Genomic DNA, 93,652 nt, shown 5'->3' with positions numbered 1-93,652 from the left:
GCATTAGCAGGAGCAGGAACTTATACCTATACAATTGCAGCGACAGATTACTGTCCAGAACTTACAGCAGATGTAGTAGTAACAGAAAAACAAGTTAACACATCAATTGAATCAACTGGTTTATTATTAACTTGTAGTATTGATAGTGTTACATTGACTGCGAATGTAGGAGAAGAAGGTACTTATACTTATAATTGGAGTAACGGTGAGATGACTGACACTATTGATATTTCTAATCCAGGAAGTTATACAGTAGTTGTAACAGATTTAGAAACGGGTTGTTCAGTCAGTAGTTCTGTGATAATTGCTCAAGATATTACAAAACCTGTAATTTCTCTTGAAGCTGATACAACTGAATTAACTTGTGATGTTACAAGTATTGAGTTGACAAGTGAATTTATAAGTATTCAAGGTACAGCTAGTTACTTATGGAGTAAAGATCAACAACTAATTACTGGAGAAACATCTTCAACTATTACTGTTACTGAGCCAGGTGAATATTATGTTGTTGTAACTGACAGAAACAATGGTTGTTTTGGTGTTGATAAAATTGTAATTACACAAAATATCACTCAGCCAGAAGTCATCATTGTTGGGAATGAAGAATTATCATGTTCAAATCCTAGTATAACTTTAGATGCTAGTCAAACTATAGTTATTGGTGATGCTAGTTATTTATGGAGTACAGGAGATACTTCAGCGACACTTGAAGTTATGGAGCCAGGTGTATATACTGTTACAGTAACTGACTCTGAAAGTGGATGTTCTAGTATAAATGAAATAACTATTTCTTATAATTGTACATATGCAATTGATGACATCAATGATACTTATATGAATATTGCAGTAGCAGGGAATGTATTAACCAATGATGAGGATGAAGAGGGAAACACACAGACCGTTACAGGAAATACGAATGCGGATAATGGAACTGTAGTATTAAATTCAGATGGAAGTTATATTTACACACCAAATGATGGTTTTGTAGGTACAGATAGTTTTGAATATACAATTTGCGATGATGGATCACCACAAGCATGTGATACAGCAACAGTAACAATAGAGGTAATGGATATTACAGTATCCAACAATCCACCTGTAGCAAATAATGACACAGCTACTACAGAGCAAAATATACCTGTAGATGGTAGTTTATTGCCAAATGATTTTGATCCGGATGGTGATCTAATTACTGTTAATACTATAGTTATAAGCGGTCCAACACACGGAGTAGTAGTAATTAATTCAGACGGTTCATTTACATATACACCAGAAGATGGATTTACAGGGGAAGATACCTTTACTTATGAGATATGTGATAATGGAGATCCGGTATTATGTGATACTGCAGATGTTATAATTACAGTAATTCCATCTGATGATAATGAGAATGATACCTATGCGAATGATGATGCATACAATGGAGATCAAGAAAATGTAATAACAGGAAATGTATTGGATAATGATTTTGATCCAGAAGGAGATACTCAAGTGGTAAATTCTGGACCAATAACTGATGTGGCAAATGGAACATTGGTATTAAATTCAGATGGTACATTTGTTTATACACCAAATGATGATTTTGTTGGCACAGATAGTTTTGTATATGAAGTTTGTGATAATGGTAGTCCAATTGCTTGTGATCAAGCAACAGTTGTGATCACTGTGAATGCATTAAATTATACATATGCAATTGATGACATCAATGATACTTTTATAGATATGCCTGTTGTTGGAAATGTTTTAACAAATGATTTTGATGAAGAAGGCGATGTTCAGACGGTAACAACAACAACAGTAACTACTTCAGAAGGAGTTATAGTGACAATAGATGCATCAACTGGAGTTTATATGTATACTCCACCAGCAGGATTTATTGGAACAGATAGTTTTGAATATACTATTTGTGATAATGGAGATCTACAAGCTTGTGATACAGCAATAGTTACTATAGAAGTTTTAGATGTTACAAATGGAAATCATCCACCAGTAGCAAACAATGATACTTCAACTACTGAAGAAAATACACCGGTTGATGGTAATTTACTAGTAAACGATTTTGATCCAAATGGAGATACAATTACTGTAAACACAACACCAATTGAAAATCCTTCAAATGGTACAGTTGTAATTAACTCTGATGGAACATATACCTATACACCAAATGATGGTTTTATTGGAGAGGACACTTTCACTTATGAAATATGTGATAATGGAGATCCAGTATTATGTGATACTGCAACAGTTGTTATAACTATTTTACCAAACGGTGAAGTTGTTAATCATACCAATGCAAATGATGATGCATATAACGGAGGTGTAAATACAATATTAACAGGAAATATTTTAGATAATGATACTGATCCTGAAGGAGACACTCAAACGGTAAATACGATTCCTCAAGTTAATGTTGAGAATGGATCGTTGGTATTAAATTCGGATGGGACATTTGTTTATACACCAAATGATGGTTTTGTTGGTACTGATAGTTTCGTATACGAAGTTTGTGATAATGGTGATCCAATTGCTTGTGATTTTGCAACAGTTGTAATTACTATTAATCCAAGTAACTGTTTAGATTTTGAAATTTTTGTTGCAGTAACTTCAGAAACTTGTGAAGGAGCAAATGGATCTGCAACAGTTGACGTTTCAGGAGCTAGAGAACCTATAAATTATGTATGGAGTAACGGTCAAACGACTGAAACTGCAACAGGATTAGCAGAAGGTTTATACACAGTAACAGTGACTGATGCTAATGGCTGTGAAACAACAACGGAAGTAACTATTAATTTTGAAGGAACTAATCAGGAAGTGGAAGTTGATAATATTCTTGTCTTATGTGTTTTAGACAGTTCTATAAACCTAATAACAGATGAAACGAATGGTTTATCTTCATTAGTTGATAATTTTGTTACTGGAGGTACTTGGTTCGATAATCAAAATAGTGGAGGCTTAAGTGGAGATTTCTTCGATCCGTCAATTGTTAATCTAGGAGATTATGAATTAACATATGAAGAACCAGGAGATTGTGGTAGAATTATAACTCTTGTTGTAAGCGTAAATGATGATTGTGTTGTGCTTCCTTGTTCAACAGAAGGTAGTATAGAAATATCAAAAGTAGTTACAGCAAATAATGATGGTGTAAATGATTTCTTTACAATTTCTGAAATAGCCTCTTGTGGATTTACTGCAGAAGTTACCATATTTAACCGTTGGGGAAAAGTTGTGTATCAATCAAATAATTATCAAAATAATTGGGGTGGATACCATGATAACTCTGGTTTAACAATAGGTACGAATAACAAATTACCTGCAGGAACTTACTATTATGTTGTTAATATAATTGGTAGTGGTTATAGACCAATAACAGGATATATTTATTTAGGAACTAACTAATAAGAATAAAAACTATGAAACGTTTAATTATAATTATAGTATTATTAATTCTAGGGTTTGAATATTCAAATGCTCAGCAATTACCGCAATTCACTCAGTATATGTATAATACTATTGCTATTAACCCAGCATATGCAGGTAGTAGAGGAGTATTAAGTATAGTTGGTTTAAATAGAAATCAGTGGGCCGGATTTGATGGTGGACCTCAAACACAAACTTTATCTATTCATTCTCCATTAAGAAATGAAAAAATAGGTCTTGGATTGTCAATGATGAATGATAAAACAGGATACGAAAACTTGACATATATTTATGGAGATTTTTCCTATACAATTCAAGGAAATGAGAACTTTAAGATTAGTTTTGGTTTGAAAGCAGGTTTAACAACTTATAAATTAGCAAGTGAATTATATAATTCTGCTGTAAATGGAAGTGATCAATACTTTAATGATAGATTAGATAGAGTGAACCCTAATTTTGGGGCTGGTATACTTTTCCATAGTAATAAATGGTATTTAGGGCTATCAATTCCAAAGTTATTAACGAATGATTTAAATGATACTGAATACGCTGCTTTAGAAGTGGTTCATTATTATGGTATTGGTGGATATGTATTCGAATTAAATAAGAACTTAAAATTAAAGCCATCTTTTATGATGAAATACACAAAAGGTGCAGCTTTATCTACAGATTTAACAGCAAATTTATTGTTTGATGAAAAAATTTGGTTTGGAGGATCTTATAGAATTAATGGCGCACAAAGATCTTTTGGAGCTCTTGTAGATTTTCAAGTTTCAGAGCAATTTAGGGTAGGTTATACATACGAAGTTCCAACAGGTGAAATAAGACCTTATACTACAGGATCTCATGAGATTTTATTAATGTATGAGTTTAAATTCACTAAGGGAAAAATGAAATCACCTAGATATTTTTAACCAAATAGAACTAAACTTATGAAAACTATAAAATTAATAACGATTGTTTTTTTATTGATATGTTCATCGTCATTTGGGCAATCAGGTAAATTAAAAAGAGCTGATAGACATTATAACAGTTTTTCTTTTGTGAAAGCTATTGAAAAGTATGAAAAATTAATTGATACAAATTTTAATAAAAGTTATGCTATGAGAAAATTAGGTGATTCTTATATGTATTTAAGAAAACCTAAAGAAGCTGTTGAAATCTATAAACATGTGGTTCAACAAGAAAATGTACCTGAAGAATATTATTATTTTTATGCACAGGCATTAAGAGGAGTTGGTAATTATGATGAGTCCAACAAATGGATGGTTAAATATGAGCAATTTGCGAGCGAAGACTCTCGTGTGGCTGAATTTTTAGAAAATGAAGATTTTATAAGTGCTATGTTTAATTTAAAAAAGCAGTATTCATTGGCTAACACAAATTTAAATACACCTTTTAGTGATTTTGGAGCAGTGGAATATAATGATGAAGTTGTTTTTGTTTCCTCAAAAGATGAAGGTATTTCAATAAAAAGAAAATATGCTTGGAACGCTCAACCTTTTTTAGATATTTATAGTGTAGGTAAAGATGGTTCTGTTGAAAAAGCTAATAAAATTAATGGTGAAGTGAATTCTATTTATCACGATGGACCGGTTTGTTTTACTGAAGATGGAACAAAAATGTACTTTACCAGAAATAATTTTAATGAAGGTGATAAAGGTGCCGATAATAAAGGAATAAACAATTTAAAAATTTACTCTGCTGATTTAGTGAATGGAGAATGGACAAATATTCAAGGTGTTCATTTTAATAATGATGAATACTCTGTAGGTCACCCATCAGTAAGTGAAGATGGAACAAAAATGTATTTTACATCCGATATGCCAGGAGGAATAGGAGGTTCAGATATTTATGTGGTGGATATAAATGACGATGGAACCCTAGGTACTCCAGAAAATATGGGAAATGTGGTAAATACAGAAGGAAATGAAATGTTTCCATTTATTCATAATGAAGGAACCTTATTTTTCTCATCTGATGGTCATGTAGGTTTTGGTCTGTTAGATGTTTTTGCAACAATTTCAGATGAAAATAATAGCATAGTTAATATATTAAATCTTGGAGAACCTATTAATAGTTCAAAAGACGATTTTTCTTATTATTTATCAAAAGAAGGATTTGATGGATACATTTCATCAAATAGAGAAGGCGGAGTAGGAGATGATGATATATATAAATTTACAAGAATACCCCCTTTAACGTTGAAAGGTCAAATTTTTGATGATGCAAATAATGAGCCTATTGTAAATGCTAAAGTTGTTTTAAAGGATGCTAATGGAGATGAAATTGCTTATTTCATAACTGAAGCAAATGGTTATTATGAGCATATTGTTGATAGAGATGCAAACTTTACTCTGGAGGGTACAAAAGAAAAATACACGTCTTTAACAAGAGAATTTAATTCTTTTAACTTGGATAGGGAAAAAGAATTGGTGGTTAATTTAAATGTTGGTATAAAACCAATAGAAGATGTAGTTTTATTAGCTGACTTAGAAATTATTTATTTTGACTTAGATAAATCAAATATAAGACCAGATGCAGCGTTAGAATTAGATAAAGTAGTTGCTTTAATGAATAAATATCCAGGAATGGTTATTAGATTAGAGTCGCACACAGATAGTAGAGCTAATGATGATTATAACATTAGATTATCAAACAGAAGAGCAAAATCTACTTATGAATATATTATTTCACATGGAATAAATGCTGATAGAATCACAAAATATGAAGGTTTTGGAGAGACTCAATTGGTAAATAAATGTTCTAATGGTGTGAAATGTTCTAAAGCTGAACATCAATTGAATAGAAGAACAGAATTTATTATTATAAAAATGAAATAAAGACTTAGCAGTCGTACAATAACATATCTTGATTATACTACCGTTGTGGGGACGACAATTTTTTCTCAAGTTATTATTTGCGGCTGCTTTTTATTTCTTTTTCAGGTTTAAACTTTATTTTTCAGTCTATATTCAAACTTTTTCCATTTTATAATTATTTTATTTTTAACTCAGATGTTAATGCAGAATAGGGTTACTTTATTTTTAGCAATAATTACTTACTAGACTTGCGAAAAAAATAAATAAAACTAATTTAAAGACTTAAGAAGAGTTCTTAATGTGAATTAAAAAAATCCAGAGTGATTATACTATTACATGTTACTAGCAAAACATGCCAGTATAATCACTTCTGAATTTAAATTTCATTCTTATTAAAAATATACTATTTCATTAATGTAAAAATCATCAAACTTGCTTTTGCATAAAACCAAATTTGATGATTTTTTGTAATTAATCAAATATTTGGGGTTGATTAATTTTGGGATTAACATGTCAAATCAAATTTCATAGAATAAATATGGGGCTTATGAAATTTTCATAGTACTAAATTACAAATTATTATTTATAAAAAAAATAAAAATCAACAAAAAGTACCGTTTATTTAAAATTTATTACCGTTTGTTTGCAAAAATAACCCTTTTAAAATAAATCAATTTTCATAATTTAATTTTTTAATAAGCCGGCACGTAATAGTAATGCTTTATTTGTAGGTTTCTTACCTCTAAATTTAAGGTATAACTCCATTGGTTTTTCAGTACCTCCTTTGCTTAAAATCTCAGATTTAAAATTTTGTGAAGTTTCTTTATTGAAAATACCTTTTTCCAAAAATAGAGCGAATGCATCAGCGTCTAAAACTTCTGCCCATTTGTAAGAATAATATCCAGAGGAATAACCACCTTGGAAAATATGAGAGAACGAAGTGCTCATACAATTTTCTATTACATCGGGAAATAGTTGTGTGTTTTTAAAAGCTAAGTTTTCGAATTCTTTCACTTGCTTTATTTCTAATGGATCTTCACTATGCCAATTCAAATCTAAAATACCAAAACTTAACTGACGCAACGTTTGTAATCCTTCTAAAAAGTTAGATGATTTTTTTATTTTAGTTATAAAATCCATAGGGATTGGATCTTGAGTTTCATAATGCTTTGCGAATAGGTTTAATGCTTCTTCTTCATAGCACCAGTTTTCAAATAGCTGACTTGGAAGTTCAACAAAATCCCAATACACATTTGTTCCGGATAAACTAGGGTAAGTGGTGTTCGCAAGCATTCCGTGCAATGCATGACCAAATTCGTGAAATAAAGTAGTTACTTCATTAAAAGTTAATAAAGATGGTTTTGTTGTAGTTGGTTTTGTGAAATTACATACTATTGAAATATGTGGTCTCGAATTTTTATAGTCTTTTTTCCATTGTCCTTTAAAGGACGTCATCCAAGCACCGTTTCTTTTCCCTTCTCTTGGAAAGAAATCACAATACAATAGTGCAATATAGTTGCCAGAATTATCAGTTACTTTATATGTTTTAACATCACTATGATACTTATCTATTGTATAAATTTCTTCAAAATTTAAATCGAATAACTTGTTCGAAATTATAAATACACCTTCAATAACATTTTCAAGCTTAAAATAAGGTTTTAATTGTTCTTCTTCTAGATCAAAAAGTTTCTTTTTTAGCTTTTCAGAATAAAAGGCACTATCCCATTTCTCTAACTGATTAATGCCATCTTTTTTTGCAAAATTTGAAAGATCTTCAAACTGTTTAATCGCAGCAGGTTTTGCTTTATTTAATAAGTCATTTAAAAAGGTTCTTACATGTGAAGGACTTTCCGCCATACGCTCCTCTAGCACAAAATGAGCATGAGATTGATAGCCTAATAAAGCGGCTCTTTTATGTCGTAATTTTACTAAATCTAGCACAATTTGTTGATTGTCATTTTTATTATTTTGAAATGCTCTTTTTCCAAATGCAATAGCTAAGGTTTTTCTTAAATTTCTATTCTCACTATATGTCATAAATGGAATATAGCTAGGGTAATCTAATGTGAAAATCCAACCTTCTTTATTTTTCTGTTTAGCGAGCATTTCAGCAGCTTCAATAGTTGTTTCAGGTAGCCCTGCTAGGTCTTTTTTTTCTGTTAAGTGAAGTTTGAAGGCATTTGTTTCAGCTAAAACATTTTCTCCAAATTTTAATTTCAATTTTGAAAGTTGAGCATCAACTTTTCGTAATTCAGTTTTATCACTTTCTATTAAGTTAGCACCATTTCTAACAAAGCTTTTATATTTTTTTTCTAATAAAGTTTCCTGTTCAGTAGTTAAATTTAATTCATCTTTAATATCATAAATTAATTGTACTCTTTTAAAAAGTTGTTCATTAAGTGTAATATCATTCCCAAATTCACTAAGCATAGGAGAAACTTCTTGTGCAATTTTTTGGATTTCATCGCTAGTTTCTGCCGAGTTTAAATTGAAAAATATACTTGAAATTCTATCTAACAGTTGTCCGCTAAATTCGAGGGCTTCAATTGTATTTTCAAATGTTGGGACTGTTGAATTTGATGTAATTATATCAATTTCTTGTTTTGCTACTTTAATAGCTGCTATAAAAGCTGGTTTAAAATGCTCATTTTTAATTAAAGAAAATGGTGCTGTTGAAAACGGATTATTGAATATTTCTAATAATGGATTGTTCATTTTTATTGATGAATATTGAAGTTATTTTTTTGTAAAGATATTACATATAGTGACTTTTTTAGTTGTTGAGTGTCATAAAATTATACAACAGTATAAAATGGATGTACCGTTTAAAAAAGCACAGGAACATTATTTATTGTTTAAAATCATAATTTAATAAATAGAATTAGTATGCACCCTACATTATTTCAAGAAAATTATTTGAAAGAGTTATTAGCAGAAATAATGAATAAAAATAATAAAGTTGTGAATAGAAATGATAAGAATAAAGTTAAAAAGTATATTATAAATACACTTAGCCCTAAGTTTAATTATAAAAACAACAAAGGAGAAATTGTTGCTCCCAAAAATAACATCTTATTTTAAGTTGTTTTTTAAAAATGTATTCACTCTAAACACCAAACCAAAATTAGCGATTATAAATAGTATAATTTTTTAAGAATAAGTATACTAAATTTTTATAATAACGTTTATAAAGTGTTCCCAAAGTTTAAAATTTTTCTAAGTTATGAGTTTAGCAACAGTATTTAATAATTCAAAAAGAAGAAAATCAAATTTTAATTTTGAAAAAGCCAATGGCACAAAAAATAAATTTGATATTAATACATTGACTCCAAAGTTTCAATATAAAAACAGCAAAGGAGAAATGGTTACTTTTATAAAAAGAGTACAATTATAGTTTCTTTTTTAAATCGTCATTTACCTTTAGCACTTTAGTTTTTAATTTTTCTTTATAATCAAGAACTTTTGTTTGTATATTTTTATTGGAACTTCCAATAATTTGTGCTGCCAAAATACCTGCGTTTAAGGCGCCATTTAAAGCAACTGTAGCAACAGGAACTCCTCCAGGCATTTGAAGAATTGATAAAATAGAATCCCAACCATCAATTGAATTTCTAGATTTTACAGGAACTCCAATTACAGGAAGTGGGCTTAATGATGCTACCATTCCTGGTAAGTGTGCCGCGCCTCCAGCACCAGCAATTATCACTGAAATACCTCTTGTATGAGCATTTTTAGCGTAATCAAATAATTTTTCAGGAGTTCTGTGGGCAGAAACTATGTCAACTTCAGTTTCTATATTAAATTCCTTTAAAATATCAACAGCTTGTTGCATAATTGGAAGATCTGAATTACTTCCCATAATTATTCCTACTTTACTCATTTTTATTTTATTTACTAATTACTCTAATAGTTTTTTTAACTTGTTCTGCTATTTTTCTAGCTTCAGCTATATCATTATTTACCACAGTTACATGACCCATTTTTCTAAAAGGTCTAGTTTGTTTTTTGCCATAAATATGAGGTGTAACATTATCCATTTTTAAAATTTCACTCATATTTTTATAAACAACATCTCCTGCAAAACCTTCTTCACCAACCAAATTTACCATAATTCCAGCAACTTTACTAGCAGTATTTCCTAAAGGAAGGTTTAAAATGCTTCGCAAATGTTGTTCAAATTGATTTGTGTAAGACGCTTCAATGCTAAAATGACCACTATTGTGAGTACGAGGAGCAACTTCATTGACTAAGATTTCATCATTTTTTGTTTGAAATAGTTCAACGGCTAACAATCCAATATGTTGAAAAGATTCAGCAACTTTTAAGGCTACATCTATCGCTTTTTTAGCAACTTCATTTGAAATTCTTGCAGGGCAAATTACATATTCAACTTGGTTAGCTTCTGGGTGAAATTCCATTTCAACAACGGGGTAAGTTTTAACTTCTCCTTCTTTATTTCTGGCAACAATAACTGCTAACTCATTTTTGAAAGGAATTAATTCTTCAATAATACAGGCTGTATTTGCAAGCCCATCCAAATCATTTTGAGTTTTTACAATTTTAACACCTGTTCCATCATAGCCAAATTGAGCAGACTTCCATACAAACGGAAATGAAATAGGTTCATTTTTTAGTTCATTAAGAGTTGAAAACCTTTTATGTGGTGATGTTGGAATTCCGTGCTTTACAAAAAAATCTTTCTGTCTTCCTTTATGCTGAATTGTTTGTAAGACGCTTGGTTGTGGATAAATTTCTAATCCTTCTTCTTCAAGTTTAAAAAGAGCATCAATATTAACATGTTCAATTTCAATGGTTAACAAGTCAACTTTTTTGCCAAAAGTATATACTGTTTCAAAATCGAGTAAATCTCCATGGTGAAATTCATTACAAATTTGGGAACAAGGCGCTTCCAAAGAACCATCTAAAATACATGTATATATATCATATTTTTGAGTTTCAGAAAGTAGCATTTTACCTAACTGGCCGCCGCCTAAAACACCTAGTTTAAATTTTGAAGAAAAATAGTTTATCACTTTTTGTTGGTTTTTCACAAAAGTAGCAATCTGTTTTTAATTTAGAAGTTAAAAATTAGTAATATTTATGGTTGAAGGGTTAATTTGATTTACTCTATATTCTCTTGCAAAGTGCAAATTTCCAGCTGTTTGTGGGGAGCCATCAATAATACTATATTCGCTATTATCGCAAGAGCACTTCATTTTTAAACTTCCATCAAAAATCATTGGAGAAGAGCAATCATTGTTTGGGCAAGCTCTCTCATATGCTTTATAAAGAGGTGTAAGTCCTGTATTAAGTACTAATATACCTCTAAGGCCTCCACTGGTTTCTGCCCATCCAGTTGGTGTTTGTAAATTAATATATTGAGGTAAATTTAGATCTATTGTAACATTTACCGATATATTAGGTAAAATATCATTGGTGTCATTTTTTTCGCAAGAAAAAAGAAATACAAGTATTACTAATAAAATACTATTTCGCATAGTTATAAAAATGAAGTTTAGTTGTAAATGACTGCAATTTACAAATATTTTGTACATTTGTATCAAATCTCATTCTGTTATCAGTTTTGAGATTTTTTGTATTTATTAAAATGATAAGTTATGAGTAAAATTTCGTACTATTCAGCTGAAGGAATGAAAAAACTCAAGAAAGAGTTAGAGCATTTAGAACATGTTGAGCGCCCTAGAGTTAGTAATGATATTGCTGAAGCAAGAGATAAGGGTGATTTAAGTGAAAACGCAGAGTATCATGCAGCAAAAGAAGAACAATCACATTTAGAATTAAAAATAGCAAAATTAAAAGAAGTAGTTTCTAATGCTAGAATTATTGATGAATCACTTTTAGATACTTCTAAAATATTGATACACTCAATTGTGAAAATTAAAAACACAACCAATAATATGGAATTCACCTATACATTGGTAGCAGATTCTGAAACAAATATAAAAGAAGGAAAACTATCTGTTAATTCACCAATAGGAAAAGGGTTACTTGGATTAACCGTTGGAGATATTGCCGAAATTCAAGTGCCGAGTGGAGTAATGAATTTTGAAATATTAGAAATTTCGAGAAGTTAAAAATATTGAAAATAATAGTAAAACCCTTTTCAGTTTTTTAATTGAAAAGGGTTTCTTATTTTTGATTAAAAATAGAAAATGTCAATATTTACTAAAATAATAAAAGGTGAAATACCTTCCTACAAAGTAGCTGAAAATGAACATTTTTATGCTTTTTTAGATATCAATCCAAATGCAAAAGGACATACTTTGGTTGTACCAAAAAAAGAAGTTAATAAACTGTTTGATTTAGATGAAGAATTATACAATGGCTTAATGAGTTTTTCGCGTAAAATAGCCTTAGCTATGGAAAAAGTAATTCCTTGTGAACGAATTGGTATGAGTGTAATTGGACTTGAAGTTCCTCATGTTCACGTTCATTTGATTCCTTTGCAGAAAATGGAGGATATTCAATTTATTAAAAAAGTAACTTTAGAACCAAGCGATTTTGAAGCAGTTGCCAAAGCAATTGCTGAAAATATATAACACTATTTTTTTAATGTAATTAGAAAGGTTGTGCCTTTGTTTATTTCAGATTTTAACACTGAAATTTTTCCATTATGGTAGTCTTGAATAATTCTTTGCGCCAATGATAATCCTAGTCCCCAACCACGTTTTTTTGTAGTATATCCCGGGGAGAATATTTTTTGCTGTAAATTTTTAGAAATTCCTTTTCCATTATCTGTGATAGTTAGTAATACATTTGTTTCTTCTTCAGAAATTTGAAGTTTTATTTTTCCTTTTCCTTCCATTGCATCAATTGCATTTTTAACCAAATTTTCTATTACCCAACTAAATAGCTGTTGATTTATTTGGACTAAAATTTCTTTTTTAGGAGCTATAAAAGTAAATTCAACTTGTTTAGAACTTCTTGATTTTAGATACTCAAAGGAAGTATTAGTAACGTAAACAATATCTAATTTTTTCAATTTCGGAACTGAACCAATCTTTGAAAATCGTTCGGCAATTGTGTTCAGTCTAAAAACATCATTCTCAATTTCCTTAACGGTATTTTCATCAGTATTTTCTAATCTTAATATTTCAATCCAACCTAAAAGAGAAGACAATGGAGTTCCAATTTGATGTGCAGTTTCTTTAGCCATTCCTGTCCAAAGCTTATTTTGTTCTGCTACTTTATTCGATTTAAAAAACAAATAGATAACACTTGCAAATAGCACTAATATTAGAATTAAGGCAACCGGATAGTATTTTAGTTTTGTTAATAAATCAGAATCTCGATAATAAATATTTAAAATGATGTTCTCATTATTAGCCATATAACTAATAACAATAGGCTTGTTTTGACTCTTCATTATTGAAAGCTGTTTCAATAAAAATGAAGACTGTTTTGATTTTTCAACGTCTAAATTAGACCATTCCGTAATGCTATCTTTTTCTGTTGTGATAATCATTGGAATGTTATGATTATTACCTATAATTTTAGATTCTAAAGAAATTTCAGCATCTAAATCTGCACTACTAAATCGTTCATAGGCTTTTGCTAAAATTTCCATTTTAGAACGTTCTTCGCTTTTAAACTTTTGAAAAAAGTCATAAGTATTCCACAAAATAAGCGCTACTATAATAAAAGAAGTTATTATTACAGCCCATCTAATAATTTGTGAGTTTTTTTGTGAAGCCATTATTCAAATATAGAATTTATGTTGATATAACTTAAAATTATATTCGATATTATTTATAAGCTTAATTATTTATATTTGTTAAAAATCAAATGAATGCTTAGTATAAATCCAAAAGATATTTCAACGGCTAAATTACATGGCTATTTATTAAGTGCTGTTGCTCCTAGACCAATAGCATTAGCGAGTACAATTGATAATGAAGGAGCTCCAAATTTATCTCCGTTTAGTTTTTTCAATGTATTTAGTGCTAACCCACCAATCTTAATATTTTCACCAGCACGTAGAGTGCGTGATAATACAACAAAACATACATTAGAAAATGTAAAAGCGACTAAAGAAGTTGTAATCAATGTTGTAAATTATAATATGGTTCAACAAATGTCGCTATCAAGTACTGAATATCCTCAAGGAGTAAATGAATTTGATAAAGCGGGTTTTACTATGCTAACTTCAGAAAAAGTGACACCTTACAGGGTTTCAGAATCTCCAGTTCAGTTTGAATGTAAGGTAAACCAAGTGATTGAACTTGGAGAGGAAGGTGGCGCAGGAAATTTAATAATTTGTAAAGTTGTAAAAATACATATTGAAGAAGATTTTTTAGACGGAAGTGGGGCTATTGATCAAAAAAAATTAGATTTGGTTGCAAGGGCAGGAGGTAGTTTTTATTCAAGAGCGAAGGAAGGATTTTTTGAGATACCAAAACCATTATCTAGTTTAGGAATTGGTGTTGATGCTATTCCAGAAGAAATTAGAAATAGTAGTATTTTAACAGGGAATGATTTAGGAATGTTAGGAAATATTGAGGCAATACCTTCAGAAAATGATGTTAATAAGTTTGCAAAAGAACATTCACAAAACATTGGGGATAATACTCTAAAAAAACATACATTTGCTAAAACATTTTTAGAAAAAAATGATGTAGAAAGTGCTTGGAAAGTACTTTTAATGAACTAATTTTGAAATATGGAAATTACAGGAAAAATTAAAAAAATTGATGAGACTAAAACATTTGGTGCAAGTGGTTTTAGAAAAAGAGAAATGGTTGTTACAACTAACGAGCAATATCCACAAATGTTAATGGTTGAATTTGTACAAGACAAATGTGACTTATTAGATAGTTACCAAGTTGGACAAGATGTAAAAGTTTCTATAAACTTAAGAGGTAGAGAATGGATTAATCCTGAAGGGAAAGCGGTCTATTTTAACTCTATCCAAGGATGGAGAATTGAAGCTAATCAACCGGAAGGTTCTGCAGGAGCTCCTCCTATGGCACCATTAGATAATTTAGAGACTACATCTGATTTGAACGATAGTGAACCAGATGATTTACCTTTTTAAGTAAATTTTTTTGAAATTTTAAAAAGAGAAAAGCATAAGCTTTTCTCTTTTTTTGTTTAATTATATTTGTAAAAAAACACAATGTATTTACTTTCAAAAGAATTGTTGTTTCCTCCAGTTCATTTAGCAAATAAAGATGGATTATTGGCTATTGGAGGAGACTTATCTGTTGAACGTTTAATGTTGGCTTACAAAAGTGGAATTTTTCCTTGGTATAATCAAGGAGAGCCAATTGTTTGGTATAGTCCAAATCCTAGAATGGTGCTGTTTCCAAATGATTTGAAAATTTCAAAAAGTATGAAACAAGTTATTCGCAGAGGTGATTTTAGGGTTACTTTTAACCAGAATTTTTCAGAAGTAATTTCTAACTGTAAACATATTTATAGATCTTCTGATCTAGGAGAAACTTGGATTACTGATGAAATGCAACAAGCCTATATAAATTTGCATAACAAGGGCATTGCAAAATCAGTTGAAGTATGGCAGGAAAATGAATTGGTAGGTGGTTTGTATGGAATTGATTTAGGAACTGTTTTTTGTGGAGAAAGCATGTTTAGCAAAGTGAGTAATGCTTCAAAATTTGCATTTATTAAACTAGTTCAAAAATTGGAAAGTGAGTATTATAAATTAATAGATTGCCAAGTTTATAACAATCATTTAGCTAGTTTAGGTGCCGATGAAATTTCAAGAGATGAATTTTTAACATATCTTTGAGGCATCTCAAAAAAAATATTTTATGGATATTAAAAACTCTCAATTAATAGTTGATACTTGGATAAAAGAACACGGAGTTCGTTATTTTAACGAGCTTACAAATATGGCTCAATTAACGGAAGAAGTAGGTGAAGTGGCACGTATTATTGCGAGGCGATACGGTGAGCAAAGCGAAAAAGAAAGTGATAAAGGAAAAGATTTAGGAGAGGAATTGGCTGATGTTGTTTTTGTGGTATTGTGCTTGGCAAATCAAACAGGGATAGATTTACAAGCTTCTTTTGATAAAAAAATGGATATAAAAACGAAACGTGATCACGACAGACATCAAAATAATAAAAAATTAAAGTAAATGAATCAATATAAAAATCATTCCTTTTTTAAAATAGCATTTCGCTTTGCTTTTATTTTTTTAGTATTCGTTTCTTTTATTGAAATAGGATTTTCTATTTTAACAAATGTTAGTTTTTCAATAATGATTGAAAAACTATTTTCTGAGGGGAAATGGGTGTATTTTCTAAAGAGATTAGTAGCAATGTCTTCTTTTTACGGATTATTTATGGCAGGCTATTATAAGTTTATAAAAAAATAAAAGCTATACTAAAAAAAGTCAATAAAGTAATTTGTTTTAAAATTTACAAACTACCTTATTGACTTTTTCCATTAAAAATCAATAGTTATTTAATATCTTAATTTAAGTTTATTAAATTAATATCACTTTGTTTTACTTTTTTATTTAGTGTTTTAACGTCTTTTTCAAAAATTGAATAAATTTTTGACAATTGAAAATCAATTAATTTGGTTACTTCATTTTTAAAAGCCACCGATTGATCAGTAGGTCTAAAATCTCCAATTGAACTTAAAGAATTTAAATGTGCTAATTTATTATTTAACTTAATTGGAAAGTTTAAAGGGTCCTGGTTACTCTTACTTTTTGTTTGATATAAGTTATTTTCAAATTCAGTTAATTCTTTAACAATTTTATCTGCTAATTCAATAATTTCTTTATTCTTTTCTTTATTAGTTATTGAAGATTTTAATTGTTTTACTTGCCCTTTAATTTTTGTGATATTTTTTAAGGTTTTATGAATTTCAGTTAACTTTTCTTGAATTTCAATTATAAAATTAAATTGAGCTTTTAAATCTTCTTCTGTTGCCGAACTTCTAGGATCCTTTAAAAGTGTAAAATTTTGTTCAGAAACCGTATTTCCATTTTTACTTAATTTCACTATGTAATCACCAGGTAAAGCCTTTGGACCATTTAATGATGCCCACCATAAAATCATTCCTTTTACTTTTTCAGCATCAGGGTATTGCATATCCCAATTAAACTCATTGGCTCCTTTTTTTACTTTTAGCTTTTCTTCTTTCTGGTCTGCATCAGGTTTGGTTGAAAAAGTTTTAATGTGTTTTCCTGAGTTTTCATAAATTGAAAGGCTAACAGTATCTTTTTCTTCAATATTTTTAACATAATAATGGATATTAACACCACCTGAATGATTTTGACCAGCTGTTTTTGAAGCTCTTTTACTTCCTCCCATTCTGTAACTATCAATAGGCTTATAAATAAAAGTATCTTTTGTAATGAGTTCATTACTTAATTGATGAAGCGGAGTTAAATCGTCAATAATCCAAAATGAACGACCTTGAGTAGCAGCAATTAAATTGTTGTTTTTTATCGTTAAATCTGTAATAGGTACAATTGGTAAGTTTAATTGGAAAGCACTCCAATTTGCACCATCATCAAAGCTAATGTACATTCCAGCTTCAGTCCCTGCATATAGTAATCCTTTTTTATTTGGATCGGAACGAAGTGCTCTTGTGAAATGTTCGCTAGCTATTCCATTAGTGATTAATTTCCACGATTTCCCATAATCTTCTGTTTTATAAATATATGGAGTATAATCTCCAGATTTATAACGTGTACCAACAATATAGGCGCCACCTGCATTAAATGGATCAACTTCAATACAATTAATCATCATCCATTCTGGCATTTTTTTAGGAGTAACATTTGTCCAATTTTTTCCGCCATCTCTTGTAATATGAACTAAGCCATCATCAGAACCTGTCCAAATTAGATTTTCTTCAAAAGGTGATTCTACAGCGGCAAAAATAGTTCCATAATATTCAACACCTGTATTGTCTTGTGTAATTGGACCACCTGAGGATTTTAAAGTTGATGGGTCATTTCTGGTCAAATCTGGACTAATAATTTCAAAAGATTGACCTTCATTATAAGTTACATGAACATGATTGGAGGTAGTGTACATTTTTTTCTTATTATGTGGAGAAAAGAAGATAGGATAATTCCATTGAAAGCGATATTTAAAATCTTCAGCTCCATGTCCCATTGGGTCATCTGGCCAAACATTAATTGCTCTTCTTTCCCCTGTTTTATGGTTTATTCGAGTTAGTAACCCGCCATAGCTTCCACCATAAACAATATCATTATTTAAAGGGTCAACAGCAATATGAGCACTTTCTCCACCAGCTGTTGCTTCCCAGTCACTTTCGCTAATTGATCTTCCATCAGTACGGTGTGAAATTCTCACCGTTGAGTTATCTTGTTGAGCGCCATAAATTCTATATGGAAAATGATTGTCAGTTACCACTCTATAAAATTGTGAAGTAGGTTGATTCATATAAGTACTCCAATTTTCACCGGCATCAAAACTAACTTGAGCTCCACCGTCATCAGCAATTATCATTCGTTGATTATCTTCTGGCGCAATCCATAAATCATGATGATCTCCGTGTGGGGCATTATAGGTTTTAAATGTTTTACCCCCATCTTTAGATTGATGGTATTGTACATTCATAACATATACAATATTTTCATCTTGAGTATCAGCATAAATACGTGTGTAATACCAAGCACGTTGACGTAATTTTCGTTCACTATTAATTAATTTCCAAGTTTTTCCAGCATCAGTAGATTTATAAATTCCACCTTTTTCATTTTCAATCAATGCCCAAACAATATCTGAATTTATTGGAGATACTGTTACACCACTAATTCCCCAAACTCCCTTTGGTAATCCTTCATTTTTGGAAATATTTGTCCAACTCTCACCTTCATCTGTACTTTTCCAAAGAGCAGAACCTGCACCACCACTAGATAAGCTATAAGGTGTTCTTCTAACATTCCAAGTTGAAGCATATAAAACACGTGGATTTGTTGGGTCAATAATTAAATCTACAGCACCAGCATTTTCATTTGAAAATAATACTTGTCTCCAGTTTTTTCCTCCATCTATTGATTTGTAAACACCTCTTTGTGAAGTTGGTTTGTATAAATCTCCTAGAACAGCTGCGAACACAATATCAGAATTTTTAGGATGAACTCTAACTCTCGGAATGTGTCGAGATTGTTCTAATCCAATATGTTCCCATGTTTTTCCAGCATTTACAGTTTTCCACATTCCATCTCCAGAAGATACATTACCACGAACTGTTACTTCACCATTTCCTACGTATATTACATTATTGTCAGATTTGCTAACTGCTATAGCACCAACAGATCCTCCAAAAAATCCATCTGAAATATTACTCCAGGTATTACCAGCATCGGTAGTTTTCCAAACTCCACCTCCTGTTGCTCCAAAATAAAAAAGATTTGCCTTATTTGGAACTCCAGTAACAGCAGCACTTCTTCCCCCTCTAAAAGGGCCAATATTTCTCCATTCAATAGAGTTGTAATATTCCTCACTAAATTTGGATACTATTTTTTGTGCATTAACTTTGTGAGCTGTAAATAAAAATAGACAGCTAACTAATAGGAAGTATTTTTTCATGATGTATGGTTAATTTGATTGATGTATAAATTAAGCAGTAAATCTAATAAAAAAATAATATATAGAAGTTTGTAAAAAGCCACGTATGAATTTATTAGAAATTGATAGAATATCTAAAACAGTAAAAGGTAGTATTCAAATTACTGGATCTAAAAGTGAAACGAATAGATTGTTAATTTTACAAAAGTTTTTTTCTAACCTAACTATTGAAAATATTTCAAATTCTGATGATTCAATTTTAATGCAAAAAGCTTTGTCTAGCGAATCGAATGAAATTAATATTGGACATGCCGGAACAGCCATGCGATTTTTAACTGCTTATTTTTCCGTGTTAGAAAATTCTGAAATTGTTTTAACAGGTTCTAAAAGAATGAAAAACAGACCTATTAAAATTTTAGTTGATGCGTTAACTTCATTAGGAGCCAATATTAAATATTTAGAAAAAGATGGGTATCCTCCTTTAAAAATTTCAGGAAAAAAGTTAACATCTAGTTTTATTGAAATTGAAGGAAATGTAAGTAGTCAATATATTTCGGCATTGTTATTAATAGCGCCAACCTTAAAAAATGGGTTGCAATTAAAGTTTAAAGGAGAAGTAACTTCGATTCCTTATATAAAAATGACACTGCAATTATTAGCTGAATTAGGAATTGAATTCTCTTGGGAAGGCGATATTATCTCCATTTTGTCAAAACCAACAATAACTGATAAAACTATTACAGTAGAATCTGATTGGAGTTCTGCTTCTTATTATTACAGTTTAGTGGCGTTAAGTCCAAATTCTGAAGTTAAGTTAACATCATATAAAAAAACTAGCTTACAAGGAGATTCAGTTCTAGCAAACATTTACAAAGGTTTAGGTGTCGAAACTACTTTTAAAGGTCATACACTAATTTTAACAAATACGAACCAACAAAATATAAGTAGTTTAAATTTAGATTTAGTAAATGCCCCAGATATTGCACAAACTATTGCAGTTACTTGTTTTGGTTTGGGAATTGAATGTTATTTAACAGGACTTCATACGTTAAAAATAAAAGAAACTGACAGATTGATTGCTCTAAAAACTGAAATTGAGAAATTGGGTGGTGAAGTAATAATCACTAATGAAACACTTCATTTAAAGGCTTCAGCTAAAATAAATGAGCATATTACTATCTCAACGTACGATGATCATAGGATGGCCATGGCTTTTGCTCCAATGGCTTTAAAGGTTCCTATTAAAATTCAAGATGCCAATGTTGTATCAAAATCGTATCCAACTTTTTGGGCAGATTTTGAAAAAATAACGACTTAAAAATCTCTAAAACAAAGTTTTATTGCAAAACACTTGACAACGCCTATGCCGATGTTGTATATTTGCGCTCATTCTATAAAAAAATATTAAAAAGCTACATATGAAATTATCAAAATTTAAATTTGAATTACCAGATGAGTTACTAGCAGAATACCCTGCAGAACATAGAGATGAATCTCGTTTAATGGTTTTAAATAGAAAAGAAAAAACTATTGAACATAAAACATTTAAAGATCTAATTAATTATTTTGACGAAGGTGATTTATTTATTTTGAATAATACGAAAGTTTTTCCTGCTCGTATGTATGGTGAAAAGGAAAAAACAGGAGCTAGAATTGAAGTTTTCTTATTAAGAGAATTAAATGCAGAAAGCAGATTATGGGATGTTTTAGTTGATCCTGCAAGAAAAATTAGAATTGGAAATAAATTGTTTTTTGGAGAGGATGAAAGTCTAGTAGCTGAAGTAATTGACAATACAACTTCTAGAGGAAGAACATTACGTTTTTTATATGATGGCTCTTATGAGGAATTTAGACAAAAATTACAAGAGTTAGGTGAAACACCATTACCAAAATATATTCAAAGAGAGGTTGAAGAAAGTGATGCAGAGCGTTACCAAACAATTTATGCAAAACATGAAGGCGCGGTTGCAGCACCAACTGCAGGAATGCACTTTTCTAAACACTTAATGAAACGTTTAGAAATCAAAGGAGTTGATTTTGCTGAAGTTACACTTCATGTTGGTTTAGGTACTTTTAGTCCGGTTGAGGTTGAAGATTTATCTAAACATAAAATGGATTCTGAGAAGGCAATTATTACTAAGGAAGCTTCAAAAAATGTTAATAGTGCAATTTCAAAGAAAAAACGGGTTTGTGCGGTTGGGACAACAGTTATGAGAGCTGTTGAAAGTTCAGTTTCTTCAAATGGTCGTTTAAACGAGTTTGACGGATGGACCAATAAATTTATTTTTCCTCCATACGATTTTAGCATTGCAAATTGTATGATTACAAATTTTCATACGCCAAAATCTACTTTAATGATGATGGTTGCAGCCTTTGCAGGTTACGATTTTTTAATGGAAGCTTATGAAGAAGCCGTTAAAGAAAATTATAAATTCTATTCGTATGGAGATGCGATGTTGATTATATAATATAAAAGCTATTTTTTAGTCATGTGGTTCCCGCTTTCGCGGGAATCTTTTTATAAACTTGAAAGTAAAAATGAGTCAAAAAAAAGACATACGTGCATTAACAAAAGATGAACTTCGAGATTTTTTTGTAGGAAATGGAGATAAGGCGTTTAGAGGAAATCAAGTTTATGAATGGTTATGGAGTAAAAGCGCACACTCTTTTGAAGCTATGACAAATATTTCGAAAGAAACACGTGAAATGTTGCAAAATAATTTTGTGATAAATCATATTCAAGTTGATAATATGCAACGAAGTTCTGACGGAACCGTTAAAAATGCAGTTCGATTACACGATGGTTTAATTGTAGAGTCGGTTTTAATACCAACAGGTTCAAGAACAACAGCATGTGTTTCTAGTCAGGTTGGTTGCAGTTTAGATTGTTTATTTTGTGCAACTGCACGTTTAAAGAAAATGAGAAATTTAAATCCTGATGAAATTTACGATCAGGTAGCTGCCATTAATAAAGAAAGTTTATTATACTTCAACCATAAACTATCTAACATAGTGTTTATGGGAATGGGGGAGCCATTGATGAACTACAACAATGTGTTAAAATCTATAGAAAAAATAACATCGCCAGAAGGTTTAGGTATGTCTCCTAAACGTATTACTGTCTCAACTTCCGGAGTGCCAAAAATGATTAAAAAATTAGCGGATGATGAGGTCAAATTTAATTTGGCAGTTTCATTACATTCAGCAATAGATGAAGTGAGAACAAAAATAATGCCTTTTAACGAAACTTTTCCACTAAAAGATCTAAAGGAAGCAATACAATATTGGTATAATAAAACAAGTAGTAGAGTAACGTACGAGTACGTTGTATGGAAAGGAATTAATGACAATAGAGAAGCTATAATGGCTTTAGTAGATTTTTGTAAACTGGTACCTTGTAAGGTAAATTTAATTGAATATAACCCAATTGATGATGGTGATTTTCAGCAAGCAAATGCTCAAGCAATAAGTGATTACATTAGTATTTTAGAAATGAATGATATTATTGTAAATGTTCGAAGAAGTAGAGGAAAAGATATAGATGCTGCTTGTGGACAATTAGCTAATAAAAGTTAAACTATTTTCCTTATTTTTGAACACCAACATGAAACTAGTAGAACAAATAAAACAACCCATTCTTGAAGAAATGGAACTCTTTGAAAGTAAGTTCAGAGACTCTATGACTACTAAAGTTCCGTTACTTAATAGAATTACACATTATATAGTTAGGAGAAAAGGAAAACAAATGCGTCCTATGTTTGTTTTTCTAGTAGCTAAAATGGTTTCAAATGGTAAGTTTGAAGAACGTACATATCGCGGAGCTTCTATTATTGAGTTAATTCATACGGGTTCACTTGTTCATGATGATGTGGTTGATGATAGTAATAGGAGAAGAGGTTTCTTTTCAATAAATGCACTTTGGAAAAATAAAATTGCAGTGCTAGTTGGAGATTTTTTATTTTCTAAAAGTTTACTATTATCATTGGATAATGATGATTTTGATTTATTAAAAATAATATCAAATTCATTAAAGGATATGTCTGAAGGTGAATTATTGCAAATTGAAAAGGCACGTAAATTAGATATCACCGAAGAAGTTTATTTTGAAATTATTCGTCAAAAAACAGCAACATTAATAGCATCATGTTGTGCCATTGGAGCCGCATCCGTTGGAAGCCAAAAAGAAGAGGTTGAAAAAATGCGTTTATTTGGTGAATTAATAGGAATCGCTTTTCAAATAAAAGATGATTTGTTTGATTATACTGATGCGAAAATTGGGAAGCCAACAGGAATAGATATTAAAGAACAAAAAATGACTCTTCCTTTAATTTATACCTTAAATAATTGCTCGGCTAAAGAAAAAAAATGGTTGATGAACTCAGTGAAAAACCATAATAAAAATAAGAAACGTGTTAAGGAAGTAATAGCTTTTGTAAAAGGAAAAGGAGGTATTGAATATACAACTGCTAAAATGGAAGAATACCAATCTAAAGCATTAAAAATTTTAGAAACCTATCCAAATTCAACCTATAAAGATTCTTTGTTAACAATGGTTAATTATGTAATTGAACGAAAAATTTAATTAAAAATTTAGATTGTTCAGGAGATAAAATGAACATAGTTTTTGATAAACTAGAAAATACTTTTCCTAAAGTTTAACTTATTTTATTCAATTTCATAAGGTCTTCTAAATTTGTTCTAGAATTTGATAACCTAGGCACTTTATGCTGCCCACCTAATTTCCCATTTTTTTTAAGCCATTTATAAAACAATCCTTCTTTTGCAATATTAATTTTTGGCATTGCTAACGTTAAATTATTATATCGTTTCGCTTCATAATCTGAATTTATAGATTTTAATGAGTTATCTAAAATTTCAGTAAAATAGTTGATACATTCAGGATGTTTTCTAAATTCAATTATCCATTCGTGTCCACCACTTTTACTTCCATTCATGAAAACTGGAGCTACAGTAAATTCAGAAATTTCACTATTTGTCTTTAAGCAAGCTTGTTTTAATGCATTTTCTGCATTTTCAATAATTAATTCTTCACCAAAAACATTTATAAAATGCTTAGTCCTACCTGTAATTCTAATTCTATATGGATTTAGCGAAGTAAATTTTACGGTATCACCAATTAAATATCTCCACAAACCTCCGTTTGTGGTAATTACTATTGCATAATTCACATTTAATTGTACTTCTGAAAGAGGAATAGCTTCAGAGTTTTCACCATCAAACTGATCCATTGGAATAAATTCATAATAGATACCATAATCGAGCATTAATAATAAGTCTAGTGAATTATTGACATCTTGAATTCCAAAAAAACCTTCCGAAGCATTATAAGTTTCGTAATATTTAAACCCTTTTTTCGGGATTATTTTTTTGAATTGCTCTCTGTATGGATTGAAATTTACGCCTCCATGAAAATACACTTCAAGATTTGGCCAAACTTCTAAAATATTGTCTTTTCCTGTTCTTTCCAAAACTCTATTTAATAGCACTAGCATCCACGATGGTACACCAACTAAACTAGTAATATCTTCATGTATTGTTTCATCAATAATAGCTTTTATTTTACTTTCCCACTCTTCCATAAGAGCGACTTCTTGTTTAGGAGCACTGCTAAAGTCTGCCCAAAAAGGCATATTTTCAATAATAATTGCCGATAAATCACCAAAATAAGAATTGTTATCTTCATAAACAGCGCTACTTCCTCCTAGGCGTAATCCTTTTCCAGCAAATAATTGAGCAGAAGGATTGTTATTATAATAAAGGCACAACATATCTTTTCCAGCTTTAAAGTGACAATCTTCTAAAGCTTCATCACTCACTGGTATAAATTTACTTTTCGCATTGGTGGTACCACTAGATTTTGCAAACCATTTTATTGGTGTAGGCCAAAATATATTCTGTTCACCTTTTCGGGCTCTTTGTATCAAAGGCTCAATAGATTCGTATTGCTGAATAGGTACTTTTTCGGTAAATTCTTTATAGGTTTTAATATCAGCAAAGCCAAAAGTATTTCCAATCTCGGTATGTTTTGCTTTTTGTAATAATTTAAATAGCAATTCTTTTTGCACATCGATAGGATATTTTAAAAAGAGCTCCATTTGGTGCTTTCTTTTTTTCAAAAACCAAGAAATTATTGAATTAACTATTGGATATGGCATTATTTTATAAGTATCTTTATCGAGCTAAATTTACTAAAAAACTTTCTATGCAATACCAAACTGTCTTAAAAAAAATGAAAACTGAATTAAATGACAAGGTTCAGTATTATTTAGATGTTGAAAATGATGTTTTAAATTTAAACCAGTTGTTAAACCGTGACATTGAAATTAGTTTTGAGGGTTACCAGTGTTTATCTTGCGGTAAAGAGAAGAAAATTTTTAGACAAGGTTTTTGCTACGATTGTTTTTATGAAAGTGCAGCAGTTGGAGATTGGATTATGAATCCAGAATTAAGTAGAGCACACTTAGGTATTGAAGATCGTGATTTAGAATATGAAAAGGAGGTACAATTAAAACCTCATGTGGTTTATTTAGCTTTATCAAGTAATGTGAAAGTTGGAGTCACGCGAAAAACACAAGTTCCAACACGCTGGATTGATCAAGGTGCTACCAAAGCCATAGAAATTGTTGAAGTACCAAATAGATATTTAGCAGGAATTACAGAAGTAGCCCTAAAAGAGTATGTGGCAGATAAAACGAACTGGCAAAAAATGCTTAAAAATGAGGTGTCAGAATCAAATTTAATTAAAGAAAGAGAAAAGTTAAAGCAATATATTCCAGAGGAAGCAAAACCTTATTTTTTGGAAAATAATGGAAAAGTAACTGAAATTGACTATCCCGTAGAGAAATATCCTACAAAAGTTAAATCGTTAAATTTAGAAAAAACACACGTGTACTCTGGAAAATTAATAGGTGTAAAAGGTCAATACTTATTATTTGAAGATGGTACTGTTTTTAATGTAAGAAATAATGAAGGATATAGAGTGTTACTTAATATAAGTTAATTTCTTCACCAACTTTTAAATGAAACCTTCTTCTAAATAAATAAACAATAAAATATAATATTGGTGTATCTAGTAGTGCTATAATTATTTTGAATAGAAACCCACTTATTAGTAGTTTATTAAATAAACTCCAAGGCAAAACGCCAAAACTACAAAGTAAAGTAATAACGGTAAGTGTATCAATAAATTGAGAGGAAAATGTAGAAAAATTGTTTCGAAGCCATAAATGATTACCGTTTGTTTTTCGCTTCCAAAAATGAAATATTCTAATGTCAATAAATTGAGCAAATAAATAGGCCAACATAGATGCTAAAACAGCTATAGGTGACAATCCAAAAACTTTTGAAAATAGTTGATTATCAATGGGAGAATTCTCAATAGCGGGAGTATAATTAGCAACTAAAACAATTCCCATAGAAAAAACAGAAGCAAAAATACCGGCAATAACAACTTGATTTGCTTTTTTCCGACCATAAATTTCTGAAATTATATCAGTTATTAAGAAGGTAATGGGGTATGGCAGAATTCCAACAGAAAGCTCAAATCTAAATAATCCAAACGGATTCCAATAAAAGAATTTTTGAAAAATTAAGTTAGATGCCACCAAGGCAGCAATAAACATAGAGGCTAAAATTAAGTAAATTGTAAAAGCTTCAGATGTTAGTTTTTGATTCATAAAAATTAGATTGCCACGAATATAACAAATAATTCCTATTTTTGCATTTTCAAATTAAAAGCAACAAAACAATGAAAGCATATATTTTTCCAGGTCAGGGAGCGCAATTTACAGGAATGGGTTTAGATTTATATGAAAACTCACCTTTAGCTCAAGAACTTTTTGAACAAGCAAATGAAATTTTAGGGTTTCCTATTACAGACATTATGTTTGAAGGAACTGCTGAAGAGTTGAAACAAACCAAAGTAACACAACCAGCAATATTTTTGCACTCAGTAATTTTAGCTAAAACGTTAGGTGATGATTTTAAACCAGAAATGGTGGCAGGTCATTCTTTAGGTGAGTTATCAGCATTAGTTGCAAATGGAGTTTTAACTTTTGAAGATGGATTGAAATTAGTTTCAAAAAGAGCCTTGGCAATGCAAAAAGCTTGTGAAGCTCAAGAATCTACGATGGCTGCAGTTTTAGGTTTAGACGATACAGTTGTTGAAGAAGTTTGTGCAAGTATTGATGGAATTGTTGTTGCTGCTAACTACAATTGCCCTGGGCAATTAGTAATTTCTGGAGAGATTTCAGCAATAGATAAAGCGTGTGAGTTATTAACAGAAAAAGGCGCACGTCGTGCTTTAAAATTGCCAGTTGGTGGGGCTTTTCATTCCCCATTAATGGAACCGGCAAGAGAAGAATTAGCTGAAGCTATTAAAAATACAATTTTTAGTATTCCAACTTGTCCTGTTTATCAAAATGTTGTCGCAAAAGCAGTATTAAATCCTGAGGAAATAAAAGAAAATTTAATAGCACAATTAACAGCTCCAGTTCGTTGGACACAATCCATCCAGCAAATGATTAAAGATGGTGGAACTGAATTTATTGAGGTTGGTCCAGGTAAAGTTTTACAAGGGCTCATGCGTAAAATTGATAGAAATGTAGCTGCAAGCGGAGTTTAATAAAATAAGACTTTAGATAAAAAAACCACTCAAATTTGAGTGGTTTTTTTTATAATGTTTGTTGCCATTTCCAGGCGGAGAGAAGTGCATCATCTAGAGTAAGTTTTGAACTCCATCCTAACTCTTTATTCGCAACGGCAGTATCAGCGTATGCAGCAGTAATATCACCTTCTCTGCGGTCAACCAATTTGTAATTTAATTTTTTCCCTGTAACTTTTTCAAAAGATTTAATAACTTCTAAAACGGAATTTCCTTTTCCTGTTCCAATATTAAAAACCTCAAAAGCAGTTTTATTTTTGTTATGGATCAATCTACTTAAAGCAATAATATGTGCTTTTGCTAAATCTACAACATGAATATAATCCCTTACAGCGGTTCCGTCAATAGTTGGATAATCACTTCCAAAGACTGATAATTCTTTTCGAATACCAGCAGCTGTTTGTGCTACATAAGGAATTAAATTTTGAGGAACTCCAATTGGAAGTTCTCCAATTTTAGCAGACTCATGAGCTCCAATGGGGTTGAAATAACGCAATGCAATTGCTTTTAAATTTGAAATATTTGTAACATCCTTAATTATTTCTTCACCAATTTGTTTTGTGTTTCCATATGGAGATTCTGCGGGTTTTATAGGTGCACTTTCCGTAATTGGAAGCTCATCAGCTTGACCATAAACAGTACAAGAAGAACTAAAAATGAAATTAGTAATCTTATAGGCTTTCATTTCTTGCAATAAATAAACCAATGTACCAATATTATTTTCATAATATTCTAGTGGTTTCTCAACACTTTCACCAACTGCTTTTGAAGCTGCAAAATGAATAACACCATCAACTTTATTTTCTTTAAAAAAATGTTGAACGTCAGCTTTATTTTTTAAATCAATATTAAAGTAACTCGGTTTTTTATTCGTTATTGAAGTAATTTTATCAAGTACATCAATTGTAGAGTTTGATAAATTATCAATAATCAAAACCTCAAAACCTTCATTTTGAAGTTCTACAACTGTATGTGAACCAATAAAACCTAAACCACCAGTTACTAATACTTTATTCATAATTATTTAATAAAGTCTAAGATAGTTTTAGTGATAAAATCTAATTGTTCATTATCTAACTCTGTATGCATTGGTAAAGATAACACAGTATCTATTAATTCATTGGTAACTTTAAAATCTTCTTCTTTATAGCGAGAATCAGAATATGCTTTTTGGCTATGCAGTGCTACTGGATAATAGATTGCATTAGGAATACCGTTATCTAACAAATGTTGATGTAGCTCGTTACGTTTTCCATTTAATACTTGTATGGTATATTGATGAAATACATGGCAATCACAGGTATCACAAATAAAATTACAACCATTACCCATTTTAGGAGTTACAATATTTTGTTCATTTTTAAATGCATTGTTATAATATCGTGCCGCTTTCCTTCGAGCATCACAATAAGCATCTAAATGAGGTAATTTAAGATTTAAAATTGCAGCTTGAATACTGTCTAAGCGAGAGTTTACACCAACTACATCGTGGTAATAACGTTTATACATTCCATGATTAACCATTCCTCTTAAAGTGTGAGCTAATTCATCATCATTTGTAAAAATTGCACCACCATCACCGTAACAACCTAAATTTTTTGAAGGGAAAAATGATGTAGTACCAACATTTCCTATAGTTCCAGCTTTCTTTTTAGTCCCATTTTTAAATGTGTAGCTTGCTCCAATCGCTTGTGCGGTATCTTCAATTACAAATAAGTTGTGCTTATTTGCCACTTCTAAAATAGCTTCCATATTTGCACATTGACCAAATAGGTGAACAGGAACAATTGCCTTAGTTTTTGGAGTAATGGCTTTTTTTAGAGCTTCAATATTCATGTTGAATGTATCTTTTTCAACATCAACTAAAACAGGAGTTAATTGTAATAAAGCAATCACTTCAACAGTAGCAGCAAAAGTAAAATCTACTGTAATTACTTCATCACCAGGTTTTAAACCTAGTCCCATCATTGCAATTTGAAGTGCATCAGTCCCGTTAGCACAAGGAATAACGTTTTTTACACCTAAGTAATTTTCTAATTCTTTTTGAAAGTTATGAACTTCAGGACCATTTATATAGGCTCCAGATTTTACAACTTCTAATATTTTTGAATCAACTTGTTCTTGTATTTTATCATATTGACCAAGTAGGTCAACCATTTGTATTTTTTTCATGCGAAGTAATTATATAATAGAACATCAAAAATACAATAAAAGTGATTGTTAAACAATCTTAAATATAGTTAACTTCGATATCGTTTTATTCGAATAAATCAGAAGATAAATAACGATCACCTCTATCGGGGATTATTGTTACAATAATACCTTTAGAGAGCGATTCTGCTAATTTTAACGAAGCCGCCACAGCGCCGCCACCGCTCATTCCAGAAAATACACCTTCCTCTTTAGCTAATCTTTTAGTCATTTCACGGGCATCTTTTTCACTTACTTCAATAATTTCATCTACTTTTTTAGGATTGAATATTTTTGGAAGAAATTCTTTAGGCCATTTCCTAATCCCTGGAATTTTTGAATTATCAGTTGGTTGTACCCCAATAATTTGTATGGCTTTATTTTTTTCTTTTAAAAAAGTTGAAGTTCCCATTAAGGTTCCTGTTGTTCCCATTGCTGAAGTAAAATGAGTTATTTTACCATGAGTATCGCGCCAAATTTCAGGGCCTGTAGTTTTATAATGTGCTTTCCAGTTGTCATCATTTGCAAACTGATTTAACATAAAATACCCTTTGTCAATTACTTGTCTTTCTGCATATTCTCTAGCACCTTCTATCCCAATTTCAGCAGCGGTTAATGTTACTTTTGCGCCATAAGCTTGCATAGTTTGAATACGCTCTTTTGTAGAGTTTTCAGGCATTACCAATTCCATATGTAAACCAAATTGTTGAGCTATCATAGCCAGCGCAATCCCAGTATTACCACTTGTAGCCTCAATTAAAAAATCTCCTTTTTTTATTTCATTTCTTTCAAGAGCCGAAGAAATCATATTGAATGCAGGCCTATCCTTTATACTTCCTGCTATATTGTTTCCTTCTAATTTCATTAATAAGGTTACACCTTCTTTTACCAATAATCTTTGAACTTTAACTAAAGGTGTATTTCCTAAAAAATTAAATAAATTGTAAGATTCCATTAGTTAAATTTCGGTTTTAATTTCATTTCAGTTGAATGATACACTAATGAGTTTTCAGGAACTGATTTAGTAATCCATACATTCCCACCAATAATACAATTTTTACCAATAACAGTTTCACCTCCGAGAATGGTAGCATTGGCATAGATGGTTACGTTATTTTCAACAGTTGGATGCCTCTTTGTGTTTCTCAATTCTTTTGAAACTTGTAAAGCGCCTAAAGTAACTCCTTGATAAATTTTAACATAATCTTTAATTACGCACGTTTCACCAATAACTGTTCCTGTTGCGTGGTCAATAAAAAAAGATTTTCCAATGGTTGCTCCTGGATGAATATCGGTTCCTGTTTTACTATGAGCATACTCACTCATTAGTCTTGGAATTAAGGGTGTCTTCAGCAATAATAATTCGTGGCTAAAGCGGTAAATAGCAATAGCATAAAAACCTGGATACGCTAAATAAACTTCTTCAATAGTGTTGGAAGCAGGATCATTATTTACCAATTCTTGAGCATCTAAGTTTAAACTTTCTAAGATCGTTGGAAGTTTCATTAAAAAACTATTCCAAATAGTTTCACAAGAACCATCTTTAATTAAACAGGCAAGTTTATAGATTTCTTTAAAATCATCTTCTAATTGTTTGATATTGCTAGCGACGCATGCTTGTGCATCAAATAAGGTGTAAAATAAATTATTTGTAAATTTTTCAGTTTTATGTTTTAGGCTGAAATTTAAGTGAGGTCTATTTTTATTCCCTATAATTTTTTGTATGATTTCTTCTTTTGTTGACATATGTAAGTTTGACGATTTTTTTTGAAACTAATTACCATTTTTTGTAAATACTTTCAAAAGGAATTCTAAAACGTTCCCCATAAACACCTTCAGGTTTACGGATACCACATGAGATTACCATATTAATTTCGCTGCGCATAGGTAGATTTAATATTTTTTTAATGCGAAGTGTATCACTTCCTTCCATTGGGCAGGTATCGTAATTTTCAGCAGCCATACTCAACATAAAAGTTAGTGCAGCTAATCCTGCGCTTTTATGTGCAACAACTCTCATGTCAGATTTTCGAAGTTGTCTGTAGCTTGGTCTAAAAAGTCCAGTTAACCAAGAAATACTATATTTTATGTAACCATACAAACCTAAAAATTCACCATAAACAAAAGGCATAATTTTTTTATAATAATTTAGCGCAAATTTCTCACGCCTTGAGTATTCATTTTTAGGTTTTACACCAAATAGTGTTGTTAAATAATTTAGATGTGCTTTTGCACGTTGTTTCCATAAATCTTTACGAACAACAATTACTACCATTTCTTTTGCAGTAGTTGCTGCACTTTGACCTAAACAAGCTTCTGCTAATTTTTTTAAAATTTCTTCTGAAGTGATGTGATGAAACTCCCACAATTGCATATTGCTGCTATTAGGAGCCAATGTAGCTTGTTGAATACACTTTTTTACAATTTCAGAATCAATATCTTTGTTTTCATCGTAAACTCTTACAGATCTACGGTAATTAATAGCATCAATAAGACTAGTCGTATTTTTCATAGCTGTAAAACTAAACAAAAACTTTTTACTTCAGATTTTTGAAATTTCAACAGTTAAATAATAGTTGATTGCCCTAAATCTATATTGTTTTTATTATAAAATGTATTTTCTTCGTCTAAAATGAAGTCTCTTAAAAAATTTCCAACACTTGATGTAGAAAAATGATTGGTTGAATTTAAATCAGGAGTTGAAATATTTAAATCTATAGATTTTTCAACAGCATTTCTAATATCTTCAGCCTCATCAAATAAATCAAAATGTTCTAATAACATTGCTGCAGATAATACTGCGGCTAAAGGATTTGCAATATTTTTTCCTTTCGCCTCTGGATATGAGCCGTGAATAGGTTCAAATAAAGCAGTATGTTTACCAATAGACGCAGAGGCTAATAAACCAATAGACCCTGATATTACACTAGCTTCATCAGAAAGAATATCGCCAAACATATTTTCAGTTAAAATAATATCAAATTGTTTAGGGTTTAAAATAAGTTGCATAGCCGCATTATCAACAAATAAAAATTCTAATTTAATAGTTGGGTATTCTTTGGAAATTTCAAGTACTCTTTTTCTCCAAAGTCGTGAAGTTTCAAGCACATTTGCCTTATCGACTAATGTTAATTTTTTTCTTCTTTGAGAAGCAGCCTTAAACGCTAAATGCGCTATTCTATCAATTTCTTCTGCGGTATAACTACAATTATCATATGCTGAGTTGCCATCATCACTCAATTTCTTTTCACCAAAATAAATACCGCTTGTAAGTTCTCTATATATCACAAAATCAGTACCTTTAATAACCTCTTTTTTTAAATTAGATGTATGAATTAATGAATCATATGTTGTTAAAGGTCTAATATTTGCAAAAAGCCCTAAGTTTTTTCTAAGTTTTAATAAGCCTTGCTCTGGTCTAACTTTTGCACTTGGGTTATTGTCATATTTTGGATCGCCTATGGCTCCAAACAAAATAGCATCTGCTTTAGAACATATTTGAAGAGTTTCATCTGGTAATGGAACACCAAATTCTTCAATAGCTATGGCTCCAATAGAAGCTGTTATAAACTCAAAAGTATGGTGGTATTTTTCAGATATAGCATCTAAAACTTTTAATGCTTGTTGGAGTACCTCTGGTCCAATTCCATCACCAGGGAGTAAAGCTATTTTTAATTTCATGTGTTTTAATTGTGGTTGTTTATAGATCACATGGAACTTGCCATAATAATTTAACCGTTAAAGTAATAATTATTTTGTAATAGTTAACTTTTAGTGTTATTTTTTTATTTTAGAAATTAGCAGCAGTTTTATGAACGTGGTTTAATTCCATTAAATGATGAAGATCCTCATCATTAACTTGTTTATGGAAATCGGCAAATTTTAAAAATTGAGGGTATAAATCATCTAATTCAATTTTGGTTAAGTTATAGCCTACATTTTTAGCACGGTAAGCTAAAGCAGCTCTACCACTTCTTGCAGTTAAAACAATTGAAGATTCATTTACGCCAACATCTGACGGATTAATAATTTCATAAGTTTCACGGTTTTTAATTACACCATCTTGGTGAATTCCAGAACTATGTGCAAAAGCATTTTCACCAACAATTGCCTTGTTTGGCTGAACTTTCATTCCCATACTTTCTTGCACTAATTGACTTGTACTGTATAATAACTTACTATTTATTCCAGTATCTAAATTTAAATTAGGATGTTGTTTTAAAATCATGACTACTTCTTCCAAAGAAGTATTTCCAGCACGTTCACCAATTCCGTTAATTGTACATTCTATTTGTCGTGCACCATTTTGTACTCCTGCAATTGCATTAGCAGTTGCCAAACCTAAATCGTTATGGCAATGACAAGAAATAGTAACATTATCAATTCCTTTTACGTTTTCTTTTAAGTACTTTATTTTAGCACCATATTCATCTGGTAAGCAATATCCTGTTGTGTCAGGAATATTTAAAACTGTAGCACCCGCTTTAATCACTTTTTCTAAAACTTTGGCTAAATATGCATTATCTGTTCTTCCAGCATCTTCAGCATAAAATTCCACATCTTCAACAAATGATTTTGCATACGCTACTGCCTGAACAGCACGCTCAATAATTTTTTCAGGAGTTGAATTAAATTTGTAAATAATATGAGAATCTGAAGTGCCTATACCTGTATGAATTCTTGGTCGTTTTGCATATTTTAATGCAGCAGCAGCAACTTCTATATCTTTTTTATTCGCACGTGTCAGTCCACAAACCGTTGCCGTTTTAACTAATTTAGAAATTTTCTCTACCGAAGTAAAATCACCAGGACTTGAAACAGGGAAACCAGCTTCAATTACGTCTACACCTAAGATATCAAGGCGTTCTGCTATGATTAATTTTTGTTCTGTATTTAGCTTACAGCCAGGGACTTGCTCGCCATCTCTAAGGGTTGTGTCAAAAATTTGGACTTTATTATTACTCATTTCTGATTTTTTTTTATCACATTTGAATTACCAAAAATAATAGTATACGTTTTTTGTATATTTCAATAAATAATTTGTTTACTATATTCAAATAGTTATTATTTTTATAATTAATTAAAAATCAATAGGTTAAAACTAAATTAGTTACAATGGCTATAGAACAAAAAGATGTTCTTTTTACATTAGTAAAGTCGCTTTCTAAATCTGAAAAACGTCAATTCAAGCTATACGTGGGTAGGTTGGGAGGCAATACTGAAGCTAACTTTATTTCTTTATTTAATTTATTGGATAAAGTAAGTGCTTTTGATGATGATTTGATTTTAAAAAAAACTAAAATTAAAAAGCAGCAAATATCTAATACGAAAGCACATTTATATAAGCAAATTTTGGTGAGTTTACGTTTAAACCCAGTTCATCAGAATGTACGATCTCAAATAAGGGAACAATTTGATTTTGCTGCTATTCTTTACAATAAAGGTTTGTATAAACAAAGCTTAAAAATTTTAGATAAAGCGAAAGAACTCGCACTCACAAATGGTGAAAATAATTTAGCCTATGAAATAGTTGAGTTTGAAAAAGTAATAGAATCTCAGTATATCACAAGAAGTTTAAGCAATAGAGCAGACGAGCTTTCAATGCAAGCGAAAGAACTAAGTTTAAAAAATACTAGAACTAGCAAATTATCAAATCTATCTCTCCAATTATATAGTTTATTGCTTAAAGAAGGATATGTAAAAAATGATGCCGACTCAAAAATAGTAAAACTATATTTTGAAAAAAGATTACCCGATTACAAGTTGTCAGACCTAGGTTTTAGAGAAAAACTTTTTTTATATCAAGCTTATTTGTGGCATAGTTTAATCTTGCAAGATTTTGTTTTAAGCTATAAATATTCTCAAAAATGGGTTGATTTGTTTGAAGAAAAACCTCAAATGAAAAAACAAAACCCCGTTTTTTACTTGAAAGGTGTTAATTATTTACTAGAATCGTTGTATTTAATTAAGCACAAAACAAAGTTCAATAAGGTACTTGAAAACTTAAATTTTGATATTCAAAACGAGAATATTGCTTTAAATGAAAACACAAATACATTAACGTTTTTATATTATTCACAAAATAAATTAAATCTCTATTTTTTAGAAGGAAGATTTCATAAAGGAATTAATTATACACTAAAATTATTAGACCAAATTAAAGATTATGAATCTAAAATTGATGTACATCATATTATGGTTTTTTACTATAAAATTGCGTGTATGTATTTTGGGGCAGGTAAAAATGAAGAATGTATTTTTTATTTAGAGAAAATAATTAGTAATAAAGACTTAAAAATGCGTGAAGACTTATTATGCTATACGCGAGTTTTGAATTTAGTTGCTCATTATGATGCTGGATTAGATTATGATATCGATAAACTGATTATTTCAACGTATAAATTTTTAATAAAAATGAATGATTTGCACGAAGTGCAGCGCAAGATGATTACATTTTTGAAAAAATTAAGTACTATGTATCCTCAAGATCTTCACAAGGCTTTTGTGAATTTACATAAAGAATTAAGTGAGTTTGAAAACCACCCTTATGAAAAGCGTTCCTTTTTATATTTAGACATCCTATCTTGGCTCGAGAGTAAAATTCAAAATATTCCTGTTGAAGATATTATCAAGCAAAAAGCTAAAAAGTTAATTAAATAATTGTTTATTAAATTATGAATAGCAATTTTGTCTAAACATATGAAAAAAGTAATTGTTAATACTATTTCTAGTAAAGTCTCTGTGATTATTTCACAAGTAGATTAGGAATAAATTATAGTTTATATAAAATTGTAAAACCTTCCTGCTGAACTTTAGGGAGGTTTTTTTATTGGATAATCATTGTAAAAATAAAATTGATAAAACTCTTGTTTACAGATATATAGCTCTCATATGTTCAAGGTGGATATTGTAAAAGATTGGTGTAGATAAGATGTGAAATAAATAACTAAATTAAATTTACAGCTTGTTTAAAAAGTAGAACAAATAATTACGTTTTTTAAAATTAAATAATAATAAAGTTGAAATAAATGCAACTAAATAAACACAGTAAAAGAGTTACCCAAGATCCTACCCAGCCTGCATCTCAGGCCATGTTATATGGTGTTGGCCTTTCTGAAGAGGATATGAAGAATCCTCAAATAGGTATAGCAAGTACAGGTTATGATGGAAACCCTTGTAATATGCACCTTAATAATTTGGCAGTTCAAATTAAGGAAGAAGTTAATAAAAGAAGCCAGGTAGGATTAATTTTTAATACTATTGGTGTAAGTGATGGTATTTCAATGGGAACTTCAGGGATGAATTATTCATTACCATCTCGAGATATTATTGCCGACTCTATTGAAGTGGTTATGAACGCTCAAAGTTATGATGGGTTGGTTACTGTTGTTGGGTGTGATAAAAATATGCCTGGTGCAATAATGGCAATGTTACGTTTAAACCGTCCCTCATTAATGGTTTATGGAGGTACCATAGCTTCAGGAAGATATAAAGGTCAAAAATTAAATATTGTATCTGCTTTTGAAGCATTAGGTCAAAAATTGTCTGGAGCAATATCTGAAGAAGATTATAAAGAAATTATTAAAAATGCAATACCTGGAGCAGGTGCTTGCGGTGGAATGTATACCGCCAATACAATGGCTTCATCAATAGAGGCTATGGGTTTTGCATTACCTTACAATTCATCTATTCCAGCCGAAAATCCACATAAAGAAAGTGAAAGTTCAAGGATAGCTGAAGCAATTAAAAATTTATTAGAACTAGATTTAAAACCTTTAGATATTATCACCAAAAAGTCGTTAGAAAATGCCGTTGCTTTGGTAAATGCGTTAGGAGGTTCAACCAATGCAGTGCTACATTATTTAGCAATTGCGCACGCAGCAGGAATTGAATTTACTTTAGAAGATTTTCAGCGTGTAAGTGACAGAACTCCTTTAATAGCAGATTTAAAACCAAGTGGAGAATATTTAATGGAAGATGTTCACGGTGTAGGAGGAACTCCAGCTGTTATGAAATATTTATTAGAAAAGGGATATTTACACGGAGATTGTATGACGGTTACTGGTAAAACTTTGGCTGAAAATTTAGCCAATGTAGAAGCACTAAGTTTTGAAGAAGATCAACAAGTTATTCACCCAACAGAAAAAGCGTTGAAATCTTCAGGAAATTTGCAAATATTGTTTGGTAATCTAGCTACGGAAGGCGCAGTTGCAAAAATTAGTGGGAAAGAAGGAAACTTATTTGAAGGAAAAGCAGTTGTTTTTGACGGTGAAGATGAAGCTAACAAAGGTATTGGAGAAGGAAAAGTGTCAAGAGGTGATGTAGTAGTAATTAGATATGTTGGACCAAAGGGAGGTCCTGGAATGCCTGAGATGTTAAAGCCAACATCTATGATTATGGGTGCAGGTTTAGGAAAATCGGTAGCATTAATTACTGATGGTCGTTTTTCAGGAGGAACTCACGGTTTTGTGGTAGGACATATTACTCCAGAAGCACAATCTGGTGGTGCAATTGGATTGATACAAGATGGAGATGTAATTGTTATTAATGCTGAGAATAAAACAATAAATGTAAAATTAACTGATGAGGAATTGGCAAAAAGAAAAGCTAATTGGAAAGCTCCTGAGTTAAAACATAAAAAAGGAATATTATATAAATATGCTAAAACCGTTTCTTCAGCCTCTGAAGGTTGTGTAACGGATAAATTTTAAAAATATGGAGACGTTAAAGAAAGATATTCAAGTTAAAAATACGGAGACAACAGTTAGAATTACTGGTGCAGAGGCAGTTGTTAAATGTTTGTTAGCAGAGGAAGCAAATTTAGCATATGGTTACCCTGGAGGTGCTATTATGCCTGTTTATGACGAAATATATAAATATAGAGGTCAGTTTCATCATGTGCTAACACGACATGAGCAAGGAGCAACGCATGCAGCTCAAGGTTTTGCACGTGTAACAGGAAAACCGGGAATTGTATTTGCAACTTCAGGTCCAGGAGCAACAAACTTAGTAACTGGTATTGCAGATGCTCAAATAGATTCTACTCCTTTGGTTTGTATTACAGGCCAAGTTGGTTCACATTTATTAGGTTCAGATGCTTTTCAAGAAACAGATATTATTGGAATATCAACGCCTGTTACCAAATGGAATTATCAAATTACAAAGGCAAGTGAAATTCCCGAAATAATTGCGAAAGCATTTTATATTGCTAAATCTGGTCGACCAGGACCTGTTTTAATAGATATAACTAAAGATGCTCAGTTTGAAGAATTCGACTTTTCATATAAAAAATGTGAAAAAATTAGAAGCTATAAAGCTATTCCTAAATTGAACCTTGAGAAATTAAAGGAAGCCGCTGAGTTAATTAATAGTGCTAAAAAACCATTTATTGTTTGGGGACAAGGCGTTATCCTTGGTGGTGCAGAGCAAGAATTTAAAAATTTTATTGAGAAAACTGATATTCCTTCGGCTTCTACAGGTTTAGGTCTTTCAGCTTTAGAAACAAAGCACCCTTTAAATGTTGGTATGGTTGGTATGCACGGGAATTATGCGCCGAATGTTTTAACTAACTCTTGCGATGTTTTAATTGCTATTGGAATGCGATTTGATGATCGTGTAACAGGTAATTTAGCAACATATGCTAAACAAGCAAAAGTAATTCACTTTGAAATTGATCCTGCAGAAGTTGACAAAAATGTAAAAACAGATGTTGCTGTTATAGCAGATGTTAAAGAATCTTTAACTAAAATTATGCAGTACGTAAATAATGGTGAACATAAAGATTGGATGAAGGAATTTCATAAATTATATGAGATAGAACATAAAACTGTAATTCACGATCAGTTAAACCCTACTAAAGAAGGATTAACAATGGGTGAGGTTTTAGGAGGAATTAACAAAGAAACAAATGGCGATGCTATTATAGTTTCAGATGTTGGACAGCATCAAATGTTTGCTTGGCGTTACGCGACTTTTAATAAAACAAGAAGTAATGTAACTTCTGGTGGGTTAGGAACTATGGGGTTTGGGTTGCCAGCAGCCATTGGGGCGAAAATGGGAGCACCCGAACGCGAAGTAGTTGCAATTATTGGAGATGGTGGTTATCAAATGACGTGTAATGAGTTAGGTACGATTCTACAAACTAAAGCTGCAGTTAAAATTGTAGTTTTAAATAATAATTATTTAGGAATGGTTCGCCAATGGCAAGAATTATTTTTTGATAAGCGTTATGCTTCTACTGAAATGATAAGTCCAAACTTTGTAAAATTAGCAGAAGCTTATGATATTGAGGCGGTTAAAGTCTCAAAGCGAGAAGATTTAGATGGGGCAATTAAAACAATGATGGCTTCAAAAGATGCGTATTTTTTAGAAGTTGTAATAGAACAAGAAGATAATGTGTTTCCTATGATACCAACGGGAGCAAGTGTTTCAGATATTAGATTAAGTTAATTATGGAAGAAAGCAAAAATTTTACAGTTTCGGTATATACCGAAAATAATATAGGAATATTAAATAGACTTTCAGCAATATTTTTAAAGCGTCATATCAATATTGAAAGTATGACGGTTTCAAAATCTGAAATAGAGAACGTTCATCGATTTACATTTGTAGTAATTGTCCCAGAAACTTTAATTAGAAAAGTGGTAGGTCAGTTAGAAAAGCAAATTGAAGTTCTTGGATCTTTTTATCATACTGAAGATGAAATTATTTATCATGAAACTGCTTTATTTAAAATTTCTTCAGAGCATTTATATAATGAAGAAATTCAAAATAAAATGAAATTTAGAAGAGCTCACATTATTGCTATAACAGATCGCTGGTTTGTTATTGAAGCCTCAGGTTATAGAGAAGATATTAATAGAATGTACGAAAAATTAAAACCTTTTGGGTTGTTACAATTTGTACGATCAGGACGAATTGCAATTTCAAAGCCAAAAATGGCAATTTCAGAATTATTAGCAGAAATTAATTAAAAAGAATAAAAAAGATACAAATGGCAAATTATTTTAACAAACTTTCTTTAAGAGATAAATTAGATCAATTAGGAAAATGTAGATTTATGGAATCTTCAGAATTTATTGAAGGTGTTGAAGCATTAAAAGGTAAAAAAATTGTAATTGTTGGCTGTGGAGCACAAGGTTTAAACCAAGGTTTAAATATGAGAGATTCTGGATTGGATGTTTCTTATACGCTGAGGCAAGCTGCAATTTCTGAAAAAAGACAATCGTTTTTAAATGCATCTGAAAACAAATTTAAAGTTGGTACTTATGAAGAAATGATTCCAACTGCTGATTTATTAATAAACTTAACGCCAGATAAACAGCACACAGCGGTGGTTTCTGCAGTGATGCCTTTAATGAAAAAAGGTGCTACCTTATCTTATTCTCATGGATTTAATATTGTTGAAGAGGGAATGCAAATTCGTAAAGATATTACGGTAATTATGGTAGCTCCAAAATCACCAGGCTCTGAAGTTCGAGAAGAATTTAAAAGAGGTTTTGGTGTACCAACATTAATTGCCGTACACCCTGAAAATGATCCTGAAGGGAAAGGTTGGGATTATGCAAAAGCATACGCTGTTGGAACAGGAGGTCATACAGCAGGAGTTTTAGAATCGTCATTTGTTGCTGAAGTAAAATCAGATTTAATGGGTGAACAAACCATTTTATGTGGGTTGTTACAAACAGGTTCTATTTTATGTTTCGATAAAATGGTTGAAGAAGGCGTTGAAAAAGGTTATGCTTCAAAATTAATTCAATATGGTTGGGAAACTGTAACAGAGGCCTTAAAATATGGTGGAATCACGAATATGATGGATAGACTTTCTAACCCAGCTAAAATTGCTGCATTTGAAGCTTCGGAAGAATTAAAAGATATTATGCGTCCGCTTTTCCAAAAACACATGGATGATATTATGTCAGGTCATTTTTCTAAAACAATGATGGAAGACTGGGCGAATGACGACGTTAATTTATTAACATGGAGAGCAGCAACTGGAGAAACTGCATTTGAAAAAACACCGGCTGCTACTGTTGAAATTTCAGAGCAAGAATATTTTGACAATGGTGTGTTAATGGTTGCTATGGTAAAAGCAGGTGTTGAATTGGCTTTTGAAGCAATGACAGAATCTGGAATTATTGAAGAATCTGCATACTATGAATCGTTGCACGAAACACCATTAATTGCAAATACAATTGCACGAAAAAAATTATTTGAAATGAACCGTGTAATTTCTGATACTGCTGAGTATGGATGTTATTTATTTGACCACGCTTGTAAACCACTAATTGCTGAATATGTAAAAAATGCACCGAGTAATTTTATTGGAAGACCGTTTAATGATGGATCTAATAGTGTTGATAATAAAGAATTAATTGAAGTAAATGCAGCAATTAGAAATCATCCAGTAGAAGATATTGGGGAGTTCTTACGTGAGTCTATGACAGCCATGATAAAAATTGTTTAATTCAAATTTTGTAATAACATTTTATTGAGTACAACTATAAAAAATAGCATTTCATTAGAAGAAATATATAAAGCTCAGCATAATATCAAAGGAGTTGTAGAAAAAACTCCTTTGGTTTTTATGCAAAATTTTTCTGACCGCTATCAAGCTAAAATTTACTTCAAAAGAGAAGATTTACAAGTAGTTCGTTCCTACAAAATTAGGGGGGCTTATAATAAAATTCAAGGCTTATCAAAAGATGAATTAAAAAACGGAATTGTTTGTGCAAGTGCCGGTAATCACGCGCAAGGAGTTGCTTATGCTTGTCAGAAATTAAAAGTTCACGGTACAATTTTTATGCCAGTAACAACACCACATCAAAAAATTGATCAGGTAAAAATGTTTGGTAGGGAGTTTATTTCAATTCAGCTTTTTGGAGATAGTTTTGACGATAGTAAAAAAGCAGCAATAGATTTTTGTAATACGCATAAAAGCACATTTGTGCATCCGTTTGATGATCTAGAGGTTATTGCAGGTCAAGGAACAGTGGGATTAGAAATTTTAAATGATAGTCAATCTCACATAGATTTTTTATTTCTTCCAGTAGGAGGAGGTGGCTTAGCATCGGGTGTTGGAAGTGTTTTTAATGCATTGAGTCCAGCTACAAAGATTATTGGTGTGGAGCCAGTTGGAGCTCCTTCTTTAACAAATTCTTTAGAGAAAGGTGTTAACACAACCTTAAGTGAGATTGATAATTTTGTAGATGGAGCTGCAGTTAAACGAATAGGAGAATTAAATTTCAATATTTGTAAGGACTTATTATATAGTACAGATTTAATTTGCGAAGGACTTATTTGTTCAACAATTTTAAAAGTGTATAATGAAAATGCAATGGTTGTAGAACCGGCAGGAGCATTATCGATTGCCGCTCTTGAAGATTATAAAGATGAATTAAAAGGGAAAACAATTGTTTGCGTTGTAAGTGGAGGTAATAATGATATTACTCGAATGGAAGAAATGAAAGAGCGTGCATTGTTTTATGAAGGATTGAAGCACTATTTCATTATCAAATTTCCGCAACGCGCGGGAGCTCTAAAAGAATTTGTGGTAGATGTGTTGGGGCCAAATGATGATATTGCTTATTTTGAATATACTAAAAAACACAACAGAGATAAAGGGCCAGCGGTAGTTGGAATTGAATTAGATTCTAAAGACGATTTTGAACCTCTGTTAGAAAGAATGAAGCAAAAAGGCTTTTTAGGTGAATATTTGAATGAAAAACCGGAGCTGTTTCAATTCTTAATTTAGGGTGTTTTTTGATTATTTTGACGATAATTACTAAAAATATTAACTTTAAACTGAGATTTTATTAAAAATTACATGAAATAGCTCTAGTATTAATTATTTTATGTACTATTGTACCAATGAAAAACGAGAATTCACTTATAGTAGTAGTACGCTTTTTTCCTCGTCGCCCCTTGCGGGCTTAAATATCTATTGAAAACGGTGCGTCCGATTTCTTCTTCAAAAAACATCAATATTTAATTTTTATAATACCTAAGTAAGCAATGAAAATTGTTGTAGCTAATAATTTGCATATAAAGTATGCAGAAATCATTTGTGAAACCATAAAAGAATCTTCAAAAGTGAGAGGAACAGGAATTGCAGAAAGAACTCCTGACTATGTTTCAAAAAAAATAATTAAAGGTGATGCCATTATTGCAATTCACAATGATGAATTTGCAGGGTTTTGCTATATAGAAACTTGGGATAACAAAGAGTTTGTTGTAAACTCAGGGTTGATTGTACATCCTAATTTTAGAAATCAAGGGTTAGCCAAAAAAATTAAAAAGAGAATTTTAGAATATTCTAAAGAAAAATATCCAGATGCTAAAATTTTTGGAATCACAACGGGTTTAGCAGTTTTAAAAATTAATTATGAGTTAGGTTATCAACCAGTAACTTTTTCTGAACTCACTACAGATGAGGCTTTTTGGAATGGTTGTAAAACGTGTAAAAATTATGATGTTTTAATGAGAACAGATAAAAAAATGTGTTTGTGTACTGGTATGTTATATGACCCAAAATATGAAAAAAATATAAAAACGCATCAATACAATTCAAAAGTATTAAGCAGATTAAAAAATATTAAGCAAGCATTATTTCTTAAAAAAAACAAAAAGTAAAATGGACAAAGTAGTACTAGCATATAGTGGAGGTTTAGATACTTCCTATTGCGTTAAATATTTAATGAACGAATTAAATTTAGAAGTTTATAGTGCACTTGTAAATACAGGTGGATTTTCAACTAATGAGTTGAAAGTTGTTGAGCAAAAAGCCTATGAAATGGGTGTTACTTCTCATGTAAATAAAAATATTTTACAAGAATATTATACAAAAGCAATTAAGTATATGGTTTTTGGAAATGTATTGAAAAATAACACATATCCGCTTTCGGTGAGTGCTGAACGTGTATTTCAGGCAATTGAAGTAGTTGAATACGCAAAAGCAATTGGGGCAAAATACATTGCACACGGAAGTACAGGTGCAGGAAATGATCAGGTGAGGTTTGATATGATTTTCCAAACATTGGCGCCTGAAATTGAAATTATTACACCAATTAGAGATTTAAAACTGTCTAGACAAGAAGAAATAGCGTACTTAAAAGAAAATGGTGTGGATTATCCTTGGGAGAAAGCAAAGTACTCCATTAATAAAGGAATTTGGGGCACAAGTGTTGGAGGGGTAGAAACATTAACTTCTCACCAAGCTCTGCCTGAAGAAGCTTATCCAAGTCAATTAGAAAAAACAACCCCAACAGATATTAAACTTCATTTTAAAATGGGAGAATTGATTGGTTTGAATGATGAATTTGACACTTCAGTAAATACCATTTTAAAGTTAGAAGAGATTGCATCAAAATATGCTATTGGGAGAGATATTCATGTAGGGGATACTATTGTTGGAATTAAAGGAAGAGTTGGTTTTGAAGCTGCAGCAGCGGTAGTAACCATCAAGGCGCATCATACGTTAGAAAAACATGTATTGTCTAAATGGCAACAAAATTTAAAAGAACAGTTAGGGAGTTGGTATGGAATGTTATTGCACGACGGCCAATATTTTGAACCTGTAATGAGAAACATTGAAGCCTTTTTAGAAGATTCTCAAAAAACAGTGACAGGGGAAGTGTATGTGACTCTAAAACCCTACCATTTTAGTGTAAATGGTATTGAATCTAAACACGATTTAATGAAGTCTAAATTTGGTGAATATGGAGAAACAAACAAGGCGTGGACCTCAGAAGATGCAAAAGGATTTATTAAAATTTTAGGAACAGCAAACAAAATTTATCATAGTGTAAACTCATAAGTATGATTAAAGTTGGAATAATTGGTGGCGCAGGTTATACAGCGGGAGAATTAATTAGATTGGTGATAAATCATTCTAAAATTGAACTTGATTTTGTTTACAGTACTTCAAATACAGGGAATTATATTTACAATGTACATCAAGACTTATTAGGTTCATTAGATTTAAAATTTACCAAAACTGTCAATTCAAATGTTGATTTAGTTTTTTTATGTTTAGGTCATGGAAATTCTAAAAGGTTTTTGGAAAAGAATAAATTTTCTTCCACCACTAAAATTATTGATTTAAGCAACGATTTTAGATTGAAAAATGACGCTTTTTTTCAAGGAAAAGAGTTTGTTTATGGACTACCAGAACTACATAAAGATAAAATTAAAAATGCATCCAATATAGCTAACCCAGGATGTTTTGCTACAGCTATACAATTGGGGTTATTACCATTGGTTAAACATAAATTAGTAAAGAGTTCGATACACATAAATGCAACCACGGGATCAACAGGTGCAGGTGTTTCACCTAGCGCAACAACCCATTTTAGTTGGAGAGATAATAATTTTTCAGTATATAAAGCATTTAAGCATCAGCATTTAGGCGAAATACATGAAAGTTTAGCGACATTGCAAAAAGGGTTTTCTGAAGAACTGTTATTTATCCCAAATAGAGGAAATTTTAGCAGAGGAATTTTTGCTTCTATATATTTAGATTTTGATAAAAGTACTGATGAAGCTTTTCAATTATTTGAAGACTTTTATAAAGATGCTCCATTTACATATATTTCAAAAATACCTGTGCATTTAAAACAGGTAGTAAATACGAACAATTGTTTTATTCATTTAGAAAAGTATAACAACAAATTGTTAATTACTTCGGTTGTTGACAATTTATTAAAAGGAGCCTCAGGACAGGCAATTCAAAATATGAATTTATTGTTTGGGTTTTCTGAAACAGAAGGATTACAATTAAAAGCAACGTCATTTTAAAATAGTATGAAAATAGCAATAATAGGAACAGGAAATTTAGGGTATTCAATAGCACAAGGAATTTTATCACAAGATAACTTTACCCTAGATAATTTGTATTTAACAAAACGAAATAAAAGTTCGTTAAGTTCATTTGAAAAGTTTCCAAAAGTCAAAATTTCATCAAATAATAAAGAAGCAATACAATACTCAGATGTAATTATACTTGCTGTTCAACCCAATCAGTTGATTGCTGTTTTAGAGGAAGTTAAAACCGTAATTGATACTAAGCGACACACTATAATTTCAGTGATAACTGGCAGGAAAATTCATGAGATTGAAGCCATTGTTGGAGGCGAAATTGCTATTATTAGAAGTATGCCAAATACTGCTATTTCTGTAGGGCAATCTATGACGTGTATTAGTGCGAATGAAAAAGGGAAGGAAAATATTGAATTCGCAAAAACGATTTTTAATTCTTTAGGAAATACACTATATATTGAAGAAAAATTAATGCAATCTGCAACTGTAATTTGCGCAAGTGGAATTGCATTTTGGATGCGTTTAATTCGCGCCACAGCTCAAGGAGCTGTTCAACTAGGTTTTCATGCTGATGAAGCACAGGAATTGGCCATGCAAACCTGTTTGGGAGCCGCTAGTTTATTAATCCAATCAGGAAGTCATCCAGAACAAGAAATTGATAAAGTTACCACGCCAAGCGGTTGTACAATTTCTGGTTTAAATGAAATGGAACATCAAGGATTAAGCTCATCAATTATAAAAGGTTTAGTCACCTCTTTTGAGAAAATCAATCAGATTTAAAAAAAATACTATGGAATTATTTAATGTATATCCGCTTTATAATGTAACTCCGGTAAAAGCTGAAGGAGTTTATGTTTGGGATAAAAATAATATCAAATATTTAGATTTATATGGTGGTCATGGTGTAATTTCGATTGGTCATACACATCCTAAATATGTTAAATCATTATCAGAACAGTTAAGTAAAATAGGGTTCTATTCTAACTCAATTCAAAATCCGTTGCAACAAGAATTAGCTCAAAAATTAGGAAAGGTATCCGGTTGCGAAAATTACAACTTGTTTTTGTGTAATTCAGGTGCTGAAGCAAATGAAAACGCTTTAAAATTAGCTTCATTTATAACAGGTACAAGTAGAATAGTTTCTTTTAATAATGCGTTTCACGGACGAACATCTGCAGCTGTAGCTACAACGGATAATAAAAATATAAACGCACCTATTAATTTACAGCAAGAAGTAACCTTTTTACCATTAAATAATATTGAATTGGTAATCCACGAATTAGGCAAAAACGATGTTGCTGCTGTTATTATTGAGGGAATTCAAGGTGTTGGAGGTTTAGATGAAGGTACTACTGAGTTTTTTCAAGAAGTACAGGCAATATGTAATAAAAAGAATGTGCCTTTAATTTTAGATGAAATACAATCAGGATATGGTAGAAGCGGACAATTTTTTGCATTTCAACATCATCATATTCAGCCTGATATTATCACAATTGCCAAAGGAATGGCAAACGGATTTCCAATTGGAGGTGTATTAATTTCAGATATATATGAGGCTAAATTAGGAATGTTAGGAACAACTTTTGGCGGAAATCATTTAGCATGCGCAGCTGCAATTTCTGTGCTAGAAATAATTGAAGAAGAGAATTTAATTGTAAATGTGAATGAAGTTTACAACTACTTTTTAGAGGAAATTAAAGCAATTCCTCAAGTTAAAAAAGTAAAAGGAAAAGGCTTAATGTTGGGTGTAGAATTCGATTTTGAAGTCGGAGAGTTACGAAAAAAATTAATTTTTGATAAGCACATATTTACAGGAGGTTCAAACAATAAAAAGCTACTCAGAATTTTACCTCCATTAACTATTTCAACAGTACAAATAAGTGAGTTTATAAATGATTTAAAAAACTTGTTAGATGAATAATTTTTGCAATTTGTCAGATATCGTTGACCTTAAAAGCACAATAAAAGAAGCTATTGATTTAAAGAAAAACCCATTGCAATTTAAAGTATTAGGAGAGGGGAAAACTATTTGCTTGTTATTTTTTAATAATAGTTTACGAACCCGTTTAAGTACTCAAAAAGCTGCACAAAATTTAGGATTAAATACAATTGTAATGAATTTTGGTAGTGAGGGTTGGGAGCTAGAGTTTGAGGACGGGGTTATCATGAGTCAAAATAAGTCAGAGCATGTAAAAGAGGCTGCAAAAGTAATTTCTCAGTATTGTGACATTATAGCAATTAGAGCTTTTGCTTCGTTAACAGATAAAGAAAAAGATGAGACGGAAATCATTTTGACTAATTTCAAAAAATATGCAAGAGTTCCAGTTATAAATATGGAAAGCTCTCTCGGCCATCCTTTGCAAGCTTTGGCAGATGCAATTACTATTGAAGAATATAAAGCTGTTAAAAAACCTAAGGTTGTATTGTCGTGGGTACCACATCCCAAGGCACTACCACACGCTGTGGCAAATTCATTTATAGAAATGATGCAATTACAAGATGCAGATTTTGTACTTACACATCCAAAAGGATATGAGTTAAATCCTGAAATAACAAAAAATTCGACAATTGAATACAATCAGGAAAAGGCATTTGAAAATGCTGATTTTATATATGTAAAGAATTGGAGTTCTTATGAAAATTATGGCCAAGTTTTAAACACAGATGCTAGTTGGATGATTACTGCTGATAAAATGAAATTTACCAACAATGCGAAATTTATGCACTGCTTACCCGTGCGTAGAAATGTGATTGTAACTGATGAGGTACTAGATTCTGAGGATTCAATTGTGATAGAACAAGCAAACAATAGAACGTATTCAGCACAAATTGTATTAAAGAAAATTTTAGAGAATAATGGCTAAACAAACCTTGCATATTGTTAAAATAGGTGGAAATATTATTAATAATGAGAGTGAATTAAATTCATTTTTAAAAGATTTTTCAGCACTTGAAGGGCTTAAAATATTGGTTCACGGTGGAGGAAAAAGAGCTTCAGAAATTGCTTCTGAAATGGGATTACAACCGAAAATGGTCAATGGAAGACGAGTAACTGATGAAGCTAATTTAGAAGTAGTAACAATGGTGTATGCCGGCTTATTAAATAAAAATATCACAGCAATCTTACAGCATAATGACTGTAATGCTTTGGGATTGTCTGGTGTCGATGCAAACTGTATTGTAGCTCATAAACGAATTGTAAAAGGTATTGATTATGGATTTGCGGGGGATGTTGATAGTGTGAATTCTGAATTTATCAATGCGTTATTACAGCATAAAGTTACTCCTGTTTTTTGCGCTATAACACATAATAAAAATGGACAATTATTAAATACAAATGCAGATACAATTGCATCAGAAGTTGCAATAGCGATGAGTAATTTATTTGATGTTCAATTAAACTATGTGTTTGAATTAAAAGGAGTTTTAGAGCATATTGAAGATGAAAACTCTGTTATTTCAAAAATTAATTTAAACAAATATGAAAAATTAGTTGAACAAGGTATTATTTCCGAAGGTATGATTCCAAAACTTCATAACTGTTTTAATTGTTTACAGAAGGGTGTTCAAAAAGTGAAAATAGGAAATGCATCTCTAATAAAAGGAACAAACGAATTACATACAACATTAAGTCTAGAATAATGATAGATATATTAACTACAGAAGCCATAGATTTACTCAAAAATTTAATTTCTAAACAATCATTTTCAGGAGAAGAAAACGAAACTGCACTTTTAATTATGCAGTGGTTCTCTAGTCATGATATCAAGTTTGAAAGCGATAAACATAATGTTTGGGCAAAAAACAAATATTTTGATACTTCAAAAAAAACAATACTCTTAAACTCGCATCATGATACGGTAAAACCAAATAAAGGATACACGAGAGACCCTTTGAAGCCAGAAGTAATTGATGGAAAATTATACGGATTAGGAAGTAACGATGCGGGTGGATGTTTGGTGTCCTTACTGGCTACTTTCACATACTTTTACAATAAAGAAAATTTAAAGTACAATTTTGTAATTGTGGCGTCTGCCGAGGAAGAAAATTCAGGTCCAAATGGTTTAAATAGTATGTTAAAAATTATTCCGCGAATAGATTTTGCCATAGTTGGAGAACCAACATTAATGCAATTGGCAATTGCCGAAAAAGGTTTAATGGTTTTGAATTGTGAAGCTAGAGGAACTGCGGGCCATGCAGCGCATGGAATAGGTGATAATGCCATTTACAATGCTATTGCAGACATCAATTGGTTCCAAAATTTTGAATTTCCAAAGGTGTCTGAAACACTAGGGAAAGTTAAAATGACTGTTACGCAAATTGAAGCTGGTCATCAGCATAATGTTATACCAGCAAGTTGTAAATATGTTGTAGATGTGAGAGTTACGGACTCTTATAGTAATCAAGAAGTTTTTGATATCATAAACTCAAACGTAACATCTGAAGTATGCCCAAGATCAATTCGTTTAAATTCATCTTTCATACCAAAAAATCACCCAATTGTTGAAGCCGGAATTAAATTAGGAAGAGAAACCTATGGTTCTCCAACCTTATCTGATCAAGCAGTGCTGAGTTGTCCTTCTTTAAAACTAGGGCCAGGACAAAGTTTGCGCTCTCATACGGCTGATGAATTTATTTACATTCAAGAAATTAAAGAAGGAATCGATTTGTACATTAAAATATTAAATGAAATAATATAAAACTTTTTAATTATTGAATCGTGTAATGGTTATAATTTAAAACTTAAACAATTTAACGCTTAAAAATTTATAAAATGAAACTTTGGGATAAAGGATTTTCAACTGATAAAAAGATAGATTTATTTACTGTTGGAAACGACAGAGAGCTTGATTTAATTTTGGCAAAATATGATGTTGTTGGAAATATTGCTCATGCAAAAATGTTGTATAGTATTGGTTTGTTAACGGATAAAGAATTGAGGCAATTAGAAATAGAGTTGGAGTTAATTTTGGAAGATATAAAGAATGGAAATTTCACTATTGAAGATTCATTTGAAGATGTGCACTCTAAAGTTGAATTTTTGTTAACAGAGAAGTTGGGAGATGCGGGAAAAAAAATTCATACTGCTCGATCAAGAAACGATCAAGTTTTGGTGGATGTTCATTTGTATATAAAAGATGCATTAGAAGAAATTGAAGATGGTGTTGACGAGCTTTTTGACTTGCTAATTACATTGGCAGAGCATTATAAAGCTGTTTTATTGCCAGGTTATACCCATTTACAAGTAGCAATGCCATCATCATTTGGATTGTGGTTTTCAGCGTATGCGGAAACCTTAATTGACGATATTTATTTTTTAAAAGCAGCCTATAAAGTTGCAGATCAAAATCCGTTAGGTTCGGCGGCTGGTTATGGAAGTTCATTTCCTATTGATAGAGATTTTACCACAAAAGAACTAAATTTTGAAACCTTAAAGTTCAATTCCGTGGCTGCTCAAATGGGTAGAGGAAAATTAGAGAAGTCAGTAGCGTTTGCTATTAGCTCAGTAGCAAGTACATTATCTAAAATGAGCATGGATATTTGCTTGTATATGAGTCAGAATTTTAATTTTATTTCATTCCCTGATGAATTAACTACAGGTTCAAGTATTATGCCTCACAAAAAAAATCCAGATGTTTTTGAATTAATTAGAGGTAAATGCAACAAATTACAAGCACTTCCTTACGAGTTTACTTTAATTACAAATAATTTACCAAGTGGTTATCACAGAGATTTACAGTTATTGAAAGAGGGATTAATTCCATCTTTTTCAACCTTAAAATCGTGTTTAGAAATGTTAACGTATTCATTAAAAAATATTCAAGTGAAAGAGGATATTGTTGAGGATGAAAAATACGTGTATTTATTTAGTGTAGAAGAAGTTAATAAATTAGTTCAAAGTGGTGTTCCATTTAGAGACGCCTATAAAATTGTTGGGAAAAACATTAATGAAGGTAACTTTGATCCGGGTAAAAATGTAGTTCATACGCATAAAGGGAGTATTAGTAATTTGTGTTTAGATGAAATAGTAGCCAAGAAAAATAAAGCTTAAATCGCTGATGTATAAGTGCTAAAAAGCTATAATTATTTGTTAATTACAAGCATCCCAAATTGGATCTTTTGGTGTTGGGGCAAAAATAGTAATTTGTTCTTTTGATACTGGGTGAATAAATTCAATTTTGTGTGCATGTAAATGTATACTTGCATCTTTATTACTTCTGTCAAAACCATATTTTAGATCGCCTTTTATTGGTGATCCAATGGCAGCTAACTGACATCTAATTTGGTGGTGGCGCCCTGTTTCTAAATCAACTTCTAATAGATGGTAATTATCTAAAGATTTTAACAATTTATAATGAAGAATCGCTTTTTTACTTCCTTTAATTTCAGAAGAGTAGGAAGTGGATTTATTATTTTTAGGATTCTTTCTTAGAAAACCGATAAGGGTGTCAATATCCTTTTTTGGTTTGTTTTTTACAACTGCCCAATAGGTTTTGTTAACGGTTTTATCTCGAAGCATTTTGTTAAAACGTTCTAAAGCTTTTGATGTTTTTGCAAAAACAACTATACCAGTTGTAGGCCTGTCAAGTCTGTGCACAACACCTAAAAAAACATTTCCAGGCTTATCGTATTTTACTTTTATATACTGTTTAACAATTTCACTTAATGGAGTATCACCCGTTTTATCCCCTTGTACAATATCACCCGATTGTTTATTAACAACAATCAAATGGTTGTCTTCAAATAGTACATTTAAATTATTTATGGTTGAAGCCATTTTATAAATTATCTGAGAGCTGCTGATTTATTTCATCAATATATTGAAGTACTTCTTCTTTCCCATTTGAGGAACTTGCTGAAGTAACGAAATATTGTGGCATTGTTTCCCACAAAGTGCTCGTCATTTTTTTAGTATACAGTTTGATATTTTTATTTAATTCAGAGAGTTTTAATTTATCTGATTTTGTAAAAATAATACAAAATGGAATCTCATTTTCACCTAAAAACTCCATAAACTCTAAATCAATTTTCTGAGGTTCATGTCTGCAGTCAACTAGTACAAAAGAACAGATTAGTTGCTCACGTTGTAAGAAATAATTTTTTATAAAACTTTGAAAAGTTTTTTTAACAGTTTTGGAAACTCTTGCATAACCATATCCTGGCAAATCCACTAAAAACCAATTGTTATTTATTTTAAAATGATTAATAAGTTGTGTTTTTCCGGGTCTTCCTGAGGTTTTCGCTAACTTATTTTGACCAGTTAGCATATTAATTAAGGATGATTTTCCAACATTAGAACGTCCAATAAATGCATACTCTGGCAACCTTTCTTTTGGACATTTAGCCACATCGGAATTACTAATTACAAAATCAGCTGTTTTGATTTTCATTAGTTATAAGTTTCTTTCTTTTAGCCAGTTTTCTAGAATTCTATTAAATTCTTCAGGATGCTCCATCATAGGGGCGTGTCCGCACTTGTCAATCCAATATAAATTCGCATCTGGCATTAATTTTTGGAAGTCGATAGCAACTTCAGGAGGAGTTACAAGGTCATTTTTACCCCAAATTAAGCAGGTTGGAGTATTCATATCTGGCAAATCTTTCGCCATATTATGTCTAATAGCACTTTTAGCAATTGCTAGTGTTTTTATAACTCTGCTTCTATCATTAACTGAAGAGTATACTTCATCAACAACCTCTTTAGTTGCAATTTCAGGATCGTAAAATACTTCTTGTGTTTTTTCTTTTATATACTCGTAATTTCCTCTCTTAGGGTAAGTGTCTCCCATCGATTTTTCATACAAGCCAGAACTTCCTGTAAGTACAAGTCCAGAAACATTTTTTAAATTTAATTTTGTAAAATATAAGGCAATATGTCCTCCTAAAGAATTTCCGAGTAGAATAGCATTGTCAATATTTTTAAAAATCATAAATTCTTTTAAAAACTTAGAAATGCTTTTAACATTTGTTTTTAACAATGGTAAAGAATAAATTGGAAGTTCAGGAATAATTACCTTGTAACCTTTAGCAGAAAAATAGCTCAAAACATCATCAAAATTACTTAAAGCTCCCATTAGCCCGTGAAGTATAATTATTGGCTGTCCTTCTCCAGCTTCTAAATAACTAAATTTTCCTTCTTTTATAAGAGTTTTACCCATTAAATTTCAATTTTTATCCTGACCACAAAGGTAGTTTTTTTTTCTAAAATACCACTTTTTTATAATTGAAGGTAAATAAAAATTTAATTCGCTGTTTTTCAAAAAATTAGTTGTTTCAAGAGTAGGAATTCTAAAAGTTATTAACAAAGTGGGTAAAAGTGGGGAATTGTGGGAAAAAATTTATATTTTTGAATACAGTCAATTTAACCATGGTAAATTTAATTGGGACATACGAATGTAAAGCTGATACTAAAGGAAGACTTACCCTTTCGTCAGCATTAAAGAAACAGCTTTCACCCATTCTTCAAGAAGGGTTTGTGATTAAACGTGCTGTTTTCCATCCATGTTTAGAATTGTATCCAATGTCGGAATGGAATGTTTTGATGTCAAAAGTTAACAGGCTTAACAGATTTGTAAAAAAGAATAATGATTTTATTAGAAGGTTTACAGCAGGTGTAAAAATTATTGAATTAGATGCTTCAGGTCGACTATTAATTCCGAAAGACTTACAAACATTTGCGGGAATTACGAAAGATGTAGTGCTTTCTTCAGCAGTGAATATTATTGAGGTTTGGGACAAAGAAGCATACGAAAAAGTAGTTGAAGATTTAGCTGATGGTTTTGGAGAATTAGCGGAAGAGGTTATGGGAACTGTAAAATTTGACGATGATGATGGAGTATCATAACCCTGTTTTACTTAAAGAAAGTGTGGATGGTTTGAATATAAAGCCAAACGGAGTATATGTTGATGTTACTTTTGGTGGTGGAGGTCATTCAAAAGAAATATTAAGTAGGTTAAATGAAAAAGGAAAACTATTTGCTTTTGATCAAGATGATGATGCAAAAAATAATATAATTGATGATGAACGTTTTACGTTGATTCCTCAGAATTTTAGATTTATAAAAAGGTATTTGCGTTTTTATGGAGTGAAAAAAGTAGATGGAATTTTAGCAGACTTGGGTGTTTCATCTCATCAGTTCGATGAAGCTGATCGTGGATTCTCAACAAGATTTGACGCGGATTTGGATATGAGAATGAATCAATCAGATGAGTTATCAGCTTTTCAAGTGGTTAATTTCTATACTGAAGAAAAATTAGCAGATGTATTGTTTCAATATGGAGAGTTAAGAAATGCTAGAGCTATTGCGAAAAAAATAGTTGAAACTAGAGCTGAAAAGAAAATTAGAACAAGTTTTCAATTAAAAGAAGTATTAAGTGCATTTGTGCCAAAATCTGTTGAACATAAGGTTTTAGCTCAAATATTTCAAGCTATTCGAATAGAGGTAAATCAAGAGATTGAAGTATTGAAAGAATTTTTGTTACAGATACCGGAAGTGTTGAATACAGAAGGGCGTTTGAGTGTAATTTCATATCATTCCTTAGAAGATAGATTGGTTAAAAGATTTATTAGAAACGGACTTTTTGAGGGTGAGCCAGAAAAGGATTTTTATGGAAATATAAATGTTCCGATGAAAAAAGTAGGAAAAATGATTGTTCCTTCTTTTCAGGAAATAAAAGAAAATAATAGAGCTAGAAGTGCAAAATTGAGAATAGCAACATTAAAATAATGTCAACATTCAAGAGAAGCATATACGATATATTAAAAGGGAATTTTTTAGTAAGTGATAATTCCTTTAAAAATTGGCGCTTTATTTTGTTTGTGGTGATGTTAATGTTGCTAATGATTGCAAGTTCGCATAGCTCAGATAAAAAAGTGATGGAGATTGCAAGATTAAATAAACAAATAAAAGAATTGCAATCAGAATTTGTTGATACGCGTTCAATTTCAATGAAATTAAAATTAGAATCAACAATTAGAAATAAAGTATTGGATTTGGAATTAAAACCAAGTGACAATCCGCCACAAGTTATAAGGGTAACTTCAAAAAACAACTAAAATTGGCTGTTACACAAAAAAACATATTAAATAAACTATACGTTGTATTCGTATTTATCACGTTGTTTTTAATAGCTATAATTTTTAGACTAACAACTATTCAATTTGCTGATGGTGAAAAATATAGAAACTTGTCAGAACAATTGACACTTAGAAACGACACCATCTTTGCAAATAGAGGAAATGTTTTTTCAGCTGATGGGAGTTTATTAGCAACATCAATGTCTCAATATGAAATTAGAATGGATGCTGTTACAGTTGATGCAAAAGTATTTGAAAATGAAATAAGAAATCTTTCTGTTGAGTTATCAACAATGCTTGGAAATAAAGCTTCTTATTGGGAATCAAAAATTAGAAAAGCACGAAACAATAGAAACCGGTATTTGTTTATTACTAAAAAATTGGGATATAACGATTATATGAAGATTAAGAGTTTTCCAATTTTTAAGTTAGGAATGTATAAAGGAGGCTTTATTGCAGAGCAGTCTACAGTGAGAGCACATCCACTAGGTAAAGTTGCTGAAAGAACTATAGGTTATGATGATTACAGAGGTGGGCCAGGAATTGAAGGTGCATACAGAAGTTATTTGAAAGGAAAGCACGGTTGGAGAATGAAACAAAAAATTGCTCAAGGTCAATGGAAACCAATAAATGATACAAATGAAAAGGAGCCAATTGATGGTAAAGATATTGTAACCACTATTGATATTAACATTCAAGATATTGCTCATCATTCTTTGTTAAAACAATTGGAGTATTATCAAGCAGAGCATGGTTGTGTAGTTGTTATGGAGACTAAGACAGGTGAAATTAAAGCAATTTCTAACCTAGGAAGAAGTTCCCAAGGGAAATATTATGAGAAAAGAAACTATGCAATTTATGAATCTCATGAACCTGGATCAGCTTTTAAAGTAATGTCAATGGTTGCAGCTTTAGAATTAGGAGCAATTGATACAAGCACAGTTGTTGATACTGGTGAAGGAAGATTTAAAATGCACGGAAGATATATTAATGATTCTAAAAGAGGTGGATATGGTAAAATTTCTGCGGCCCGTGCCTTAGAGGTTTCTTCAAATATTGGATTTGCCAGATTGATTGATGAAAATTTTTATGAGCAACCTGACAAGTTTATAAATAGCTTAAAAAAAATGCATTTAAATAATCAAATTGGGCTATCAATAAAAGGAGAAGGGAAGCCAAATATTCCAAGTCCAGGAGATGAAATATGGAGTAAAAATGCATTAGCATCTATAGCTTATGGCTACAATCTCACATTAACGCCTTTACAAACGTTGACATTTTACAATGCAATTGCAAATAATGGTGAAATGATAAAACCAAAATTTGTAAAAGAAATTCGTGCTTGGAATAAAAATGTTCAAGTTTTCGAAAAAGAAGTAATTGACCCTCAAATTTGCTCAAAAGAGACGATTAGTAAAGTTCAAGAAATTTTGAAAAATGTAGTGGTAAGAGGAACTGGTCAAAAATTGTATGACGAACATTTCTCCATGGCAGGTAAAACAGGTACTGCCAGAACAGAATATGGAAATAGTGTGGAATGGCAAAAAGACAAGAAGTATATTTCGTCATTTACTGGGTATTTTCCAGCTGAAAATCCCAAGTACTCTTGCATTGTAGTTATTCATAAACCTGATATTAAAACTGGTTTTTATGGAGCTGATGTTTCTGGCCCAGTATTTAAAGATATAGCACAAAAAATTTATACTTCAAATTATATTATTAATAAGATTGATAATGTTGCACCAAATTTTGCAAGTGTTAAAAATAGCTATGATACATATTATTCAAAATCAAACAAGGAATTTACTTCAATCCCAAATGTAAAAGGAATGGCAGCTATGGATGCCATTTCTTTACTTGAAAATATAGGTTTAACTGTAAATTTTCAAGGTGAGGGGAAAGTGAACGAACAATCAATAAATGCTGGTGAAAAGCTAGTAAAAGGAGCAACAATAGTATTAAAATTAATTTAGTTGAGGTTAATTAAAGACATATTATATAAGGTTAGTATCAATGCTATTTATGGCAGTACTGAAAAACAAGTACAAAGCATTGAATTTGATTCTAGAGAAGTTAAGTCAAATAGTTTGTTTGTTGCTCAAAAAGGTCTTGTGTTTGATGGACATAAATTTATTGATAAAGCAATTAGTTTAGGAGCAAGTGCAATTGTTTGTGAAGATTTACCAACTAAAATAGTTGAAAATGTTACCTATATCCAAGTTGAGGATTCAAATAGCGCATTAGCAATTATAGCTTCCAATTTTTACGATAATCCTTCTTCAAAATTAAAATTAGTTGGTGTTACTGGTACAAATGGAAAAACTACAATTACAACGCTATTATATCAATTGTTTCAAAAAGCGGGTTATAAAACAGGGCTTTTGTCAACTGTTAAAATTATGGTTGATACATTTCAATATGAAGCGACTCACACTACACCAAATTCTGTTTTAATTAATAAGTACTTAAATGAAATGGTTGAGTTAGGTATTGATTATTGTTTTATGGAAGTTAGTTCTCACGGAATTCATCAAAAAAGAACAGAAGGGTTGCAATTTAGTGGAGGTGTATTTACAAATTTAACACACGATCATTTAGATTATCATAAAACATTTAAGGAATATAGAGATGTAAAAAAATCATTTTTTGATGGTTTGCCAAAGTCTGCTTTTGCCTTGGTAAATATTGATGATAAAAATGGAGGAGTAATGCTTCAAAATACAATTGCAAAAAAATACGGCTATGCTTTAAAAACGATGGCAAATTTTAAAGCTAAAATTTTGGAAAATCAATTTTCAGGGCTATTACTCAATATCAATGGAAATGAAGTTTGGACAAAATTAACAGGTAGTTTTAATGCTTATAATTTAGTTGCTGTGTATGGAGTTGCTAATTTGTTAGGTTTAGATTCTACGGAAACACTAACACATATTAGTGAATTAGAAAGTGTCAGCGGTAGGTTTCAACATTTTATTTCTAGCAATGGTATTACAGCTGTAATTGATTATGCACATACGCCAGATGCTTTAAAAAATGTATTAGAAACCATTAATAATATAAAAACGGGTAATGAACAAATTATTACCGTTGTGGGATGTGGTGGAGATCGCGATAAAGCCAAACGTCCAATCATGGGACGAATAGCTTCTCAGTTGAGTACACAGGTGATTTTTACTTCAGACAATCCAAGAAGTGAAAATCCACAATCAATTATTGAGGAAATTGAAGCTGGAGTTGAGCCTCAAAATTTTAAAAAAACAGTATCGATTTTAGATAGAGAACAAGCTATTAAAACAGCAACCAAATTTGCTCATAATGGAGATATTATTTTAATAGCAGGAAAAGGGCATGAAACGTATCAAGAAGTGAATGGAAAGCGATCGCATTTCGACGATTATGAAAAAATAACTAAACTGTTAAAATCCATAGAAAGCTAAAAGCATGTTATATTATTTATTTGAATATTTAGAAAATCATTACAATGTAACAGGAGCAGGGTTATTTCAATATATCTCTTTTAGATCTGCATTGGCTTTTATTCTTTCATTACTTTTTTCAACAATTTATGGAAAAAGAATTATCAATTATTTACAGCGAATGCAAGTAGGTGAATCGGTGAGGGATTTAGGACTTGAAGGACAAGTAGAAAAAGCTGGCACACCAACAATGGGAGGTGTAATTATAATTTTAGCAACCTTAATACCGGTATTATTATTTGCTCAAATAGATAACATATATATAATTCTGTTAATTGTTACAACCTTGTGGATGGGTGCAATTGGGTTTATTGATGATTATATTAAAATTTTCAAAAAAGACAAAGACGGACTAAAAGGAAGATTCAAAATTTTGGGTCAGGTTACTTTGGGGATTTTTGTTGGTGCAATGCTTTATTTTCATCCTAGTGTAACTATGAAAGAAAAGTTACCTGTAAAGGATCAATATGTTACAGAAAAGGGGGTTCCAGTTTTATTTGCGGATGCTGAGAAATCTACAAAAACAACAATTCCATTTTTAAAAAATAATGAATTAGAGTATGCGAGTGTTTTGGAATTGTTTGGAAAAGGTTTGAAGGATTACGCTTGGATAATTTTTATCCCTATTGTAATTTTTATTATAACTGCAGTTTCGAATGGAGCAAATTTAACAGACGGTATTGATGGGTTAGCGGCAGGATCTTCGGCAATCATTGTTCTTACATTAGGGATTTTTGCGTGGGTTTCGGGTAATATTATTTTCGCTAATTATTTGGATGTTATGTACATACCAAATTCTGGAGAAATGACCATTTTTATCGCAGCGTTTGTTGGTGCTTTAGTTGGGTTTTTATGGTATAACACCTACCCCGCTCAAGTTTTTATGGGAGATACAGGTAGCTTAACTATTGGAGGTATTATTGCTGTTTTAGCAATATCAGTTCGTAAGGAATTATTAATTCCCATTTTAGCAGGAGTGTTTTTCATTGAAACTTTATCAGTGATACTTCAGGTAAGTTACTTTAAATATTCTAGAAAAAAGTATGGAGAAGGAAGGCGAATTTTTAAAATGTCACCATTGCATCATCATTATCAAAAAACTGGATATCATGAAAGTAAAATTGTTACTCGCTTTTGGATTATTGGAATTTTATTAGCGGTATTTGCAATAGTAACTTTAAAGTTGCGATAAATGAAATTAGTTATCCTAGGAGCAGGTGAAAGCGGTGTTGGAACAGCCATTTTGGGAAAACAAAAAGGATATAATGTTTTTGTTTCTGATAAAGGAATAATTGCAAAAAAGTATAAAAAAGTTCTTTTAAATAATAATATTTCTTTTGAAGAAGGAAATCATACAGAAGTTAAAATTTTTGATGCTGATTTGGTTATGAAGAGTCCGGGAATTCCAGATTCTGTTAATGTGGTGAGAGCATTGAGGGAAAAAGGGATTTTGGTAATTTCTGAAATTGAGTTTGCGGCAAAATTTACAAATGGAGTTATTGTTGGTATTACAGGATCAAATGGTAAAACTACAACAACAATGTTAGTAAATAATATATTAAAAAAAGCTAAACTTAATGTAAGTATGGGAGGAAATATTGGGAATAGTTTTGCACAACAAGTTGCTGAAAAAGATTCAGCATTTCATGTGTTGGAGTTAAGTAGTTTTCAATTAGATGGTATTGAAGATTTTGCACCACATATTGCAATTATTACTAATATAACTCCTGATCATTTAGATAGATATGATTATCAATTTGAAAATTATATCAATTCAAAGTTTAGAATTACAAAAAATCAAACAGAAGATGATTTTTTAATTTATGACGCGGATGATGAAGTTATTTTAGATTGGTTAAAACGCAATAAGGTAAAGGCAACTTTAGTTCCATTTTCATTAAAAAAAGAAGTAGAAAAAGGTGTTTATTTAAAAGAAGATACAATAATAATAAAATATAAAATAGAAGATACTATAATGAAGACTTCAAATCTAGCATTAAAAGGAAAACATAACACAAAAAATGCTATGGCAGCGGCTATGGCAGCTTCAATACTAAAAGTTAGAAAAGACTTAATAAGAGAAAGTTTAGAGGATTTTGAAGGTGCTGAGCATAGACTGGAAAAGGTGTTAACAATTAACGGAGTTGATTATATTAATGACTCAAAGGCAACAAATGTGAATGCAACATTTTATGCATTAGATAGTATGCAATCTCCAACACTTTGGATAGTTGGAGGAGTAGATAAAGGAAATGATTATTTAGATTTAATGCCGTTGGTACGAGAAAAAGTTAAGGCAATAATTTGTTTAGGGGTCGATAATAGAAAAATTGTAGAAACATTTTACAATGTTGTTGATTTAATCGTGGAAACTGCAGGTGCAGAAGAAGCGGTTAAAGTAGCATATAAAATTGCAGAAAAAGGAGATAATGTTTTGTTGTCTCCAGCATGCGCTAGTTTTGATTTATTTGAAAATTATGAAGACAGAGGAAATAAATTTAAACAAGCCGTTAGAGAATTATAATTTAATTTTTAGAAGCTAGAACTTGAAAAATATACTCAAAAATATTGAAGGAGATCGCGCAATTTGGGCAATAGTTACCATATTGGCTGTGTTGTCGTTTTTACCAGTATATAGTGCAAGTACAAATTTAGTATATGTAGTAAATAATGGAACTACTACGTTTCATTTATTCAAGCATGCTTTTTTATTGATTTGTGGTTTCTTAATTATTTATGCTGTTCATAAAATTCCTTTTAGGTATTTCAGTGGAGGGTCAGTATTAATGATTCCGCTGGTTATATTTTTATTGATTTATACCATTACACAAGGAACTACTATTGGAGGTGCAAATGCAAGTCGTTGGATTCAAATTCCATTTATTGGAATCGGTTTTCAAACTTCAACATTGGCCGGTTTGGTATTAATGGTTTATGTAGCGCGTTATTTAGCTCGTAATAAAGATAATGAAAACATAACTTTTAAAGAAACAGCACTTCAATTATGGTTACCAGTCGCTTGTATTTTAGCTTTAATTTTACCTGCTAACTTTTCAACTACTGCTATTGTTTTTTGCATGATACTATTACTGTCATTTATTGGTGGTTATCCATTAAAATATATTGCATCTGTTGTGGGAATAGGTGTTCTAAGTTTAACTCTATTTGTGCTTGTTGCAAAAGCATTTCCTGATGCAATGCCAAATAGAGTTGATACTTGGATGAGTAGAATAGAAAATTTTTCAAACAAGAATGCTGAAGAAGGTTATCAGGTAGAAAAAGCCAAAATAGCAATAGCTAGTGGTGGTTTGCAAGGAAGAGGACCTGGAAAGAGTATTCAGAAAAACTTTTTACCACAATCATCATCCGATTTTATTTTTGCCATTATTGTTGAAGAATATGGACTGTTAGGAGCTTCAGTTGTAATACTTATGTATTTTTTATTGCTCTTTAGAATTGTGATGGCAGCAAAAAAAGCAACAAGCATTTTTGCTACATTATTAATCATTGGAGTTGGTTTACCCATTATTTTTCAAGCAATAATTAATATGGCGGTTGCGGTTAATTTATTTCCAGTAACTGGACAAACATTACCACTTATAAGCAGTGGAGGTACCTCAATTTGGATGACATGTTTTGCATTGGGTATTATATTAAGTGTAACTGCTGATAAAGAAAAAAAAGAGAGTATAGATAATGATGAAAACCCTTTAGATATTTTACATGAAGCAATCGGTTAATATCATATTAAGTGGAGGAGGAACAGGTGGACATATTTATCCAGCGGTTTCTATAGCGAATGAGCTAAAAGTTTCATATCCAGAAGCTAAATTTTTGTTCGTGGGAGCAAAAGATAGAATGGAAATGGAAAAAGTGCCTCAATCAGGATATGATATTAAAGGTTTATGGATTTCTGGAATTCAAAGGAAATTAACATTAAAAAATTTATCATTTCCATTTAAATTAATAAGTAGTTTGTGGAATGCCCACAAAATAATCAAAAAGTTTAAGCCAAGTATTGTAATTGGAACTGGAGGGTTCGCAAGTGGCCCAACTTTGTTTATGGCAAATAGAAAAGGTATAAAAACGCTGATACAAGAACAAAATTCATATCCAGGAATTACCAATAAATTATTATCAAAAAAAGCAGATAAAATTTGTGTTGCCTATGATGGATTAGAACGTTTTTTCCCTTCAGAAAAAATTATAAAAACAGGGAATCCTGTTCGTCAAGATCTATTAACTATTGAAGGAAAAAAAGAAGAAGCAAAAGCTCATTTTAAATTAGATATTGATAAAAAAACATTAGTAATAATTGGAGGAAGTTTAGGGGCAAGAGCAGTTAATAATTTAATTGAAAAACATATTAAATGGCTTGTTTCTAATAAGGTTCAAGTAATTTGGCAAACGGGTAAATTGTACTATGATGAATTTAAAAAATATGATGAATTAGAAGGGGTTAAAACCTATGCTTTTTTAAACAGAATGGATTTAACCTACGCCGCAGCTGATTTTTTAATTAGCAGAGCAGGAGCAAGTTCAATTTCTGAGTTATGCATTGTTGGTAAACCTGTCATTTTTATTCCATCACCAAATGTTGCTGAAGATCATCAAACAAAAAATGCTTTGGCTGTTGTAACAAAAGATGCTGCGCTATTATTGAAACAATCAGAGTTAAATATGTTTCAAACAATGTTTAGTGAGTTGTTAAATGACGAACAATTACAAAAAAAATTAAGTGATAATATTAAAAAGTTGGCATTACCAAATGCAACAAAAAATATAGTAAAGGAAATTGAAAAATTATTAATTAGTTAAGTAGTTTGAATATAAAAAATATACATAACGTTTATTTCATAGGTATTGGAGGCATAGGAATGAGTGCCATTGCAAGTTATTTTAAAAGTAGCGGCAAAAACGTTGCTGGATATGATAAAGACGCTTCCCAAATTACCAATTCACTTCAAAAAAATGGAATAGCCATTCATTTTAAAGATTCAATAGATTTAATTCCTTTAGAATTTAAACAAAAAAATGGAACACTGATTATTTATACGCCGGCTGTATCTATAAATCATTCTGAGCTTAATTATTTTTTAACCAATAATTTTAGTGTAGTTAAGCGTTCTGAAATTTTAGGTGAAATTACTAAAAATTCTATTTGTTTAGCGGTCGCTGGTACACATGGAAAAACAACAACGTCAACTATCTTAGGTCATATTTTAAATGAAGCAAATGTAAATGCAACCTCTTTTTTGGGTGGAATTTCTGAGAATTATAATTCAAATTTAATTTTTGGAGGAACTGAAGTTACTGTTGTTGAAGCCGATGAATTTGATAGATCATTTTTAAAACTTTCTCCTAATATTGCATGCATTACTTCTATGGATGCAGATCATTTAGATATTTATGGAAATCATTCTGAATTGGAAAAATCTTTTAGCGAATTTGCGGCTAAAGTTTCGGATACTCTAATAGTACGAAAAGGGTTACCACTTCATGGTATTACTTTTGGAATTGAAGAGCAAGCAGATTATGATGCTCAAAATATAAGAATTCAAAACGGGACTTATCAATTTGATATTCAAACCCCAAATGAATACATAAAAAATATACAAATAAACTTACCAGGAAAACATAATGTGCTAAATACGGTGGCGGCTTTGGCAATGGCAACAATTTTTGGAATTTCTATTCCTGTCATTGCTAAAGCTTTACTAACATTCAAAGGCATAAAAAGACGTTTTTCTTATAAAATAAAAACAGAAAATTTAGTATTAATTGATGATTATGCACATCATCCAACAGAGATAAATGCAGTTATTAGTTCCGTAAAAGAAATGTATCCAACTAAAAAAGTTCTTGGTATTTTTCAACCTCATTTATTTAGTAGAACAAAAGATTTTGCAGATGATTTTGCAAAAAGTTTGTCAAAATTTGACGAAATAATTTTACTCAATATTTACCCAGCGCGTGAATTACCAATTGAAGGAGTAACTTCAGAGTGGTTGTTAAGTAAAATTATTGGAAATAATAAACAGGTTTCTTCAAAAGAAAAATTAGTAGAAAACGTTTTAAAATCTAATGCACAAGTAATTGTTATGATTGGTGCAGGAGATATAGGTGAATTAGTTGATGTAATAAAAAATAATTTGAGTGTTGAAAATTAATTGGATTTACATAAAAGGTTTTGTCTTACTTGGACTTGTAGCATTTTTGTATGGATTTTCATACCAGAAAAATCATGTAAAAAAAGTAAAGGATATTGTGATTGAATTTGAGGAAGGAAAGAACATGTTTATGAGTCATGAAATAGTTAATAAATTGTTAATACAAAATAATCTAACAGTTAAAAACCAACCGAAATCTGTTATAGATTTACATCAATTAGAGTTAAATGTACTATCACACTCCATGGTGGAAGATGCAACCATTTTTTTAACAGTTGATGGTTTGTTGAAAGCTAAGATAAAACAACGAACCCCTATTGCAAGAGTTTTATCAAGCGCAAAGAGCTATTATATTGATAAACAAGGGAAAGCAATGCCGCTATCAAAAAATTATACAGCTAGAGTGCTATTGGTTTATGGTGATATAATAGATGAAAATATAGAAGATATACATGTATTAGTTACAAGAATTTTGAAAGACGAATTCTTAAAAAAACAAATTATTAGCGTTACAAAGATTCTAAATAATGAGTATGTTTTAAAGACTAGAGTTGGTAGTCAAAAAATTATTTTGGGAAGGCTAGTTAATTTGGAAGAGAAGTTTAAAAATTTGAAATCGTTTTTTAATAAAACAATGGCAGATAAAACAATAGAAAAGTACAGTACAATTAATTTAAAATACAACAAGCAAGTTGTGTGTACAAAAATGTAAAATATGGAACATGATGATATTTCAGTAGGGCTAGATATAGGAACAACAAAAATTGTTGCTATGATTGGGCGCAGAAATGAATATGGTAAAATTGAGTTGCTTGGAATAGGTAAGGCCAAAAGCTTAGGTGTGCACAGAGGTGTTGTTAATAATATAACCCAAACAATACAATCAATTCAAATGGCAGTTGATGAAGCAATTGCTGTATCAGGAATTAAAATTAATGAAGCTGTTGTAGGAATTGCAGGTCAACATATTAGAAGTTTACAACATAGCGATTATATAACCCGTCCAAATTCTGAAGAAGTTATTTCAGATGAAGATTTAGAAAAGTTAGAAAAACAAGTATATAAATTAGTAATGCTTCCTGGAGAAGAAATAATTCATGTGCTTCCACAAGAATTTAAAGTTGATGGACAAGCTGAAATTACAGAACCTGTTGGGATGTATGGAGGAAGGTTGGAAGCAAATTTTCACGTGGTGGTGGGTCAGGTTTCTTCCATTAGAAATATTGGTAGATGTATTAAAAGTGCTGGATTAAATTTGGCAGGAATAACTCTAGAACCATTAGCATCAGCTGAAGCAGTTTTAAGTAATGAAGAAAAAGAAGCTGGGGTTGCATTAATTGATATAGGTGGAGGAACAACAGATTTAGCCATTTTTAAAAATGGAATTATTAGGCATACTGCTGTAGTTCCCTTTGGAGGAAATGTTATTACAGAAGATATAAAAGAAGGTTGTTCAATAATTGAAAAACAAGCTGAATTATTAAAAACAAAATTTGGTTCTGCTTGGCCTGGAGAAAATAAGGACAATGAAATTGTATCAATTCCTGGATTAAGGGGTAGAGATCCAAAAGAAATTACACTAAAAAACTTATCTAAAATAATTCATGCTAGGGTGGTAGAAATTGTTGAGCAAGTATTTTTAGAAATTAAAAATTATGGCCATGAGGAGCCTAAGAAAAAATTGATTGCAGGCATTGTATTAACAGGTGGAGGTGCACAATTAAAGCATATTAAGCAGCTGGTAGAATATATTACTGGAATGGATACAAGAATTGGGTATCCTAATGAAAATTTAGCTGGAGATTCAGATGAAAGTTTGTCAAGTCCGCAATATGCAACTGCGGTAGGACTTTTAATGAATGGGTTAAATAAGATTGAGAAAAATAAAGAAAAAGAATCTCAATCAGCTAATGCAGAACCTATTGAAGAAGAAATACAAGAAGATGAAAAAGTTGAAGAACCTAAAAAATCCATTTTTGAAAAATGGGGAGATAAGTTCAGAGATTTTTTAGACAATGCAGAATAAAAATAAATTAAGAAAAGACCAATAAAAATATATTATGAGCAATTCAGATTTTAGCAACATTTCATTCGATTTACCTAAGAATCAATCCAACGTTATTAAAGTTATAGGAGTTGGTGGTGGAGGTAGTAATGCTGTCAATCATATGTATGCACAAGGAATAAAAGGCGTCGATTTTGTGATATGTAATACCGATGCTCAGGCATTACAAAACAGTCCAATTCCTACGAAAATACAACTTGGAGTTTCATTAACGGAGGGATTAGGAGCTGGTGCAAATCCAGAAGTTGGTGAGCAAGCAGCTTTAGAAAGTATTCAAGAAATAAAAGATATGCTTTCTTCAAACTCTAAAATGGTTTTTATTACTGTTGGAATGGGTGGTGGTACTGGTACAGGTGCAGCACCTATTATTGCTAAGGTGGCTAGGGAACTCGATTTATTAACAATTGGTATTGTAACTACTCCATTCAGTTTTGAAGGTAAAATGCGTAATGAACAAGCTCAAAAGGGTATTGAAAAATTACGTGAATATTTAGATTCTATGGTTGTAATTAATAACAATAAATTAAGAGAAGTTTATGGAAACTTAGGCTTTAAAGCAGGGTTTTCTAAAGCCGATGAAGTGTTATCAACTGCCTCAAGAGGTATAGCAGAAGTTATTACGCACCATTATACTCAAAATATCGATTTAAAAGATGCTAAAACAGTACTTTCTAATAGTGGAACGGCTATTATGGGTTCTGCAAGTGCTAGTGGAGTGAATAGATCTGAAGATGCAATTTCAAAAGCATTAGATTCTCCATTGTTAAATGACAATAAAATTACTGGAGCTAAAAATGTATTACTTCTAATTGTTTCTGGTGCAGAAGAAATTACTATTGATGAGATTGGAGAAATTAACGATTTTATCCAATCTGAAGCCAAATCTGATGTAAATATAATTATGGGTGTTGGAGAAGATGAGTCTTTAGGAGATGCCATTTCTGTTACCATAGTAGCTACAGGCTTTAATAAAGATCAACAGCATGAAATTTCAAATACTGACCCTAAAATCATTAAGCATGTTTTGGGTGATGAACAAGAAGCAACACATGATTTTTCTAAGAAAAATATAGATACTTCTTTTAAAAATCCAGTTAGCACCCATATTGAAGATTCTCCTAAGGTTGAAGATAAAATTGTTTATGATTTAGGTGAAGAAATTGAAGAAAAATTCGAAATAATTCCAACTACTGAGTTTATTAAAAATATTGATGTGGTTTATGAAGAAGTTTCAACAGATACATTAGCTGATGATTTTGTAATCACTTCAATGAATGAAAATAAGGAACAAGAGGTTGAAATTAAAGAAGATGAAGAAAATCAAATATCCTTAACCTTTGATTTACCCATTTCTGAAACAAAAAAACAGATTGAAAATGTTGAGCCAAAAACAGATATTAATTCTTTAAATGTTGTTGATCATCAAATAGTAAGCGCTCCAAAAGAAGTGGAAGAAGATATTTATTTTTCTTTAGAAGATTACACTGAATTAGAAGCTAATTTGTCAAAAGCATCTAAACCAGCTGCAGATGAGGAACCAGTAAATGAGGATTTACACTTTACGCTCAGGTCTGAAGCTACTGCTGAAGAATCTGAAGTAAGTATTGAAAATTATGAAGTTATAGACCATAAAGAAATTTCACCTTTGGATTTAACTATTGAAGAGCTACAAAAAAGAGCTGCTCAAAGACGAGAAAAAATGAAAAATTTCAACTATAAATTTGTAAATAAAGTAAATAAAAATATTGACGAAATTGAAAAACAACCAGCCTATAAAAGAATGGGAGTAGAACTTGATGAAACCTCTCACTCATCAGAAGTTACTCAATCAAGAACAACTCTTGAAGTAGATGATAATGATGATATTCAATTTAGATCTAATAATTCATTTCTACATGACAATGTAGATTAAAATATTGCCCAAAGACGATTGCCCTTAGATGAATTTTCTAAGTTTTAAACTCGGAAACCTTTACTAAAAATAAAGATTTTCGGGTTCTTTTTTTTATCTTAGCAAACTAAAAATAGTTAAGTATGAGTTTACAACAAGAGTTAATGAGTAAGTTGAAAGAAGCTATGAAAGCTAAAGATACAGTATCCTTAGAATCTTTAAGAGCAATAAAATCTGAAATATTATTAGCTCAAACAAAAGGAGGAGCGGCAAGTGAATTAACTAAAGAGGAAGAAATTAAGTTACTTCAAAAATTAGTGAAACAAAGAAAAGATAGTGCTTCTATTTTTATTGAGCAAGGAAGAAATGATTTAGCCGAACCAGAATTAGCTCAGGTTCAAATAATTGCGCAATTTTTGCCAGAGCAAATGAGTGAGGGAGATTTAAAGAAAGTTATTGCTGAAATTATGGAAAAAATTGGAGCAACTTCAATTAAAGATATGGGTAAAGTAATGGGAATTGCCTCTAAGCAACTAGCTGGAAAAGCCGATGGAAAAGCGATTTCTACAGTTGTAAAGCAACTTTTAGGATAAAATTTAATAGGCCTCGTGGCGCAACTGAATAGCGCACTGGATTTCGGCTCCAGCGGTTACAGGTTTGAATCCTGTCGGGGTCACTATAGAACCTTCAATCTGATAAGTTGAAGGTTTCTTTAATATTGTGTATAATTGAAGGTTAATCGTAAAGGTTAGGAACAATTATACTGACTTATTTGCAAATTATTAATGATTTAAATCATAGTAATTCACATTATATTTCTCGAACTTTATGTTGAATATAAAATTATGCAGTATGAATCGTTTGGATCCCGTATCGAAAATAATGACAACAAAATTGGTAACCTTAACTTTAATGGATGATTTATTTAAGGCTGAAAAATTATTTAAAGAACATCATATTCGTCATATACCAATTGTGGAAAATGAACATATAATTGGAATGCTTGGATTCACAGATTTAGAGCGGATTAGTTTTTTAGATGCATTTGATGCAAGTGAAACAAAAATTGATAATGCAATTTATAATATGTTAAATATTGGCCAGCTAATGGTTAAAAATTTAATAAAAGTAAATTCTTCTACTACTATTAAATCGGTTGTGGAAATATTATCCAAGAATGAATTTCATGCATTACCTGTTGTAGAGAATAATATTCTAGTAGGAATAGTTACAACAACAGATATATTAAAATATTTGTTGAATCAGTATGAATTAGAATTGAATTAATTATTCTGGCGAGACTAAATTTTTTAAATTTTCAATAGTTTTTGTAGGGTTTTCACTTTTAAATACAAAACTTCCAGCTACAAAGGCATCTGCGCCAGCTTCAGAAAGCTGTTCTATGTTTTGATCAGTTACACCTCCATCTACTTCAATGATTGCTTTAGAACCTGTATATTCAATTAAGTGTTTTAGTTGTTCAACTTTCTTATAGGTATTTTCAATAAAACTTTGTCCGCCAAATCCAGGATTTACACTCATAATTAACACTAAGTCTAAATCAATTATGATATCTTCTAGCACGGCAATAGGTGTGTGTGGGTTTAATGAAACCCCTGCTTTCATCCCTTCAGCTTTTATGGCTTGCACGGTTCTATGCAAATGGCTACAGGCTTCATAATGCACTGTTAAAATATCAGCACCCACTTTTTTAAAGTCTGTAATATATCTGTCAGGATTAACAATCATTAAATGAACATCCATAGTTTTAGTAGCATGCTTTTTTATAGCGTTTATAACTGGCATTCCAAATGAAATGTTTGGTACAAAAACTCCATCCATAACATCAATATGAAACCAGTCTGCTTTGCTATTATTTACCATTTCTACATCACGTTGTAAGTTGCCAAAATCTGCGGCTAGAATTGAAGGAGCAATTAGTTTATTCATTTTATTAATTGTTGTTTTTGCAAAAGTATTATAATAAAAGAAAAACGCTCGAATTTTCGAGCGTTTTTCTTTTATTATCCTAAATAAGTTTTTAATATTTTACTTCTTGAAGTATGCTTAAGTCTTCGAATAGCTTTTTCTTTTATTTGACGAACACGTTCACGCGTTAAATCAAATGTTTCTCCAATTTCTTCTAATGTCATTGGATGTGCATCACCTAAACCAAAATATAACTGAACTACATCAGCTTCTCTAGGTGTTAAGGTTTCAAGAGCACGTTCAATTTCAACTTTTAATGACTCGTGTAATAAGGCTCTATCTGGATTTGGAGATTCGCCAGTGTTTAACACATCGTATAAGTTTGAATCTTCTCCTTCAATTAATGGAGCATCCATAGATACGTGACGACCAGAATTTTTCATAGATTCTTTAACGTCATTAATAGTCATATCTAATTTCTTTGCAATTTCTTCAGCAGAAGGAGGTCTCTCGTTTTCTTGCTCTAAAAATGCATACATTTTATTTATTTTATTAATGGAGCCAATTTTATTTAATGGTAAACGTACAATACGAGATTGTTCAGCTAACGCTTGTAAAATTGATTGACGAATCCACCATACAGCATATGAAATAAATTTAAAACCACGAGTTTCATCAAAACGTTTAGCAGCTTTAATTAACCCTAAATTTCCTTCATTAATTAAATCTGGTAGTGTTAATCCTTGATTTTGATATTGTTTAGCCACAGAAACAACAAAACGTAAATTAGCTTTTGTTAATTTTTCTAAAGCAACTTGGTCACCAGCTCTAATTCGTTGAGCTAACTCAACTTCCATTTCAGCAGTAATTAAATCTACTTTTCCAATCTCCTGTAAATATTTATCTAATGATGCAGTTTCTCTGTTAGTAACCTGTTTGGTAATTTTAAGTTGTCTCATTTAAATAGTTTAGATATTTTTGTTAGTATATGGTGTACATTATATTATACGTAGTATTTTTGAAAATGTTACAAAATGTTTAATAAATTATGAATTTGTGACTTCTATTTAATAAATGTGTCTTAAAACTTATAACCCAAGCGTAGATATTTGAAATCAAAAGAAGAAATATCGATATTAAGTGACAACGAACTTATTGTTAAAATTGTAAAAACCAATGATACTCATTTGTTTGCTATTTTATATGATCGTTACGTGGGTGTAGTTTATAATAAGTGTTATGGATTTGCATCTTCCAAAGAAGAAGCGCAAGATCTAACACATGATGTTTTTATTAAACTTTTTGTTAAGCTTAGAACATTTAAAGGAACTGCTAAGTTTTCAACTTGGCTTTATTCTTTTACTTATAATTTTTGTGTGAATTATGTTAGCAGAAATAATTATAAGAAAAATGAAAAGAATTTTGAAGGAGAGTTATCAGATGATTCAGAAAGGACAGATTCAAGTGATGAATCAATTTACAACATGAAATCTGATACATTAAAAAAGGCATTAGAACGAATAGATCCAAATGAGAAAATGATTTTATTATTGAAATATCAGGATGATTTTTCGATAAAAGAAATTCAGGAGGCAATGGATATTGGTGAGAGTGCAGTAAAAATGAGATTGAAAAGAGCAAAGGAAAAATTAATTAGTGTATATAAAAATCTTAAATAATGGAAAATCCGTTTAAGAAAATATTACATAATGAAGAAGTACCAAAAGTACTTAGAGAACGAGTTATTAATGATATTTCATTAATAAAACTCTCTATTGATATGGCAGATTTGTTTGTAATAAAGTATCCTAATACGATAGGAGAAATTTTAGATACTGAAAAAAAACCTATTAAAAATAAAAAGAAAGAAAACTAAAGTTTACTAACCCAAATTTGAATATAAAATGAAAACAATAATCCAATTAGAAAGTGTTAACTTAACATTTGCACAAGATTTATGGAACCAATTTTTACACGTAATGCCTAAAATTTTATTGGGTATAGGATTTATTATAATTGCTTGGATAATTTTAAAAGTTGTTCATGTTGTACTTAAAAAGTTATTGAAAACCTCAAAAATAGATTCTTTGACAACAAAACTGAATGACGCTGAGTTATTTGGTAAAAGCGATTATAGTGTAGTACCTTCTAAAATTGTTTTAAAGTTTGTAAAATATTTATTGATTTTAGGTTTTGTAGTTATTGCTTCAGATATGCTAGGTTTAAAAATGGTGTCTGAAGGAATCGGAAGTTTTATAGCTTATTTACCGATCTTAATAAGTTCTCTATTTATTTTTGTATTAGGGATTTACGCAGGGTCAATAATAAAAAAAACGATTCAAGACACATTTAAATCAATGGAGCTTACTGGTGGTAATTTGGTTGGGAATATTGTGTTTTATTTAATAGTAATATTTATTTCAATAACGGCTTTAAACCAAGCGGGTGTTGATACCGATATTATTACTAGCAACATTACCTTAATATTAGGCTCAATTTTGGTTTCATTTACAATAGCCTTTGGACTTGGTGCAAGAGATATAGTTACGAGATTACTTTTTGGTTTTTATTCTCGAAAAAACTTTGAAATAGGCCAGCATATAAAAACTAAAAAGATTGAAGGGGTTATTCAGCAAATTGATAATATATTTATTTCTATTAAAACAAAGGAAGGCATAGTAGTGTTGCCAATTAAATATTTTGTTGATCAAAAAGTAGAAATAAAGTAAATAATATTGGTAACAATATTTTTGTAAAAGCAGAAATTTGTGATAAAGATTAATAGAGATGCTTGGGTTAGTTATTTCTATTAAAAAGAGAGTTAGTAAGCCAATCATTAGTAATAGCTAGTGATTGGAACTCTCAAAATAACTGAATTATTAAAATTATTTCTGGGTTAGAAATCTTAACATAAAAAAAGCTTCTCAATTTGAGAAGCTTTTTTTATAAAATATAATTTTCGAGAATTAATCTCTAGATCTAGGTTTTCTATCTCTATCTCTTCCGCGATTATCGCGTCCACCTCTATCATCTCTTTCTCTTGGAGGTCTTTCTTTAAAACCTTCTGGTTTTGGTAAAATTGCCTTACGAGATACTTTTTCTTTTCTTGTTTTCGGATCTCTTCCAAAATATTTAACATCAAAAACATCACCCATATTAACAACGTCTTTAACGTTGTTAGTTCGTTCCCAAGCTAATTCAGAAATATGCAATAAAACCTCATTACCAGGAGCATCTGTATATTCTACAACAGCACCAAAGTCTAACATTTTTATTACCTTCACTTCATAAACACTTCCAACTTCTGGTTTAAATAATAATGAATCAATATTTGCTAAAACAGCTTCAATACCAGCAGGGTCTGTTCCTAAAATTTCAACAATACCTTCTTCAGTAACAGGATCTTCATTGATCACAATTGTACATCCAGTTTCTTTTTGCATTTCTTGAATAACTTTTCCTCCAGGTCCAATTAAAGCACCAATAAATTCATTAGGAATTCTTCTTGAAATCATTTTTGGAGCATGTGCTTTAACTTCAGCATTTGTTTCAGCAATAGTATCAGTTATTTTTCCTAAAATATGTAATCTACCATCACGAGCTTGTTTTAGTGCGTTCACTAAAATTTCATATGATAAACCTTTAATTTTAATATCCATTTGGCAAGCAGTTATACCATCAGCAGTACCAGTAACTTTAAAGTCCATATCACCTAAATGATCTTCGTCACCAAGTATATCACTTAACACAGCATAACGATCTCCATCAGAAATTAATCCCATTGCAATCCCAGATACAGGTCTTTTCATTTCTACACCAGCATCCATAAGTGCCATTGTTCCAGCGCAAACGGTTGCCATCGACGATGATCCGTTAGATTCCAATACTTCAGAAACTATACGAACTGTATAAGGACAATTTTCAGAAATCATTCCTTTCAATGCACGTTGTGCTAAATTTCCATGACCAACTTCACGTCGAGAAGTACCTCTTAATGGGCGTGCTTCACCTGTACAAAAAGGAGGGAAGTTATAATGTAAATAAAATGATTCTTCTCCTTCGAAAGACGGCATATCAATTTTATTAGCTTCTCTAGATGTACCTAAAGTAACTGTTGCTAATGCTTGAGTTTCACCTCTAGTAAAAATTGCAGATCCGTGTGTGGATGGTAAGTAATCTATTTCACACCAAATTGGTCTGATTTCATCAGTTTTTCTACCATCTAACCTCAAGCCTTCACTTAATGTTAATTCACGAACAGCTTCTTTTTCTGCTTTGCTATAGTATCCTCCAACAAGATGACCAAATTCCTCCATCTCTTCTTCAGTAAATGAAGCCTTTACCTCTTCTTTTATTTCAGCAAATGCAGCACTACGCTCAGCTTTAGATGTTCCCATTTTGGCAATAGCATAACATTTATCGTAAGCTAAATCGTGTATTCTTTTCTGTAATTCTTCATTATCTTCAGCAGTATTATATTCACGAACTTCTTTTTTGCCAAAAGCTTCAGCTAAACGAATTTGAGCGTCAATTTGAACCTTAATAGCTTCATGAGCAAATTTAATTGCATCTGCCATTTCTTCTTCAGAAATTTCATCCATTTCACCTTCAACCATCATTACTGAATCTGCTGAAGCTCCAATCATCATATCGATGTCTGATTCTTCTAATTGAGAACGTGTTGGGTTTATAACGAACTCACCATTAATTCGACCAACTCTAGCTTCAGAGATAGCGCATTCGAATGGGAAGTCACTTAATTGAATTGCTGCAGATGCAGCCAATCCAGCCATTGCTTCTGGCATTACGTCATCATCATGAGACATTAACTGAATCATTACTTGCGTTTCAGCGTGATAATCCTTAGGAAATAGTGGACGTAAAACTCTGTCCACTAAACGCATAGTTAATACTTCGCCATCACTTGGTCTTGCTTCTCTTTTGAAAAATCCACCAGGGTAACGACCTGCTGCTGCAAATTTCTCGCGATAATCTACTGTTAACGGTAAAAAGTCAACATCACTTTGTTTGTAATTGGAAACAACTGTACATAATAACATACATTTTCCTGATTGAACAACAACCGAACCGTGTGCTTGTTTTGCTAGTTTTCCTGTTTCTAAAGAGATAGTTCTTCCATCTCCTAAATCAATAATTTCTTTGAATACCTTTGGTATCATAAATAGTGTTTTAATTTAATTAAACAATTTGGTTTGTTGTTGTGTTGTATATGAACCAATGAAAAGTTTAATATATGCTTTTTTAAAGGGGTTTTAATTTAAAAAAAAAGAGGCAATAGTTGCCTCTTTTTGTGAAATTATTTTCTTAAACCTAATTCTTTAATAATTTCACGATACCTTACAATATCGTTTTTAATTAGGTAGTCAAGTAAATTTCTTCTTTTACCTACTAATTTAACTAATGAACGCTCAGTATTATAATCTTTACGATTATTTTTTAAGTGTTCAGTTAAATGGTTAATTCTGAAAGTAAATAATGCAATTTGACCTTCGGTTGAACCTGTGTTTGTTGCATTTTCGCCATGTTTAGCAAAAATTTCTGCTTTTTTTTCTTTTGTTAAGTACATGCTAACATTAATTTTTATTAATAATTTTTATGTATAATTGCTTAAAAGTAAGCAATCAGGCCGCAAATATACTATTATTATTTTGATTAACAATTAACAGCCTTATCATCTTAAAATATTCATCAAATTAAACCTTTTCAAATTAGTAAGGTCTTAGATATATTAAAAGTTAATTTTTTGTTAAACCAATTTAAATAGTAAACGTATGAAAATTTTAAATCCAAAACTGTTAATTGTTTTTGTTATTAGCGGTTTCTTTTTAGTAAGTTGTAATAAAAGTGATACTGTTGATTTGAGCGAGCCAATTACTGCAAACGAAGCAAATCTTCTTGCGGAGTTAGATGATGTGACTGATGAGGTCAGTAATATAATTGATGATTTTCTAATTGAAAATGAAGATTTTTCTAAAAGTTCTGATACTGAAGGAAAGATAGAAGATTTATTACCTTGTGTTATAAAAACTATTGTATTAACTACCACAACAAAAGAAGTGACATTAGATTTTGGTGAAGGTTGCGAATTGCCAAGTGGAAATGTTTTAAGTGGAAAAATTTTAATGAGTTATGCAATTGATTCAAACGTAAACTCATTAACGGTTATCCATGCTTATGAAAACTTTTATTTTAATGAGATAAGTGTTGAAGGTATTAATTCAATTGTTAGGATCCGAGAAAATAATCAAGGAAATCCACAATCTTCTATAACATTCGGAACAACTTTAACTTGGCCTGATGGAGTTTATGCCTCTAGAGAAGGTGTAAAAGTTAGAGAATGGGTAGAAGGTGCTGATACACGACCTTTTGGAGATAATGTATTTTTAATTACTGGTAGTTGGTCAGCAACTTTTAGAGATGGTACTAATGTTTCTTCAAAAGTTTTGGAGCCTTTACGAAGAGAGATGGCTTGTAGATTTATGGTGAGTGGTTTAGTAGAATTAGAAAAGAATGATAGAAAAGGAACTTTAAATTTTGGGGATGGAACATGCGATAATATCGCAATTTTCACTAATAGTGAAGGTGTAGAAACTGAAATCACTTTGAGAAGAGGTATGTGAAAACACATTTTAAATAAAAAAGCGAGCTGTAAATAGCTCGCTTTTTTTATTTTCTAATTGGTAAATTTTGAATTAAATCTATATATAAATTTACTTGTTTTTTTAAATTTTTGCGTTCCACAATTTTGTCTAAAAAACCATGTTCCAATACAAATTCTGAACGTTGAAATCCAGGAGGTAATTCTTTACCCGTAGTATCTTTTACAACTCTTGGTCCTGCGAATGCTACTAATGCATTAGGTTCTGCAATATTAATATCACCTAGCATAGCGTACGATGCTGTAGTTCCCCCAGTTGTTGGATCTGTACATAAAGAAATATAAGGAATATTAACCTCTGCAAGTTGTGCTAACTTAGCAGATGTTTTTACCAATTGCATTAATGATATTGCGGCTTCCATCATTCTAGCTCCTCCAGATTTTGAAATCATTAAAAAAGGAATCTTATGTTTTATAGAATAGTCGATTGCTCGAGCAATTTTTTCTCCTACAACACTTCCCATAGAGCCTCCAATAAAACTAAAATCCATGGCTGCGATTACTAAATCTTTACCTAACGATTTACCAACGGCTGTTCTTACAGCATCTTTTAAGTTCGTTTTTTCGTATGCTTGCTTTAATCGGTCTGTATATTTTTTACTATCAGAAAATTTCAATGGGTCTTTTGACACCATATTCTTATCGAATTCTTTAAATTCATTATTGTCAAATAGAATTTCAAAATATTCGGCGCTACCTATTTTTACGTGATATCCATCTTCTGGACTTACATAGTAGTTTTCTTTTAGTTCTTTAGTATCAATAACTTTACCGCTTGGTGTTTTGTACCATAAGCCTTTTGGTACATCTTTTTTGTCTTCAGTTGGAGTTTGAATTCCTTTATCTTTTCTTTGAAACCAAGATGACATAACTTATTTTGTTTTAGGTTTGAAATTGGAGTGCAAATTACTAAAAAAAATAAAGAGAACACCTAAAAAAATGTTCTCTTTATAAATTTAGCAATTTATAGTATTGATTATAAAGTGTTTATATTATTTAAATCTTCAAAGGCTTTTATTAAACGTGATTTAAAAGTTTGCTCACCTTCACGTAACCATTTTCTTGGATCGTAATATTTTTTATTTGGTTGATCAGCACCATCAGGATTACCAATTTGTGTTTTTAAATAATCAATTTTCCCGGTCATATAATCTCTAATACCTTCAGTAAATGCAAACTGTAAATCAGTATCAATATTCATTTTAATAACTCCATATCCAATTGCTTCTCTAATTTCTTCAAGGGCAGAACCTGAACCACCATGGAATACAAAATCTACAGGATTCTTTTCAGTATTGAATTTATTTTCAATATATTTTTGAGAATTATCTAAAATCTTCGGTGTTAATTTAACATTTCCTGGTTTGTAAACCCCATGCACATTTCCAAAAGATGCTGCGATTGTAAAGCAGTCACTTACTTTTTTAAGCTCTTCATAGGCGTAGGCAACTTCTTCAGGTTGTGTATATAATTTTGACGCATCAACATCAGAATTGTCAACACCATCTTCTTCACCTCCTGTAATTCCTAATTCAATTTCTAAAGTCATTTCGATTTTGCTCATACGCTTTAAATACGTTTTGCAAATTTCAATATTTTCTTCAAGAGATTCTTCAGATAAATCAATCATGTGAGAACTAAAAAGTGGAACACCATTTTCTTTGTAAAATTGTTCTCCTGCATCTAATAACCCATCTATCCAAGGCAATAATTTTTTTGCACAATGATCTGTATGCAAAATTACTGGAACACCATAAGCTTCTGATAAGGTATGAACGTGTTTTGCACCAGCAATGGCACCAGCAATTGCAGCCTTTTGATTTTCGTTAGATAATCCTTTTCCAGCATTGAAATGAGCACCTCCATTAGAAAATTGAATGATAACGGGTGCATTTAGTTCTTTTGCAGTTTCTAAAACTGAATTTATTGTGTTTGAACCTGTAACGTTTACTGCAGGTAAAGCGAAATTTTTAGCCTTTGCTAATTTGAAAATTTCTTGAACATTTTTTCCTGTCGCTACTCCTGGTTTAATTGTATGACTCATAATATTTTATGTGTAATTAGTATTGATATTTTTGATTTTAGCAAAATTAATGAATAATAATTTTTAAAAGGTAATTTAAAAAGAAAAATACGCGAAATCGTAATAGTTTAAACTTAAAACGGATAGCTTATACCAAAATTATATACAGTTTTTTGGAAGTTGTAATTGTTAAACCACTTATTTTGATTGGATAGATATGGTTCATACGTTTTAAAACCTAAATCTAAACGTAACAAAATAAAACTTAAATCGTATCTGATTCCAAATCCTGAACCAATGGCAATATCTTTTAGTGAATTAAAACCATTAAATTTTGCTTCAGAGGTTGTGATAGCAGAATTTGTAATATCCCAAATGTTTCCTGCATCAACGAATAATGCACCTTTTATGCTGTTAATTATTTTAAATCGATATTCTAAGCTACTTATAAACTTTAAATTCCCCACGTTAAATTCTAAACCGCTTTGAGTTGATCCGGGACCTAAATCGTATATTTTCCAAGCGCGTAAATCATTAGGTCCTCCTACAAAATAACTTCTATTAAATGGTATTGTGCTTGAATTTCCATAAGGAATTGCAACTCCTAAAAAACTTCTAAATGCAAGTACATTTTCTAAAGATAAATTCCAAAACTTTTTATATTCAAAATCTGTTTTTAAATATTGTGCAATTGGTGTTTTAAGTAATGTTTTTACATTGTTAGCGTCTTTTTGACTTGTTAATAATGTTGTTAAGTTACCAGAAGAAACAAGACGAGCTCGAAAAAATGAAAAGTCAATATCTTTATAGTTTTTACTATTATTATAAGTAAATGTATAGGACACTGATGGAACAAAAACATCTTCAGTGATAATATTAAACCTATTTTTCACATTCTGCGCAACTTTAAATTCTAATGGGTTTGTTGCTTCAAAACTAGAATTGATATTGGTATTAATAAATTCAATAGCGTTTGTTGTTGTTATGGTTTCATTGAAATAGGTGTCTGCAATATTTTGTATTTGGGTAAATTCAGAATTATAAATAGTAAAATAGGAGCTTACATTTAAATTTTGGATAAACTGTGCGTTTAACAATTGAAAACTATGTTTTTTAGTAATAGAGGATTCCCACGTATAATCAATTATTCCAGTAAATTTTTGATTGTCTAAACCAATATTTTTTTGCAAACTAGTACCTATTGTAAATGTTGTTTTGGGAGATTTTCTTTTAGATATAATTTTATCAGTCTTAAAAGGTAATAAAAATCGAGGAAGCTCTAATGAAACATCTCCACCAATCTCCCAAGCATTTAGTAATCTTTCGTTATCAGCAGCATCTTTCGAATCTAAAAAGGAGCCTTGAACTGAAAATTTCAGAATTTCAGCACCTTTAAAAATATTTCTATTGGAAAAAGATAATTTTCCTGATATTCCAAGTTGACGGATATTTGAATGTGTTAATTCAGTATTAAACCCTAAGGAATATTTTTTAAGAGGCGTTAAATAAATGGAAGCATCAAGCATATCATTTTCTAATTCGGTATATTTTATATCAACCGATCTAAAATTTGATAAGCCTCTCAAGTTTTTACGAGTTAATTCTCGAGTTTCATCTTTATAAATTGAGTTTGGCTCAATAAATATTGAATTCAATAATAATTTAGGATTATATTTTATCTCATTATAGGCCATAAAAGAAAATCCATTATAATTTAGACTGTCTTTTACCGGGTCATCTTTTTTATTATACGAAAAGTCAGTGTAAATTTTAATGTTCTTAATTTTTTGAACTTTAAAAGGAACATTACCAATACTATCATTAATAATAAGATCAACATTTGCAGTATAGTCTAAGGTGTCTACTTCAAATGTAATAGCATTTTTATTAAATCTAAAAACTCCAGAATTTCTAAATAATTTAGAAATTCTATTTTGTTCATTTATAAAAGAAGATAATTTAAATTGATTTCCTTTTTTAATAAAAGAATTGATGAGATTCGCATTGTAAATAGAATCTAAAATAGAGGCTTTAATAGTAGTTGAGACACTGTCTAAAGTATAGGGCTCATCAGTCTTTATCAAGTAATTTATTTCACTTTTTTTATTTTTTAATTGATTTTCTTCAAATGAGACATTTACTTTAAAAAAACCTTCATTTAAATAATGCTTTGTTAAATTTTCAACGGTTTGTTTTGATTTTTTTTCATCTAAAATAACTGGAGATTCACCATTATTAAGATACCATTGATGCGTTTTATACTTAAAGTTTCTAATTCCTTTGGCTTGTTTTTCTGAAAAAACTCCAGCGGTAAATTTATACCAGTTAGGATTTTCTAGTTTCCATTTGTCAAAATCAGTTTCAAAATTTTTGTTACCAATATTATAAAAGTGGAGAGGGAAGGGTACCCCAAGGACTAATTGATTTGGACGTTGAACAATATAATCATTAATTTCATCATCAACATTTTTTTTGTCATTTACATAAACAGTGTTTTTGGTGAGTAAGGATTTATTTTCTGGGACATACTTAATAGAATTACACGATGAAAAACTATAAGATATTCCTAAGAATAGAATTAATATTATAATATTGTTTTTCAATAAATAAGAGTTTAAATTTGTTTCAAAAGTAAGCCTTTTAAAGGTTTTACCAAATTACAATTTTTTATAATTAAAAATATGAGTTTAAGTAAAAATCAGTTAAAACTAATAACGAGTTTACAGCAAAAAAAGTACCGCCTAAAAAATAATTTATTTATTGCTGAAGGAACAAAGGTTGTGAATGAATTTTTAAACTCAATTTTTGAATTGGATCAGTTGTTTTGTGTTGACAATTCAAACTATTTACATATTGAAAATGTCACTAAAATTTCAGAAGCTGAACTAAAAAAAATTAGTACCTACAAATCTCCAAATAATGTAGTTGGTTTGTTTAAAATTCCAGCGGTAGAAAGTATTAAAAGTGAAGGATTAATTCTTGCATTGGATGATATTAACGACCCTGGAAATTTGGGAACTATTATACGTTTATGTGATTGGTTTGGGATAGATCAACTTATTTGCTCAGCTAATACTGTAGACTGTTATAATTCAAAAGTGGTGCAAGCAACTATGGGGTCTTTAGCTCGGGTTTCAATCTTATATGTCGATTTGGAGATATATTTAAATAAAATGAATTTACCTAAATATGCAACATTGTTAGAGGGTGAAAATGTATATAAAACAAGTTTGCCAAGTAATGCAATTTTAGTGATGGGTAATGAAGCTAATGGAATAAGCTCAGAAATTTTAAAATACCTAACTAATTCAATTTCAATCCCAAGATTTGGAGAGAATCAACAAACTGAAAGTCTAAATGTTGCTACAGCAACAGCTATCTTATTAAGTGAGTTTAAAAGAGGAATGTAATATTCTTTTAATGAAACGCAAATTTTATAAAAATACCTCTAGTTCCAAAAAAATCTATGGGTCCAGTCCAAGGACTATTAGGGTCAATATTTCCATTAGGGTCAACATCTCTAACGAGTTCATTATTTATAGCGAAAACACCTCTTATTGAAGGAGAAAAAATAAAATAGGGTAAATATAAATCAACACCCACACCAATTTCATAAGTAAAATTGTTTTTTGTCATCCTAAATTCCCCATCTAAATTATCATTAGGATTGTCTTGGTTACTTGAAAAATTAAAATCATAGGAAGCGCCACCAATTACATAGGGCCTCATATTATTTAGTCTATCTGCACTAAATTTCAACAATAAAGGTATCCTTAAATAAGTACCATTAACTTCTCTTGTTTTAACATATTCTGATCCCTCAATATGCATAAATTCAAGCAATTTTGTATTACTAGACAGTCCAGGTTCTAAACGCAAATTAATATTTTTATGTAACCTTAAATCACCAATTAAACCAACTTCAAAACCACTTGTGCTAGTAACGTTTACATATGTGTCTGGTTCAGTATATGATATTTTAAAACTTTTTTGATTTAATCCTAAATAATAACCCCAAAAAACAACTTGTTTATCCCAGTTTTGTTTATATGAAACAATATCTCTTTTTTGCGCAGTACTATTATTTACAATAAATAAAATTAAAATAACCGTTACAAAATTTCTTTTCATAAATTACTTTTTTGCGATATAAATAGACGCAACCCCAAAGGTTTGAGGTTTGTTTTCAATAGCTATAAACCCAATTTTTTGTAAAATATTGTTGAAAGTCTCTCCATAAGGAAAAGCAGCTGCCGAATCGGAGAGATATTTATAAGCAGATTTGTCTTTTGAAAATACTTTGCCAATAAGTGGTAAAATGTTTTTTGAATAGAATTTATAACCTTGTTTATAAGGCGTTTTGGTGGGTATTGATGTTTCTAATACAGCAAAAGTGCCTCCGGGTTTTAAAACTCTAAATATTTCAGCTAAGCCTTTTTCTAAATTCTCAAAATTACGAACACCAAAGGCTACTGTAATAGCATCGAACGTATTATCTTCAAAAGGCATTTTTTCTGAATCTCCATAAACCATTTCAATGGTGTTGCTTAAGTTTAATTTTTCAATTTTTTCTCTTCCAACATCTAGCATTCCTTTTGAAATATCTAAACCAATAATTTTTGTAGCACTTGTTTCAGCTAAATTAATTGCTAAATCACCCGTTCCAGTTGCAATGTCTAAGATTGACTTTGGATGAGTATCTCCAATAATTTTTACAACTTTTTTTCGCCATTTTACATCAATACCAAAAGAAATTACACGATTTAAGCCGTCATATTCCTTAGAAATAGTGTCAAACATTTTTGATACCTGTTCTTTCTTTCCTAACTCGGAATTTTTATAAGGTTTTACTTTTTTGCTCATATATTTTTACAAATTAATAGCTACAACTTGACTTATTTTACCTGGGATTAATTGTTTTAACATATTTTCAATGCCATTTTTTAAAGTAACTGTAGACGAAGGACATCCACTACAAGCTCCTTGTAAGATCACATTTACTGTTTGTGTTGTTTCATCATAAGATTGAAATGCTATATTGCCACCATCAGCTGCCACTGCAGGCTTTACATATTGATCTAACAAATCAATTACTTGTTTAGAAACATCGTCTAGATTAGCTGTTTCACTGGCTGCAGTTTGAGAATTCTTCTCTTGTTTATAATTTTCATTTATAATTTTTCCACCATTTGCTATGTATTCTCTAATGAAGCTTCGAAGTTCAACGGTAATTTCTCCCCAATCAATAGCTTCGGTTTTTGATACGGAAACATAGTTTTCAGAAATAAAAACTTCTTTAACGTACTTGAAATCAAACAAATTAAGAGCTAAAGGAGAATTTTTAGCTTCTTCTTTATTCTTGAATTCAAAATCGGTTTCAACTAAATTTTTATTAGCAACAAATTTTAAAACTGAAGGATTTGGAGTAGACTCAGCATAAACTTCAACAGGTATTTTTTGTTGAGGAGAGTTAGTTTCTTCTAAAACTAAAACACCAGGATTATTAAGGTAATGTTCAATTTGCTCTTTTACTTCCTCTTGTACATCATTCCATTCAACTATATCAAACTTTTCAACTGCAATAAAGTTTGCAGAAATAAAAACACGTTTTATAAAAGGTAAATGAAATAGTTGTTGAGCTAAAGGAGAGTTTTTAGCTTCATCAATAGTATTAAATTCATAACTCCCACTTATTAAAACAGTGTTAGCAGTAAATTTTATGATTGATTCAGATGTTGTTTTTTCTATTTTTAAAGTAATTTTTTCCATTTTTTTAGTTATTTGTGCAAAAGTACTAAAACATACTTTATGATTTGAGTTGAAAAATAAAAAACGCCTCAATTTTGAGGCGTTCATATATTTTTATTTATAACTACTAGATATTTAATATTAAAGTTGCCGTAAATAAGGATTGATCAAAATTTAATTTGGTGCTATTAATTTGATTGTATTGAGGATAAAAATTATAACTAGAAGTGTTGCTAGATTTTTGATAAGAGACATCAAATTTTCCTGCTCTGAATTTATAACCAGCACCCAATGAAAATCCTTCTAAGTTGTCAGAGTCTAATGCATCTTTAAATGGACTTTTTTCGATATGATAACCACCTCTTAGTGATAGGTTGTCGAAACGCCATTCTGTTCCTAAGCGCAATTGTCCAGTGCTTTCTAAATCATTATTAAAAGCAATATTCTCTTGTGAAAAATTTGAGTTACTTAACTTAATATTACTGTAATTTTTATAAATGTAGTCAAGGCTAATTAGTCCTTGTTTTTCAAAAATAAATGCAAAACTTCCAGTTAATTTACTTGGTGTTCTTAATTCATAATCAAAACCATTAATTCCTGAATAGGTATCGCCTATTGAGAATTCATTGGTGATATTTAAGTCATTTTCAAAGATAGTTACGTCGAATTCAATAAATTCTTCCGAAAGAGTATACCATACAGGAGATTGGTATGCTAACCCAAACCTAATATTGTCTGTTGGTTTTGAAATAAAACCTAAAGAAAAGGAATAGCCATCTCCATAGGTTAGTAATTCTTGTGTTTGAGAAACATCAAAAATGTTTCCATTTCCATCACTATTATATTCATCAATTAGAGAACTTTGATAGAATTCTAAATCATAAGTATTGATAGATAGACCTACATATAAATCATTGTCATACTGAGAAGCAAAAGTGAATGAGTACTTATTATTTCGTCCATCAGTATAATTTTCAGCATATTGCCCATCAGAATTTCCATAAATAACAGGATCACTATCATAAAAATCTGTAATAGGAGCATAGCCGCTATTTCCACTAGCGAACCAAAAATTCTCAAAATCATTTGCTATACTATAGTTAAAGCCTATGGCAAAATTTGTCCAATTGGAATTTTGATGTGTGTTAAAAACAAAAACACCACCTGCTTGTGAAAGGTTTGAATAGTCATTTTCTACAAGTTCATTTGTATTATAAAAATTTGAAGTAGTCTCAATATTTCGAATATTTAAGGATACTGCAAATTCACTTTTCAAAAATACAGCCGCACCAGCTGGGTTTGTATCAACCGATGATAAATCTCCACCGAGTGCTCCAAAAGCTCCACTCATTGCATTATATCGTGCAGTACCATTAATAGATTCTTTTGAGAACAAAGTACCTAAATCATTATAGCTTAAAGTTTGTGCACTAGAAATATATGCAACGCATAGCATTGCTATAAAATATAATTTTTTCATAATATGTTGTTTAATTGCGTTTTGAACTTCTATTTGATGATGATGATCTAGAGGAAGATCTAGAAGTACTAGATCTAGATGAATTTGAGCTAGAAGAACTACTTTGTCGTACGCTAGAGTTATTCCTAGAACTCGAACTTCTTACACTACTAGTGTTTCCAGATGAATTATTGTTAGAACTAGATCGGTTGTAATTTACTCTAGGTGTTTGACTTGAAGCATAACGAGGAGATCTAATTCTAGATTCATTATATGCTGAATTTCTAATAGTTCTTGTTCTTGTTGAAGAACTTCTAACATTTGAACTTCGAGTAGACGAAGAGTTAATTCTAGTAGGCTGTCTATAGGTTCTAGTGCTCGAGTTTCTGGTAGAATTATTAATTCTTCTGGTTGAAGAATTCAAATCTCTATTAGTTCTAGTGTTTGTGTTTGAGATATTTCTTCTGTTAGTTGTTAGGTTATTAGATCTTCTCGAGTTTGTAGCATACGAATTTCTTTTCCCATATGAATCATACCTATTAAATCTATTCAATCCAAAATTAGAATTTGAATAGAAATTGTTAAAAGGATAATAACCTCCCCAGTAAGGATTGTAAAATCCATTGAAACCAAATCCATTGAAACCAAATCTATTAAAGAAAGGATCCCCGTAAAAACCAAATCTATTGAAACCAAAACCATTAAAGAAAGGATCCCCATAAAAACCAAATCTATTGAAACCAAATCCATTGAAACCAAATCTACTGAAACTAAAACCATTAAAGAAAGGATCCCCGTAAAAACCATTCCCATAAAAGAATGGATCGAAAAATCCATTATTAAATGTAATCGTTACATCATTAGTATATTCCCATGGACCATTGTAATTATCACTATATATGCTGTCATTTTCATAAGTGCCATCATCATAATAATATTCATCTATATTTGTAAAGGTGTCTTCGTTACGAATGTTCTGAAGATCTTCTAACTGACGCGAAAAATAATTTTTATCAAATGTTGAGTTATTTTCAACAATTACAACATTGTCTCGGTCCTGATTATTTCTTTGACTTGAGGCATAAATTCCATCATCATCATAATTATAAGCACTTTGATATGTCCCACAAGAAAATAAACTAACAGCAAATACATATAAAATGCTTCGTTGTAAGTTTTTTACATTAATAATTTTTGAAACTTCCATAATCAGTTGTAAATTTTATTGTTGAACAATCTAAAAATAACTAGTTTTGTCGAAAATAGTATTTTTATTATAAAAATATGCAATATTTATGCCAAACCTTTAATTATGAGTAAGAAATTAACAAAGAGAGATGAAGACTATTCTAAGTGGTATAATGAATTAGTTGTAAAGGCAGATTTAGCAGAAAATTCAGGAGTAAGAGGTTGTATGGTTATTAAACCATATGGCTATGCAATTTGGGAAAAAATGCAAGCAGAGCTAGATAGAAAGTTTAAAGAAACTGGTCATGAGAATGCATATTTTCCCCTTTTTATTCCAAAATCATATTTAAGTAAAGAGGCGGCACATGTTGAAGGATTTGCTAAAGAATGTGCTGTGGTTACGCATTATAGACTAAAAAATGCTGAAGACGGTAGTGGTGTTATAGTTGATCCTGATGCGAAATTAGAAGAAGAATTAATAGTTCGACCTACTTCTGAAACTATTATTTGGGATACATATAGAAAATGGATTGAATCATACAGAGATTTACCTTTATTGATAAATCAATGGGCAAATGTTGTTCGGTGGGAAATGCGTACTAGACTATTTTTAAGAACTGCAGAATTTTTATGGCAAGAAGGTCATACGGCTCATGCTACTAAAAAAGAAGCTGTTGAAGAAGCAGAATTAATTTTAGATGTATACGCAAATTTTGCTGAAAATTACATGGCAATGCCTGTTATTAAAGGGTTGAAAACTGAAAGTGAGCGCTTCGCTGGTGCGGTAGAAACATATTGTATTGAAGGTTTAATGCAAGATGGAAAAGCTTTGCAAGCTGGGACTTCGCACTTTTTAGGTCAGAATTTTGCGAAAGCATTTGATGTCCAATTTACTTCTAAAGAAGGTAAAAGAGAACATGTTTGGGCAACTTCTTGGGGAGTTTCAACTCGATTAATGGGGGCGTTAATTATGACACACTCAGATGATTTAGGATTAGTTCTTCCTCCAAATTTAGCTCCAATTCAGGTTGTAATAATTCCTATTCATAGAAATGATGAACAATTAGATGCTATTTCAAAAAAAGTTAATGTCATAGTTAAAGAGTTACGTAAGAAAGGTGTTTCAGTGAAATTTGATAATAGAACAACCTATAAGCCAGGTTGGAAATTTGCAGAGTATGAATTAAAGGGTGTACCTCTAAGAATTGCTATGGGTCCAAGAGATCTAGAACAAGGAACTCTTGAAATTGCACGAAGAGATACATTAGAAAAGAATAGTATTTCTCAAAATGATGTTGTTTCCTATGTTGAAACTACCTTGGCAGAAATTCAAAATAATTTATTTAATAAAGCTTTAGATTACAGAGATAATCATATTACTGAAGTCAATACATTTGAAGAATTTAAAACTATTTTAGATGAAAAAGCTGGTTTTGTTTCAGCGCATTGGGATGGAACAACAGAGACCGAAGATAAAATTAAAGATTTAACTAAGGCTACCATAAGATGTATACCTTTGAACAATAAATTGGAAGAAGGAAAGTGTATATATTCAGGTAAAAAGTCGACTCAAAGAGTATTATTTGCAAAAGCTTATTAATTTTTTAAAAAAAGTTTTGCAGATAAGAAAATAGTTGTATTTTTGCATCCGCAATGACGGAATAATGTCAAGGCAAAAACAAAAATGGTCCGTTCGTCTAGGGGTTAGGACGCCAGGTTTTCATCCTGGTAACAGGGGTTCGATTCCCCTACGGACTACAAGAAATTAATTAAAAAATTAAAAATGGCAAATCATAAGTCAGCATTAAAAAGAATTAGAAGTAGTCGCGTAAAGCAATTAAGAAATAAATATCAGCACAAAACAACACGTAATGCTGTTAGAGATTTGCGTGCTACTACTGAGAAAAAGGAAGCTGAGGAATTATTTCCAAAAGTTGTTGCTATGCTTGATAAATTGGCTAAGAAAAACATTATCCATAAAAATAAAGCAAGTAACTTAAAATCTAAATTATCGAAGTACGTAGCTGCTCTTTAATTTTTATTTACTATAATATTTAAAGAAACATCCTTATTTAGGATGTTTTTTTGTTTTAAAATAAAATCATTGTTTTTACCATTCGTTTGAACGATTAGCATCTAACCGTATAAATATAAATAGTAATACAGTAAATCCCCAAAGGGCTGATCCACCATAGCTAAAAAAGGGAAGTGGAATGCCAATAGTAGGTAATAAACCTAATACCATACCTATATTAATAGCAAAATGAGTAAAGAATATTGCAGTAATGCTGTAGCCATAGACTCTACTGAATTTAGTTTTTTGCCTTTCAGCGATATGAATTATTCGCAATAGAAATAAAATAAATATCACTACTACTATTGAGCTACCAATAAAGCCCCATTCCTCTCCAACTGTAGTAAATATATAGTCTGTTTGTTGCTCAGGAACAAAATCACCTTGAGTTCGTTCTCCCTCTAGAAATCCTTTTCCAGTAATACCTCCAGATGCAATTGTTGTTACGGATTGGTTTGTATTGTATCCAATACTTTTAATATCCTTTGTTTTACCGAGTAATATATCAAATCGGTCTCTATGTCTTTGTTCAAAAACTTTATTAAATACAAAGTCAACACTCGTTATAAAAAGGAAAGAAATTAAATAAATTCCAAGTATTCTAATCCAACCTTTTTTTAATGCCTTTTTCCTGTAAAAATTGAAGTATAAAAGAATTATAATAAGAAAGGCAAAAGAACCTAAAATTACATTTACATAGCCAAAATAAAGTGTTACAATAAATAAGAATATTGCAACAAACCCAATTGTTATATAATATATAGGTAAACCCTCTCTATATAAAACAAAAATAAAGGCAGTATACACTAATGCTGATCCCGGATCTGGTTGTAAAGTAATTAAGATAGCTGGGAAAAATAAAATCAGGAAAGATTGTATTTGAGTATTCCATTTCTTTAAGTTAAATTGTTTATCACTTACTAGTTTTGCGATTGCTAAAGCGGTTGCCGCTTTTACAAATTCTGAAGGCTGTAAACTAAATCCTCCAAAATCATACCACGAAGTTGCCCCATTAATATTTTTCCCAATTATAAAAAGCCCAACTAATGATGATAACCCAACCAAATAAATTAGTGAGGCGTATTTTTCATAAAATTTAGCATCAAAAAATAATATTAAAATAATAATGGGAAAACTAAGTCCAATCCAAATTAATTGCTTTCCATATTCCGTTGAAAAATTTATTAAATTAACAGCTTCTTCATTAACAGTAGCTGAGTATATATTATTCCATCCGAAGAAAATTAACACGAAATAGAGGAGTATAAGTAGCCAATCTATTCCAAAAAAAATATTTTTCTTTCTAATCCTCAATTTTTTTTGTTTCGTTTAGTTGTTTGTCATATTCATCTTGTAAACTTCCATTTAACCTGCGCTGTTCTTCCCTAGATCTAGTTGTT

86 protein-coding genes and 2 tRNA genes are annotated in these 93,652 nt (G+C 30.8%); 57 read left to right on the top strand and 31 right to left on the bottom strand.

All coding sequences use genetic code 11. From position 1 onward, the window contains the following. From HKP59_RS02400 to HKP59_RS02390, 3 genes are all read left to right on the top strand, one after another. Positions 1-3,396 (top strand): Ig-like domain-containing protein (locus tag HKP59_RS02400; RefSeq protein ID WP_291803127.1); only part of this gene is annotated, 3,396 nt, incomplete at its 5' end. 14 nt (positions 3,397-3,410) lie between these two features. Further along, positions 3,411-4,331 carry a type IX secretion system membrane protein PorP/SprF gene (locus tag HKP59_RS02395; RefSeq protein ID WP_291803125.1) on the top strand — a complete coding sequence of 307 codons (921 nt, stop codon included), beginning with the start codon at positions 3,411-3,413 and terminating at the stop codon, positions 4,329-4,331. 18 nt (positions 4,332-4,349) lie between these two features. Beyond that, positions 4,350-6,260, top strand: coding sequence for an OmpA family protein (locus HKP59_RS02390; RefSeq protein WP_291803123.1), 1,911 nt, complete (start codon positions 4,350-4,352; stop codon positions 6,258-6,260). A gap of 663 nt (positions 6,261-6,923) precedes the next feature. Here the strand turns inward: HKP59_RS02390 and HKP59_RS02385 are convergent. Beyond that, positions 6,924-8,957, bottom strand: a complete 2,034-nt coding sequence (locus HKP59_RS02385) for a M3 family metallopeptidase (protein WP_291803121.1) — start codon at positions 8,955-8,957, stop codon at positions 6,924-6,926. Between the two features lie 171 nt (positions 8,958-9,128). Here HKP59_RS02385 and HKP59_RS02380 point away from each other — a divergent pair, with 171 nt between their 5' ends. Beyond that, positions 9,129-9,323, top strand: coding sequence for a hypothetical protein (locus tag HKP59_RS02380; protein ID WP_291803120.1), 195 nt, complete (start codon positions 9,129-9,131; stop codon positions 9,321-9,323). Positions 9,324-9,465: 142 nt separating this feature from the next. Then, positions 9,466-9,636 carry a hypothetical protein gene (locus HKP59_RS02375; RefSeq protein WP_291803118.1) on the top strand — a complete coding sequence of 57 codons (171 nt, stop codon included), beginning with the start codon at positions 9,466-9,468 and terminating at the stop codon, positions 9,634-9,636. Here HKP59_RS02375 and purE read toward each other — a convergent pair. The 3 genes from purE to HKP59_RS02360 are packed head-to-tail and all read right to left on the bottom strand — an operon-like array spanning position 9,631 to position 11,740. Continuing rightward, a complete protein-coding gene (gene purE / locus HKP59_RS02370; protein WP_291803116.1) occupies positions 9,631-10,122 on the bottom strand; it encodes a 5-(carboxyamino)imidazole ribonucleotide mutase in 492 nt (163 codons plus the stop codon). The two genes, HKP59_RS02375 and purE, sit on opposite strands and share 6 nt — an antisense overlap. Positions 10,123-10,129: 7 nt before the next feature. Next, entirely contained in the window at positions 10,130-11,275 is a 1,146-nt protein-coding gene (locus HKP59_RS02365) for a 5-(carboxyamino)imidazole ribonucleotide synthase (protein WP_291803132.1), read from the bottom strand. A gap of 48 nt (positions 11,276-11,323) precedes the next feature. Continuing rightward, complete coding sequence (locus tag HKP59_RS02360) at positions 11,324-11,740, bottom strand: hypothetical protein (RefSeq protein ID WP_291803114.1); 417 nt, start codon at positions 11,738-11,740, stop codon at positions 11,324-11,326. 120 nt (positions 11,741-11,860) lie between these two features. Here HKP59_RS02360 and greA point away from each other — a divergent pair, with 120 nt between their 5' ends. Then, positions 11,861-12,337 (top strand): transcription elongation factor GreA, encoded by a 477-nt coding sequence (gene greA / locus HKP59_RS02355; protein WP_291803112.1) that lies wholly within the window; start codon positions 11,861-11,863, stop codon positions 12,335-12,337. A gap of 78 nt (positions 12,338-12,415) precedes the next feature. Continuing rightward, the gene (locus tag HKP59_RS02350; RefSeq protein ID WP_291803111.1) at positions 12,416-12,802 is read left to right on the top strand and encodes an HIT family protein; all 387 of its coding nucleotides are present in this window, start codon (positions 12,416-12,418) and stop codon (positions 12,800-12,802) included. A 2-nt stretch (positions 12,803-12,804) separates the two neighbouring features. Here HKP59_RS02350 and HKP59_RS02345 read toward each other — a convergent pair whose 3' ends face one another. Then, on the bottom strand, positions 12,805-13,959 hold the full coding sequence (locus tag HKP59_RS02345; RefSeq protein WP_291803109.1) for a HAMP domain-containing sensor histidine kinase: 1,155 nt from the start codon (positions 13,957-13,959) through the stop codon (positions 12,805-12,807). Between the two features lie 93 nt (positions 13,960-14,052). Between HKP59_RS02345 and HKP59_RS02340 the strand changes: the two genes are divergently transcribed. From HKP59_RS02340 to HKP59_RS02320, 5 genes are all read left to right on the top strand, one after another. Then, positions 14,053-14,913, top strand: a complete 861-nt coding sequence (locus HKP59_RS02340) for a flavin reductase family protein (RefSeq protein WP_291803107.1) — start codon at positions 14,053-14,055, stop codon at positions 14,911-14,913. A 9-nt stretch (positions 14,914-14,922) separates the two neighbouring features. Beyond that, positions 14,923-15,297 (top strand): DUF3127 domain-containing protein, encoded by a 375-nt coding sequence (locus HKP59_RS02335; RefSeq protein WP_291803105.1) that lies wholly within the window; start codon positions 14,923-14,925, stop codon positions 15,295-15,297. 81 nt (positions 15,298-15,378) lie between these two features. Beyond that, the gene (gene aat / locus HKP59_RS02330; protein WP_291803103.1) at positions 15,379-16,011 is read left to right on the top strand and encodes a leucyl/phenylalanyl-tRNA--protein transferase; all 633 of its coding nucleotides are present in this window, start codon (positions 15,379-15,381) and stop codon (positions 16,009-16,011) included. A gap of 22 nt (positions 16,012-16,033) precedes the next feature. After that, a complete protein-coding gene (locus HKP59_RS02325; RefSeq protein ID WP_291803101.1) occupies positions 16,034-16,360 on the top strand; it encodes a nucleotide pyrophosphohydrolase in 327 nt (108 codons plus the stop codon). After that, positions 16,361-16,600, top strand: coding sequence for a hypothetical protein (locus tag HKP59_RS02320; protein ID WP_291803099.1), 240 nt, complete (start codon positions 16,361-16,363; stop codon positions 16,598-16,600). A 97-nt stretch (positions 16,601-16,697) separates the two neighbouring features. Here the strand turns inward: HKP59_RS02320 and HKP59_RS02315 are convergent, their stop codons facing one another. Further along, on the bottom strand, positions 16,698-19,805 hold the full coding sequence (locus tag HKP59_RS02315) for a glycosyl hydrolase (protein ID WP_291803098.1): 3,108 nt from the start codon (positions 19,803-19,805) through the stop codon (positions 16,698-16,700). A gap of 85 nt (positions 19,806-19,890) precedes the next feature. Here HKP59_RS02315 and HKP59_RS02310 point away from each other — a divergent pair, with 85 nt between their 5' ends. The 4 genes from HKP59_RS02310 to HKP59_RS02295 all read left to right on the top strand — a co-directional run bounded on the left by HKP59_RS02310 (position 19,891) and on the right by HKP59_RS02295 (position 24,366). Further along, the gene (locus HKP59_RS02310; protein ID WP_291803096.1) at positions 19,891-21,102 is read left to right on the top strand and encodes a 3-phosphoshikimate 1-carboxyvinyltransferase; all 1,212 of its coding nucleotides are present in this window, start codon (positions 19,891-19,893) and stop codon (positions 21,100-21,102) included. Positions 21,103-21,202: 100 nt separating this feature from the next. Then, positions 21,203-22,252 (top strand): tRNA preQ1(34) S-adenosylmethionine ribosyltransferase-isomerase QueA, encoded by a 1,050-nt coding sequence (gene queA / locus HKP59_RS02305; protein ID WP_291803094.1) that lies wholly within the window; start codon positions 21,203-21,205, stop codon positions 22,250-22,252. A 70-nt stretch (positions 22,253-22,322) separates the two neighbouring features. Then, a complete protein-coding gene (gene rlmN, locus HKP59_RS02300; RefSeq protein WP_291803093.1) occupies positions 22,323-23,360 on the top strand; it encodes a 23S rRNA (adenine(2503)-C(2))-methyltransferase RlmN in 1,038 nt (345 codons plus the stop codon). 28 nt (positions 23,361-23,388) lie between these two features. Continuing rightward, positions 23,389-24,366, top strand: a complete 978-nt coding sequence (locus HKP59_RS02295) for a polyprenyl synthetase family protein (RefSeq protein WP_291803091.1) — start codon at positions 23,389-23,391, stop codon at positions 24,364-24,366. Positions 24,367-24,439: 73 nt separating this feature from the next. On the opposite strand, the gene HKP59_RS02290 is transcribed toward HKP59_RS02295, so the two are convergent. Beyond that, a complete protein-coding gene (locus HKP59_RS02290) occupies positions 24,440-25,960 on the bottom strand; it encodes a GH3 auxin-responsive promoter family protein (protein WP_291803090.1) in 1,521 nt (506 codons plus the stop codon). A 47-nt stretch (positions 25,961-26,007) separates the two neighbouring features. Between HKP59_RS02290 and HKP59_RS02285 the strand changes: the two genes are divergently transcribed. Then, on the top strand, positions 26,008-26,805 hold the full coding sequence (locus HKP59_RS02285) for a DUF2797 domain-containing protein (protein ID WP_291803088.1): 798 nt from the start codon (positions 26,008-26,010) through the stop codon (positions 26,803-26,805). Here the strand turns inward: HKP59_RS02285 and HKP59_RS02280 are convergent. Beyond that, positions 26,792-27,481 carry a queuosine precursor transporter gene (locus HKP59_RS02280; protein WP_291803087.1) on the bottom strand — a complete coding sequence of 230 codons (690 nt, stop codon included), beginning with the start codon at positions 27,479-27,481 and terminating at the stop codon, positions 26,792-26,794. The two genes, HKP59_RS02285 and HKP59_RS02280, sit on opposite strands and share 14 nt — an antisense overlap. A 71-nt stretch (positions 27,482-27,552) precedes the next feature. Here HKP59_RS02280 and fabD point away from each other — a divergent pair, with 71 nt between their 5' ends. Further along, positions 27,553-28,428, top strand: coding sequence for an ACP S-malonyltransferase (gene fabD / locus HKP59_RS02275; protein WP_291803084.1), 876 nt, complete (start codon positions 27,553-27,555; stop codon positions 28,426-28,428). A gap of 49 nt (positions 28,429-28,477) precedes the next feature. Here fabD and galE read toward each other — a convergent pair whose 3' ends face one another. From galE to HKP59_RS02240, 7 genes are all read right to left on the bottom strand, one after another. Further along, the gene (gene galE / locus HKP59_RS02270; RefSeq protein ID WP_291803081.1) at positions 28,478-29,485 is read right to left on the bottom strand and encodes a UDP-glucose 4-epimerase GalE; all 1,008 of its coding nucleotides are present in this window, start codon (positions 29,483-29,485) and stop codon (positions 28,478-28,480) included. Positions 29,486-29,487: 2 nt separating this feature from the next. Next, complete coding sequence (locus HKP59_RS02265) at positions 29,488-30,639, bottom strand: DegT/DnrJ/EryC1/StrS family aminotransferase (RefSeq protein ID WP_291803079.1); 1,152 nt, start codon at positions 30,637-30,639, stop codon at positions 29,488-29,490. 85 nt (positions 30,640-30,724) lie between these two features. After that, positions 30,725-31,612, bottom strand: a complete 888-nt coding sequence (gene cysM, locus HKP59_RS02260) for a cysteine synthase CysM (protein ID WP_291803077.1) — start codon at positions 31,610-31,612, stop codon at positions 30,725-30,727. Beyond that, positions 31,612-32,403: a serine O-acetyltransferase gene (locus HKP59_RS02255; protein ID WP_291803075.1), complete on the bottom strand. Its 792-nt coding sequence runs from the start codon at positions 32,401-32,403 to the stop codon at positions 31,612-31,614. Before HKP59_RS02255 ends, cysM begins: the two co-directional genes overlap by 1 nt. Before the next feature lie 31 nt (positions 32,404-32,434). Beyond that, positions 32,435-33,169, bottom strand: a complete 735-nt coding sequence (locus HKP59_RS02250) for a nitroreductase family protein (protein WP_291803073.1) — start codon at positions 33,167-33,169, stop codon at positions 32,435-32,437. Between the two features lie 53 nt (positions 33,170-33,222). Then, the gene (gene leuB / locus HKP59_RS02245; RefSeq protein ID WP_291803071.1) at positions 33,223-34,338 is read right to left on the bottom strand and encodes a 3-isopropylmalate dehydrogenase; all 1,116 of its coding nucleotides are present in this window, start codon (positions 34,336-34,338) and stop codon (positions 33,223-33,225) included. Positions 34,339-34,447: 109 nt separating this feature from the next. After that, the gene (locus tag HKP59_RS02240; protein WP_291803069.1) at positions 34,448-35,623 is read right to left on the bottom strand and encodes a 2-isopropylmalate synthase; all 1,176 of its coding nucleotides are present in this window, start codon (positions 35,621-35,623) and stop codon (positions 34,448-34,450) included. A gap of 149 nt (positions 35,624-35,772) precedes the next feature. On the opposite strand from HKP59_RS02240, the gene HKP59_RS02235 reads away from it, so the two are divergent. The 15 genes from HKP59_RS02235 to argH all read left to right on the top strand — a co-directional run bounded on the left by HKP59_RS02235 (position 35,773) and on the right by argH (position 53,524). Continuing rightward, positions 35,773-37,317: a hypothetical protein gene (locus HKP59_RS02235; RefSeq protein ID WP_291803067.1), complete on the top strand. Its 1,545-nt coding sequence runs from the start codon at positions 35,773-35,775 to the stop codon at positions 37,315-37,317. Positions 37,318-37,685: 368 nt separating this feature from the next. Continuing rightward, positions 37,686-39,368: a dihydroxy-acid dehydratase gene (gene ilvD / locus HKP59_RS02230; protein WP_291803065.1), complete on the top strand. Its 1,683-nt coding sequence runs from the start codon at positions 37,686-37,688 to the stop codon at positions 39,366-39,368. 4 nt (positions 39,369-39,372) lie between these two features. Beyond that, positions 39,373-41,106: a biosynthetic-type acetolactate synthase large subunit gene (gene ilvB / locus HKP59_RS02225; RefSeq protein WP_291803063.1), complete on the top strand. Its 1,734-nt coding sequence runs from the start codon at positions 39,373-39,375 to the stop codon at positions 41,104-41,106. 2 nt (positions 41,107-41,108) lie between these two features. Next, on the top strand, positions 41,109-41,630 hold the full coding sequence (gene ilvN, locus HKP59_RS02220; protein WP_291803061.1) for an acetolactate synthase small subunit: 522 nt from the start codon (positions 41,109-41,111) through the stop codon (positions 41,628-41,630). Positions 41,631-41,650: 20 nt separating this feature from the next. Continuing rightward, a complete protein-coding gene (gene ilvC / locus HKP59_RS02215) occupies positions 41,651-43,123 on the top strand; it encodes a ketol-acid reductoisomerase (protein WP_291803059.1) in 1,473 nt (490 codons plus the stop codon). A gap of 24 nt (positions 43,124-43,147) precedes the next feature. Further along, positions 43,148-44,410, top strand: coding sequence for a threonine ammonia-lyase (ilvA, locus tag HKP59_RS02210; RefSeq protein ID WP_291803058.1), 1,263 nt, complete (start codon positions 43,148-43,150; stop codon positions 44,408-44,410). 260 nt (positions 44,411-44,670) lie between these two features. Then, positions 44,671-45,288 carry a GNAT family N-acetyltransferase gene (locus HKP59_RS02205; RefSeq protein WP_291803057.1) on the top strand — a complete coding sequence of 206 codons (618 nt, stop codon included), beginning with the start codon at positions 44,671-44,673 and terminating at the stop codon, positions 45,286-45,288. Position 45,289: 1 nt separating this feature from the next. Further along, the gene (gene argG, locus HKP59_RS02200) at positions 45,290-46,471 is read left to right on the top strand and encodes an argininosuccinate synthase (protein WP_291803056.1); all 1,182 of its coding nucleotides are present in this window, start codon (positions 45,290-45,292) and stop codon (positions 46,469-46,471) included. Between the two features lie 2 nt (positions 46,472-46,473). Further along, positions 46,474-47,451 (top strand): N-acetyl-gamma-glutamyl-phosphate reductase, encoded by a 978-nt coding sequence (gene argC / locus HKP59_RS02195; protein WP_291803054.1) that lies wholly within the window; start codon positions 46,474-46,476, stop codon positions 47,449-47,451. 6 nt (positions 47,452-47,457) lie between these two features. Beyond that, positions 47,458-48,252: a pyrroline-5-carboxylate reductase gene (gene proC, locus HKP59_RS02190; protein WP_291803053.1), complete on the top strand. Its 795-nt coding sequence runs from the start codon at positions 47,458-47,460 to the stop codon at positions 48,250-48,252. Between the two features lie 10 nt (positions 48,253-48,262). Continuing rightward, on the top strand, positions 48,263-49,393 hold the full coding sequence (locus HKP59_RS02185; protein ID WP_291803052.1) for an aminotransferase class III-fold pyridoxal phosphate-dependent enzyme: 1,131 nt from the start codon (positions 48,263-48,265) through the stop codon (positions 49,391-49,393). Then, entirely contained in the window at positions 49,386-50,336 is a 951-nt protein-coding gene (locus tag HKP59_RS02180) for an N-acetylornithine carbamoyltransferase (protein ID WP_291803051.1), read from the top strand. Before HKP59_RS02185 ends, HKP59_RS02180 begins: the two co-directional genes overlap by 8 nt. After that, positions 50,329-51,114 carry an acetylglutamate kinase gene (gene argB / locus HKP59_RS02175; RefSeq protein WP_291803050.1) on the top strand — a complete coding sequence of 262 codons (786 nt, stop codon included), beginning with the start codon at positions 50,329-50,331 and terminating at the stop codon, positions 51,112-51,114. Before HKP59_RS02180 ends, argB begins: the two co-directional genes overlap by 8 nt. Continuing rightward, positions 51,114-52,172: a M20 family metallo-hydrolase gene (locus tag HKP59_RS02170; RefSeq protein ID WP_291803048.1), complete on the top strand. Its 1,059-nt coding sequence runs from the start codon at positions 51,114-51,116 to the stop codon at positions 52,170-52,172. The genes argB and HKP59_RS02170 overlap by 1 nt, the downstream gene beginning before the upstream one ends. Before the next feature lie 74 nt (positions 52,173-52,246). Further along, positions 52,247-53,524: an argininosuccinate lyase gene (argH, locus tag HKP59_RS02165; RefSeq protein WP_291803046.1), complete on the top strand. Its 1,278-nt coding sequence runs from the start codon at positions 52,247-52,249 to the stop codon at positions 53,522-53,524. A gap of 39 nt (positions 53,525-53,563) precedes the next feature. Here the strand turns inward: argH and HKP59_RS02160 are convergent, their stop codons facing one another. From HKP59_RS02160 to HKP59_RS02150, 3 genes are read right to left on the bottom strand one after another with little or no spacing between them, the layout of a single operon-like run. Beyond that, a complete protein-coding gene (locus tag HKP59_RS02160) occupies positions 53,564-54,250 on the bottom strand; it encodes an RluA family pseudouridine synthase (RefSeq protein ID WP_291803044.1) in 687 nt (228 codons plus the stop codon). Position 54,251: 1 nt separating this feature from the next. Next, positions 54,252-54,863 (bottom strand): ribosome biogenesis GTP-binding protein YihA/YsxC, encoded by a 612-nt coding sequence (yihA, locus tag HKP59_RS02155; protein WP_291803042.1) that lies wholly within the window; start codon positions 54,861-54,863, stop codon positions 54,252-54,254. A gap of 3 nt (positions 54,864-54,866) precedes the next feature. Continuing rightward, the gene (locus tag HKP59_RS02150; protein WP_291803040.1) at positions 54,867-55,631 is read right to left on the bottom strand and encodes an alpha/beta hydrolase; all 765 of its coding nucleotides are present in this window, start codon (positions 55,629-55,631) and stop codon (positions 54,867-54,869) included. Between the two features lie 209 nt (positions 55,632-55,840). On the opposite strand from HKP59_RS02150, the gene HKP59_RS02145 reads away from it, so the two are divergent. From HKP59_RS02145 to HKP59_RS02070, 16 genes are all read left to right on the top strand, one after another. After that, positions 55,841-56,317 (top strand): division/cell wall cluster transcriptional repressor MraZ, encoded by a 477-nt coding sequence (locus HKP59_RS02145; protein WP_291803131.1) that lies wholly within the window; start codon positions 55,841-55,843, stop codon positions 56,315-56,317. Further along, the gene (gene rsmH / locus HKP59_RS02140; protein WP_291803129.1) at positions 56,304-57,200 is read left to right on the top strand and encodes a 16S rRNA (cytosine(1402)-N(4))-methyltransferase RsmH; all 897 of its coding nucleotides are present in this window, start codon (positions 56,304-56,306) and stop codon (positions 57,198-57,200) included. Before HKP59_RS02145 ends, rsmH begins: the two co-directional genes overlap by 14 nt. After that, positions 57,200-57,529 carry an FtsL-like putative cell division protein gene (locus HKP59_RS02135; RefSeq protein ID WP_291803039.1) on the top strand — a complete coding sequence of 110 codons (330 nt, stop codon included), beginning with the start codon at positions 57,200-57,202 and terminating at the stop codon, positions 57,527-57,529. Before rsmH ends, HKP59_RS02135 begins: the two co-directional genes overlap by 1 nt. 2 nt (positions 57,530-57,531) lie before the next feature. Then, the gene (locus tag HKP59_RS02130) at positions 57,532-59,523 is read left to right on the top strand and encodes a penicillin-binding protein (RefSeq protein WP_291803038.1); all 1,992 of its coding nucleotides are present in this window, start codon (positions 57,532-57,534) and stop codon (positions 59,521-59,523) included. Further along, positions 59,524-60,987, top strand: coding sequence for a UDP-N-acetylmuramoyl-L-alanyl-D-glutamate--2,6-diaminopimelate ligase (locus HKP59_RS02125; protein ID WP_291803037.1), 1,464 nt, complete (start codon positions 59,524-59,526; stop codon positions 60,985-60,987). Positions 60,988-60,991: 4 nt separating this feature from the next. Continuing rightward, positions 60,992-62,218, top strand: a complete 1,227-nt coding sequence (mraY, locus tag HKP59_RS02120; RefSeq protein ID WP_291803036.1) for a phospho-N-acetylmuramoyl-pentapeptide-transferase — start codon at positions 60,992-60,994, stop codon at positions 62,216-62,218. Further along, positions 62,219-63,550: a UDP-N-acetylmuramoyl-L-alanine--D-glutamate ligase gene (gene murD / locus HKP59_RS02115; RefSeq protein WP_291803035.1), complete on the top strand. Its 1,332-nt coding sequence runs from the start codon at positions 62,219-62,221 to the stop codon at positions 63,548-63,550. A gap of 22 nt (positions 63,551-63,572) precedes the next feature. Further along, positions 63,573-64,766 (top strand): FtsW/RodA/SpoVE family cell cycle protein, encoded by a 1,194-nt coding sequence (locus HKP59_RS02110; protein WP_291803034.1) that lies wholly within the window; start codon positions 63,573-63,575, stop codon positions 64,764-64,766. Continuing rightward, on the top strand, positions 64,750-65,844 hold the full coding sequence (gene murG, locus HKP59_RS02105; RefSeq protein WP_291803032.1) for an undecaprenyldiphospho-muramoylpentapeptide beta-N-acetylglucosaminyltransferase: 1,095 nt from the start codon (positions 64,750-64,752) through the stop codon (positions 65,842-65,844). The genes HKP59_RS02110 and murG overlap by 17 nt, the downstream gene beginning before the upstream one ends. A gap of 5 nt (positions 65,845-65,849) precedes the next feature. Beyond that, a complete protein-coding gene (gene murC / locus HKP59_RS02100; RefSeq protein ID WP_291803030.1) occupies positions 65,850-67,196 on the top strand; it encodes a UDP-N-acetylmuramate--L-alanine ligase in 1,347 nt (448 codons plus the stop codon). Further along, on the top strand, positions 67,183-67,908 hold the full coding sequence (locus tag HKP59_RS02095) for a cell division protein FtsQ (protein ID WP_291803029.1): 726 nt from the start codon (positions 67,183-67,185) through the stop codon (positions 67,906-67,908). The genes murC and HKP59_RS02095 overlap by 14 nt, the downstream gene beginning before the upstream one ends. Positions 67,909-67,911: 3 nt before the next feature. Continuing rightward, entirely contained in the window at positions 67,912-69,222 is a 1,311-nt protein-coding gene (gene ftsA, locus HKP59_RS02090; RefSeq protein WP_291803027.1) for a cell division protein FtsA, read from the top strand. Between the two features lie 34 nt (positions 69,223-69,256). After that, complete coding sequence (gene ftsZ / locus HKP59_RS02085) at positions 69,257-71,173, top strand: cell division protein FtsZ (protein WP_291803026.1); 1,917 nt, start codon at positions 69,257-69,259, stop codon at positions 71,171-71,173. Between the two features lie 122 nt (positions 71,174-71,295). Beyond that, positions 71,296-71,745: a GatB/YqeY domain-containing protein gene (locus HKP59_RS02080; protein ID WP_291803022.1), complete on the top strand. Its 450-nt coding sequence runs from the start codon at positions 71,296-71,298 to the stop codon at positions 71,743-71,745. A 9-nt stretch (positions 71,746-71,754) separates the two neighbouring features. Further along, positions 71,755-71,828 (top strand) — tRNA-Arg (locus tag HKP59_RS02075). A gap of 176 nt (positions 71,829-72,004) precedes the next feature. Then, positions 72,005-72,439 carry a CBS domain-containing protein gene (locus HKP59_RS02070; RefSeq protein ID WP_291803020.1) on the top strand — a complete coding sequence of 145 codons (435 nt, stop codon included), beginning with the start codon at positions 72,005-72,007 and terminating at the stop codon, positions 72,437-72,439. Here HKP59_RS02070 and rpe read toward each other — a convergent pair whose 3' ends face one another. Continuing rightward, positions 72,440-73,102 (bottom strand): ribulose-phosphate 3-epimerase, encoded by a 663-nt coding sequence (rpe, locus tag HKP59_RS02065; protein ID WP_291803018.1) that lies wholly within the window; start codon positions 73,100-73,102, stop codon positions 72,440-72,442. A 74-nt stretch (positions 73,103-73,176) separates the two neighbouring features. Then, the gene (locus tag HKP59_RS02060) at positions 73,177-74,040 is read right to left on the bottom strand and encodes a sigma-70 family RNA polymerase sigma factor (RefSeq protein WP_291803016.1); all 864 of its coding nucleotides are present in this window, start codon (positions 74,038-74,040) and stop codon (positions 73,177-73,179) included. 150 nt (positions 74,041-74,190) lie between these two features. On the opposite strand from HKP59_RS02060, the gene HKP59_RS02055 reads away from it, so the two are divergent. From HKP59_RS02055 to HKP59_RS02045, 3 genes are read left to right on the top strand one after another with little or no spacing between them, the layout of a single operon-like run. Then, positions 74,191-74,760 (top strand): sigma-70 family RNA polymerase sigma factor, encoded by a 570-nt coding sequence (locus HKP59_RS02055; protein WP_291803014.1) that lies wholly within the window; start codon positions 74,191-74,193, stop codon positions 74,758-74,760. Continuing rightward, positions 74,760-74,957 carry a hypothetical protein gene (locus tag HKP59_RS02050; protein WP_291803012.1) on the top strand — a complete coding sequence of 66 codons (198 nt, stop codon included), beginning with the start codon at positions 74,760-74,762 and terminating at the stop codon, positions 74,955-74,957. Before HKP59_RS02055 ends, HKP59_RS02050 begins: the two co-directional genes overlap by 1 nt. Before the next feature lie 28 nt (positions 74,958-74,985). Continuing rightward, a complete protein-coding gene (locus HKP59_RS02045) occupies positions 74,986-75,810 on the top strand; it encodes a mechanosensitive ion channel domain-containing protein (protein ID WP_291803010.1) in 825 nt (274 codons plus the stop codon). A gap of 237 nt (positions 75,811-76,047) precedes the next feature. On the opposite strand, the gene HKP59_RS02040 is transcribed toward HKP59_RS02045, so the two are convergent. Then, positions 76,048-78,261, bottom strand: coding sequence for a polyribonucleotide nucleotidyltransferase (locus HKP59_RS02040; RefSeq protein WP_291803008.1), 2,214 nt, complete (start codon positions 78,259-78,261; stop codon positions 76,048-76,050). Between the two features lie 137 nt (positions 78,262-78,398). Continuing rightward, positions 78,399-78,668: a 30S ribosomal protein S15 gene (rpsO, locus tag HKP59_RS02035; protein ID WP_291803006.1), complete on the bottom strand. Its 270-nt coding sequence runs from the start codon at positions 78,666-78,668 to the stop codon at positions 78,399-78,401. A gap of 205 nt (positions 78,669-78,873) precedes the next feature. Between rpsO and HKP59_RS02030 the strand changes: the two genes are divergently transcribed. After that, positions 78,874-79,722 carry a hypothetical protein gene (locus HKP59_RS02030; RefSeq protein WP_291803004.1) on the top strand — a complete coding sequence of 283 codons (849 nt, stop codon included), beginning with the start codon at positions 78,874-78,876 and terminating at the stop codon, positions 79,720-79,722. A gap of 46 nt (positions 79,723-79,768) precedes the next feature. Here HKP59_RS02030 and accD read toward each other — a convergent pair whose 3' ends face one another. The 3 genes from accD to HKP59_RS02015 all read right to left on the bottom strand — a co-directional run bounded on the left by accD (position 79,769) and on the right by HKP59_RS02015 (position 84,386). Beyond that, entirely contained in the window at positions 79,769-80,629 is an 861-nt protein-coding gene (gene accD, locus HKP59_RS02025; protein ID WP_291803002.1) for an acetyl-CoA carboxylase, carboxyltransferase subunit beta, read from the bottom strand. A 107-nt stretch (positions 80,630-80,736) separates the two neighbouring features. Further along, a complete protein-coding gene (gene fbaA, locus HKP59_RS02020) occupies positions 80,737-81,804 on the bottom strand; it encodes a class II fructose-bisphosphate aldolase (protein WP_291802999.1) in 1,068 nt (355 codons plus the stop codon). 113 nt (positions 81,805-81,917) lie between these two features. Beyond that, positions 81,918-84,386: a BamA/TamA family outer membrane protein gene (locus HKP59_RS02015; RefSeq protein ID WP_291802997.1), complete on the bottom strand. Its 2,469-nt coding sequence runs from the start codon at positions 84,384-84,386 to the stop codon at positions 81,918-81,920. 78 nt (positions 84,387-84,464) lie between these two features. Here HKP59_RS02015 and HKP59_RS02010 point away from each other — a divergent pair, with 78 nt between their 5' ends. Then, on the top strand, positions 84,465-85,193 hold the full coding sequence (locus HKP59_RS02010) for an RNA methyltransferase (protein ID WP_291802996.1): 729 nt from the start codon (positions 84,465-84,467) through the stop codon (positions 85,191-85,193). A gap of 7 nt (positions 85,194-85,200) precedes the next feature. On the opposite strand, the gene HKP59_RS02005 is transcribed toward HKP59_RS02010, so the two are convergent. From HKP59_RS02005 to HKP59_RS01985, 5 genes are all read right to left on the bottom strand, one after another. Beyond that, entirely contained in the window at positions 85,201-85,914 is a 714-nt protein-coding gene (locus tag HKP59_RS02005; RefSeq protein WP_291802994.1) for a porin family protein, read from the bottom strand. A 3-nt stretch (positions 85,915-85,917) separates the two neighbouring features. Then, positions 85,918-86,646, bottom strand: a complete 729-nt coding sequence (gene ubiE, locus HKP59_RS02000) for a bifunctional demethylmenaquinone methyltransferase/2-methoxy-6-polyprenyl-1,4-benzoquinol methylase UbiE (RefSeq protein ID WP_291802992.1) — start codon at positions 86,644-86,646, stop codon at positions 85,918-85,920. Between the two features lie 6 nt (positions 86,647-86,652). Continuing rightward, positions 86,653-87,552 carry a NifU family protein gene (locus HKP59_RS01995; RefSeq protein WP_291802990.1) on the bottom strand — a complete coding sequence of 300 codons (900 nt, stop codon included), beginning with the start codon at positions 87,550-87,552 and terminating at the stop codon, positions 86,653-86,655. Positions 87,553-87,658: 106 nt separating this feature from the next. Next, on the bottom strand, positions 87,659-89,011 hold the full coding sequence (locus HKP59_RS01990; RefSeq protein WP_291802988.1) for an outer membrane protein transport protein: 1,353 nt from the start codon (positions 89,009-89,011) through the stop codon (positions 87,659-87,661). Positions 89,012-89,021: 10 nt separating this feature from the next. After that, complete coding sequence (locus tag HKP59_RS01985) at positions 89,022-90,197, bottom strand: hypothetical protein (RefSeq protein WP_291802986.1); 1,176 nt, start codon at positions 90,195-90,197, stop codon at positions 89,022-89,024. A gap of 105 nt (positions 90,198-90,302) precedes the next feature. Between HKP59_RS01985 and proS the strand changes: the two genes are divergently transcribed. The 3 genes from proS (at position 90,303) to rpsT (ending at position 92,213) form a co-directional block, all read left to right on the top strand. After that, complete coding sequence (proS, locus tag HKP59_RS01980; RefSeq protein ID WP_291802984.1) at positions 90,303-91,778, top strand: proline--tRNA ligase; 1,476 nt, start codon at positions 90,303-90,305, stop codon at positions 91,776-91,778. A gap of 86 nt (positions 91,779-91,864) precedes the next feature. After that, a tRNA-Glu gene (locus HKP59_RS01975) sits at positions 91,865-91,936 on the top strand. A gap of 25 nt (positions 91,937-91,961) precedes the next feature. Beyond that, positions 91,962-92,213, top strand: a complete 252-nt coding sequence (rpsT, locus tag HKP59_RS01970; RefSeq protein ID WP_291802982.1) for a 30S ribosomal protein S20 — start codon at positions 91,962-91,964, stop codon at positions 92,211-92,213. A gap of 75 nt (positions 92,214-92,288) precedes the next feature. On the opposite strand, the gene rodA is transcribed toward rpsT, so the two are convergent. Beyond that, positions 92,289-93,566 carry a rod shape-determining protein RodA gene (gene rodA, locus HKP59_RS01965; RefSeq protein ID WP_291802980.1) on the bottom strand — a complete coding sequence of 426 codons (1,278 nt, stop codon included), beginning with the start codon at positions 93,564-93,566 and terminating at the stop codon, positions 92,289-92,291. Positions 93,567-93,652 lie beyond the last annotated feature (86 nt).

The organism is Lutibacter sp. (genome assembly GCF_013041805.1).
Taxonomy (GTDB): domain Bacteria; phylum Bacteroidota; class Bacteroidia; order Flavobacteriales; family Flavobacteriaceae; genus Lutibacter.
This window is presented reverse-complemented; position numbering and strand designations above follow the sequence as displayed.

Coding starts and splice junctions, on each gene's coding strand:
- HKP59_RS02395 (WP_291803125.1), top strand. CDS start 3,411: ATGAAACGTTTAATTATAATTATAGTATTATTAATTCTAGGGTTTGAA.
- HKP59_RS02390 (WP_291803123.1), top strand. CDS start 4,350: ATGAAAACTATAAAATTAATAACGATTGTTTTTTTATTGATATGTTCA.
- HKP59_RS02385 (WP_291803121.1), bottom strand. CDS start 8,957: ATGAACAATCCATTATTAGAAATATTCAATAATCCGTTTTCAACAGCA.
- HKP59_RS02380 (WP_291803120.1), top strand. CDS start 9,129: ATGCACCCTACATTATTTCAAGAAAATTATTTGAAAGAGTTATTAGCA.
- HKP59_RS02375 (WP_291803118.1), top strand. CDS start 9,466: ATGAGTTTAGCAACAGTATTTAATAATTCAAAAAGAAGAAAATCAAAT.
- purE (WP_291803116.1), bottom strand. CDS start 10,122: ATGAGTAAAGTAGGAATAATTATGGGAAGTAATTCAGATCTTCCAATT.
- HKP59_RS02360 (WP_291803114.1), bottom strand. CDS start 11,740: ATGCGAAATAGTATTTTATTAGTAATACTTGTATTTCTTTTTTCTTGC.
- greA (WP_291803112.1), top strand. CDS start 11,861: ATGAGTAAAATTTCGTACTATTCAGCTGAAGGAATGAAAAAACTCAAG.
- HKP59_RS02350 (WP_291803111.1), top strand. CDS start 12,416: ATGTCAATATTTACTAAAATAATAAAAGGTGAAATACCTTCCTACAAA.
- HKP59_RS02345 (WP_291803109.1), bottom strand. CDS start 13,959: ATGGCTTCACAAAAAAACTCACAAATTATTAGATGGGCTGTAATAATA.
- HKP59_RS02340 (WP_291803107.1), top strand. CDS start 14,053: ATGCTTAGTATAAATCCAAAAGATATTTCAACGGCTAAATTACATGGC.
- HKP59_RS02335 (WP_291803105.1), top strand. CDS start 14,923: ATGGAAATTACAGGAAAAATTAAAAAAATTGATGAGACTAAAACATTT.
- aat (WP_291803103.1), top strand. CDS start 15,379: ATGTATTTACTTTCAAAAGAATTGTTGTTTCCTCCAGTTCATTTAGCA.
- HKP59_RS02325 (WP_291803101.1), top strand. CDS start 16,034: ATGGATATTAAAAACTCTCAATTAATAGTTGATACTTGGATAAAAGAA.
- HKP59_RS02320 (WP_291803099.1), top strand. CDS start 16,361: ATGAATCAATATAAAAATCATTCCTTTTTTAAAATAGCATTTCGCTTT.
- HKP59_RS02315 (WP_291803098.1), bottom strand. CDS start 19,805: ATGAAAAAATACTTCCTATTAGTTAGCTGTCTATTTTTATTTACAGCT.
- HKP59_RS02310 (WP_291803096.1), top strand. CDS start 19,891: ATGAATTTATTAGAAATTGATAGAATATCTAAAACAGTAAAAGGTAGT.
- queA (WP_291803094.1), top strand. CDS start 21,203: ATGAAATTATCAAAATTTAAATTTGAATTACCAGATGAGTTACTAGCA.
- rlmN (WP_291803093.1), top strand. CDS start 22,323: ATGAGTCAAAAAAAAGACATACGTGCATTAACAAAAGATGAACTTCGA.
- HKP59_RS02295 (WP_291803091.1), top strand. CDS start 23,389: ATGAAACTAGTAGAACAAATAAAACAACCCATTCTTGAAGAAATGGAA.
- HKP59_RS02290 (WP_291803090.1), bottom strand. CDS start 25,960: ATGCCATATCCAATAGTTAATTCAATAATTTCTTGGTTTTTGAAAAAA.
- HKP59_RS02285 (WP_291803088.1), top strand. CDS start 26,008: ATGCAATACCAAACTGTCTTAAAAAAAATGAAAACTGAATTAAATGAC.
- HKP59_RS02280 (WP_291803087.1), bottom strand. CDS start 27,481: ATGAATCAAAAACTAACATCTGAAGCTTTTACAATTTACTTAATTTTA.
- fabD (WP_291803084.1), top strand. CDS start 27,553: ATGAAAGCATATATTTTTCCAGGTCAGGGAGCGCAATTTACAGGAATG.
- galE (WP_291803081.1), bottom strand. CDS start 29,485: ATGAATAAAGTATTAGTAACTGGTGGTTTAGGTTTTATTGGTTCACAT.
- HKP59_RS02265 (WP_291803079.1), bottom strand. CDS start 30,639: ATGAAAAAAATACAAATGGTTGACCTACTTGGTCAATATGATAAAATA.
- cysM (WP_291803077.1), bottom strand. CDS start 31,612: ATGGAATCTTACAATTTATTTAATTTTTTAGGAAATACACCTTTAGTT.
- HKP59_RS02255 (WP_291803075.1), bottom strand. CDS start 32,403: ATGTCAACAAAAGAAGAAATCATACAAAAAATTATAGGGAATAAAAAT.
- HKP59_RS02250 (WP_291803073.1), bottom strand. CDS start 33,169: ATGAAAAATACGACTAGTCTTATTGATGCTATTAATTACCGTAGATCT.
- leuB (WP_291803071.1), bottom strand. CDS start 34,338: ATGAAATTAAAAATAGCTTTACTCCCTGGTGATGGAATTGGACCAGAG.
- HKP59_RS02240 (WP_291803069.1), bottom strand. CDS start 35,623: ATGAGTAATAATAAAGTCCAAATTTTTGACACAACCCTTAGAGATGGC.
- HKP59_RS02235 (WP_291803067.1), top strand. CDS start 35,773: ATGGCTATAGAACAAAAAGATGTTCTTTTTACATTAGTAAAGTCGCTT.
- ilvD (WP_291803065.1), top strand. CDS start 37,686: ATGCAACTAAATAAACACAGTAAAAGAGTTACCCAAGATCCTACCCAG.
- ilvB (WP_291803063.1), top strand. CDS start 39,373: ATGGAGACGTTAAAGAAAGATATTCAAGTTAAAAATACGGAGACAACA.
- ilvN (WP_291803061.1), top strand. CDS start 41,109: ATGGAAGAAAGCAAAAATTTTACAGTTTCGGTATATACCGAAAATAAT.
- ilvC (WP_291803059.1), top strand. CDS start 41,651: ATGGCAAATTATTTTAACAAACTTTCTTTAAGAGATAAATTAGATCAA.
- HKP59_RS02205 (WP_291803057.1), top strand. CDS start 44,671: ATGAAAATTGTTGTAGCTAATAATTTGCATATAAAGTATGCAGAAATC.
- argG (WP_291803056.1), top strand. CDS start 45,290: ATGGACAAAGTAGTACTAGCATATAGTGGAGGTTTAGATACTTCCTAT.
- argC (WP_291803054.1), top strand. CDS start 46,474: ATGATTAAAGTTGGAATAATTGGTGGCGCAGGTTATACAGCGGGAGAA.
- proC (WP_291803053.1), top strand. CDS start 47,458: ATGAAAATAGCAATAATAGGAACAGGAAATTTAGGGTATTCAATAGCA.
- HKP59_RS02185 (WP_291803052.1), top strand. CDS start 48,263: ATGGAATTATTTAATGTATATCCGCTTTATAATGTAACTCCGGTAAAA.
- HKP59_RS02180 (WP_291803051.1), top strand. CDS start 49,386: ATGAATAATTTTTGCAATTTGTCAGATATCGTTGACCTTAAAAGCACA.
- argB (WP_291803050.1), top strand. CDS start 50,329: ATGGCTAAACAAACCTTGCATATTGTTAAAATAGGTGGAAATATTATT.
- HKP59_RS02170 (WP_291803048.1), top strand. CDS start 51,114: ATGATAGATATATTAACTACAGAAGCCATAGATTTACTCAAAAATTTA.
- argH (WP_291803046.1), top strand. CDS start 52,247: ATGAAACTTTGGGATAAAGGATTTTCAACTGATAAAAAGATAGATTTA.
- HKP59_RS02160 (WP_291803044.1), bottom strand. CDS start 54,250: ATGGCTTCAACCATAAATAATTTAAATGTACTATTTGAAGACAACCAT.
- yihA (WP_291803042.1), bottom strand. CDS start 54,863: ATGAAAATCAAAACAGCTGATTTTGTAATTAGTAATTCCGATGTGGCT.
- HKP59_RS02150 (WP_291803040.1), bottom strand. CDS start 55,631: ATGGGTAAAACTCTTATAAAAGAAGGAAAATTTAGTTATTTAGAAGCT.
- HKP59_RS02145 (WP_291803131.1), top strand. CDS start 55,841: ATGGTAAATTTAATTGGGACATACGAATGTAAAGCTGATACTAAAGGA.
- rsmH (WP_291803129.1), top strand. CDS start 56,304: ATGGAGTATCATAACCCTGTTTTACTTAAAGAAAGTGTGGATGGTTTG.
- HKP59_RS02135 (WP_291803039.1), top strand. CDS start 57,200: ATGTCAACATTCAAGAGAAGCATATACGATATATTAAAAGGGAATTTT.
- mraY (WP_291803036.1), top strand. CDS start 60,992: ATGTTATATTATTTATTTGAATATTTAGAAAATCATTACAATGTAACA.
- murD (WP_291803035.1), top strand. CDS start 62,219: ATGAAATTAGTTATCCTAGGAGCAGGTGAAAGCGGTGTTGGAACAGCC.
- murG (WP_291803032.1), top strand. CDS start 64,750: ATGAAGCAATCGGTTAATATCATATTAAGTGGAGGAGGAACAGGTGGA.
- ftsA (WP_291803027.1), top strand. CDS start 67,912: ATGGAACATGATGATATTTCAGTAGGGCTAGATATAGGAACAACAAAA.
- ftsZ (WP_291803026.1), top strand. CDS start 69,257: ATGAGCAATTCAGATTTTAGCAACATTTCATTCGATTTACCTAAGAAT.
- HKP59_RS02080 (WP_291803022.1), top strand. CDS start 71,296: ATGAGTTTACAACAAGAGTTAATGAGTAAGTTGAAAGAAGCTATGAAA.
- HKP59_RS02070 (WP_291803020.1), top strand. CDS start 72,005: ATGAATCGTTTGGATCCCGTATCGAAAATAATGACAACAAAATTGGTA.
- rpe (WP_291803018.1), bottom strand. CDS start 73,102: ATGAATAAACTAATTGCTCCTTCAATTCTAGCCGCAGATTTTGGCAAC.
- HKP59_RS02060 (WP_291803016.1), bottom strand. CDS start 74,040: ATGAGACAACTTAAAATTACCAAACAGGTTACTAACAGAGAAACTGCA.
- HKP59_RS02050 (WP_291803012.1), top strand. CDS start 74,760: ATGGAAAATCCGTTTAAGAAAATATTACATAATGAAGAAGTACCAAAA.
- HKP59_RS02045 (WP_291803010.1), top strand. CDS start 74,986: ATGAAAACAATAATCCAATTAGAAAGTGTTAACTTAACATTTGCACAA.
- HKP59_RS02040 (WP_291803008.1), bottom strand. CDS start 78,261: ATGATACCAAAGGTATTCAAAGAAATTATTGATTTAGGAGATGGAAGA.
- rpsO (WP_291803006.1), bottom strand. CDS start 78,668: ATGTACTTAACAAAAGAAAAAAAAGCAGAAATTTTTGCTAAACATGGC.
- HKP59_RS02030 (WP_291803004.1), top strand. CDS start 78,874: ATGAAAATTTTAAATCCAAAACTGTTAATTGTTTTTGTTATTAGCGGT.
- accD (WP_291803002.1), bottom strand. CDS start 80,629: ATGTCATCTTGGTTTCAAAGAAAAGATAAAGGAATTCAAACTCCAACT.
- fbaA (WP_291802999.1), bottom strand. CDS start 81,804: ATGAGTCATACAATTAAACCAGGAGTAGCGACAGGAAAAAATGTTCAA.
- HKP59_RS02010 (WP_291802996.1), top strand. CDS start 84,465: ATGAGTTTAAGTAAAAATCAGTTAAAACTAATAACGAGTTTACAGCAA.
- HKP59_RS02005 (WP_291802994.1), bottom strand. CDS start 85,914: ATGAAAAGAAATTTTGTAACGGTTATTTTAATTTTATTTATTGTAAAT.
- ubiE (WP_291802992.1), bottom strand. CDS start 86,646: ATGAGCAAAAAAGTAAAACCTTATAAAAATTCCGAGTTAGGAAAGAAA.
- HKP59_RS01995 (WP_291802990.1), bottom strand. CDS start 87,552: ATGGAAAAAATTACTTTAAAAATAGAAAAAACAACATCTGAATCAATC.
- HKP59_RS01990 (WP_291802988.1), bottom strand. CDS start 89,011: ATGAAAAAATTATATTTTATAGCAATGCTATGCGTTGCATATATTTCT.
- HKP59_RS01985 (WP_291802986.1), bottom strand. CDS start 90,197: ATGGAAGTTTCAAAAATTATTAATGTAAAAAACTTACAACGAAGCATT.
- proS (WP_291802984.1), top strand. CDS start 90,303: ATGAGTAAGAAATTAACAAAGAGAGATGAAGACTATTCTAAGTGGTAT.
- rpsT (WP_291802982.1), top strand. CDS start 91,962: ATGGCAAATCATAAGTCAGCATTAAAAAGAATTAGAAGTAGTCGCGTA.